The organism is Escherichia sp. WS1265 (assembly GCF_046487585.1).
In the GTDB taxonomy this organism is placed as follows: domain Bacteria; phylum Pseudomonadota; class Gammaproteobacteria; order Enterobacterales; family Enterobacteriaceae; genus Escherichia; species Escherichia coli.
Window position 1 is genome coordinate 57,672 of the sequence record NZ_JBJQJE010000014.1, and the last position, 105,052, is coordinate 162,723.

Consider the following 105,052-nt stretch of genomic DNA (forward strand, 5'->3'; position numbering starts at 1 on the left):
GCACCGTAAACGCCCAGGTCCGTGCCGTCAGCGTAATCTTTGTAGTAACGCACACAGCGGTAGCAGGCGATGCAGCGGTTCATTTCGTGAGAGATGAATGGCCCCAAATCCTGATTACGGTGGGTACGTTTGGTGAAACGGTAGCGACGGAAGCTGTGTCCGGTCATCACAGTCATATCCTGAAGATGGCAGTTACCGCCCTCTTCACATACCGGACAGTCGTGCGGGTGGTTGGTCATTAACCACTCGACCACACTTTCACGGAACTGTTTCGCTTCTTCGTCGTCAATGGAAATAAAGGTGCCATCGGAAGCCGGTGTCATACAGGACATCACCAGGCGACCACGCGTGTCTTCCGCGTTTTGGTATTGCTTCACCGCACACTGGCGGCAAGCACCGACGCTTCCCAGCGCCGGATGCCAGCAAAAGTAAGGAATATCAAGGCCCAGAGACAGACAAGCTTCCAGCAGGTTGTCCGCTCCGTTGACCTCGTATTCTTTGCCGTCTACATGAATTGTAGCCATTAGCATGCTTCCAGTTTTCTCAGTCAGAGACTGAGCGTTAATCGAAATTCGGTTACCAGCGCTCTTTCAGCAGGTTCGGCTGAATCCCATTAATCAAATGGGTATTGCTGAACGGCTGTTTGATTCCCGCCTCAAATTCTTCGCGGAAATATTTGATGGCGCTCTGTAACGGCTCCACTGCACCAGGTGCGTGGGCACAGAAAGTTTTACCCGGGCCTAAGAATCGACACAGTTGCTCAAGTGTTTCGATATCGCCCGGCTGACCTTCGCCACGCTCCAGCGCACGCAGAATTTTCACGCTCCACGGCAGACCGTCGCGGCACGGCGTACACCAGCCGCAGGACTCACGGGCGAAAAACTCTTCCAGGTTACGCACCAGCGACACCATGTTGATCTCATGGTCAACCGCCATCGCCAGCGCCGTACCCAGACGGCTTCCCGCTTTACCGATACTTTCGAATTCCATCGGCAGATCAAGGTGCGCTTCGGTCAGGAAGTCGGTGCCAGCGCCGCCTGGCTGCCAGGCTTTGAATTTCAGACCGTCACGCATACCACCGGCGTAATCTTCGAGGATCTCGCGTGCGGTGGTGCCGAACGGCAGTTCCCACAGGCCCGGATTTTTCACCCGACCGGAGAAGCCCATCAGCTTGGTGCCAGCATCTTTACTTTTCGAGATGTTCTGATACCACTCCACGCCGTTAGCGAGGATCGCCGGAACGTTACACAGGGTTTCGACGTTGTTGACACAAGTCGGTTTGCCCCATACGCCGGAGGTTGCCGGGAAGGGGGGTTTCGAGCGCGGGTTAGCGCGACGCCCTTCCAGGGAGTTGATTAACGCTGTTTCTTCCCCGCAGATGTAGCGCCCTGCCCCAGTATGGACGAACAGTTCGAAATCGAAACCTGTTCCCATAATGTTTTTGCCAAGCAGGCCCGCTTCGGTGGCTTCGGCAATGGCGCGGCGCAGATTCACTGCCGCTTCAATATATTCGCCACGCAGGAAGATGTAGCCACGGTACGCTTTCAGGGCAAACGCGGAGATGAGCATACCTTCCACCAGCAGGTGCGGCAGTTGCTCCATCAACAGGCGGTCTTTATAGGTGCCCGGCTCCATTTCATCGGCGTTACACAGCAGGTAACGGATGTTCATGGATTCGTCTTTCGGCATCAGGCTCCACTTCAGACCAGTCGAAAAGCCCGCGCCGCCGCGCCCTTTCAGACCAGCGTCTTTTACCTGATTAACGATTTCGTCCGGAGACAGCCCGGTCAGCGCCTTACGCGCGCCTTCGTAACCGTTTTTGCTGCGGTATTCGTCCAGCCACACTGGCTGTTTGTCATCGCGCAGACGCCAGGTCAGCGGATGCGTTTCGGGAGTACGGATAATGTTTTTCATTTATACCGCTCCAGCAGTTCAGGGATCGCTTCCGGGGTCAGATGCGCGTGAGTGTCCTCATCGATCATCATGTTTGGCCCTTTATCACAGTTCCCCAGGCAGCAAGTTGGCAGCAGCGTAAAGCGACCGTCAAATGTCGTTTGCCCTGGTTTGATGTTCAGCTTTTTCTCGAGCGCCGCCTGGATGCCCTGGTAACCGTTGATATGACAGACCACGCTGTCGCAATAACGGATCACATGGCGGCCAACCGGCTGGCGGAAGATCTGGCTATAAAACGTTGCCACACCTTCGACGTCACTCGCCGGAATACCCAGCACATCGGCGATCGCGTGGATCGCGCCATCCGGCACCCAGCCACGCTGCTTCTGAACGATTTTCAGCGCTTCAATGGACGCCGCACGCGGGTCTTCGTAGTGGTGCATCTCGTGCTCAATCGCTTCACGCTCTGCCGCACTCAGCTCAAAAGCCTCGGTTTGTGGTTGTTGATTCTCGTGCATAATTAGCGGTCCACATCTGACATAACAAAATCGATACTGCCCAGATAAACAATCAGGTCAGACACCAGGCTGCCGCGGATCGCCGCCGGAATTTGCTGCAAATGCGCATAACTCGGCGTACGGATACGGGTGCGATAACTCATGGTGCTACCGTCGCTGGTCAGGTAGTAACTGTTGATCCCCTTGGTCGCCTCAATCATCTGGAAAGATTCATTGGCTGGCATCACCGGCCCCCACGACACTTGCAGGAAGTGGGTGATCAGGGTTTCGATATGTTGCAACGTGCGCTCTTTCGGCGGCGGCGTGGTCAGTGGGTGATCCGCTTTGAACGGGCCTTCCGGCATGTTGTTGAGGCACTGCTCAAGAATGCGCAGACTCTGGCGCAGCTCTTCCACTTTAAGCATTACGCGGGTGTAGCAGTCAGAAACACCACCACCCACCGGGATTTCAAAGTCGAAGTTTTCATAGCCAGAATACGGACGCGCCTTACGCACGTCGAAGTCGATCCCGGTAGCACGCAGGCCCGCGCCAGTGGTGCCCCACTCCAGCGCCTCTTTCGCGCCATAGGCGGCAACGCCCTGGGAACGACCTTTCAGAATGGTGTTTTGCAGCGCCGCTTTCTCGTAAGACGCCAGACGTTTCGGCATCCAGTCGAGGAACTCTCGCAGCAGACGATCCCAGCCGCGCGGCAGGTCGTGCGCAACGCCGCCAATACGGAACCACGCCGGGTGCATACGGAAACCCGTGATCGCTTCCACCAGATCGTAAATTTTCTGACGATCGGTAAAGGCGAAGAACACTGGCGTCATTGCGCCGACGTCCTGAATAAAGGTCGAGATATACAGCAGGTGACTGTTGATGCGGAACAGCTCAGAAAGCATTACGCGAATGACGTTAACGCGATCCGGCACGGTGATCCCGGCCAGTTTCTCTACCGCCAGCACGTAAGGCATTTCGTTAACGCAGCCACCGAGGTATTCGATACGGTCAGTATACGGAATGTAGCTGTGCCAGGACTGGCGTTCGCCCATTTTCTCCGCACCACGGTGGTGGTAGCCGATGTCTGGTACGCAGTCGACAATCTCTTCGCCATCGAGCTGCAAAACGATACGGAAAGCACCGTGCGCCGACGGGTGGTTCGGACCGAGGTTGAGGAACATGAAGTCCTCGTTTTCGGTGCCGCGCTTCATCCCCCACTCTTCCGGTTTGAAGGTCAGGGCTTCCATCTCCAGATCCTGTTTGGCTTTGGTCAGCTCAAACGGCGAGAATTCGGTAGCGCGCGCCGGGTAATCTTTACGCAGCGGGTGACCTTTCCAGGTTTGCGGCATCATGATGCGGCGCAGGTTCGGGTGACCGTCGAAAGTAATGCCAAACAGATCCCAGGTCTCACGCTCATACCAGTTAGCGTTCGGGAACAGTTTGGTGAAGGTCGGTACGTGCAGGTCGTTTTCTGCCAGCGCCACCTTCAGCATGATGTCGCGGTTACGATCGATAGAAATCAGATGGTAGAAAACGGAAAAATCCGCGGCAGGTAACCCTTCGCGGTGTGTGCGCAGACGTTCGTCCATGCCGTGTAAGTCAAACAGCATGACGTAAGGTTTCGGCAGTTTCTTTAAGAAATCGCCAACTTCCAGTAATTGTTCACGCTTGATCCACACAACGGGAACCCCGGTGCGAGTCGCCTGAACAGTAAAGGCATCCGGCCCAAAACGGTTGCGCAGTTCGCCAATCACCGGATCATCAAGATGATCGCGGGTCTGCCAGGCGGGTTCTTGCGCGGTTAAGTCGGTCATATTGTTCACCATTGCAAATGGTCCGTGGTGACTGTCGGCGCAGTAAGCTTCGCGAAATAGATTTAGGAATAAGCGAAGAAAAATCCCTTTGCCGACAGGCGCAAATTAAATCTCGTCAGGTGTACGCAGGTTGGTTACGGCAATGCGTTCACCGCGCTTGCGTTCGCGCTCTGATTGCATATTGGCGCGATAAACGCCCTGATCGCCAACCACCCAGGAGAGCGGACGACGTTCTTTGCCGATAGATTCCTGCAACAGCATCAGTGCCTGCATGTACGCTTCAGGACGCGGCGGGCAGCCCGGGATATACACATCAACCGGGATGAATTTATCAACGCCCTGGACAACGGAATAAATATCGTACATACCGCCAGAGTTGGCACAGGCACCCATTGAGATAACCCATTTTGGCTCCAGCATCTGGTCATACAGACGCTGAATAACCGGTGCCATTTTGGTAAAGCAGGTTCCTGCCACCACCATCAGGTCAGCCTGACGCGGCGAAGCACGCAATACTTCTGCGCCAAAACGCGCCACGTCATGCACCGCGGTAAACGAAGTCACCATCTCAACGTAACAGCAGGAAAGACCGAAGTTATACGGCCAAATTGAGTTTTTACGACCCCAGTTAACCATGTCATTGAGCTTGCCCATAAACACGTTTTTGTTAACTTCTTGCTCCAGGGGGTCGGTTACGATCTCCTGCTTTTGCAGGGGGTAACGGTCGTTCTCACCGTTGGGATCTATGCGGGTGAGCGTATAATCCATCTTAATGCCTCGCGGTTAGCGTTGACGATTAGCGATACTGTTCGTTTCCGGGTTCATACGCTCGCGGCGTGAACGCGCGGGCGTCCAGTCCAGCGCGCCAATACGCACCAGATAAACCAGACCTGCCAGTAACACAAAAATAAAAATTGCAGCTTCCACAAAGCCTACCCAGCCGCTTTCGCGGATAGAGGTTGACCATGCGAACAGATACAGCGCTTCAACGTCGAAGATAACGAAGAACATGGCCACCAGATAAAACTTGGCGGACAGGCGTAAGCGGGCGGAGCCGACCGAGTCGATACCGGATTCAAACGGAACGTTTTTCGACCTTGCGCGTGCGCGACCGCCTAAAAACCAACCGCCTACCAGCATCAGGCAACACAGGCCAATGGCAACGATAAGAAAGATAGCGAATGCCCAGTGATGAGCGATGACTTCAGTGGATGTTGACATACTCATTGCTTACTCATCAAAAGTAGCGCCAGATTCACTGCTCTTCACGGCAGATGGACGCCACATCGATTCATGGGGAGGAATAAAAAAAACCTTACAATCACTGTAGAAATTCTTTTATACAGCTAATTGATGTGGTCTTTTACTCCTTTCTATAACCTTTTGTCAACTTTAACAAAAGTTTCTTCACATTAGTTTACATAATATCAACACCATTAGCATTTAATGCCCTTTCACCCCAGATCCTTGACGACTCCAGGATAATTAGATGTTGTTGAATCGTGTCCGTTGTGAAGCAATAGAAAAAATACGGGTCTATTTTGACAGGAATTTGTGTCGATTCCTCCCCCCAAAAGAGAGTATTTTCTTGATCTGTGACACGCTTTTGTCATTCCATAACAAAAACGCAGCAACAAATTTACGTATTTTTTAACATCATTGTAGCAGGTGATTTTTTTCAGGCGATTATTTGTGCGTTCGGGACGTGAATCTCTGGTGATTGAAAAATGAACAGTTTTGTACGTTCTGCACGATACGAGGAAGGCTTTTTACTAAAAAAAAGCCGCTGGGGTTTAAAACACCCCCAGCGGCTCGTTTTTACACTATTGTCTCAGAAATTATCTATCGTCCGTCGATTACTCGATATCCCTTTCAATCAACAATGAGTCATCGCCTTCCGGAGCAGACATTGGGCTGTATTGCCACGGATTATGGTAGCTCTCCATCGCCTGATAGATCACCTGGGCCAGCTCATTATTACTGGACGGGTCATAGCACAGCAAATATTCGGTATCGGGTAGCGGCGGTAAGCCATCTACTCCACTCAGCACACGCAGGTCTGGACTCATCATCTCGACCGGCCTTGCCGTCACGCCAAGACCGGCTTTTACTGCCGCACGAACTGCCGGAAGCGTCGAGGCGACATAAGCCTGTCGCCATGGAATATCTGCTTTATTAAGCGTCGCCAGCACCATATCGCGAAACGGGCTAGGATCATCCAGCAATACAAGAGGGATCGGCTCGCCTTTTTGCAATACGTATTCCGCTGCGCAGTACCAGTGTGTTGGCGAGGTACGCAGGTTCAATGCCTTAAACGTTGAAGGACGATGGGTGGTTACCATCAAATCCACTTCCTGGGATTCCAGCATTTCTGCCATATAGGCATTACGTTTAACGCGGACATCCAGCGCTAGTTTCGGATAAACCGAACTCACGCGATTTAACAGGAAAGGTAAGATCGTATCGGCAGATTCATCTGAAGCACCGATAGTTAACACGCCCTGAAGATTACTGAACATTAATGATGAGCAGGCCTCATCATTAAAACGCAGAATTTTTCTGGCGTAACCAAGAAGTTGAATGCCATGTTCAGTTAACAGTTTGTTGCGACCGTGACGAGCGAACAGTTCTTTCCCAACGAGTTGTTCCAGACGCTGCATTTGCTGACTTACGGCGGACTGAGTACGACACACAGCGGCAGCTGCGGCAGCAAAAGTGTTCAGATCGGCAACAGCAACAAATGTTCTCAGCAGATCGAGGTCGAGGTTAATTATCGGACGATTTGCACTTATCATATATTATCACTTACTGGCGGCTCATACTGAGCTGGTTAATGCTGTGCACACACAAACAAGCAATTCCATTTGTAATGTGCCTCCCTGGCAGTTTCATCCGGAACCCGGACGAAAGTAAAAATGCATATGAGTTGCACTAAAAAAGCGACTCACATTGTTCCGTTATAATGCCTGAAGTAGATCACAGAATATATCTTCAGGAATCGCATATCTATTAAGTTACTCACTCTTTTGTATTTATGACATGCGCGTGTTTGTATAAATGTAAATGTGAGTCCTTGTTCCACTCTCGTGCAGCATCGCTGGTCATACGCGAACACGTACAAACAGCAATGGTGAGGCGGCATCAAGAGCAGGGATCCGTCATTTATGCGAGCATTTTACCCCAAAAACCTTTTATTTATAAGGGTCATTGCGAATTATCTGATGCAAAGTTATGTTATGTTAGGCAAAGTAATCTTCTATTATTAATAAGCACAACAAAACCTTTTTGAATATTAAATAATAATTAATTAGCATCATCCTCATTCATTAATCCCGCTTAACAATAGTTTCACACCTTGCACCCATTACGACACCTAGGAAATCATCACGCTGTTAAACTCTCCGTAATGCGAAAATATCATCATCACGATTCATTAGTGAATTCTTAAACGAGGCATTTTCAAACAATTATCTTACAGATAAAAAAACCACACTCACAATTAAGAATCAGAACAATTCACTACATAACATTAATTATTAAGCATATACACCTCATTATTTTGCCATTATTAAGTTATTAACAGCACAATCAAGCCTTCCCCTCTGGCAAAATCTTATTCTGCAGACCTTCAAAACGCCGTCCTGGGGGAGTACATTGTTCTAAGCTGACTTCCACGGCAGGGAGTGGCGATAACAGCAAAAAAGGTCAAGATTCATGTCCCCCATTGAAAAATCCAGCAAATTAGAGAATGTCTGTTACGACATCCGTGGTCCGGTGCTGAAAGAAGCAAAACGCCTGGAAGAAGAAGGTAACAAGGTACTGAAACTGAACATCGGCAACCCTGCCCCGTTCGGTTTTGACGCGCCAGATGAAATCCTCGTTGACGTGATTCGCAACCTGCCTACCGCTCAAGGGTATTGCGATTCCAAAGGGCTTTACTCCGCGCGTAAAGCCATCATGCAGCACTACCAGGCTCGTGGCATGCGTGATGTTACCGTGGAAGATATTTACATCGGCAATGGTGTATCGGAGCTTATCGTTCAGGCAATGCAGGCATTGCTGAACAGCGGGGACGAAATGTTGGTTCCTGCACCTGATTACCCACTATGGACCGCGGCGGTTTCGCTCTCCAGCGGTAAAGCGGTGCATTATCTTTGCGATGAATCCTCTGACTGGTTCCCGGACCTTGATGATATTCGCGCTAAAATTACGCCTCGTACGCGTGGGATCGTTATTATCAACCCAAATAACCCAACCGGCGCGGTATATTCCAAAGAGCTTTTAATGGAGATAGTGGAGATTGCACGTCAGCATAATCTCATTATCTTCGCCGATGAAATTTATGACAAAATTCTCTACGACGACGCTGAGCATCACTCAATTGCGCCGCTGGCACCTGATCTGCTGACCATTACCTTTAACGGCCTGTCGAAAACATACCGCGTTGCAGGCTTCCGTCAGGGGTGGATGGTGTTGAACGGGCCGAAAAAACACGCCAAAGGCTACATCGAAGGTCTGGAAATGCTGGCTTCAATGCGCCTGTGTGCTAACGTTCCTGCGCAACACGCCATTCAGACCGCGCTGGGCGGTTATCAGAGCATCAGTGAATTTATTACCCCTGGCGGTCGTCTTTATGAGCAGCGTAACCGCGCATGGGAATTGATCAATGATATTCCGGGCGTTTCCTGCGTGAAACCGCGCGGTGCGCTGTACATGTTCCCGAAAATCGACGCCAAACGCTTTAATATTCACGACGATCAGAAAATGGTGCTGGATTTCCTGTTGCAGGAAAAAGTTCTGTTGGTGCAAGGGACGGCATTCAACTGGCCGTGGCCGGATCACTTCCGCATTGTCACGCTACCGCGTGTCGATGATATCGAGCTGTCTTTGAGCAAGTTCGCGCGTTTCCTTTCTGGTTATCATCAGCTGTAATCTTAATTTCACTGCCGGAGATTGCATCCGGCAGTGTTATCCCGCCACAATGACCTGATGATGTCATCATACGTAAGGTCACTATGAAACAGAGCCATTTTTTTGCCCATCTCTCCCGCCTGAAACTCATTAACCGCTGGCCGCTGATGCGCAACGTGCGGACGGAAAATGTGTCCGAACACAGTTTGCAGGTAGCGATGGTCGCCCATGCGCTGGCAGCTATCAAAAATCGGAAATTTGGCGGTAATGTCAACGCCGAACGTATCGCTTTACTGGCGATGTACCACGATGCCTCAGAAGTGCTCACCGGCGATCTCCCTACTCCGGTGAAATACTTCAATTCGCAAATCGCTCAGGAGTACAAGGCGATTGAAAAAATCGCTCAGCAAAAACTGGTCGATATGGTTCCGGAAGAGCTGCGGGATATCTTTGCGCCGTTAATTGACGAGCATGCATATAGCGATGAAGAAAAATCGCTGGTGAAACAGGCAGATGCACTGTGTGCATATCTGAAATGTCTGGAAGAACTCGCGGCGGGAAATAATGAATTCTTGCTGGCAAAAACGCGACTGGAAGCGACGCTTGAAGCGCGCCGCAGCCAGGAGATGGACTACTTCATGGAAGTCTTTGTTCCCAGCTTCCATCTTTCGCTCGATGAGATTAGCCAGGATTCACCGCTGTAAGCAGCCGGAGTCTGCGTCGCATCAGGCAATAAGCGCCGGATGCGACATCAGGCTCTTGTCAAAACGGAAACAGCATCGGGATCATCACCACACAAACCGCCATCACGATAATGGTGAACGGTACCCCCAACTTCACAAAGTCACTGAAGCTGTAATTTCCCGGACCTAAAACCAGTGTGTTAACAGGTGAAGAAACCGGCGTCATAAAGGCGGCGGATGCTGCCATCGCCACGACCATCGCAAATGGATAAGGCGACACACCCATCGTTTTGGCAGCAGCCAGCGCAATCGGAGCCATCAACACCGCCGTTGCGGTATTAGAGATAAATAGCCCAATAACCGCCGACAAGACAAACAAACAACCCAGCATCATATGTGGCCCGTAACCGCCGCCAATGTCCATCAGCCCTTTCACCGCCAGCGCGACACCTCCCGTTTTCTGTAATGCCACAGCAAACGGCATCATCCCAACGATCAAAATAATGCTCGGCCAGTGAATGGATTTATAGGCGCTTTCAGCATCGATACAACGGAATTTCCCCATCAGCAGGCAGGCGATGATAGCGGCAACAGGATTAGGAATTTCATCGGTCAGCATTAACGCCACCATCAACACCAGGCAAAAAATGGCATGAGGTGCCTGACTGTGTGCTGGCGATGCTTCACTCACTTCTTCTGGTAAGTTCAGCGCCACAAAGTCACGCCCCTGTTTTGCCAGCATACCGATCAGTTTCCAGTTACCCACAACCAGGATGATATCGCCCAGCAGCAGAGGCTCATCCGCCAGCGAACCTTCCATCGCCTCGCCATTGCGCTTTAGCCCCACCACATTCAGTCCGTAGCGGGTACGAAAACCAATTTCGCGCACCGATTTACCAATAAGTTCAGACTCAGGAATTAATGAAATCTCTGCCATGCCCACATCAAGTGCCTGGTCAGAAAAATACTCGCCGCGTAGTACCATCGGCTCCAGCAACTGCTCACTACAAAATTGCCGGAGATCGACATCAGCCGCAGACATATCAATAAGCAAAACGTCACGCGCGCGAAATTCAGAAACCCCATTAACGTTCACGATAACGCGACGAAAACGCCGCCAGCGTTCAACACCGATGACGTTAGCGCCATAACGCTCACGTAATTTGAGATCGTCCAGCCGTTGACCAATCATTGGCGATCCGGGGCGAATAGCCAGACGTCGCGCACGCCCGGTCAGTCGATATTCACGGATAAGATCGCGAAAGGTTCGACGCGTCCAGCCTTCGCGCTGCGGGGTCTGGGTATCCCCTTTCAGCATGAAACGCATCACTAACATATACAAAATACCCAGCACCAGCACGACCAGGCCAATAGGTGTTACGCTAAAGAAACTGAAGCCGTGATAGCCTTCACGCAGCAATTCACTGTTGACTACCAGGTTCGGCGGCGTCGCCACCAGCGTCATCATGCCGCTTATCAGCCCGGCAAAACTTAACGGCATCATCAGACGCGACGGCGACGTTTGCATACGCATGGCAACGCTTAATACCACGGGAATAAAGATAGCGACAACGCCGGTTGAACTCATAAACGCGCCAAGCCCCGCGACGGTCAGCATCAACAAAACCAACATTTTGATTTCACTGTTGCCCGCCACTTTGACCAGCCATGTCCCCATTACAGTGGCAACACCGGTACGGACCAAACCATCGCCAATAATAAACAAGGCGGCAATCAGGACAACGTTAGGATCGGAAAAGCCGGAAAATACTTCGGGGACCGTCAGCGTTCCGCTTAATGCAAACGCGACAATAACAAACAAAGCGACCGCATCCATACGCACTCTGCCCGTCGCAAACAAGACGATGGCAACGGCCAGTAATGAAAGAACCCAAATCAATTCACCGTTCACAACTTATCCTTGTTAATTGAGGGGGATGACTTGATTCTGCCATAAAAAAGCCCCGACGAGACGGGGCTAAATCATGATCAGGTGTTTCACTGAATAATAACATCGCCATTTGGCTGTTTGGTCACAGTAATTTGCTCCAGACTGTGGAGGACTAAATCGACCTCATTCAGGCGCGGGGTATCTGCCGGAGCGTTAACCGCAATGACATGACAACCCGCCGCCAGGCCTGAAAGCACACCAGCGGGAGCATCTTCCACCACCACACATTCCTGCGGCGCAAGCCCCAGCAGCTGCGCGCCTAACAGATACGCATCAGGTTCTGGTTTTCCGCGCTTCACTCGCTCAGCGGTTACAAACACCTCTGGCGCGGGAAGCCCAGCTATTTTATGACGCGCTCGCGCTACCGGCATGGAGCCAGAAGTCACAATGGCCCACGGAATACCTGCTTTATTCAAATGATTGAGTAAGGCGATTGCCCCCGGAAGCGCGGTAATACCTTCGGTTTCCGTGGCCTCGATTTGCTCCAGACGCGTAAACTCGGCGGCAATGTCTGCCTCGGATTTGCCCGCCATAAAATGGCGCAGAGAGGTGATCGCCTGTTTACCGTGAATGAAAGCCAGCACCTCTTCCGGCGCTAACCCATGACGTCTGGCCCAGTTGCTCCACGCCCGTTCTACCGCAGGCAGGGAATCCACCAGCGTTCCATCAAGATCAAACAGAAAACCTTTGCACCGCACGCGGGCCTCCTCAGGCGTTGATAATTTGATTAATTTCGTTGGCGCTCAAATGGTACTGACGCGGGCAGGCATGCCACACATTAAGCATGCGCTGATATTTTTCCCACATTGGCGTCTGGGCGTTAAAACCGTGAGTTCCAGCGTCAAAATGGGTATAGCGCCCTTCCACATTAACCATAAAGCGGACATAACCGAGGTAACGTGCTTCAGTGGCGGCGTCAAAGCCGAGGAAGGTGACACGACGTTCATCGATGGATTGCTGGTCCTGCAAATTAGACCAGGAAACATGCAACGCATGATACATCTCCATAATGTCGATGATAGTGCGGCAGGTTTCTTCTTTCAGCTCGCCAAACTCGCGATCCAGCTCACGCATCTGTAATCCATAACCACGCTCAATGATTGTTTGCAGGCGACGGTAACGTTCAGCATTTGCCGGATCGAGCATAGTCATCATTTTGTACTGGTTAGACAAAATAAGACGTTGCGCGTTGGTCATTTCCATTATTGACTCCTGTATCACTCTACTACGGTGAAAAAAAAGAAGGCTGAGTATGCCTTCTTTTATATGCGTAATCAGGGGTCAATTACAAATCATCAAGGAAAGTTTTATCCAGTTGTTTGAAGGCGCGCTTAAGCGTGTCAGCTAATGCCTGGTAATCAGGCTTGCCTTCAACGGGTGCCAACACCTGTCCAGACTCCTGCAATTTACCGCGAACTTCATAAAACCAGTTAAGGATTGCAGGGGGTAATGGCGTTACAGAACGTTTGCCCAGCCACCACAATCCCTGCATGGGTAAACTTAAAGCGAACAGCGCAGTGGCAACTGCCGGCCCAAGCTGACCGCCCAGGGCAATCTGCCAGCAGAGAGTAAATACGGCGATCGGCGGCATAAAACGGATCGCATAACGCGTCATCTTGATAACGCGATTTTCGACAAAGACCGGGGCAAGGCGTTTTTCCAGCGGCCACGTCTTTGAGTAATGCTGTCCCCGGCGAAACAAGCTAAAAAAATTAACAGAACGATTATCCGGCGTTGACATGCTTCACCTCAACTTCACATATAAAGATTCAAAAATTTGTGCAAATTCACAACTCAGCGGGACAACGTTCAAAACATTTTGTCTTCCATACCCACTATCAGGTATCCTTTAGCAGCCTGAAGGCCTAAGTAGTACATATTCATTGAGTCGTCAAATTCATATACATTATGCCATTGGCTGAAAATTACGCAAAATGGCATAGACTCAAGATATTTCTTCCATCATGCAAAAAAAATTTGCAGTGCATGATGTTAATCATAAATGTCGGTGTCATCATGCGCTACGCTCTATGGCTCCCTGACGTTTTTTTAGCCACGTATCAATTATAGGTACTTCCATGTCGAGTAAGTTAGTACTGGTTCTGAACTGCGGTAGTTCTTCACTGAAATTTGCCATCATCGATGCAGTAAATGGTGAAGAGTACCTTTCTGGTTTAGCCGAATGTTTCCACCTGCCCGAAGCACGTATCAAATGGAAAATGGACGGCAATAAACAGGAAGCAGCTTTAGGTGCAGGCGCCGCTCACAGCGAAGCGCTCAACTTTATCGTTAATACTATTCTGGCACAAAAACCAGAACTGTCTGCGCAGCTGACTGCTATCGGTCACCGTATCGTACACGGCGGCGAAAAGTATACCAGCTCCGTAGTGATCGATGAGTCTGTTATTCAGGGTATCAAAGATGCAGCTTCTTTTGCACCGCTGCACAACCCGGCTCACCTGATCGGTATCGAAGAAGCTCTGAAATCTTTCCCACAGCTGAAAGACAAAAACGTTGCTGTATTTGACACCGCGTTCCATCAGACTATGCCGGAAGAGTCTTACCTCTACGCCCTGCCGTACAACCTGTACAAAGAGCACGGCATCCGTCGTTACGGCGCGCACGGCACCAGCCACTTCTATGTAACCCAGGAAGCGGCAAAAATGCTGAACAAACCGGTAGAAGAACTGAACATCATCACCTGCCACCTGGGCAACGGTGGTTCCGTTTCTGCTATCCGCAACGGTAAATGCGTTGACACCTCTATGGGCCTGACCCCGCTGGAAGGTCTGGTCATGGGTACCCGTTCTGGTGATATCGATCCGGCGATCATCTTCCACCTGCACGACACCCTGGGCATGAGCGTTGACGCAATCAACAAACTGCTGACCAAAGAGTCTGGCCTGCTGGGTCTGACCGAAGTGACCAGCGACTGCCGCTATGTTGAAGACAACTACGCGACGAAAGAAGACGCGAAGCGCGCAATGGACGTTTACTGCCACCGCCTGGCGAAATACATCGGTGCCTACACTGCGCTGATGGATGGTCGTCTGGACGCTGTTGTATTCACCGGTGGTATCGGTGAAAATGCCGCGATGGTTCGTGAGCTGTCTCTGGGCAAACTGGGCGTGCTGGGCTTTGAAGTTGATCATGAACGCAACCTGGCTGCACGTTTCGGCAAATCTGGTTTCATCAACAAAGAAGGTACCCGTCCTGCGGTGGTTATCCCAACCAACGAAGAACTGGTTATCGCGCAAGACGCGAGCCGCCTGACTGCCTGATTTCACACCGCCAGCTCAGCTGGCGGTGCTGTTTTGTAACCCGCCAAATCGGCGGTAACGAAAGAGGATAAACCGTGTCCCGTATTATTATGCTGATCCCTACCGGAACCAGCGTCGGTCTGACCAGCGTCAGCCTTGGCGTGATCCGTGCAATGGAACGCAAAGGCGTTCGTCTGAGCGTTTTCAAACCTATCGCTCAGCCGCGTACCGGTGGCGATGCGCCCGATCAGACTACCACTATCGTGCGTGCGAACTCTTCCACCACGACGGCCGCTGAACCGCTGAAAATGAGCTACGTTGAAGGTCTGCTTTCCAGCAATCAGAAAGATGTGCTGATGGAAGAGATCGTCGCAAACTACCACGCTAACACCAAAGACGCTGAAGTCGTTCTGGTTGAAGGTCTGGTCCCGACACGTAAGCACCAGTTTGCCCAGTCTCTGAACTACGAAATCGCTAAAACGCTGAATGCGGAAATCGTCTTCGTTATGTCTCAGGGCACTGACACCCCGGAACAGCTGAAAGAGCGTATCGAACTGACCCGCAACAGCTTCGGCGGTGCCAAAAACACCAACATCACCGGCGTTATCGTTAACAAACTGAACGCACCGGTTGATGAACAGGGTCGTACTCGCCCGGATCTGTCTGAGATTTTCGACGACTCTTCCAAAGCTAAAGTAAACAATGTTGATCCGGCGAAGCTGCAAGAATCCAGCCCGCTGCCGGTTCTCGGCGCTGTGCCGTGGAGCTTTGACCTGATCGCGACTCGTGCGATCGATATGGCTCGCCACCTGAATGCGACCATCATCAACGAAGGCGACATCAATACTCGCCGCGTTAAATCCGTCACTTTCTGCGCACGCAGCATTCCGCACATGCTGGAGCACTTCCGTGCCGGTTCTCTGCTGGTGACTTCCGCAGACCGCCCTGACGTGCTGGTTGCCGCGTGCCTGGCTGCCATGAACGGCGTAGAAATCGGTGCCCTGCTGCTGACTGGCGGCTACGAAATGGACGCGCGCATTTCTAAACTGTGCGAACGTGCTTTCGCTACCGGCCTGCCGGTATTTATGGTGAACACCAACACCTGGCAGACTTCTCTGAGCCTGCAGAGCTTCAACCTGGAAGTTCCGGTTGACGATCACGAGCGTATCGAGAAAGTTCAGGAATACGTTGCTAACTACATCAACGCAGACTGGATCGATTCTCTGACTGCCACTTCTGAGCGCAGCCGTCGTCTGTCTCCGCCAGCGTTCCGTTATCAGCTGACTGAACTTGCGCGCAAAGCGGGCAAACGTATCGTTCTGCCGGAAGGTGACGAACCGCGTACCGTTAAGGCAGCCGCTATCTGTGCTGAACGTGGTATCGCAACTTGCGTACTGCTGGGTAATCCGGCAGAGATCAACCGTGTTGCAGCGTCTCAGGGTGTAGAACTGGGTGCAGGCATTGAAATCGTTGATCCAGAAGTGGTTCGCGAAAGCTATGTTGGTCGTCTGGTCGAGCTGCGTAAGAACAAAGGCATGACCGAAACCGTTGCCCGCGAACAGCTGGAAGACAACGTGGTTCTCGGTACGCTGATGCTGGAACAGGATGAAGTTGATGGTCTGGTTTCCGGTGCTGTTCACACCACCGCAAACACCATCCGTCCGCCGCTGCAGCTGATCAAAACGGCTCCGGGCAGCTCCCTGGTATCTTCCGTGTTCTTCATGCTGCTGCCGGAACAGGTTTACGTTTACGGTGACTGTGCGATCAACCCGGATCCGACCGCAGAACAGCTGGCAGAAATCGCGATTCAATCCGCTGATTCCGCTGCGGCCTTCGGTATCGAACCGCGCGTTGCTATGCTCTCCTACTCCACCGGGACTTCTGGTGCTGGTAGCGACGTAGAAAAAGTTCGCGAAGCAACTCGTCTGGCGCAGGAAAAACGTCCTGACCTGATGATCGACGGTCCGCTGCAGTACGACGCTGCGGTAATGGCTGACGTTGCGAAATCCAAAGCGCCGAACTCTCCGGTTGCAGGTCGCGCTACCGTGTTCATCTTCCCGGATCTGAACACCGGTAACACCACCTACAAAGCGGTACAGCGTTCTGCCGACCTGATCTCCATCGGGCCGATGCTGCAGGGTATGCGCAAGCCGGTTAACGACCTGTCCCGTGGCGCACTGGTTGACGATATCGTCTACACCATCGCGCTGACTGCGATTCAGTCTGCACAGCAGCAGTAATCTCGTCATCATCCGCAGCTTTGCGCTGCGGATATCGGAACCGGATATAGTGACTATTTCCGGTTTTTTATTCTCTTAATTTGCATTAATCCTTTCTGATTATCTTGCTTAACTGCGCTGCATCAATGAATTGCGCCATCTCACTTTGCATACTTACCACTTTGTTTTGTGCAAGGGAATATTTGCGCTATGTCCGCAATCACTGAATCCAAACCAACCAGAAGATGGGCAATGCCCGATACGTTGGTGATTATCTTTTTTGTTGCCATTTTAACCAGTCTTGCCACCTGGGTAGTTCCGGTGGGCATGTTTGACAGTCAGGAAGTGCAGTATCAGGTTGATGGTCAAACAAAAACACGAAAAGTCGTAGATCCACACTCATTTCGCATTCTGACTAACGAAGCAGGCGAACCTGAGTATCACCGCGTACAGCTGTTTACGACGGGCGATGAACGCCCGGGCCTGATGAACTTCCCGTTTGAAGGGTTAACCTCAGGATCGAAATACGGGACAGCCGTTGGCATCATCATGTTTATGCTGGTGATTGGCGGCGCGTTTGGCATTGTGATGCGTACAGGAACCATTGATAACGGTATCCTGGCGCTTATTCGCCATACCCGCGGGAATGAAATTCTCTTTATTCCTGCGCTCTTTATTCTGTTTTCACTTGGCGGCGCGGTATTTGGTATGGGAGAAGAGGCCGTCGCCTTTGCCATTATCATCGCACCGCTAATGGTCCGGCTGGGCTATGACAGTATTACCACCGTCCTGGTGACCTATATCGCCACGCAAATCGGTTTTGCCAGTTCGTGGATGAACCCGTTTTGTGTGGTCGTTGCTCAGGGGATTGCCGGCGTTCCGGTGCTTTCTGGCTCCGGATTGCGCATCGTGGTGTGGGTTATCGCCACTCTGATTGGCCTGATCTTTACCATGGTGTACGCCTCACGAGTGAAAAAGAATCCTCTTCTGTCACGCGTGCATGAGTCCGACCGCTTCTTTCGTGAAAAGCAGGCGGATGTTGAACAACGTCCGTTTACCTTTGGTGACTGGCTGGTATTAATTGTCCTGACCGCCGTAATGGTCTGGGTGATTTGGGGCGTGATCGTTAATGCCTGGTTTATTCCTGAAATTGCCAGCCAGTTCTTCACCATGGGTCTGGTGATTGGCATCATCGGCGTTGTTTTCCGCCTTAACGGCATGACGGTTAATACCATGGCTTCATCCTTTACCGAAGGGGCGCGAATGATGATCGCCCCTGCCCTGCTGGTGGGTTTCGCCAAAGGGATTTTGCTGCTGGTCGGTAATGGTGAAGCGGGTGATGCCAGCGTGTTAAATACCATCCTCAACAGCATTGCCAATGCCATTAGCGGTCTGGACAATGCGGTCGCGGCCTGGTTTATGTTGCTCTTCCAGGCAGTATTTAATTTCTTCGTGACGTCCGGTTCTGGTCAGGCGGCGTTAACCATGCCGTTACTGGCACCGCTTGGCGATCTGGTCGGTGTTAACCGTCAGGTTACCGTGCTGGCGTTCCAGTTTGGTGATGGCTTCAGCCACATCATTTACCCAACCTCAGCTTCGTTAATGGCGACGCTCGGTGTGTGCCGGGTGGACTTCCGTAACTGGCTGAAGGTGGGCGCGACCCTGCTTGGACTGCTGTTTATTATGTCCAGCGTCGTAGTGATCGGCGCTCAGTTGATGGGCTACCACTAAAAATGTTAAGAGCCGCAATTGCGGCTCTTTTTTCATTCTGCCGTTTCAGTCTCTACGGCTTCATTTTTAGCATTGCGCTTCATCCACAACGCCAGCGCTTTCAGCGAGTCTGGAGTGAACTCATCGCAGCGTGCGGTGATTTCTTCCGGCGTCAGCCAGCAAACTTCACTGACTTCATCTTCCTGTAGGGCGAAGGGACCGTGAGAGACGCAACTGAACAACGCGCCCCAGACACGGCAATTTTTATCTTCGAAATAGAACTGCCCGTGCTCGGCAAAGGGGACACCGGCAATGCCCAACTCTTCTTCCGCTTCGCGACGCGCGGATTCCAGCAGTTGCTCATCGGCCTGGACCACACCGCCTGCGGTCGCATCTAACATGCCGGGTAAAAAGTCTTTTGTCTCGGTACGACGCTGGACCAGAATTTTGCCCATGCCATCATGCACGACGATATAAGTTGCACGATGACGCAGACACTGTGCCCGCATTTGTTCCCGGCTGGCTTGTGCAATGACTTCGTTCTCTTCATTGACAATATCCACCCATTCAGTACTTGCCAAACGACGCTGTTCCATTATCAGGAAACCTTCTTTTTCTGGCGCTCTTACGGCGCATTTTGAGTTGTGGGTAAATTACGGATTAATCGCGACCTGCGCAATGATACTTTGATCATTGAGTGCGATTACACTAAGTACGTCATTATCCAGCATGCCATAACTCGCCGGATGACCGCCTTTCGGAATACTCACCGAGCCGGGGTTAAAGTGGAAAATCTCCCCCCGCTGTTCTGCCACTGGCAGATGGGTATGACCGTACACCAGCACATCGTTCTGGTTTAAAGCAGGCAGATTTTCCGGGCCAAAAAGATGACCATGCGTCAAAAACAGACGTTGTTTTTCCAGTAATACCTGTTGCCACGGCGCGGTTATCGGGAAATGCAAAAGCATTTGATCCACTTCGCTGTCGCAGTTGCCGCGCACAGCGATAACCTTATGTGCCACTTCATTAAGCCGTTCAGCGACTTTGGCTGGCGCGTAACCCTCCGGTAAAGCATTACGCGGGCCGTGATTCAACACGTCGCCAAGGATCACCAGCCACTGGGCACCGCTTTGGGCAAACAACTCCAGAACACGTTCCGTCGCCGGTAACGACCCATGAATGTCCGATGCAAACATCAGTTTCATCACTCACTCCTCGTCGAAAAAACGTAAGCTATGATACTGGATTCTGTCGTTGCTATCAGCCAGATTGCTTCGCCGAAAGAGCAATAAAACGCTGGACAGACGCTCGCTGCCACTGGAATGTCGCATAATCCACCAGGCGTTCCGGCACCTCATCGCCATGTAGTACCAGGCGGTTAATCATTAGCGCCAGATCAGTATCAGCAATGCACCATTCACCAAATAAATTCGGCTGACCCAGTGCTAACAAATGTTCTGCCATCGCGAACAGTTTCTCTGCACTGGCTTTTCCCTCCGCCGTTAATGGCGCTTTTTTCGCACCCGCAAAGACAACATCCGTCGGACGTTCTTCGCGGATGGGCATCAGATCGCTACGCAGCCAGGCCTGAATCTGTCGTGCACGCGCACGATTTTCTAAATCAAGCGGATAAATACGTTCCCAGGTCGGTGGCGCAAATCGATCTTCCAGATACTCCGCAATGGCAGAAGATTCACTCAACTCAAAATCATCGATTTGTAATAACGGCACACGGCGTGTCTGACCGTAACCTTGCCACGTCGGTTGCAAATGTTCACCGCTGTCGAGGTCGATGGTCTTGATATGAAACGACAGGCCTTTTTCCTGCAACGCCACCCAGGCGGATAACACATAAGGGGAGAAAAAATGGGCATCTGACCAAAGCGTGATAGCGGGTTTACTCATTATGTCCTCGGCAATAAAGGGGGCTAGCTATCAAACTATAGAGCCTTTTTGTCACTGTCACGTGACGAATACTCACGCAAGTCGCCGCGCTTTCTATACTTGTGGTGTTCAGATGATTAGACAACCGGAGCTGCAATGATCGATCTCTATTTCGCCCCGACACCAAATGGTCACAAAATTACGCTGTTTCTCGAAGAAGCAGGGCTGGATTATCGCTTGATAAAGGTAGACCTGGGGAAAGGCGGTCAGTTTCGCCCGGAATTTTTGCACATTTCGCCTAACAACAAAATTCCGGCAATTGTTGATCATTCTCCAGCCGATGGCGGCGAACCGCTAAGCCTCTTTGAGTCTGGTGCCATTTTGTTGTATCTGGCTGAGAAAACGGGACTCTTTTTGAGTCATGAAATGCGTGAACGCGCCGCCACATTACAGTGGTTATTCTGGCAGGTAGGCGGACTGGGGCCGATGCTTGGGCAGAATCATCATTTTAATCACGCAGCCCCCCAAACCATTCCTTACGCTATTGAACGTTATCAGGTTGAAACTCAGCGTCTGTACCATGTACTGAACAAGCGACTGGAAAACTCGCCCTGGCTGGGAGGTGAGAACTACAGCATTGCGGATATTGCCTGCTGGCCGTGGGTTAATGCCTGGACTCGCCAGCGAATTGACCTCGCAATGTATCCGGCAGTCAAGAACTGGCATGAGCGGATCCGTTCGCGCCCTGCCACCGGTCAGGCACTGCTAAAAGCACAACTCGGTGATGAGCGTTCGGATAGTTAACAGAAACAGGTTCTCGTGTATTATTTCATCCTAAGTAAAACAACGGAGAACCTGCAATGGCACAACCTGCCGCTATTATTCGTATAAAGAACCTTCGTTTACGTACGTTTATCGGAATTAAGGAAGAAGAAATTAACAACCGTCAGGATATTGTTATCAATGTGACTATCCACTATCCCGCCGATAAAGCGCGCACCAGCGAAGATATCAACGATGCGCTGAATTATCGCACCGTAACGAAAAACATTATTCAGCATGTAGAGAATAACCGTTTCTCTTTGCTGGAAAAATTAACTCAGGATGTGCTCGATATCGCACGTGAACATCACTGGGTGACGTATGCTGAAGTGGAGATCGATAAACTGCACGCGCTGCGCTACGCCGATTCGGTATCCATGACCTTGAGCTGGCAGCGTTAACCGCCATATCGGGAGGCTGCATGAACATAGTGATCACCGGAGGGACGGGATTAATTGGTCGCCATTTGATTCCACGTTTGCTGGAGCTGGACCATCAAATCACGGTAATGACGCGTAACCCGCAGAAAGCCAGTTCTGTTCTCGGCCCTCGGGTGACACTATGGCAAGGGCTTGCCGATCAAAGCAACCTCAACGGCGTTGATGCGGTAATCAACCTGGCCGGAGAACCGATTGCTGATAAACGCTGGACTCACGAGCAAAAAGAGCGTCTCTGCCAAAGCCGCTGGAATATCACGCAAAAACTGGTCGATTTGATTAATGCCAGCGACACGCCACCGTCGGTACTCATTTCCGGCTCGGCAACGGGCTTTTATGGCGACTTAGGTGAAGTGGTGGTTACCGAAGAGGAACCGCCGCATAACGAATTTACCCATAAACTCTGCGCCCGCTGGGAAGAAATTGCCTGTCGGGCACAAAGTGACAAAACGCGAGTGTGCCTGCTGCGTACCGGCGTAGTGCTGGCACCGGATGGCGGTATTCTCGGTAAAATGCTGCCGCCGTTTCGTCTTGGCTTGGGCGGGCCGATTGGTTCCGGTCGGCAGTATCTGGCCTGGATTCATATTGATGATATGGTCAACGGCATTCTCTGGCTGCTGGATAACGAGCTGCGCGGGCCATTTAATATGGTTTCGCCCTACCCGGTACGCAATGAACAATTTGCCCATGCGCTCGGTCATGCGCTGCATCGCCCGGCCATTTTGCGCGTCCCTGTGACCGCCATTCGACTGTTAATGGGCGAATCTTCAGTACTAGTATTAGGTGGACAACGAGCATTGCCTAAACGGCTGGAAGAAGCGGGTTTTGCGTTTCGCTGGTACGATTTAGAAGAGGCGCTGGCGGATGTTGTTCGCTGATGTGGTTTACTGCAAACATCCGCCAGTTAACTCCTGGTGTTACAGAATTAGTGGCTTTGCGCGATAAGATCGTCTGGTGAAAGTCGGGTCACCATCATAACTAACTCTCTGTCTAAACCTCTCTCCAGCATCTCCTGAGCAATACGCAGGGCTTCTTCGCGTTTGCCCAGAATTAATCCATCATTCCGGCCTTCTTCACGTAATCTGTCAGCAATAGTCATCAGTTTCTCCTTTTCTTGTGGTGCGCGTTCCGCTATCTCACCAATAAATGCACGGAAACGCTGGGCATCCCCCGTTTGTAATACGTAATTAAACAGGGCTTTTAGCTGTCTGTCATTAGTGTTCCCTGTAACTAGCAGCGAAACAATTTGGTCGACTAATCCCAACAGATCGCGCTGACGAATATGTTTCTGAATTAACTCCAACAGCGCCATTTTGCGATGTTGCATAATCTCGTCATCCGGCACCACGGTAATATCCACCAGCGGAAAAGCCGATGAATAAATTTTGCGGGCAATCGCAGGCTCGGCAAATTCATCAAGCCAGCAGAGTGAATATGGATAAGGGCTTCTGCAACCATGATAAAACAGCATCGGGATCACTAATGGAAGCTCTTTATAACCCGCATCAAGATGGTTTTGCATCGCCGCAATGGAATAGCGCATCATGCGAAAAGCCATTAATTCCTCTGGCTTACTTTGGTGCTCTATCACCACATAAATATAACCCGCTCCCTCCTGCGTTTTCACAGACCACAAGAGGTCGGAATAATATTGCCGCAGGTCTTCATCAATAAAACTGTTTGGTTCCAGTTTAAGCGTTGTTAAATCACACAGTTTGCGCAGCGGCGCGGGAAGATGAATATCAATAAAATCCCGCGCGGTGTCTGGATGGCGTAAAAAAGATTTAAATACCGCATCATGCGGCGTGGAAGTTGTCGATATTGTCATGGCGTTCCGTCACCCCTCAAATTTAAGATGACGCGACAATAACCACGATTAACACCCAATGCAGCAGGCAGTTTCTATCTTTGACAGCGAATTCAGAACTATTTTTAGCGGACTGCAACTTTTACATTTCAGCGGAAGCGGACTCGCAAATTCCCCATGAAATACTCCGGCAGCGTTAGCCACCGGAGAGGAAATTATTTCAGCGCTCCCTTAAGGAACTGTTGCAGACGAGGGCTTTGCGGGTTACCAAATAACTGTTCTGGCGCGCCCTCTTCTTCTATTTTCCCCTGATGGAGGAAAATGACGTGAGTAGAAACATGGCGAGCAAAGCCCATTTCGTGAGTCACTACCACCATGGTTTTCCCCTCTTCTGCCAATTGCTGCATAATACGTAACACTTCGCCTACCAGTTCAGGATCGAGCGCCGAGGTAGGTTCATCAAATAGTAAAACTTCCGGTTCCATTGCCAGCGCCCTTGCGATGGAAACACGCTGTTGCTGACCGCCGGAAAGATGCACCGGATATTTCCCCTGCGCACGTTCGTCTATCCCGACTTTCGCCAGATACTTCACCGCCCGCTCGCGCGCTTCCTGCTTGCTCAGGCCCAACACCTGAATCGGCGCTTCCATGACATTTTCCAGCACCGTCATATGGCTCCAGAGATTGAAGTGCTGGAATACCATCGTCAGGCGTGTGCGCAGTAAGCGCAGCTGATTTTTATCGGCGACTTTGAGTTGACCATCTTTGTCGCGCACCAGATTGATCGTCTGGCCATTGACCACGATCGATCCTTCGCTCGGTTTTTCGAGGAAGTTAATGCAGCGCAGAAAGGTACTTTTCCCCGATCCCGACGATCCGATGATGCTTATGACATCTCCGGCATTCGCTTGCAGTGAGACCCCTTTCAGCACTTCGTGTTCGCCATAGCGTTTGTGCAAATCGATAACGTTTAATTTATTCTCGGACATCGTATTCTCAGTGCGTTGAAGAAGGTTTCACATGCTGCAACCAGCGTTTTTCCGCTCTGCGAAAGAGGCTGATCAGGACATAAGAGATGATTAAATAGAGCACCGCGGCAATGCCGAAGGCGGTAAAAGGTTGATACGTGGCGGCGTTAATATCGCGGGCTATTTTCAGCAGATCCGGCACTGTAGCGGTGAAAGCCAGCGCAGTAGAGTGCAGCATCAGGATCACTTCGTTGCTGTAGGCCGGTAACGCAATACGCAGCGCCGATGGCAAAATAATGCAGCGATACATTTTAAAGGTCGAGAAGCCATAGGCTCTGGCGGCTTCAATTTCCCCATGCGGCACTGAACGGATTGCCCCGGCAAAAATCTCGGTAGTGTAAGCGCAGGTGTTGAGCGTCAGCGCCAGCACGGTACAGTTCAGGCCACTGCGAAAAAAGGCGTTAAGGAACTCGGTTCCCTTAACAATTTCCAGCGTGTACATGCCGGAATAGAACACCAGCAACTGAACATACAGCGGCGTACCGCGAAAAATATAGGTAAATAACCAGATTGGAAACTGGATGTATTTATTACTTGAGACGCGACCAATCGCCAGAAACAGCGCCAGGACTCCGCCTATCACTACCGACAAAATCAGCAGCCACAGGGTGATCGCCACGCCAGTAAAGCGATAACCGTCAGTCCACAGCAGCGGTTTCCAGTATTCATGTAAGATTTCGATCACAGGTCAGCCCTCTTCACACCCACGGAGTAGCGGCGCTCAAGGAACAGCAGCACACCATTGGAAACGGTGGTGAAAACCAGGTAAATCACGCCACAAACGATGGCGAAATAGAACGGTTCCCAGGTACTTTTGCCTGCCAGCTGCGTGGCTTTGACCACATCTTCCAGGCCAAGTAACGAAACCAGTGCGGTAGATTTAAGGATCACCTGCCAGTTGTTGCCAATGCCTGGCAGGGCGTAACGCATCATCGCCGGAAACATGATCCGCCGAAACACTTGCCCACGAGTAAAACCGAACGCCGTCGCCGCTTCTATATGTCCTTTCGGCACAGCCATAAACGCGCCACGGAACGTTTCGGTAAAGTAAGCACCGTAGATAAAACCGAGAGTGATAATACCTGCGACCATCGGATCAATATCAATCTGCCCGACGCCCATCGCCTCCGTCACCGTGTTTAGTGCAATCTGCAAACCGTAGAAAATCAGCAGCATCAACACCAAGTCCGGCACGCCACGAATCAGCGTGGTGTAGCCTTCGAAAATAAGGCCCGAAAGCCGATTTTGCGAGAGCTTACCGCCAGCGCCAATTAAACCGATGATTACGGCGAGCACTACAGAGCTGATAGCCAGCTCCAGCGTGACGAGCGCACCCTGTAAAATAACACCTGAAAACCCATACAACATGCAGCCTGTCCTGTCGTGTGTGGTGAATTACCGCCTCTTGTCTCCCTCCGGTTACCCGAAGGGAGCGGGCTTTCTTTCACCGATGGCGATTAACCACCATAAACATCAAAATCGAAGTACTTTTTCGCTAATTTCTCGTAAGTACCGTCAGCGCGCATTTCGGCAAAGGCTTTGTTCAGTGCCTCGCGCAGTTCGTTATCTTCTTTACGCAGGCCCATGCCGGTCCCTACGCCAAACAGTTTTTCATCTTTAACAGACGGGCCACCGAATTTGTAATCTTTACCGACTGGCTGCTTGAGGAAACCTTCGCTGGCAGCGACCTCATCCTGGAACGCGGCATCAATACGTCCGGCAGTCAGGTCAGAATAAATGTTGTCCTGCCCCTGATACGAGACGATTTCAATGCCTTTTGGTGCCCAGTGTTCATTACCGAACGTCTCCTGGGTGGTGCCCTGCAATACGCCTACCCGCTTGCCTTTCAGCGACTCGACTGTCGGCTGAATGTCGGAATTTTTCGCCACCACCAGACGAGAATCGGCAGCGTACAGTTTGTCGGTGAAGGCTATTTCTTGCTGACGTTTTTCCGTAATGGAAAGCGATGACATGATGGCGTCAATCTTCTTCGCTTTTAAGGACGGGATTAACGCATCCAGTGGGTTTTCGACAAACGTACATTGCGTATTGATGCGTTTGCACAACTCCTTTGCCAGATCGATATCGAAGCCAACCAGTTCACCTTGTGAATTTTTTGATTCAAATGGCGCATAGGTCGGATCGGTACCGATGCGGATGTTTTGCGGAATCGCAGCAAACGCCGCAGTTGCGCTGGAGAAGGCCAGAACCAGAGAGAGCGATAGCACCAGTTTTTTCATAATGTCCTCAACTGACAGTCTTTTTATAGGGAATATTTACAGGTTTGTTACACTTATCGTGCCATAAAATTGACCATCAAGGCAAAATATCCCGCCCCGTTAGACGTATTATTTTTCATTAAAAATGCTTAAGTATGCATTTCAATGCACCACGATAGTGCAACAAACCTGGCGTGCACCATGATGATCATTCCATCAGGTACAGCTTCCCTGCGACGTATCAGTCACCGTAGACATTAAAGTCAAAATACTTTTTCGCCATCTTGTCGTAGGTGCCGTCCTGACGCAGCTCGCCAAGCGCCTTATTGAAGGCAGCCGTCAGTTCCGCATCATCTTTACGTAGCCCTACACCGGTGCCGTCACCGAAGTATTTTTTGTCTTTCACTGATGAGCCAGCAAAGGCGAAATCTTTACCAGCAGGTTGCTTGAGGAATCCTTCGCTGGCAGCAACTTCATCTTGTAACGCAGCATCCAGACGTCCTGCAGCCAGATCGGAATAGACCAAATCCTGGTTGGCATAGGCCACCACATCCACGCCTTTGCTACGCCAGGTCTCGTTAGCGTAAGCTTCCTGGGTTGATCCCTGCAGCACACCCACATGTTTACCTTTCAGTGAATCCAGCGTTGGCTGAATCGGCGAACCTTTGGCGGCAATCAAACGAGAATCTGCGGCGTACAACTTGTCGGAGAAAGCAATCTCCTGCTGACGTTTATCGGTAATGGAGAGCGACGAAATAATGGCGTCGATTTTTTTCGCTTTCAGTGAGGGGATCAGCGCGTCAAAGTCACTGGCAACCCAGGTACATTTCACCTGCATCCGTTTGCACATCTCGTTACCGAGATCGATATCAAAGCCAACAAAGTCACCTTTGGCATCTTTCGATGAGAACGGCGCATAGGTGGTATCGGTTCCGATACGTACCGTCTCCGGTAGCGCCGCATAGCTGGAAGCCGCTGCAGAGAGACCGACTAACAAAGACAGAGCGAGAATCGACTTCTTCATACATAACCCTCAAGTGAAAATGGCTTTTTTATGTTGTGTATTGTGTTGTGTGTTTGCAGGCTCTTTCATGCAGGTCTTATGCCATCTTTACGACAACAGTAACATTCAACGTTAAATATGTTAATAAGACGTTGCATTATTGTCCTAAAGTTGAAGATAGCAGGTATGGCGGTTGAATCGCAGCGTTTCGATTCATCGAAAGGAACAAAATGTCGAGGATTTGATCGCGGTTGCAAAATTGCCCTGAAACAGGGCAACAATGAGGTTATGCGCCCTGCCAGCGGGCAAAGAGATCTTCAGGAAGCGTTATGGCGAATTGATCGAGTACACGGTTAACCGTCTGATTTATCACATCATCAAGGGATTGCGGGCGATGATAAAACGCCGGAACGGGAGGCATAATCACCGCACCGATTTCTGCCGCCTGGGTCATTAAACGCAGATGGCCTAAGTGCAATGGTGTTTCACGCACGCAGAGCACCAGCGGGCGACGCTCTTTCAGCACAACATCTGCCGCACGGGTCAGTAAGCCATCAGTATAGCTATGGACAATGCCGGACAGGGTTTTGATTGAACAGGGTAAAATCACCATCCCCAGTGTCTGGAAAGAACCGGAAGAAATGCTGGCAGCAATATCGCGCGCATCGTGCGTCACATCGGCTAATGCCTGCACTTCGCGCAGGGAAAAATCCGTTTCGAGGGATAAGGTCTGGCGCGCGGCCTGGCTCATCACCAGATGCGTTTCAACATCTGCGACATCGCGCAGAACCTGTAATAAGCGCACGCCAAAAATCGCGCCGCTGGCACCGCTGATGCCTACAATGAGTCGTTTCATAAATAGTTGCCCTGTCAGACTTGCAGGCAGACTTTGCAGGATTTCGGCGGGAGTTGCAAGTCAGGGTGCCAGACCGGCACCCTGAGCGAAGGCATCATCCTTCGTTATGCATTTCGAGATTTTCCACTTCGTTCTGACGTTGCACTGCTTTGGCGTCGTCATTACGTAAAGTATCGAGGAAATCGAGGTAGCCCTGATCAACATCTTTGGTGACGTAAACGCCGTTGAACACCGAACACTCAAACTGCTGAATATCCGGGTTTTCAGCGCGAACGGCTTCGATCAGATCGTTCAGATCCTGGAAAATCAACCCGTCAGCACCGATGATCTGGCGAATTTCATCTACTTCGCGACCGTGAGCGATCAGTTCCGTGGCGCTCGGCATATCAATACCATAAACGTTCGGGAAGCGAATTTCCGGTGCCGCAGAAGCGAGATACACTTTCTTCGCTCCGGCTTCGCGTGCCATCTCGATAATCTGCTCAGAAGTGGTGCCACGGACGATGGAGTCGTCGACCAGCAGGACGTTTTTATCGCGGAACTCGGCGCGGTTGGCGTTCAGTTTACGGCGCACGGACTTACGACGCAGCTGCTGGCCCGGCATGATAAAGGTGCGGCCAACATAGCGGTTTTTAACGAAGCCCTGGCGGTACGGCTTGCCCAGAATACGAGCAATTTCCAGCGCGATATCACACGAGGTTTCCGGGATCGGGATCACCACGTCGATATCCAGATCTTCCCATTCGCGGGCAATTTTCTCGCCCAGTTTCGTACCCATATTCACACGCGCGCTGTAAACGGAAATTTTGTCGATGAACGAGTCCGGGCGAGCAAAGTATACATACTCAAACAGGCACGGATTGCTGACCGGATTGTCAGCACATTGACGGGTAAACAACTGCCCTTCTTCAGTGATGTAAATCGCTTCGCCCGGCGCGACGTCACGCAGGAAATCAAAGCCCAGCGTATCGAGCGCTACGCTTTCGGAAGCGACCATATATTCTGTACGGTTCTCGTCAATATCACGTTTTCCCAGTACCAGCGGACGAATCCCGTTTGGATCGCGGAAAGCAACCATACCATGGCCGATAATCATCGCCACGCAGGCATACGCGCCGCGGATTAAGCGGTTTGTGGCAGCAATGGCAGCGAAAATATTGTCGGCTTCCAGCGGGTAGTGGCGGAAGTTGTCCAACTCGCTGGCGAAGATATTAAGCAGAATTTCCGAGTCGGAAGTGGTGTTGATGTGGCGGCGTTTTTCTTCAAACAGTTTTTTACGTAACTCATGCGCGTTGGTCAGATTGCCGTTGTGGGCAAGCGTAATGCCATACGGAGAGTTAACGTAAAACGGCTGCGCTTCAGAGGCGCTGGAGCTGCCAGCCGTAGGGTAACGCACATGACCAATGCCCATATTGCCCTGCAAACGCTGCATATGGCGAGCTTCAAATACATCGCTCACCAGCCCGTTCGCTTTACGCAAACGGAAGCAGTTATTGGCATCTATGGTGATGATGCCGGCGGCATCCTGACCGCGATGCTGAAGCACCGTTAAGGCATCATAAATCGACTGGTTAACCGGCATAACACCGGCGATACCGACAATACCGCACATACGTCTTTTTCCTCGTTAAGCCACATCTCAGAGCACTTACGCTCTGGGCAAGAAACTTGACGAGCTTTGCAGATAATCAAAAAACCATCTGATGATAAAACTGAACTGCGGGATCAGCTGTGATTTGCTCCAGTCTTCGCTTTTCGACACCCCGGTAAAGGAGTCGAGAAAGAAGAGAATGGCGGCAACAATCAACACACCGCGCAACGCACCGAAACAGACGCCCAGCACCCGATCGGTGCCTGACAACCCCGTTTTCTCCACCAACTGGCCTATCACGAAGTTCACGATAGCACCAACGATCAGGGTAGCGATAAACAGTACCGCGATGGCAATCCCATTTCGAACCAGTTCGTCTTCAAAGCCCGTAAACCAGACTGACAGGTAAGTGTAGTAATGACTGGCAACAAAGAAAGCACAACCCCATGTCACCAGCGATAACGCTTCACGAACAAAGCCGCGGATCAGGCTAACCAGAGAGGAAAAAGCAATCACCGCGATTATGGCGTAATCAATCCAGACCATATGTGTCCCACGATTTTACGCCCTGTCATCCTGTTCGGGGCGCATTCTAACAGAAAAAGAAAACGTTTGCGTAGGGATTTCCTTCCCGCGCATCAATAAAAATGGCGCTGAAAAAATATTCAACGCCATCGACTTTTTATGCCTTTGCGGCATCGGACAATGCGTGTCGGATGCGGCGTAAACGCCTTATCCGACCTACGGCTCTACCCCTGCGCAGGCCTGATAAGACGCGCCAGCGTCGCATCAGGCAAGACCGTATTAATTCGGCGTATAGCCCATTACCACGCCACTTAAGCCAGAAAGTTGCTTCAACTCACCCAGCGAACCTTTCAGCTTATCTTTCGAGGCATCTGGCCCAACCAGAATACGGGTAATTTTGCCCTGCACTGGCGTGGATGGCGACGTATAAACCCGATAACCGGCACCGCGCAGCTTACCGACAATCTCATTCACTTTATCGGCATTTTTCAGTGCGCCCAGTTGTACAACATAGGCTTTACCCGTTGGCGCTGCTTTTTCTTCCACGACCGGCTTCGGCGCAGGTGGTGCTTCAACCTTCGGTTTAGGCGACTCCACCGGTTTCGGCTTCGGTGGGGCGACCGGTGCAGGTTCCGGTTCAAACTCGGTGTTATTGGCTGCAATAGTGGCCGGATCGAGCGACGGTGCTGCGGCATCACCTGCCCGCACCTCTTCCGCTGCGCCTTCCGGCGGCTGCGTCGGCAACGCCTGGGTGGCGGCTGGCATCATATCAGGCTCATCGCGATCGCCAGCTTTCGGCACCAGCGGGATAGCCGCGAACTCATCCTGATAATGTTTTTTCTGCCCGTCCAGCAGCCCTGGAAGTACAATCACCCCCAGCGCCACCAGCACGATCGAGCCCACTAACCGATTCTGAAACTTACTTGCCACCGCTTCTCCTCGCGTCAATCACTTCCATGACATGTGCGACCGTGTGGAACGAACCACACACCAGCACGGTATCTTCCGCTTTAGCGTCCGCCATTGCGGCATCCCATGCCTGCGCCACGCTATCAAATGATTTGCCGTTACCCAAATGCTCAAGCAGTTGTTCTGCCGTGGCACCGCGCGGCCCTTCCAGTGGCGCACAATACCAGTCATCAACCACGCTTTTCAACCAGGCCAGAGTTCCGGCAATATCTTTATCATGTAGCATACCGATAACCGCCAGTACGCGCCCGTTTTTCGGTAGCGCTTTCATACGCCCGGTGAGATATTCCGCCGCATGTGGATTATGCGCGACATCAAAAATAACGCGTGGTGACTCGCTCACAATCTGGAAACGTCCCGGCAAAATTGCGCTGGCAATCCCGTCGCGAATGGCATTTTCACTGACCTCCAGCCCGCTGGCACGCAGTGCCGCCAGCGCCGTTGCGGCATTCGGTTGCGGGACAAGCGGCAACGGCAGATTTTCCAGCGTGCCGTGAGCATCGCTAAACGCCCAGTCATGATCGGTGACGGAATAGTTCCACTCAACGCCCCGACGTTGTAACAGTGCACTTTTTTCCTGCGCCACATCAGCAATGGTAGAAGGCATTTCCGGCTCACCAACAATTGCCGGTTTTTCGCTGCGGAAGATGCCTGCTTTCTCGCGACCAATGCTTTCGCGATCTGGCCCCAGCCAGTCGGTATGATCCAGCGCAATGCTGGTTACTACCGCAACATCGGCATCGACAATATTGGTTGCGTCCAGACGACCGCCCAGCCCTACTTCCAGAATCACCACGTCAAGTTGTGCCTGTTTGAACAGCCACAACGCCGACAGCGTACCGTACTCGAAATAGGTCAGGGAAATATCACCGCGTGCCGATTCAATCTCCGCAAAAGAGGCGGTGTGGGCCGATTCCGGCAATTCCTGGCCCTGCACACGTACGCGCTCGGTATAACGCACCAGATGCGGCGAACTGTAGACGCCCACTTTGTACCCTGCCGCCATCAGAATCGACTCCAGCGTACGGCAGGTGGTGCCTTTGCCATTCGTACCCGCAACGGTAAACACAAATGGCGCTGGTTTCAGAATGCCAAGACGCGCCGCGACCTGGCTCACGCGCTCAAGGCCGAGATCGATAGTTTTACTGTGCAGGTTTTCCAGATAAGAAAGCCACGAAGCCAGAGGCGACGCGGCTTGAGGAGTGCGTTTGATAATCATGGTATCCGCTGATTCGTTACGGTGAGAATAGCAAAAGGGCAGAGCCAGTGGCCCTGCCCTTATCAGTTATCAGGCCTCAGGTTCCTGATCTGGTACCGGTGGCACCACTACGCCTTCACGCGGCGCTTCAGGATTCGGCGCTGGCAGATTCATCAACTTCGCCAGAATACTCGCCAGTTTCAGGCGCATTTCCGGACGACGGACGATCATGTCGATCGCGCCCTTCTCGATCAGGAATTCACTGCGCTGGAATCCTGGCGGCAGTTTTTCGCGAACGGTCTGTTCGATAACACGCGGACCGGCAAAGCCGATTAACGCTTTCGGTTCAGCGATGTTGAGATCGCCCAGCATGGCGAAACTTGCAGAAACACCACCCATGGTCGGGTCGGTCAGCACGGAGATGTACGGCAAGCCGCGCTCCTGCATTTTTGCCAGCGCCGCAGAGGTTTTCGCCATCTGCATCAGCGACATCAGTGCTTCCTGCATACGTGCGCCACCAGAGGCGGAGAAGCAGATCAGTGGGCAGTTATCTTCCAGCGCCTGCTCAACGGCACGCACGAAACGTGCACCTACCACAGACCCCATGGAACCGCCCATAAAGGCGAACTCGAATGCCGCAGCGACAACTGGCATTCCATACAGGGTGCCTTTCATCACCACCAGCGCATCTTTTTCGCCGGTTTCTTTCTGCGCAGATGCCAGACGGTCTTTATACTTCTTGGAGTCACGAAACTTCAGCACATCTTTCGGCTCAAGCTCGCTACCCAGCTCCACAAGGCTTCCTTCATCTAACAGGCTATGCAGGCGATTACGCGCTGTCATACGCATGTGATGGTCACACTTCGGACAGACCTCAAGATTACGTTCCAGCTCAGCGCGGTATAAAACCTGACCGCAGCTATCACACTTAGTCCACACCCCTTCAGGAATGCTCGCCTTGCGGGTGGGAGTAATGTTGCTTTTAATTCGTTCAATCCAGCTCATTAGGGACCTTTCTGTCTGAACCTGGTTCGATGCCAGTTTTATCTTTGGGGACGCATAATGCCATTTTTGCCCCCAACAGACCATGAATGTTGCACATTAAAACATAACAGCCCGAAACTTTGGATAAAAAAGTGGTCGAACCGCGGAGTTACTTTTTATTTTGCGGCGCGTGCCGCAGCGCGTTTGTGGCGAATAAATTCGAAAACACCTGGCAATATTGAAACAAAAATAATGCCAACAATCATCAGTTTAAGGTTGCTCTGAATGAAGGGGAGCGTTCCGAAGAAATAACCCGCGTAGGTAAAAATCAGTACCCATAGCAACGCGCCGATGACGTTAAAAGCGGCGAAATGACGATACGACATGTGGCCCATTCCCGCAACGAACGGCGCGAACGTTCTGACGATCGGCACAAAACGGGCGAGAATAATCGTTTTGCCGCCATGTTTCTCATAAAACTGATGAGTCTTATCAAGATAACTGCGACGAAAGATTTTCGAATCCGGATTACTGAACAGTTTGTCACCAAATAACCGTCCAATGGTGTAGTTCACCGCGTCACCCACAATCGCGGCGATCAGCATCAGCACCACCATCATATGGACGTTGAGATCGTTGGTTTCCAGTGATGCCAACGCACCGGCAACAAACAGCAATGAATCACCCGGTAAAAACGGCGTTACCACCAGACCGGTTTCACAGAACAAAATTAAGAACAAAATGGCATAAACCCAGACGCCATACTCCGCGACCAGTTCTGCCAGATGCACGTCAATGTGCAGGATAAAATCGATGAGGAAATAAATCAGGTCCATATTAGCCTATGCCTTGTACTCGTCATCTTTCAGGCTGTAACTACGTTGGCTACAGCCTGAAATGTTCCGAGCATTATTCTTGTTAGTCCGCCAGAAATAGCGGGCCCATTGGCGGTTTTGGAAGATCATACCGGTCAGGGTAATCCACCGCGACCAGATACAGCCCTTCCGCTTTTGCCGTTGCTGCCGCCAGCGTTCTGTCCTTTGCCGCCAGCAACTCTGCTATCCAGCTCTCCGGCTGGTTGTGGGCACCGACTTCCATCAGGCTGCCGACAATATTCCTGACCATATGATGTACAAAGGCATTCGCTTTGATATCTACCACCACATAAGGACCGTGACGCGTGACATTAATATGCATAACGTTGCGCCACGGGGTTCGGGACTGGCACTGCACCGCACGGAACGAGGTGAAATCATTCTCGCCCAGCAAGCATTGCGCAGCCCGATGCATCCGTTCAGCGTCCAGCGGTTCGTAAAAATGGGTTACCCCTTTACTCAGTACCGCCGGGCGCAGCCGATGATTGTAGATGATGTAGCGATAACGGCGAGCCGTGGCGCTAAATCGGGCATGAAAATCATCAGGTACAGCTTTAACCCAACGCACGGCGATGTCACCAGGTAAATTCGCATTTACGCCCAACGTCCACGCAGCGTCTTTGCGCTGCGCGGTCGTTTCGAAATGCACAACCTGCCCGGTGCCGTGTACACCTGCGTCAGTACGCCCGGCGCAGAAGACGGTGATCGGTTCGTTCGCCACCTGGGAGAGCGCCTTTTCCAGCTTCTCCTGCACACTGCGGACTTCGTTCTGCCGTTGCCAGCCGTAATACTTACTGCCGTCGTACTCAATGCCCAGCGCAATTTTATAAACTGGCGGTTGTTGCTGGTCGGACATTAGTACAGATACTCCTGCACCAGTTTCTCGGCGATTTTTACTGCCATCAGCGCGCCGCCAAAGCGAACGTTATCGGCCACCGACCAGAACTGAACTTGCTCCGGCATACCGTAGTCATTACGCACGCAGCCAACAGAAAGATGCGGCGTACCAGAAGCATCCCCCACCTGAGTCGGGAATTCGTTCTCTTCAGAGAGCACAATATCTTCGCCCTGAGCAAACGCATCACGCGCTTCTTCTGCCGCCAGCGGACGCAGAGCTTCAAAGTTGACCATCTGGGCGTGGCCGTAGAATACCGGTGCCTGGACGACGCTTGCCGAAATCATCAGCCCTTCGTCCTGCAGGATTTTGCGTACTTCGTCAACGATACGACGTTCTTCACGCACGCTACCTTCGCTATCCGGCAGTAACGGCAGCATGTTGAACGCCAGCTGACGCCCGAAGAAATCTTCTTCATCAATCGGAATGCCGTTGAGCAATTTCGCACTCTGCCCCGCTAACGCATCGACCGCTTTTTTGCCCTGGGCGGAGGCTGAAATCAGGCTGGTAACGCTGATACGCGACAAACCGCCCTGATCGATTAACGGTTTCAGTGCCGCCAGCAGTTGGCTGGTCAGACTGTCCGGTACGGCGATGACATTCCGGTTGCGGTAATCGGTCAGTACAAACGGGTTTACTTCCGGCACCACCAGCGGTACGTCAGGTTCGAGAGCAAACAATCCGCTGCTATCGATCACCAGGCAACCTGAGTTGGTCGCTTCTTCAACCCAGGCAGCGGTAGCTTCTTTGCCTGCGACAAAAAACGCCAGCTGCGCCTGCGTCCAGTCGAATTCAGCGGCATCCTGCACGGTGATTGTCTTACCACCAAAGCGCAGTTGTTCGCCTGCGCTTTCGTTACGTGCCAGTGCATAAATTTCCCCAACCGGGAACTGACGTTCAGCCAGCGTTTCAAGCAGGGCTTCGCCCACAGCGCCAGTTGCGCCCAGGACGGCAATGTTCCAGCCTTCAGACATGGTGGTTTACTCCAGAAATAGCAAAGCTCCCTGCCAATATTACAGCAGAGAGCATGAAGAAGAGATTAACGTGCCGGATGATGAACGGCGTTAAAACCCAGTTTACACAGCAATGATGCCGCGCTGGCGTCATCACAAATTACATACAGAGATGACCATTCACGGCGCTCAAGATAGTTTTTGCGCAGCTTATCGAACTCACCCGGTATTCCGGCGACTTTACGCAGCGGTGCGTCATCGCGGCGCACATCATACACCAAATGCACCAGCCTTTTCAGCGTCGGTTGATCGAGCGGACCATGCAGCGTAATGCGGCCAAACTCTGGCGCGGGCAGCAACGTATCCAGCGCAACGTGTTGTTCATGCCCAATAAACTTGCTATAAGCTTCAAACACTTGCGTAGTACCGCGTGCTTTACCTTCCAGGGTATAGCCTGCGATATGCGGCGTGCCGATATCCACTTTTTTCAGCAATTCCACGTTGAGTTCCGGTTCGCCTTCCCAGACATCCAGCACTACGCTTAACTTCTGGCCTTCGTTCAGACAGGTCAATAGGGCAGTATTATCGACGACTGCGCCACGGCAGGCGTTAATCAGAATCGCTCCTGGTTTCAGGCTACGGATCAGTTTTTCATCCGCCAGATGCAGCGTTTTGTACGGCCCGTCTTTGAAGAGTGGCGTATGGAAAGTCAGAATATCCGCATGCTGAACTAATTCATCCAGCGAGCGGAAATCCCCCTCATCCCCACGGTCGGCGCGAGGCGGATCGCAAAGCAAGGTTTTGATCCCTAACGCTTCCAGTCGTGCCTGTAAACGGCGACCAACGTTACCAACGCCCACGATCCCCACGGTACGCTCGTGCAGTGAAAATCCATCGCGTTCGGCAAGCATCAGCAGTGAGGAGAAAACATATTCCACCACCGCAATCGCATTACAGCCAGGTGCCGCGGAAAAACCAATTCCCGCCTGCTTTAACCACGCTTCATCGACATGGTCGGTCCCCGCGGTGGCAGTGCCAACAAATTTAATGGGTTTTCCTGCCAGCAAAGATTCATTCACTTTCGTGACCGAACGCACCATCAGCGCATCCGCGTCTGCCAGTTGAGCCACGGGGATTGGACGCCCGGGAACCGCGGTCACCTCACCCAAACGGCTAAATAAGTCGCGGGCATAAGGCATATTTTCATCAACAAGGATTTTCACGTTTGTGTTACCTGTATGAGACGAGAGTTAACCGGACAAGTGTGCCATAATCTCGCGGCCAGGCATACTTGCGAAGATTTCAGGTATAAGGATACGTAATGATACAACCTATTTCCGGCCCTCCTCCTGGGCAACCACCAGGTCAGGGAGATAACCTGCCGTCTGGCGCGGGCAATCAGCCTTTATCCAGTCAGCAACGTACTTCGCTGGAAAGCTTAATGACGAAAGTGACCTCACTGACGCAACAGCAAAGAGCAGAACTGTGGGCGGGTATCAGGCACGATATTGGTCTGTCGGGAGATTCACCGCTGCTTTCGCGTCACTTCCCTGCCGCTGAGCACAATCTGGCGCAACGTCTGCTGGCCGCGCAAAAAAGCCATTCTGCCCGCCAGCTTTTAGCGCAATTAGGGGAGTATTTACGTCTGGGGAATAATCGTCAGGCGGTCACGGATTATATCCGTCATAACTTTGGCCAGACGCCGCTGAATCAGCTCTCACCGGAGCAATTAAAAACAATTCTCACCCTGTTGCAGGAAGGGAAGATGGTTATTCCGCAACCGCAGCAGCGCGAGGCGACCGACCGTCCTTTATTACCGGCGGAGCACAATGCGCTTAAACAGCTGGTGACCAAACTTGCGGCGGCAACGGGGGAACCCAGCAAGCAGATCTGGCAATCGATGCTGGAACTTTCCGGGGTGAAAGATGGCGAGTTAATTCCAGCGAAACTGTTTAACCATCTGGTGACCTGGCTACAGGCGCGTCAGACGCTAAGCCAGCAAAATACGCCGACACTGGAATCACTACAGATGGCGCTAAAACAACCTTTAGATGCCAGTGAACTGGCGGCGTTATCGGCATATATCCAGCAAAAATATGGCCTTTCTGCGCAATCATCGCTTTCTTCTGCCCAGGCCGAGGATATTCTTAATCAGCTTTATCAACGGCGGGTTAAAGGGATTGATCCGCGTGATATGCAACCGCTGCTTAATCCTTTTCCACCGATGATGGACACGTTGCAAAATATGGCAACGCGTCCCGCACTGTGGATACTGTTAGTCGCGATTATCCTGATGCTGGTCTGGCTGGTTCGTTAACCCCGACGAAACGACAGTATCGTGACAATAATTCCCAGCACCGCAGAGATCGCCCCGGCAAGAAATACCGAAGAGTAACCAAACGTGGTCGCCAGCATTCCCGCCAGCGGCCCGGAGACGCCGAGGGCGATATCCTGAAACGCGGCGTAACCGCCCAGTGCGGTGCCGCGAACTTGTGAGGGGACGCGTTTAACCACCTCCACGCCCAGCGCAGGAAAGATAAGCGAACATCCGGCTCCGGTTAACGCCGCGCCCGCTAATGCGACCCACGCACCTGGGGCTTGCCAGAGCAGCAACAAGCCCACCGTTTCTACAAGCAGAGAGACAATCGCCACTTTCACACCGCCAAAACGGTCCGGCATCCAGCCAAACATGACGCGCATCACGACAAATGCGCCGCCAAACGCGGTAAGAGTAAAGCCCGCCATCGCCCATCCTTTGCTGGCAAAGTAGAGCGAAACGAAAGTCCCGATAACCGCAAAACCAACGCCTTGTAGTGCCAGACCTAACCCTGGTTTCCAGATAAGCCCGACAACGCTCCATAGCGATGGACGTTCTCCCGCCAGGGCCGGTACTTTGCGCACTGTGCCGTTACAGGCCCACGCCAGTAAGGGTAATGCCATTGTGGTGAGCGCCAGTGCGGCAAAACCGTAATGGCTATGAATCAACAGGCCAAGCGGCGCACCAACAGCGAGGGCACCGTAAATCGCCATTCCGTTCCATGACATCACTTTGCCGGAATGTTTTGGCCCAACGATGCCTAATCCCCAGGTCAGAGCGCCCGTCAGTAACTGGCTTTCACCAAAGCCAAGAATCAAACGCCCGACGACCAACAGGGCAAATTTGAACGGTGCAGCGACGGGCAAAATCGCCGCCAGCAGCAACGCGCCCCCCGCCAGACCGCAAGCTAACATCCCCTGAAGCGCCGAACGTTTTGCGCCATATTGATCGGCCAGTCGCCCGGCGTAACCACGCGTCAGCACCGTAGCCAGAAACTGAATGCCGACGGCAATACCGACCATGGTGTTGCCATAGCCCAGTTCATGATGAACAAACAGCGGGATAACCGGCAACGGCAGCCCTACGGTCATGTAGGTGAGAAAAACCGCAAAAGCGATGCGGAAGAGCGAAAAATTGGCAGAAGATCGTGTTTCGGTTTGGCTTACAGCAGTCATGCATTACTCCAGAATGCAGCGCAAGGCGAGGAATTTCCCCGTCTCATCTCTCTGGTTTCAGAGTTACGGTGCGTTGGTAGGATTTAACGCGTACGTCTTTTCAGAAGGAAATCGACAAAGCGGGAAGTTTGCCTGGAACAGGCGGCGATTGTCAATAATGTGAAAAAGGGAACCATCAGGTTCCCTTTTGCGTTAGTGTCGGATGCCGCATTGGCGCGTAATGTTGGATGCGACGCTGGCGCGTCTTATCCGACCTACTCCGGCCTACTGCGAATTAATCTTTCAGCTTGCGCATTACCAGCGTGGCGTTGGTGCCGCCGAAGCCGAAGCTGTTAGACATAACGGTGGTCAGTTCGCGATCGGTCGTTTCGGTCACGATGTTCAGACCCGCAGCCTGCTCGTCCAGCTCTTCAATGTTGATGCTCGGGGCGATAAAGCCGTGTTCCAGCATCAGCAGAGAGTAGATAGCTTCCTGTACGCCAGCAGCGCCCAGAGAGTGACCGGTCATTGCTTTGGTTGCAGAAATCGCCGGGCTCTTATCGCCGAACACTTCACGGATAGCCGCCAGCTCTTTCACGTCGCCAACCGGAGTCGAAGTACCGTGGGAGTTCAGGTAGTCGATTGGGGTATCAACACCGTGCATCGCCATCTTCATGCAACGCACTGCGCCTTCGCCAGACGGAGCAACCATGTCTGCGCCATCAGACGTTGCGCCGTAGCCAACGATTTCAGCGTAGATATGAGCACCACGTGCCAACGCGTGTTCCAGTTCTTCGACCACCACCATACCGCCGCCGCCAGCGATAACGAAACCGTCACGGTGAGCGTCATAAGTACGGGAGGCTTTTTCCGGGGTGTCGTTGTATTTGGTAGACAGCGCACCCATCGCGTCGAATTCACAAGCCATTTCCCAGCACAGCTCTTCGCCGCCACCAGCAAACACGATGTCCTGTTTGCCCAGTTGGATCTGCTCTACTGCGTTACCGATACAGTGCGCGGAAGTCGCACATGCGGAGCTGATGGAGTAGTTAACGCCGTGAATTTTAAACGGCGTGGCGAGGCAGGCAGAAACGCCGGATGCCATCGCTTTGGTGACCACATACGGGCCAACCGCTTTCAGGCCGCGCGGGCCGCGCATTGCGTCAGCGCCGAAAACCTGGAAACGCGGGGAACCGCCGCCGGAACCTGCAATCAGGCCAACGCGCGGGTTATTCTGGTAAGCTTCCGGGGAGAGGCCAGCATCTGCAATTGCCTGCTCCATAGAAAGGAATGCATAAATGGATGCGTCGCTCATAAAGCGCACAACTTTGCGGTCAATGAGGCCAGTGGTATCCAGTTTTACGTTGCCCCAGACGTGGCTACGCATGCCGGAATCCTTCAGCTCCTGAGAGAAAGTGATCCCTGAACGTCCTTCACGCAGAGATGCCAGGACTTCCTGCTGGTTATTACCGATGCTGGAAACAATGCCCAGGCCAGTAATCACTGCACGTTTCATTCAATACCTCTGTAAGTCGCACATAGAGTAAGTTTCGAATGCACAATAGCGTACACTTGTACGCCGAACAAGTCCGATCAGCCAATTAATAGAGAAATTTGCGCAGCCTGACACACATCGCTAAGATCGAGCCACCGCCTGTAAGACGAGTAACTTACGTGAAACACTACTCCATACAACCTGCCAACCTCGAATTTAATGCTGAGGGTACACCTGTTTCCCGAGATTTTGACGATGTCTATTTTTCCAACGATAACGGACTTGAAGAGACGCGTTATGTTTTTCTCGGGGGTAACCATTTAGAGGCACGTTTTCCTGAACATCCACATCCTCTGTTTGTGGTAGCAGAGAGCGGCTTCGGCACCGGATTAAACTTCCTGACGCTATGGCAGGCATTTGATCAGTTTCGCGAAGCACATCCGCAAGCGCAATTACAACGCTTACATTTCATTAGTTTTGAGAAATTTCCCCTCACCCGTGCGGATTTAGCCTTAGCGCATCAACACTGGCCGGAACTGGCTCCGTGGGCAGAACAACTTCAGGCGCAGTGGCCAATGCCCTTGCCCGGTTGCCATCGTTTATTACTCGATGAAGGCCGCGTGACGCTGGATTTATGGTTTGGCGATATTAATGAACTGACCAGCAAACTGGACGATTCGCTAAATCAAAAAGTAGATGCCTGGTTTCTGGACGGCTTTGCGCCAGCGAAAAACCCGGATATGTGGACGCAAAATCTGTTTAACGCCATGGCCCGGCTGGCGCGTCCGGGCGGCACGCTGGCGACATTTACGTCTGCCGGTTTTGTCCGCCGTGGTTTACAGGAAGCCGGATTCACGATGCAAAAACGTAAGGGCTTTGGGCGCAAACGGGAAATGCTTTGTGGGGTGATGGAGCAAGCATTACCCCTCCCCTGCTCCACGCCGTGGTTTAACCGCACGGGCAGCAGCAAACGGGAAGTGGCGATTATCGGCGGCGGTATTGCCAGCGCGTTGTTGTCGCTGGCGTTATTACGGCGCGGCTGGCAGGTAGCGCTTTATTGCGCGGATGAAGCCCCCGCGCTGGGTGCTTCCGGCAATCGCCAGGGGGCGCTGTATCCGCTCTTAAGTAAACACGATGAGGCGTTGAACCGCTTTTTCTCTAATGCGTTTACTTTTGCTTGTCGGTTTTACGACCAATTACCCGTTAAATTTGATCATGACTGGTGCGGCGTCACGCAGTTAGGCTGGGATGAAAAAAGCCAGCATAAAATCGCACAGATGTTGTCAATGGATTTACCCGAAGAACTGGCTGTAGCCGTTGAGGCAAATGCGGTTGAACAAATTACGGGCGTTGCGACAAATTGCAGCGGCATTACTTATCCGCAAGGTGGTTGGCTGTGCCCAGCAGAACTGACCCGTAATGTGCTGAAACTGGCGCAACAGCAGGGTTTGCAGATTTATTATCAATATCAGTTACAGGATTTATCCCGTAAGGATGACTGTTGGTTGTTGAATTTTGCAGGAGATCAGCAAGCAACACACAGCGTAGTGGTACTGGCGAACGGGCATCAAATCAGCCATTTCAGCCAAACATCATCTCTGCCAGTATATTCGGTTGCCGGTCAGGTCAGCCATATTCCGACGACACCGGAACTGGCAAAACTGAAGCAGGTGCTGTGCTATGACGGTTATCTCACGCCACAAAATCCGGCGAATCAGCATCATTGTATTGGTGCCAGTTATCATCGCGGCAGCGAAGATACGGCGTACAGTGATGAAGATCAGCAGCAGAATCGCCAGCGGTTGATTGATTGTTTCCCGCAGGCACAGTGGGCAAAAGAGGTTGATATCAGTGAGAAAGAGGCGCGCTGCGGTGTGCGTTGTGCCACCCGCGATCATCTGCCAATGGTAGGTAATGTTCCCGATTATGAGGCAACACTCGTGGAATATGCGTCGCTGGCGGGGCAGAAAGATAAGGCGGTAAGCGCGCCGGTTTATGACGATCTCTTTATGCTTGCTGCTTTAGGTTCGCGTGGTTTGTGTTCTGCCCCACTGTGCGCCGAGATTCTGGCGGCACAGATGAGTGAAGAACCGATTCCGATGGATGCCAGTACGCTGGCGGCGTTAAATCCGAATCGGTTATGGGTGCGGAAATTGTTGAAAGGGAAAGCGGTTAAGGCGGGGTAATCTGCTCTGGCATTGCTTGCCGGATATGGCGTGAACGCCTTATCCGGCACATTACTTACTGCTGTGACGCCTGCTGAAACAGGTTTTCCCACATATCGGTCACCAGCGCCTGGTCACGCGGCGACAACTCACCGGCACCAATCGCTTTTTCCAGACTCTGGCTAACGGTTGTATGTACCGCCTGGGCGGAGTGGTCATCACCACTTTCCAGTTCTGCGATGGCTAATGTCAGGTGGCCACGCAAATACCCACTGGCAAACAACTCATCATCACTGGCATGGTCAACCATACCGTCGATTAATGCCAGAATGCGTGATTCAAACTCCGCGATCATCTTCTTTCCTCATTGTAAAACGTGGCGCTGGCTTTAGTTGAGCGCTTCCGGCCACGGGAACTGTTCCGCCGTAAGTTCCGGCGTGTGATAATAATTTTGTAATGCTTTAATAAAGCGTGCCGGGCGTTCCGGAATGCCGTTTGCCAGGTAATCCATCACCTGTGCATGTACCCGCCGTTGAAACACCACGCGATCCGGTTCGAAATCCCCTTCCAGATTGTCGCAACTGACATTAAACGGATATCCCGCCGCCACGCAGAACAACCAGTCGAACGCCTGTGGCTTCACTTCAACATCTTCAAACTGGCTTTGCGTTTGGGCATCGCGTCCGTCCGGGCAATACCAGTAGCCGAAATCAACCAGCTCACGGCGCGCTTTCCCGGCAATACACCAGTGCGAAATCTCATGAATTGCGCTGGCATAAAAGCCATGAGCAAAGACGATTCGGTTATACGGTACTTCCGCATCAGCAGGAAGATAGATCGGTTCGTCGTCGCCTTTAATCAGACGGGTATTAAATTCATCGGCAAAGCAGCTATTAAAAATCTCAATCAACTGCTCATAGTGGTGTGTACTGTTCATTAGTTCATCCCCAACCAGTGGAGGATCTCCTGTCCGTGGCTATCATAAAGTAATTTGGCACTCATCACCGCCGAGACGATAACAATCATCGGGCGGATCAGCTTTTGTCCTTTGCTCAACACCAGTCGTGAACCCATGCGCGCGCCGAGGAACTGCCCCACCAGCATGACAAAGCCCGTCGCCCAAATCACTTTGCCGCCGAGAATAAACAGCAGCAGACCGCCAATGTTTGACGTTGCGTTGAGTAATTTGGCGTGAGCCGTGGCTTTGGCGAGGTTGAATCCGCACAGCGTAACAAAGGCCAGCGCGTAAAACGATCCCGCTGCCGGACCAAAGAAGCCGTCATAAAAACCGACGCAGCCACCGGCAATTAACGCGAAGGGTAAACCGTACATCCGGCGCTGGCGATCTTCTTCACCCAGCTTTGGCATCAGCAAGAAATAGAGGCCGATACAAATCACCAGAATGGGCAAAATCTGCCGTAAGACATCAGCCTGAACATACTGCACCAGCAATGCGCCGCTCATTGAGCCGACAAAGGTCATGGCGATATTGAGTTTCTGATCGCTTAAACTAACCACTTTGCGGCGAATAAAGTAGATAGTGGCGGAAATAGAACCACCGCAGGCTTGCAGTTTATTGGTTGCCAGCGCGTTAGCGGGAGACATCCCCGCTGCCATCAATGCCGGAATAGTGAGTAACCCACCGCCACCGGCAATCGAGTCGATAAATCCCGCCAGCATGGCGACAAAAAAGAGAACTCCCAGCAACAGCGGGGAAACCATAAACAGGCTATTAAACGTTTCCATTAGATCACGTGCTCATCCAGTAGCGCCTGGCAGGAAGGCGGCAACGGAGGCGGTGTCTTCTTCTCAGGCTTTGTTGTTCCCGGTTTTGGAGGTTCAAACCAGCTTTGCAGTTCTGCCCCGCAACCATCGCCCGGTGGCGGTAAAGGTTGATCTTCACACTCCAGACTATCGGCAGGACAACGTAATCGTACATGCATATGTGCGCGATGCTGGAACCAGGGTCGCACTTTGCGCAACCAGTCGCGATCGGTGCCCGCATCAAGGCAAAGTTGTTGTTTAATCGCCGGATTAACAAAAATGCGCGTGACGTCTTTGTCCTGGGCGGCGAGTTTGATCAAGCTGAAAATTTCTGGCTTCCACAGCGTCGGAACAACGTGTTTACCGTCGCGGGAAACTAAATCTAACGCTTGTGGGCGCAAGAGCTGCGCGGAGGTCCAGCGTGTTTTTGGCAGTTGCAGGAAGATGTCCACATCCAGTCCGGTCTGGTGGCTGGCGTGACCGCCGTTGAAACGACCACCAGCAGGCATCCCCATATCGCCAATCAGCACCGTGCCCAAGCCCAGATTGCTCACCTGGCTACTCAGACGCTGGATAAACATCACCAGATCCGGATGTCCGAAATAGCGACGCTGATCGGTACGCATGACCTGATAATGTTCGGACTGTATCGGCAGCGTGTCAGCGCCGACGATACAACCATTAGAAAAACTGCCTATCGATTGTGCGCTACCTGGCACAGGTTGGGTTATTTTTTGCCACGGCGTCGCTGCCAGGCTGGCGCTACTGGCAAGCAGGGCCAGCAGCGCAATCGCGGTTTTGTTCATTTTTTACCAGCGTGGAATATCAGTCTTCACATCGGCATTTTGCGCCCGTTGCCGTAACAGGTGATCCATCAAAACGATCGCCAGCATCGCTTCTGCGATCGGCACCGCACGGATCCCGACACAAGGATCGTGACGGCCTTTGGTGATCATCTCAACTTCTTCGCCAAAGCGGTTGATTGTGCGCCCTGGCACGGTAATGCTTGAGGTCGGTTTCAGCGCCATATGGGCAATGATTTGCTGCCCGCTGCTGATGCCGCCAAGAATGCCGCCCGCATGGTTGCTCTGGAAACCGTCTTTGGTGATTTCGTCGCGGTTCTGGCTGCCACGCAGCGCCACCACATCAAAACCGTCGCCAATTTCCACGCCTTTCACCGCGTTGATGCTCATCAGCGCATGGGCGATGTCGGCATCCAGGCGGTCAAAGACCGGCTCGCCAAGTCCGGCGGGTACGCCACTGGCAACGACGGTGACTTTCGCGCCAATAGAGTCACCCTCTTTTTTCAGCGCGCGCATCAGTTCATCTAACGCGTCGATTTTGTCCGGGTCCGGGCAGAAGAATGGATTTTGCTCGACCTGCGACCAGTCTTTGATTTCCAGCGGAATGTCGCCCATCTGGGTCAGGCAGCCGCGAATCTCAATGCCAAATTTCTCGGCGAGATATTTTTTGGCAATCGCCCCCGCCGCCACGCGCATGGCGGTTTCGCGGGCGGAAGAACGTCCACCGCCGCGATAATCGCGCAGGCCGTATTTTTGTTCGTAGGTGTAATCGGCATGGCCTGGACGGAAAACGTCTTTAATGGCGCTGTAATCCTGAGAACGCTGGTCGGTATTTTCGATCAACAAGCCAATGCTGGTGCCGGTAGTAACACCTTCAAAAACACCGGAGAGTATTTTGACCTGATCCGGCTCGCGGCGCTGGGTGGTATAGCGCGATGTCCCAGGGCGACGACGGTCGAGGTCATGTTGCAGGTCCGCTTCCGTCAGCGGAATGCCTGGCGGAACACCATCGACGATGCAGCCGAGCGCCAGCCCGTGCGATTCGCCGAAGGTGGTTACGCGAAAGAGTTGTCCAATTGTGTTTCCAGCCATCACGGCTCCGTTATTGTTGTGTTTGCGTGTTTACTTAATCTTTATAAATCGCGAAATGTTCACGGGCCGCCAGCAGCTGCTCTTTGGTGAGCATAAACACACCATCGCCGCCGTTATCAAACTCCAGCCAGGTGAACGGAACATCCGGATATTGTTCCATAAGATGTACCATGCTGTTGCCGACTTCACAAATCAGCACGCCATCATCAGCAAGATAATCTGCCGCGTTACCGAGAATGCGACGCGTCAGTTTCAGGCCGTCGGTGCCAGATGCCAGGCCCAGTTCCGGCTCGTGACGGTACTCATTTGGCAGGTCGGACATATCTTCCGCATCGACATACGGCGGGTTAGTGACAATCAGGTCGTACTGTACTTTCGGCAAATCACGGAACAGATCGGAGCGAATCGGGATGACGTTGTGGATCAGACCGTGTTCTTCGATGTTCTGTTCAGCAACCGCCAGCGCGTCGGGAGAGATATCTACCGCATCGACTTCCGCTTCCGGGAAAGCATAAGCACAGGCAATCGCAATGCAGCCGCTACCGGTACACATATCCAGAATGTGCTGCGGTTGCTTGCTGATAAGTCCGGCAAATTTATTGTTGATCAGTTCACCAATCGGCGAGCGCGGCACCAGCACGCGTTCATCGACGTAAAATTCATGACCGCAGAACCACGCTTTGTTAGTCAGGTAAGCCACCGGAATGCGTTCATTGACGCGGCGGATCACGCGTTCAACAATACGGTGTTTTTCGCTGGAGGTCAGACGCGCGGTGCGCATATCTTCCGGGATATCCAGCGGCAGGTAGAGCGAAGGCAACACCAGCTGTACGGCTTCATCCCACGGGTTATCGGTGCCGTGACCGTACCAGATATTTGCCGCGCTGAAGCGGCTCACCGACCAGCGCAACATGTCCTGAATGGTTTGCAGCTCATTTACTGCTTCATCAACGAAAATTTTATCCACGTATTCCTCCAGGGCATGATCGCAATAATTTCGGCGGCTAGTTTGCCATGAAGATGACGATAAATCAGCATTCACGCGCGGTGAGTGAGGAAAAATACGTTTAAAACGATCGATTGCGCTACGAGTCGGGTAAACTGTAGGAAAATTAGAAATAGAGACAGATAAATGAAAAAGAAAACAACACTTAGCGAGGAGGACCAGGCGCTGTTTCGCCAGTTGATGGCGGGGACTCGCAAGCTTAAGCAGGACACGATTGTCCACCGACCGCAGCGTAAGAAAATCAGCGAAGTGCCAGTAAAGCGGTTGATTCAGGAGCAGGCCGATGCCAGCCATTATTTTTCCGATGAGTTTCAGCCGTTGTTGAATACCGAAGGTCCGGTGAAATATGTTCGCCCGGATGTAAGCCATTTTGAGGCGAAGAAGTTACGCCGTGGCGATTATTCACCGGAGCTGTTTTTGGATTTGCACGGTTTGACGCAGCTGCAAGCCAAGCAGGAATTAGGCGCATTGATTGCTGCCTGCCGCCGCGAACATGTGTTTTGTGCCTGCGTGATGCATGGTCATGGGAAGCATATTTTGAAGCAGCAAACGCCGCTGTGGCTGGCGCAACATCCGCATGTGATGGCATTTCACCAGGCACCAAAAGAGTACGGTGGTGATGCGGCATTGCTGGTGTTGATTGAAGTGGATGAGTGGTTGCCGCCGGAATTACCGTGAATGCTGGCATCGAATGCCGGATGCGGCGTCGCCTTATCCGGCCGATAAAATGTGATAATTCAATAAATTGTGATTCATTTCTTAGGCCTGATAAGACGCGTCAGCGTCGCATCAGGCATCAGTGCACAACGACGAGCTACTACAGCATATTCAGTACGTACTGGAATCGACAGGTAGAATCAATAGGTTGCCGCGAGGTGGTATCCACGCGAAGCACCATATCGTGAAGCTCTTTGTCGGTAATGGGGTGACGATTTGGTGTTACCGTCACTTTGGCATTGTCACAGCCCGATGAGGTGAAGGTGAGCATCTGCGACACCCAACGACAATAAGCACCACGATCGTCAGTATCGCCAAATTTGCTACCGTCACACAGTTTGCCGTCTTTCATCAGGTAGGTGGAGAGCGTTTTTTCAACTATCCCGCCGGTAGACTGGAGAGTTAACGTCTTATCACGCACAACCCGACTTTCATTCCAGGACACATCATACGGCTCTAACGGTATAGGTGGGCAAGAAGAGTTACTGACTGTGCGTCCGGAATAGGTTCCTGGACCGGGATCTATACGATCAGAGCTTTCTCCATGTGTCGATACCAACCACGGGCAGCCATGAACGTTAGTGTCTTCTTTCCAGACTTCAATTTGCATCTCATAACACGTCCAGATCGTCCTTTGCGCTCGGCTGTCATACTCTGCAAGCCCCGGACAAGATGATTTTGATATCTCTGTCATTGATATGACCTTTAATGATGGTGCAGGACCAGGCCCCGTCCAGCTTTGCATATCTAACCATCCCATGACCATACCGTAGGTATTTGGTGTCGCATAAACACCGTGATTGACGCTATCGGGGGTAAGAACATCAAGATAATAAACTACCTTCGTAGTGTGGCTTGCATACCCTACCGGTGTATACATTGTTGCGACATAAACTGACGCCTGTGCTCCGGTACTGACAATGAGCAATATCAGCAAGCCCCAAAAATAGCGTATTTTTTTCATTTAAATATACTCAAACGTGGCGGTTAACTGGGCGGTAAAATCACCGGGTGTTACATCACGCCCCTCTTTTGCCTGTAACCATGCTCTGAAATTAAGACTGTTATTGCCATCATTCAGCACAAAGGTCACCCCCGTCGTGTTATTAATAGCAACAGCAGTACCATCAGTAGTTTCCATACCAATGCCTACGCCCTGTGCACCGGAGGTATCATCCAGAGCCAGAAATCCCGGTTGCCCACTGTCTTCTGTTCCGGTCAGAGTAACTTTTACGCTGTACTGCGCTGGCCCATGGCAATCTTTCAGGCGAAAAACCACCGGTACACGATCGGACTGACCGCGCACCATCAAATCTTTGTGGCTGATATCAGCAAACTGTACCTCTGCCAACGTTCCAGCCTGTTCCACCGGAGTACAGGTTTTGCTCATCAGGTTGCCGTAAAAATGCAAATTATTAGCTGCCAGTGCTGAATGACTCACCAGCACCAGCACACCGCCCAACAGAAGGGTTTGCACCCTGATACATTGATATTTCTTCAGTTTGTTCATTGATAATCCACCTGCAATGTGGCGTAAGCGGAAAAGTTACCGTCAGTCAGCGTGGCATCGGAAGCTTTTACAGGTGCGGCCTTCAACTTCGGCAGGTTGGCGGGTGTCACGTTAAGCGGGGTATTCAGCTTAAAGGGCTGATCGTTTTGCTGGAGTTCAATCCCTAATCCCGTGACATCCGTCTGAATCGCCGCATCGTTATAGTTGGTCTGTGTACCGGTCCAGGTTAGCGTCATTACCCAGGCGTCATCGGTAATATCAGGGTCACACGTTATCTGGTACGGAACATCTTTGCGGTAATTAACCCCGTCAATATTGTCGATAATGACGTCGATAAACTGGATCTCAATATCATCACCATTGCTGACGGTGCAGACCGGAGGTTCGATCAGCGTACCCGTGAAGGTGATATCTTCCGGTGCGGCATGCGTTATGGTGCAAAAAGCGGATAATAAAATTAACGAGAGTCGTTTCATTGGTAATCCACCACCATTGTCATGCTGGCGTTAAACTGCGCGCCTGTCAGCGTCACGCCATCCTGTTTGACTGGCACTGCTTTGAGTTGTGGCTGGCTACTGACGCTAAATGGAGTCCAGGTATTGTCGCCAATCGCAAACAGAGAGTTATCTGCTACATTTTCAATACGAATGCCAAACCCGGTAATTCCCGTGCTTAACACCGTTTCGCCATTGATCGTGGTGGTTGTGCCCTTAAACTGCATCTGAAGGTCATCGCTCAGGCTATTGGCACAGTTCAGGGTATAACCTGCATCTTTGCGATATTCAGTACCATTGATTTTTTTGATGATCACATCACCAAAATCGACGTTACTGCCTTTTACGGTACAAGGAGGTGGTGGGTCTACCAGTACGCGCAATGTCAATGGCACACTTTTCGTTTCACCGGCAAGAACACTGCCCGTAAGCAGCACTCCTCCCAGCCCGGCCAAAAGTAGTCGTTTCATCTCACACTCCCGGCCTCAGCCTTTGCGACTCTGCTCTTCATCAACCTGGCAACTATTGCCGTTGCAGGTGAAAAAGAGCGGCATCCGTGCGCCATAGTCGTTGACATAGGTCAGTACCGGTACGCTACCCATCTTCACATTCAGCGGTGCAGAGGTTTTCGGCGACATCACTATTGGCGAGAAACCGGCTGCCGGATTGCCATTTTTCTGTGCGCTGGCATTACTGAAAATGACGTAATACGGCGTCGGGTTATTGACAGTAAATTCCTGACCGTTGCGGGTTAAGGTCACTTTATGCTGCCACGGTTTTTGCGTGGTGTTTTTTTCCAGAGCTTTCGGTCGCCAGAAAAGTTTGATACGCGTCTGAAGAGCGATTTGTAGCGTGTTGGATTTGTTCGATTTCGGCGGAATTTCGCGCACGTTGAAATAGAACATCGATTCCCGATCGGCAGGTAATTTATGAATATCCGGCAGGCCCTGAATTTTTACCTGACCATTCATCATTGCATCAATGCGCTGTACGGGCGGCAATACCGCCAGCGGCGAGCTGATTTTGACGCCCTTTTCATCTTCAATCCAGCTTTGCGCCAGATAAGGCAGTTTTGGGTCGTTATTACGCAGCGTCACGCTGATGGATTTATCGCTTTCATTAAAAATCAGGCGAGTACGATCGGGCGTTACTGACGCCTGAGCAGAAAAACTTACCGTTGCTGCCAGTAACGACAGTACCGTTGTCAATGTTTTGGCAGAGAGATGTTTAGTCATGGATCATTCCTTAATCACGTTATTGGTTCGATGAAACAGACATCGGCGGTTCCATTGGTGTCACCTGTTGTGTCTGCTCCTGAATGACGGGTTGAATATCATGCGGTATGACGGGAGAACTTCCCCCCTTTTGCTGGCATGGCAACAACAAGCCATTGAACAGGTCATTCGGTAACGGGTCTGGCAGGCTGATACCGCAGTGAGATTCACCCTCCCAGAAAACGGTCATATGTTCACCCGGTTTAACGCCTGCCAGATAAACATTACCTTCGTCATCAACCAATCCAACTTGTTGTTGATTATCGTTTTTCACTTCCGCCCCAAATGGCGGATGGCTGCCATCCTGCAAGCGCAGCACTGCCATCGCCTTCTCACCGCTGATCACCGCAAATTTACGGTAGCCAATAGCGCCTTCCGTCAGCGTTGCCTGAACCACTGATTTTGTAGCTTCAGCGTTTTCCGGCAGTTTGTTCAAATCGATATAAGCCTGGTTGCGGTAGTAATCATTCACATCAGCCACCACCGCTTTGCCGAACATGTTGGTATAAACGGCGGAACCATTACCTTCAACCGGCACATTAGCAACGCCATCAGCGTCGATTAACAGACGTGTACCGCCCATGTTTTGTGTACGATGCAGCGCCCCGCCGTGAGCGGTCAACGTTGCCCCGCCCTGTAAAGAGATCCCCGCTGAGGTGTATTGCCCTTCATGGTAGTTGGCACTGAGATCAACTTTTGCCAGAGTACCATCGTGGCTGTAGTAGCCATCCACGCTGCTGTGGTTTTCGCTGGTTCCGGCGCTTAACGTGTAGTGGCTGGCGTCATCAATGCGGTGATACAGGCTCACCTGATTGCTGTCGGCACCGCTGCCATAGTTGCCGTTGTAACTGATAGTGCTGTTGTCGCCCCACGGCAAACTTAAGGACAGATAAACACCCTTGTCGGCACTTTTATCGTATTCGTAGCGATAACCGGTCAGAGAAACGCTCAGGTTGCGAAGGCTTCCTAAATTGAAATAATGAGAAAGCATCATATTGTAGTTGGTCTGATCCTGGCGATCCCAGTAGGTATGGTGGGAATAGTTGAGATAGACCGAAACGCGCGCATCCGTGAAGTTCTGGTTATAGGTGACCGTATACATCTCTTTGTCGTTACCGGTGCGCGCCCGGTCGTCGTCGTTCGCATCCAGATACTCGCTCATGGTCATGTAGTTTTTTTCAGAGAAGCGGTATCCAGCAAACGTCACCCGACTGTTGAGTTCATCAAAATCTTTGGCATAGCTGACGCGATAAGAGTTGCCGTCCAGCGTTTTGTTGCCATACACGCTGTTATCGTCGAGTTGAACACGAGAGTGAGTGACATCAAACGCTAACGCGCCTAGCAGCGCCAGGTCACGACCGAGGCCCAGCGCCGCCGACTGGTAGTTTTCATCGGCTAACGCACCGCCGTAGAGCGACCAGCCATTGGCAATCCCCCACGATGCCTCGCCGCCCGAGAAGAAGCTACCTGCAACCTGATGGTCCCAGTTTTGTGGACGCCCCATTGTCACTTTGTAACGCACCTGGCCGGGGCGAGTCAGGAACGGCATGGACGCCGTGCTGACGTCGTATTCCTGTACCTGGCCGTTTTGTTCTTCAATGCGGACATGCAGCGTGCCAGAGACGGAATCGCCAATATCCTGAATGCGGAATGGCCCTGCGGGCACCTGGGTTTCGTAAATGACACGGCCCATTTGGGTTACAGTCACTTTAGCGGTAGTGTGTGCAACACCTGAAATATCGGGTGCGTAGCCGCGCAGGTTTGGCGGTAACATTTGATCATCGGTACTGATGCTGCCGCCAATGTAACTGAAGCCATCAAAAATATCGGAGTTGAGGTAATCTTCACCCAGCGAAAGTTTGGCTTTTAATGACGGCAAGGCGCGCCAGGCGTAGTAACGGCTCCACTCCCAGTTTTTTTGCGTACCGCTATCGTCGGTGTCGCCGTCATCGTTACTGCGGGTATGCTGATAATCGCTCTGCCAGTCAGCTCGTAAGCGCCACGGCCCCACGTTAACGCCGACCGTACCATTACCGCTGATGTCGTTGGTGTCATCACCCCCATTTTCATGTCGGGTTTGCGCGTTGATACTGTAATCGGCAATAAGCCCAGGGATACCGTCATCCCAGCGCGAAGGCGGGTCCCACTCGCTGTCGGTATATTCCAGATAAGCCTGCGGTACAGAAACAAGGAGTGCAGACTGGCCTAAATCGCCGCTAATTTCTGTACCTGCTAAAAGTGCCGTATTCAGACACTGACCATCGCGGATCCATTGCAAATTCTTCGCAATATCTTCCTTCAGACCAAACTGGGCAACCAGCTCTGGCGATAAGCAGGCATATGATTTATTCGGATCGTTTTCAGTTGCGTACCAGTAGATATCGTAGTCGTCAGGTAACGGCTGATTATTTACATGAACGCGTAAGTTATATTTACCCGGTTCTACATAGCCTTTTTGCGAAAAACGGCCCAAATCAATTTTGGTATTGCCTTTTAAATCAAGAAATCGGCCATCAAACTGAATGGTATCGTCTGCCAGGGCATTAAATGGACTCCCGGAAATTGCCAGAGCAATCCACCACGAAAGCCCCCGTAAACGGAGAAAAGAATGTTCTGGCATCGGCGTATCCATCCATGATTTTTTATAATTTAGTTATTTGGTAGTTATAAACCCCATAACTTTGCAGCTATGGGGGAAATACATTAGAGATACGTGATCTGGAACGTCGTCAGCGTTTCAAACGGTGCCGGTGTTGGTGTTACAGCAGCCGTTTCACCCACTAACCATGCTTTAAAGTTCAGAGTTTGTTTAGGTTTGCCTTTTCCCGTTGAACTGTCCTTCACGATAGGTTGCTTAATCTCTGCTCCCAGAGCATAACCTGTACCGTGCTGGTCACCAATAACCAGGCTAACGTTTGGAATTTCAGTTCCATTATCCATGTTAGACAGAGAATAGTTATCTGCGTTAGTGGAGTACGGATTACCGGTGAATGTGGTAGACATTGTCGTTTCAGTATTGAAATTACAGTCCTGTAAACGAATCTGGAAATCTTTTGGTGTGGTTGTTTTGCCGCCGGTTAAAGAACCCGTACCGATGCTGCCCATATCCACTTCCAGTTTATGATCGTCAGGAACAATTGAGCACGGGGAGTCTTCAATTGTGCCGTAAAATCTCACTGTACCGTTATTCCCTGCGGCAACGACTGATGCTGAAGTCAGCGCCCCCATGAGCATTGCCGTGGCAACTGCTGCTTTTACAAACTTACTCATTATTTGTCCTTAAATCATAAATAATTATAATATAAGCCAACTGAAATATTGACGCAGAGCTTCTTCAATTTTTACAGCGACTTTTAAGCAGCCAATGAACAGATTTTCAGCTCCTGAAAAAACAGGTTCCTTGATATAATATTCTTTGGCGTGCCGAACATGTTGATATTTTAATATGACTGATGCAATTTAAATTTTCTAACATTAAAAGTTAGAAATACTTAATTAATGGACGGGGATAATAATTACTGAAATTTTTCATCTCAGTTATGAAGAATGAGTTCAAAAAAACAGCAAATGCAAAAATTCAGTGAATAAATCAAAGTCAAAAACAATCACATGGCAATGACTATCTTGTGATATTAATTTCGCAACGATATAATATTAAAACACTATAATTAATATAAAATCAAGACCCAATAATATTTTTCACTTTAGTCATTATTTACCTAAAAATGCTTCCAGAAAAATAATTTATGAATAAAAGTAAATTTTCTTTCAATATGTAAATTTCCACAAATAAAAGCGTCATACCGTATAAAATTATGACTATTCGATCACAAGCGGATCATTGTTAGTACAATAAGATTAAAAAAATTCAACATTGCCAGAAAATAAAGGCCCGATAGCTTACGCCAGCGGGCCTTGTGCATGCGTATTAAATCGCCTTTGCCATCTTCAGATTACATGGGCTCATCTGCCAGTTAAATGTGCCGTTTCCGCTTTCATCAAGCGTTACGCTGGCAATGGCCGAGGTGGTAAACATAGGCGGCGTTTCGCCCGGACATAACTCAGCAACCAGATACCCGACTAAGGGTAAGTGGGAGATCACCAGTACCGAAGCAACACCTTCATTGGTCAACGCCTGTAAATAGGCACTGACCAGACCAACATCGCCGCAGGGCGTTAACTCCGGCAGAACTTCTGCACTGGAAGGCAGGTTCAGACAATCCCCTACTTCTTCCAGTGTTTGCTCGGCTCGCAGGAACGGGCTCACCAGAACGCGTTCGATTTCCACTTTTTGACCTTTCAGCCAGTTCGCCATCAGGCGAGATTCGTCACAACCGTTAGTAGTCAGAGGACGAACCGAATCACTGGCGGCATCGAGGGCTGCGTCGCCGTGACGCATGATAAAAACTTGCATATTGCACCGCTTTTGTTAACCAGATTCGCCCGTTTTCTTTCATCTGAAACCAGAGAAAGAAAACGGTGGCCGGCATTGTGCCTTATCCATTCACCGAATGAAACGCTGTTTTTTACCTCAATGGCGTAAGTATAGTCAATATGCGTTTACATTTTGAGCAACACTCCGCCATTCAGCGCGGATTCATATAGCTTTGACCTTCTTATTGCAGGTCAGTTGCAGTTGTTTTCCAAAAACTTTCCCCACGCTTGCTCATCTCGACTAAACGCTCGCAAGGGGTAAAACGGGAACCATACTGCGTGGCCAGTCGTTGCATTATTGCAACCACTTCACCCGCACCGAGAGAATCGATGTAGCGGAACGGACCACCGAGAAATGGCGGAAAACCAATGCCAAATACCGCGCCAATATCTCCGTCACGCACGCTACGGATAACCTGCTCTTCCAGACAACGTACTGCTTCATTCAGCATCAACATCACACACCGTTCAGCTACCTGCGGTGCGGAGAGTCGCCCCTGCCCTTGTGTGCCAATCAGCGGGTAAATGGCAGGATCGACCTGTTTTTTGCTTTTACGCCCTTTCTGACCATAAAGATAGAAACCCCGGCCATTTTTTCTGCCTTTGCGATCGTCGTTCAAAATTGAAGAAACAACATTTGCAGGCGCGCTAAAACGTTCTCCATAAGCGGCTTCCAGTACAGGAATAATTTTAGTCCCGGTGTCGATTCCTACCTCATCCAAAAGTTGGATTGGGCCTACCGGAAAACCAAATTTCACCAGCGCGGCATCAATGTGCTCTACCCGTTCACCTTCGGTCAACATGCGGATAGCTTCATTAATGTAAGGCGCTAAAATGCGATTGACGTAAAACCCGGCTTTGTCACGCACGACAATTGCCGTTTTACCCTGTTTTTTCGCCAGTTTTACTGTGGTAGCGATGGTTTGCGCCGATGTCCCCGCATGAGGAATAATCTCCACCAGCGGCATTTTTTCCACCGGACTGAAGAAATGCAGGCCAATAACTTGCTCAGGTCGCGTAGCGTGAGCGGCGATATCACCAATCGGTAAAGATGACGTATTCGAAGCAAAGATGGTATGAGCGGCGCAATTTTGCTCAACTTCCGCCACCATTTGTTGTTTTAATTCGAGATTTTCAAACACCGCTTCAATAATCAGATCGCGATGGGCAAAGCCGCGATAGTCTGTCGTTCCGGAGATTAATGCCAGCTGTTTGTCGCGTTCACTGGCTTTGAGATGACGACGGCGAACTTTGCCCTCCAGCTGATCCCAACTGTACTTCAGTGCATGATTTATGCCCTGCGGGTTGATATCTTTAATTCTGACCGGAAGCCCCGCTTTACAAGCAGTGACGTAAGCAATACCGCCGCCCATCAAGCCACCACCTAAAATTCCCACGCTGTTTAATGGCGCAGGCGGCGCATCACTGCCAGGATCTTTCTTCACTTCCGTACTGGCAAAAAAGATACTACGCAGCGCCTGCGATTGCGGCGTCATCGCCAGTTCGCCAAAAGCACGGGCTTCAGCGTCATAGCCGCTACTGGTGCCCTGCGCTAATCCCGTTTCGACAACCTCAAGGATGCGTTCTGTCGCCGGATAGTTACCCTGAGTTTTGTGTTCTGTTTTCTTGCCGACCATTTTGAACAGCAGCGCACGACCTAACGGCCCCGCCAGAATACGCTCGCGTACAGGTAGAGGGCGTGAAGATGGACGATCCTGCTTTGCCAGCTCAACAGCGGCTTCCAGTAAAATGGATTGCGGAACGACGTCATCCACCAGCCCCAGCTTTAATGCCTGTTTCGCCCGAAGTTGTTTTCCAGTGAGGATCATCTCCAATGCTGTGCTGACACCTATCAGGCGCGGTAAACGCTGGGTGCCGCCTGAACCGGGTAATAATCCAAGTTGTACTTCAGGCAAACCGAGCACCGTTTTAGGATCGTCAGTACACATGCGACCGTGGCACGCCAGCGCCAACTCCAGCCCACCGCCCAGGCAAGCGCCATGAATAGCCGCGATAACCGGAACGGGCAAAGCATGAATCTCCGCCATTAACTGTTGACCCTGCCGCGCCAGTGCTTCCGCTTCTTGCGCCGTTTTGCAGTTGGCGATCATGTTGATGTCTGCGCCAGCGATAAAGTTGTCCGGTTTCGCGGAGATAAACACCACGCCGCGCAACTCTTTGTTTTCACGGAGTTGCTTAATAATGGCGCGCACCTGCGAGGCAAACTCCGCCTTCAGGGTATTCATTTTCTCACCCGGTACGTCGATGGTGATAACAGCAATGTTGTCCAGACGGACATTAAGGGTAAACGCTGATGCCATTTCCATTATTCCGCCTCCACAACCATTGCCGCGCCAAGCCCACCCGCAGCACAGGCGGTCACTAATCCAAATCCACCGCCGCGACGGCGAAGTTCATGCAATGTCTGGGTAATCATCCGCGCGCCGGTCGCCGCGAAGGGATGCCCGTAAGCAATCGAACCGCCAAGCACGTTAAATTTGCTATCGTCCACTTCGCCAGTGGCATGTGCACGCCCCAGTACATCACGAGCAAAACGTTCGCTACCCAGCAACTGAATATTCGCCAGTGTCTGAGCTGCAAAGGCTTCGTGCATATCGAGCAATGTCAGATCGCTCATTGTCAAACCGGCACGTTCCAGCGCCAGCGGCGTTGACCAGGCCGGACCGAGCAACATGTCCTGCCAGACATCTATCGCAGTAAATGCGTAACTGCGCAGATACCCCAGCGGTACCAGCCCTAATTCTTTCGCCCGCGATTCGGTCATCAGGATCACCGCCGCTGCGCCATCGGTCAGCGGCGTACTGTTTGCTGCCGTTACCGTCCCGTGTTTACGATCAAACGCCGGACGCAACTTTGCGTAATCAGCAAGCGAGGAATTACCGCGAATATTGTTGTCTTCGGCAAGCGGTTGTTTATAAGGAGGGATAAAGGCAGTCATCACCTCTTCTTTGAGTTTACCGTCTGACCACGCCTGAGCGGCTCGCTGATGCGAACGGTGCGCTAATGCATCTTGCTGTTCGCGAGTAATACCGTAGGTTTTCGCCATTTGTTCAGCGGTGTCGCCCATCCGCAAGCCAGTAGAGTATTCCGCCACTGCCGGAGGCACCGGCATTAAGTCGCGCAAACGCAGGCGAGAGAAGAGTTTCAGGCGCTGGCTCATGGTTCGAGCTTTGTTGACATCAACCAGCACGCGCGCCAGTTTTTTACTGACGCCAATTGGCAATACGGAAGAGGAATCGGCCCCACCGGCAATCCCCGCGCGAATAGTTCCCGCCATCAGGCTTTCTGCGACGTTTGCAACCGCCTGGAAACTGGTAGCGCAAGCGCGGCTGACGCTGCAAGCATCGGTATGCACATTCATTCCAGTACCGAGAACAATTTCACGCGCAATGTTGGGGGCTTCCGGCATTTGTACGACCTGACCAAAGACCAGTTGTTCAATCACTTCGGCGGGAATTTCGCTGCGTGCCAGCAGTTCGCCTACCACCATCTTCCCTAAATCAACCGCGGGAATGCCATGAAAAGCCGTCGCCTGGCGGGCAAAAGGCGTACGTAAACCGCTAACAATGGCGATACGATCGCCCTGGCGGGTAACCAGCGGTAAAACCTGACCCATAACACTCCCCTGTAAAATAATAAATAAAGTGGTCTGACCTGATCATAGTCTTAACCATTTTTTTACATTTAGCCAAGTGGAGAAAAGGGAAAGTGGGAGCTATGACACAGAGAGAAAAGTAGAAGAGAAAATAAAACGCCCCTGCCAACAACTGACAGGGGCGTACGTACCCGAGAGGAATTAACGCAGACCCAGCTGGAAGATCAGCATTTCAGCTTCGCAGGCAAAAGTGAAATCGATATCCAGGCGCACACCGTCAGACTCTTCAGTGAAAGTCGGGGTGATTTTGCACGGTTCGGATTCCACGCTACGGGCTTTTTCAGTCAGCGCCGCCAGCGTTTGTTCTGCTTCTGCGCGGTTTGCAAACACGCGGCTGTAAGACGCGGTGCAGTCGGAGTTGTCCATAATGGTGCCAACATCCATACAGCAGCAAACCGGGGTTTCATCAGCACTACATTTACTCATCGTTGATTTCCTCTGTATGTGCACCCAAGGTGCCAGATAAACGTTGTGGATATTTTACGCTTCCGGAAAGTGCTGCTCCAGTTGTTAATTCTGCAAAATCGGATAAGTGACCGAAATCACACTTAAAAATGATCTAAAACAAAATTCACCCGAATCCATGAGTGCGCCACCTCCAAATTTTGCCAGCTGGATCGCGTTTCTTAGATCATATTTGAAAAAAGATAGAAACATACTTGCAACATTCCAGCTGGTCCGACCTATACTCTCGCCACTGGTCTGATTTCTAAGATGTACCTCAGACCCTACACTTCGCGCTCCTGTTACAGCACGTAACATAGTTTGTATAAAAATAAATCATTGAGGTTATGGTCATGAGCCAGAAAACCCTGTTTACAAAGTCTGCTCTCGCAGTCGCAGTGGCACTTATCTCCACCCAGGCCTGGTCGGCAGGCTTTCAGTTAAACGAATTTTCTTCCTCTGGCCTGGGCCGGGCTTATTCAGGGGAAGGTGCAATTGCCGATGATGCAGGTAACGTTAGCCGTAACCCCGCATTGATTACCATGTTTGACCGCCCGACATTTTCTGCGGGTGCGGTTTATATTGACCCGGATGTAAATATCAGCGGAACGTCTCCATCTGGTCGTAGCCTGAAAGCCGATAACATCGCGCCTACGGCATGGGTTCCGAACATGCACTTTGTTGCACCGATTAACGACCAATTTGGTTGGGGCGCTTCTATTACCTCTAACTATGGCCTGGCAACAGAGTTTAACGATACTTATGCAGGCGGCTCTGTCGGGGGTACAACCGACCTTGAAACCATGAACCTGAACTTAAGCGGTGCGTATCGCTTAAATAATGCATGGAGCTTTGGTCTTGGTTTCAACGCCGTCTACGCTCGCGCGAAAATTGAACGTTTCGCAGGCGATCTGGGGCAGCTGGTTGCCGGTCAGATCATGCAATCTCCTGCCGGGAAGACTCCTCAAGGGCAAGCATTGGCAGCTACCGCCAACGGTATCGACAGTAATACCAAAATCGCTCATCTGAACGGTAACCAGTGGGGCTTTGGCTGGAACGCCGGTATCCTGTATGAACTGGATAAAAATAACCGCTATGCACTGACCTACCGTTCTGAAGTGAAAATTGACTTCAAAGGTAACTACAGCAGCGATCTTAATCGTGCGTTTAATAACTACGGTTTACCAATACCTACCGCGACAGGTGGCGCAACGCAATCGGGTTATCTGACGCTGAACCTGCCTGAAATGTGGGAAGTGTCGGGTTATAACCGTGTTGATCCGCAGTGGGCGATTCACTATAGCCTGGCTTACACCAGCTGGAGTCAGTTCCAGCAGCTGAAAGCGACCTCAACGAGTGGCGACACGCTGTTCCAGAAACATGAAGGCTTTAAAGATGCTTACCGCATCGCGTTGGGAACCACTTATTACTACGATGATAACTGGACCTTCCGTACCGGTATCGCCTTTGATGACAGCCCAGTTCCGGCACAGAATCGTTCTATCTCCATTCCGGACCAGGACCGTTTCTGGCTGAGTGCAGGTACGACTTACGCATTTAATAAAGATGCTTCAGTCGATGTTGGTGTTTCTTATATGCACGGTCAGAGCGTGAAAATTAACGAAGGCCCATACCAGTTCGAGTCTGAAGGTAAAGCCTGGCTGTTCGGTACTAACTTTAACTACGCGTTCTGATAACGCGTTCGCCTGGATAAAGTCACCTGCTATGCAGGTGACTTTAACTCCCACACTTCAACGAAAGTTGTTTCCTCATTGCTTGCCTCCTGAGTTTTGCAAACAGCCTGATGGTAGCTTGCCCTTTCAAATCATTAAGTGGTATCCACAGACAAACCTGAAGGGAAAGGCATATTTTCAGACGTTCTGCTCGTCTTTCTCAAAGAGTTTACTTTTCTGAATTTCCAGGATACTCAAACCACCCTGGCTATTGTGCGCTCATACACTCAAATTAAAGATAGGGTCTAAATAAATGAGCGTTTTTTGATAGTCTATTTTATTAGGTAATATATATTTGTAACAAATCAATCAACATGGAATAAAATCATGCTACCATCTATTTCAATAAACAATACCAGCGCAGCTTACACAGAATCCATCAATGAAAATAACAATGATGAAGTTAATGGATTAGTACAAGAGCTCAAAAACCTTTTTAATGGTAAGGAAGGAATAAGCACCTGTGTTAAACATCTACTTGAGCTTATAAAAAACGCCATACGAGGAAACGACAATCCTGATATATTTAATATTAATAATTCCTCAGTTACTTATATTGATATTAACTCCAATGATACAGACCATATTACTATTGGTATCGATAACCAAGAACCAATAAAATTACTTGCGAGCTATAAAGACAAAGAACTCGTCCGTACTATCATTAATGACAACATAGTTGAGAAGACTCATGATGATATAAATAATGCTGAGTTTACTGATGGTATTATTGTTAGTGGTATTGATGATCGTAGTGATATTGGCATTGACTCCAATGATACAGACGATATTACTTTTGATATTGATATTGAAAATCAAGAACCAACAAGATCACCTGCGAACGATGAAAACAAAAAAGTCGGCCAAACCATCATCAATGAAAATGTAGTAGAGAATACTAATGATATCAATAACAAGAAAATGATCTTCAGCGCAATAAAAGAAATATATGATGAAGATCCAAGTTTTATCTTCGATAAAATATCACACAAACTCAGACATACGGTAACGGAGTTCGATGAGAGCGGGAAAAGTGAACCAACGGACTTATTTACCTGATACGGTATAGATCAAAAAGGTGCCTCTCTCGCTATTGTAATTAAAAATAAAAATGGAAATGATTACTTATCTCTCGGTTACTACGATCAGGATGGCTACCACATTCAAAAAGGATTTCGTATTGATGGTGATAATCTCACCCAATATTGTAGTAAAAATGCCAGGAGTGCTTCTGCGTGGTTTGAACACAGTAAAGCAATCATTGCAGAATCATTTGCAACAGGTTCCGATCATCAAGTTGTAAACGAACTCAAAGGGGAAAGACTGAGAGAACCTAACGAAGCTTTTAATCCTTCAAATCTAGCAAGAGGATATCAATTTTAAGAGGATAATAGAAAATATACACTTGAGAATACAAAAGAAATAGTTTCTACTTTATTCGGTAACGAAGCTAACGCTGACCATTCTCAAAATATATATAAGCACTATAAGGAACTCAAAGGTAAAATTGAAGAAAATCTTCAAAATCGCCAGACGGAATATCAAAATGAAATTAATCAACTATCTGCGCCAGGTGTTAATTTTGATGATATTTAAAATTATTTTTCCAGTTTTTTGATTTTTCAACGCCTGAATATCGGAAATAGTCAGTGACGAACATCAGTATTTTTACATAATTACGTCCAGGTTATTGTCGGTTTATCTTCTTTTACTTGGGGTAATTGAGGGATAACAACAAAAAAGGTGAGTTTTGCGACTCACCTTTTTTATTTGTTTCTTATTCAGAATCGATATCTTTTAAATCATCCTGAATTGCTTGCGCGTTCGGATTTTCCTGCGGTTTGAGTTCGCCGCCATTAGCGATGAAATCATGACGCTGGAAGTACGCTTCGCGCACCATAATGTAAGGATCGGACGACTGACGCAGCAGACCATCGGAATCCAACAACTGCGCACGAGTTTCTATCCCTTCAAGCGTCCATTTACCCACAGACATCGGCCAGGTCAGCCAGGAAAGAACCGGGTAAAGACCATCCGCCATATCACCACCGTCATCACGCAGCGTGAAGCTACCGTAGAATGGTAACTGAACGTACGGCCCATAACCCACGCCATAATGACCAAGCGTACTACCGAAGCGGTGAGGTTCAGTCCGTTGCAGTTTCGGGTTCGCCATCCCTGCAACATCAATAAAGCCGCCCATCCCCAAAATGGTGTTCAGGAAAAAGCGGGTAAAGTGGACCATCCCCTGATAAGGGTCGCCCTGCAAGAAGTAGTTAACCATCACCGCAGGTTCTTCCAGGTTGCCCGTGAAGTTGCTCAAACCGTTACGCGCCGGTTGCGGAACATAATCACGCCAGGCGACAGCCACCGGTCGAACAACATACGGGTCTAATACATTGAAGTTGAAGTTGTACATGGTGCGGTTGAACCCTTCTAACGGGTCAGAACGCCCCTGCTGATCTGTACCGGAACTCGCACACCCCACCAGAAGCGTAGTTCCCAGAGCAAGCGCCGACAGGCGAAGCTTCATAAATGTCTCCCTGTTTTTTTATGGCTTATGCAGTTTGCCATCCATGACGGAACGATACCGTATCCGCCTGTTTAGGTGTGGGCGATTGTAACAGCACGTCAACTGATGTCCAGACGCCCTGATTTGCTGATTTGATCATAGCCTGGTAATCGCCGCCCTGTAGCCTACTTGATTCTATAGAAACAGGAAAAGGCAAACGCAGCCTTTTCTACATTTTCAGAGTAACTCCCGCCAGTTGCGAGCAAAAAAGCCGCTACGCTTTAGCTATACGTGCTAATTCAAGAGAAGAGACCATGGACAACGACAAAATTGATCAACACAGCGACGAAATTGAAGTTGAGAGCGAAGAAAAAGAGCGCGGCAAAAAAATAGAAATAGATGAAGACCGACTCCCCTCCCGGGCGATGGCAATTCATGAGCATATCCGCCAGGATGGTGAAAAAGAGCTGGAACGCAACGCAATGGCGCTATTGTGGTCAGCCATTGCGGCGGGTCTGTCGATGGGCGCTTCGCTACTGGCAAAAGGGATATTTCATGTCGAACTGGAAGGCGTGCCGGGCAGCTTCTTGCTGGAGAATCTCGGTTATACCTTTGGTTTTATTATCGTCATTATGGCCCGCCAGCAATTATTTACCGAAAACACCGTGACTGCGGTACTACCCGTCATGCAAAAACCGACAATGAGCAACGTCGGCTTACTTATGCGATTATGGGGCGTCGTGCTGCTGGGTAATATTCTCGGGACAGGTATTGCTGCATGGGCATTTGAATATATGCCTATCTTCAATGAAGAAACTCGCGATGCATTTGTCAAAATCGGCATGGATGTGATGAAGAACACCCCCAGCGAGATGTTTGCCAACGCGATCATTTCCGGCTGGCTGATCGCCACTATGGTATGGATGTTTCCTGCAGCGGGTGCGGCAAAGATTGTGGTGATTATATTGATGACCTGGCTTATTGCCCTGGGTGACACCACTCACATCGTTGTCGGTTCTGTTGAAATCCTCTATCTGGTGTTTAACGGTACGCTGCACTGGAGCGATTTCATCTGGCCCTTCGCACTACCTACTTTAGCGGGGAACATCTGCGGCGGCACCTTTATCTTCGCGTTAATGAGTCATGCACAGATCCGTAACGACATGAGCAACAAGCGCAAAGCCGAAGCACGCCAAAAAGCAGAACGTGCGGAAAACATTAAGAAAAATGATAAAAACCCGGCATAAATGGCGAGGGTTTAAGCAATCGAGCGGCAGTGTACTTACCCCGCAGTCCATTAGCGGGTATACTCATGCCGCATTGTCCTCTTAGTTAAATGGATATAACGAGCCCCTCCTAAGGGCTAATTGCAGGTTCGATTCCTGCAGGGGACACCAGATACCCTTCTAACAATATCTACCTTCGCCCCGTAAAAGATGGGTTTGGCAGCACACTTGCCCTATATCTACTCATTTTTACTGCAACAGGTTGAAATCTCAGCACTGTCAGAAAGCGCTGATGACTAAACAGCCCTGGGCCGGGCGATGTAACCATCACACAGAATCCTGATAGCGAAATATGGCGTGACTCGATACTTCACTCTGCAATGCATTCCTTGATGAATTCGCAGGCCCGTGATACACGGGACAGGTCGCTGAATGACGACAATGTCCTGGAAATCAGCGAACCGCGTATCCGGAGTACATTTGAGCGACTGTACCAGAACATGAATGAGGCGTTTGGATTAGGTGATTATTAGTTGGGCTAAGCATTTTAGTATTATTATTTTCCGGTTGAGGGATATGGAGATATCGACAACAACCGGAAAAAGTTTACGTCTATATTGCTGAAGGTACAGGCGTTTCCATCACTATTTGCTCGCGTTTTTTACTCAGGAAGAAAATGCCAAATAGCAACATCAGGCAGACAATACCCGAAATTGCGAAGAAAACTGTCTGGTAGCCTGCGTGGTCAAAGAGTATCCCAGTCGGCGTTGAAAGCAGCACAATCCCAAGCGAACTGGCAATTTGAAAACCAATCAGAAAGATCGTCGACGACAGGCGCTTATCAAAGTTTGCCACGCTGTATTTGAAGACGGATATGACACAAAGTGGAACCTCAATGGCATGTAACAGCTTCACTAATGAAATAATCCAGGGGTTAACGAACAGCGCGCAGGAAAGGATACGCAACGCCATAATCACAACACCGATAAGTAATGCATTTTTTGGCCCTACCCGATTCACAAAGAAAGGAATAATCGCCATGCACAGCGCTTCGAGTACCACCTGGAATGAGTTGAGATAACCATACAGGCGCGTTCCTACATCGTGTGATTCGAATAAACCTGCATAAAAGACAGGAAAGAGTTGTTGATCAAAAATGTTATAGAAAGACCACGTCCCCACAATAAATATGACAAAAACCCAGAAGTTTCGATCCTTGAAAACTGCGATAAAATCCTCTTTTTTTACCCCTCCCGCATCCGCCGCTATGCACTGGTGATCCTTATCTTTAAAACGCATGTTGATCATCATAAATACAGCGCCAAATAGCGAGACCAACCAGAAGTTGATATGGGGACTGATACTAAAAAATATACCGGCAAAGAACGCGCCAATAGCATAGCCAAAAGATCCCCAGGCGCGCGCTGTTCCATATTCGAAATGAAAATTTCGCGCCATTTTTTCGGTGAAGCTGTCAAGCAAACCGCATCCCGCCAGATACCCCAAGCCAAAAAAGAGCGCCCCCAGAATTAGACCTACAGAAAAATTGCTTTGCAGTAACGGTTCATAAACGTAAATCATAAACGGTCCGGTCAAGACCAGAATGAAACTCATACACCAGATGAGCGGTTTCTTCAGACCGAGTTTATCCTGAACGATGCCGTAGAACATCATAAATAGAATGCTGGTAAACTGGTTGACCGAATAAAGTGTACCTAATTCCGTCCCTGTCAACCCTAGATGTCCTTTCAGCCAAATAGCGTATAACGACCACCACAGCGACCAGGAAATAAAAAAGAGAAATGAGTAACTGGATGCAAAACGATAGTACGCATTTCTGAATGGAATATTCAGTGCCATAATTACCTGCCTGTCGTTAAAAAATTCACGTCCTATTTAGAGATAAGAGCGACTTCGCCGTTTACTTCTCACTATTCCAGTTCTTGTCGACATGGCAGCGCTGTCATCGCCCCTTTCGCCGTTACTGCAAGCGCTCCGCAACGTTGAGCGAGATCGATAATTTGTCGCATTTCTCTTTCATCTGTAGATAATCCCGTAGAGGACAGACCTGTGAGTAACCCGGCAACGAACGCATCTCCCGCCCCCGTGCTATCGACACAATTCACAGACATTCCAGCAAAATGGTGAACTTGTCCTCGATAACAGACCACCACCCCTTCTGCACCTTTAGTCACCAACAGCATGGCGATCTCATACTCTTTTGCCAGGGCGCATATATCCCGATCGTTCTGTGTTTTTCCACTGATAAGTCGCCATTCTTCTTCCGAGAGCTTGACGACATCCGCCAGTTGTAGCGCCTGCCGCAAACACAAGCGGAGCAAATGCTCGTCTTGCCATAGATCTTCACGAATATTGGGATCGAAGCTGACAAAACCTCCGGCATGCCGGATCGCCGTCATCGCAGTAAATGCGCTGGTACGCGAAGGCTCAGCAGACAACGCAATTGAACAGAGATGTAACCATTCGCCATGTCGCCAGCAGGGCAAGTCTGTCGTCTCTAAAAAAAGATCGGCACTGGGGCGGACCATAAACGTAAATGAACGTTCCCCTTGATCGTTCAGATCGACAAGCACCGTGGATGTCCGGTGCCATTCATCTTGCTTCAGATACGTGATATCGACTCCCTCAGTTAGCAGCGTTCTTTGCATTAACGCACCAAAAGGATCATCCCCCACCCGACCTATAAACCCACTTATTCCGCCTAATCTGGCGATTCCCACCGCAACGTTAGCTGGCGCACCGCCAGGACAAGGCAGTAGCCGCCCGTCTGATTCTGGCAAGAGATCTACGACCGCGTCCCCTAAAACCCACACTTTGGCTGACATTTTTTTCCCTTAAATTCATCTGACTTACGCATAGTGATAAACCTCTTCTTCGCAAAATCGTCATGGATTTACTAAAACATGCATATTCGATCACAAAACGTCATAGTTAACGTTAACATTTGTGATATTCATCGCATTTATGAAAGTAAGGGACTTTATTTTTATAAAAGTTAACGTTAACAATTCACCAAATTTGCTTAACCAGGATGATAAAAATGACGCAATCTCGATTACATGCGGCGCAAAACGCACTAGCAAAACTTCACGAGCGCCGAGGTAACACTTTCTATCCCCATTTTCACCTCGCGCCTCCTGCCGGGTGGATGAACGATCCAAACGGCCTGATCTGGTTTAACGATCGTTATCACGCGTTTTATCAACATCACCCGATGAGCGAACACTGGGGGCCAATGCACTGGGGACATGCCACCAGCGACGATATGATCCACTGGCAGCATGAGCCTATTGCGCTAGCGCCAGGAGACGAGAATGACAAAGACGGGTGTTTTTCAGGTAGTGCTGTCGATGACAATGGTGTCCTCTCACTTATCTACACCGGGCACGTCTGGCTCGATGGTGCAGGTAATGACGATGCAATTCGCGAAGTACAATGTCTGGCTACCAGTCGGGATGGTATTCATTTCGAGAAACAGGGTGTGATCCTCACTCCACCAGAAGGAATCATGCACTTCCGCGATCCTAAAGTGTGGCGTGAAGCCGACACATGGTGGATGGTAGTCGGGGCGAAAGACCCAGGCAACACGGGGCAGATCCTGCTTTATCGCGGCAGTTCATTACGTGAATGGACTTTCGATCGCGTACTGGCCCACGCTGATGCGGGTGAAAGCTATATGTGGGAATGTCCGGACTTTTTCAGCCTTGGCGATCAGCATTATCTGATGTTTTCCCCGCAGGGAATGAATGCCGAGGGATACAGTTACCGAAATCGCTTTCAAAGTGGCGTAATACCCGGAATGTGGTCGCCAGGACGACTTTTTGCACAATCCGGGCATTTTACTGAACTTGATAACGGGCATGACTTTTATGCACCACAAAGCTTTTTAGCGAAGGATGGTCGGCGTATTGTTATCGGCTGGATGGATATGTGGGAATCGCCAATGCCCTCAAAACGTGAAGGCTGGGCAGGCTGCATGACGCTGGCGCGCGAGCTATCAGAGAGCAATGGCAAACTTCTACAACGCCCGGTACACGAAGCTGAGTCGTTACGCCAGCAGCATCAATCTATCTCTCCCCGCACAATCAGCAATAAATATGTTTTGCAGGAAAACGCGCAAGCAGTTGAGATTCAGTTGCAGTGGGCGCTGAAGAACGGTGATGCCGAACATTACGGATTACAGCTCGGCACTGGAATGCGGCTGTATATTGATAACCAATCTGAGCGACTTGTTTTGTGGCGGTATTACCCACACGAGAATTTAGATGGCTACCGTAGTATTCCCCTCCCGCAGGGTGACATGCTCGCCCTAAGGATATTTATCGATACATCATCCGTGGAAGTATTTATTAACGACGGGGAGGCGGTGATGAGTAGCCGAATATATCCGCAGCCAGAAGAACGGGAACTGTCGCTCTATGCCTCCCACGGAGTGGCTGTGCTGCAACATGGAGCACTCTGGCAACTGGGTTAACATAATATCAGGTGGAACAACGGATCAACAGCGGGCAAGGGATCCGCGTCACTCTTCCTCCTTCACGACCTTCAATAATATGCAATGCAGCTTCCCGCCCGATAATGTCATGTGGAAGCTGAATTGTGGTCAGCGGCGGTAAAAACAGATGCCCGACGCCAACCAGATTATCAAAGCCCATTACGGCGACATCCTGCGGGATACGTACCCCCTTCGCCAGGAGAACCTGATAAGCGACAAAGGCTGCGCGATCGTTACCACATATCAGAACATCAAAATCTGGTTTGCCAGATTTGAAGTGGTCATTGAGTAAACTTGCGAGATCGGTGTAGTGATCATCACCTGTTGCCATGTGAAATTGTTTCACCTCAGCCAGATCTCGTCCAGCATCACGCCAGGCCTGCTCAAATCCCTGCCGACGATACCCTGTTGCCAACGCACTTTCCGGTAGCCAGAAGCATAACGGTTGACGATAGCCCGCCGCGAGCAAATGCTGTGTTGATTCATATTGTGCAGTGTAATCATCAGGGATATAACTGGGTAACGCTGGGTCATCCGCCACACAGTTCGCCAATACAATATTTTCACCATACAGAGACTCAGGCAGCGTGATATGTCGCAGCCCCATTGTAGTATAGATAATGCCATCCGGACGGTGGGCAAGCAGCTGACGTGCCGCGCGGGCAGCGTCATCTTCAGAAAAAATATTGATTAAAAAACTATTCCAGCCGAACTCGCTGGCGGTTTGCTCAATGGCAAGCAGAATATCAACAGAGAAAGGAGTGGTAGCAGTGTCCTGCGCCAGCACGGCGAGAGTCGACGGCTTACGTCCTTGAGCGCGCATCTTACGGGCGGAAAGATCAGGAACATAATTCAGGGTCTGGATTGCCTGCAATACGCGGTCACGCGTTGCAGGACGCACAGATTCTGCATTATGCATCACCCGGGAGACTGTCATCATCGACACTCCCGCCAGGCGTGCGACATCCTTTAATGAAGCCATACCCAAGCCGTTTGCCGTAAAACGGGCACTGTAGCAGAAACAGACGTCACTGGCGAGATCCAACGATATTCTCAACGCCCTATCACCCGACACGGCAATACAATAAAAAATAACAATAATTCCCGGACAATTGTGCCCAATTCCGCCTCTGTTCTCGCCAACGAGTAACCATATAGGCAAGTAGGTAAAACATGCCAACTGGCATCGCCAACCTGGAGAAGAAAATATAAATATGGATCATTGTGCTGCCGCTGTATCCCGACATCAGCCCGGAAATTATTGCGATTGCTATCGGTTCAGGTGCGATTGGCTGCACGATCGTTACGGACTCGCTTTTCTGGCTGGTGAAGCAATATTGCGGCGCTACGCTCAATGAAACATTTAAATACTATACGACAGCGACATTTATCGCTTCAGTCGTCGCTCTGGCGGGCACATTCCTGCTGTCATTTATCATCTAAGCGCAAAGAGACGTACTATGGAAAACGCTAAAATGAACTCGCTCATCGCCCAGTATCCGTTGGTAAAGGATCTGGTTGCTCTTAAAGAAACCACCTGGTTTAATCCTGGCACGACCTCATTGGCTGAAGGTTTACCTTATGTTGGCCTGACCGAACAGGATGTTCAGGACGCCCATGCGCGCTTATCCCGTTTTGCACCCTATCTGGCAAAAGCATTTCCTGAAACTGCTGCCACTGGGGGAATTATTGAATCAGAACTGGTTGCCATTCCGGCTATGCAAAAACGGCTGGAAAAGGAATATCAACAACCGATCAGCAGGCAACTGTTACTGAAAAAAGATAGCCATTTGCCCATTTCCGGCTCCATAAAAGCACGCGGCGGGATTTATGAAGTCCTGGCACATGCAGAAAAACTGGCTCTGGAAGCGGGGTTGCTGACGCCTGAAGATGACTACAGCAAACTGCTGTCTCCGGAGTTTAAACAGTTCTTTAGCCAATACAGCATTGCTGTGGGCTCAACCGGAAATCTGGGGTTATCAATCGGCATTATGAGCGCCCGCATTGGCTTTAAGGTGACAGTACATATGTCTGCTGATGCCCGAGCATGGAAAAAAGCGAAACTGCGCAGCCATGGCGTTACGGTCGTGGAATATGAGCAAGATTATGGTGTTGCAGTCGAGGAAGGACGTAAAGCAGCGCAGTCTGACCCGAACTGTTTCTTTATTGATGACGAGAATTCCCGCACGTTGTTCCTTGGGTATTCCGTCGCAGGCCAGCGTCTTAAAGCGCAATTTGCCGAGCAAGGTCGTATTGTCGATGCTGATAACCCTCTGTTTGTCTATCTGCCGTGTGGTGTTGGCGGTGGTCCTGGTGGCGTCGCATTCGGGCTTAAACTGGCATTTGGCGATCATGTTCACTGCTTTTTTGCCGAACCAACGCACTCCCCTTGTATGCTGTTAGGCGTCCATACAGGATTACACGATCAGATTTCTGTTCAGGATATTGGTATCGACAACCTTACCGCAGCGGATGGCCTTGCAGTTGGTCGCGCATCAGGCTTTGTCGGGTGGGCAATGGAGCGTCTACTGGATGGCTTCTATACCCTTAGCGATCAAACCATGTATGACATGCTTGGCTGGCTGGCGCAGGAAGAAGGTATTCGTCTTGAACCTTCGGCACTGGCGGGTATGGCCGGGCCTCAGCGCGTGTGCGCATCAGTAAGTTACCAACAGATGCACGGTTTCAGCGCAGAACAACTGCATAATGCCACTCATCTGGTGTGGGCGACGGGAGGTGGAATGGTGCCGGAAGAAGAGATGGAGCAATATCTGGCAAAAGGCCGCTAATTAATTTTCAATGCAGCATCGCCATCCTTTCCCTGGGTGAGCGATGCTGCCGATGGCGCAGGCTTAAGATTCTACCGTCTTACCTGCTATAGCTCTCTCTTTTTACCATCACCCAACACCTTTCGCTGTAAACGGCGGTTTCGCAAACCAAACCAATACCGTAAGTAAGATAAAAGCAATAGCCGCCATACGGAAAATCTCATTTGCAGAAATTGAAAGTGACTGCTGAGTTATTTCATTATTAATTTCATTAAGAACTCCTGAAAGCGAACCATAGTATTTATCCATAATTTGTGACGATGAATTAAACACGGGGTTAAATTGATCGATGGTTGCTGTCAACTGACTATGGTGTAATGATTCTCGGCGTCCCCACAGCGTCATTGTCAACGACGTACCAACTGATCCTGACAAGGTACGAAAAAAATTACTCATACTCGAGGCATTGGCAAATTTATTATCTGGCAAACCTGAAAACGAAATCGTTGTTAAGGGTAAAAAGAAACAGGCAACGGCGAATCCCTGGAAAAACTGTGGCAAAATGATGCCTGTAAAATCAATCGTTGGCATAAATGTCACAGAACGCCAGTAATAGCAAACCGCATACATCAAAAAACTAAATGTCACTAACAACCGCATGTCTATTTTGTTGCCATAACGTCCTATCAAAGGTGAAATTAATAGCGGCATGATGCCGATGGGCGCATAAGCAAGTCCGGCCCATATCGCATTATACCCCATCGTTTCCTGGAGTAACTGCGGCATAAGGACTATCGCCCCAGAGTAAAATAAATATGCGCATGTGATACTCACAATACCAATGGTGAAATTACGGGACTTAAACAAACTGAGATCAAGAATCGGATTCTCTGAGGTCGACTCCCAAATAACTAAAGAAATCAGAGAAATAACTGACACTACTGTTAGTATTATTATTGTACTCGAGTTGAACCAATCCAGATCGCGCCCTTTATCAAGCATTATCTGCAAGCCACCAACACCGAGCACTAACAGGGTCAGTCCTGGTAGATTCATTTTGACCGGTGAAGTCTCAGTTTCTCTTCCTTTAAGTAAGGTTAAGCATAATGTCAGAACGATAATCCCCATAGGGACATTGATTAAAAATATCCAACCCCAGCTAAAGTTATCGCAAATATAGCCGCCCAATATCGGCCCACATATCGGAGCGATAATTACGGTCATTGACCATAATGCCAAAGCAAATGTTCTTTTTTCTGGCGGATAATTCCTTAATAATAAACTCTGTGACAGTGGAATTAACGGCCCCGCCATTAATCCCTGAACGACTCTAAAAAATATCAGCACATCAAGATTGGTCGATAAACTACACATTAAGGAAGACAGCGAAAAAAAAGTGACTGAAAGTAAAAATAACCTTAATTCGCCTATTCTTTGTGCCAGCCTGCCGGTAACAGGGATCGCAATGGCATTTGCTACACCAAACGAGGTGATAACCCAGGTGCCTTCGTCTGTTGATGCTCCCAGAAAGCCAGATATTGTCGGTATTGCGACGTTAGAAATAGTGGAATCCAACATTTGCATAAACGTCGCTAATGACAATGCAATAGTGACGCACCATAACGTCCCACCGGTTAATGGTGCCGGAGTTGATTTAGTGATTGCCATTAAAGTTGTCCATTATGCGAAATAATGTTGCTAATTTCTTTTTCTATCGGACTGGTATCGATAACTAAAGCCTTACTGGTATAAGCTGGCATGGAGGTCACGGTTGAAGCCAGATCAGGCATCTCAGCAATGTCTTCGTTCTTCGTATCAATAGTTGCAGTCATCGATAAACCAATACGCAAGGGATGTTCCATGAGTTCTTTTGGATCAAGAGAAACCTCAACCGGTACACGCTGAACGATTTTGATCCAATTCCCTGTCGCATTTTGTGCAGGTAATAAGGAGAACGCATTGCCGGTTCCCATATTGATCCCTGTCACCCGACCATGAAACACAACATTTTCACCATAAAGATCGCTGATAATATTGACCGATTGACCAATCCGCACATCCGTGAGTTGTGTTTCTTTAAAGTTGGCATTAACCCACATTTGACGTGCCGGTACGACAGCCATTAACGATTGTCCGGGACTCACTGTTTCGCCGACCTGAACGCTTCTCTGAGCAATATAGCCGGTAACAGGACTCTTAATATCCGTACGTTTAAGCGCTAACCAGGCTTCTTTGGTTGCATCCGCCGCTTCAACGACTTGTGGCTGACGGTTTAATGGTGTGTTCATTACTAAAGCTTTATTCGCTTTATAAGCCTGAATAGCAGCATTCAATGCCGCTTTGCTACTTATTAACGTATCTTTGGTATGCTCCAGCGTTTCTTTTGAAATAACCCCCTGCTTCGCTAAAGGTACACGACGGTTATAATCTTCTAAAGATTGTTGATACTGAATACGAGCTGAAGCGACTTCGGCACTGTATTGTTTATCCTGTAAGTACAGTTTATTCGTTTGCCGAACAATATTGGCCAGATTATTTTTAGCTTTATTGAGTGCGATAGTGGCATCAGTCTTATCCACTGAGACTAAAATGTCACCCTGTCGAACGTAGTTCGTATCTTTATGATTAACGACAGTGACGCTGCCTGAAACTTGTGCAGAAATTGGATCTGCATTCCCCGTGACATAGGCGTCATCTGTACTAATCATGTCTTCTAATTCCATTGACCAATAGGCATAGGCACCTGAAAACGCAATAAATAAAACTACCGCCAATAAAGAAAAGTATTTTCTTCTGTTAGAATGTTTTTTATTTGAATTAATCTGTTCCACTTTTATCTCTCATTTCGCATAGATGAAATTTATGAATTGAATGAAAAGAGTATTCATTCTTCATATCAAACACAGTGCATGTGTTGCACATTATCCCAGGAACGTTGGAGGCCTAATTTAAATGAGGTGCAAAAAAAACAACAGAGGACTAAACCGTGGCTTTTGCAATACAATTCTTACGCCTGTAGGATTAGTGAGAAGACTTATAGTGCTAATGTGAAACTATAAATCATCGGTACAATCCCTGATTTTATTGTTGACATTTCATATATGCCGACTATTTATATGGTATACTTGTCGAATTATCTTAAAGGAAGCTCAAATTTTCTTATTTTTATTGAGAAAATGAGATGATGCCTTATGTCTGTATTACTACAGGGAGAAGGGAGATGCTTCATTGCAAAGGGAATAATCTATGAACGCAATAATTATTGATGACCATCCTCTTGCTATCGCAGCAATTCGTAATTTATTGATCAAAAACGATATTGAAATCTTAGCAGAGTTGACTGAAGGCGGAAGTGCCGTTCAGCGGGTGGAAACACTTAAGCCTGATATCGTCATCATTGATGTCGATATCCCCGGAGTTAACGGTATCCAGGTGTTAGAAACGCTGAGGAAGCGCCAATATAGCGGAATTATTATTATCGTCTCCGCTAAAAATGACCATTTTTACGGGAAACATTGTGCTGATGCTGGCGCTAATGGTTTCGTGAGTAAAAAAGAAGGCATGAACAATATCATTGCGGCTATTGAAGCTGCAAAAAATGGCTACTGCTATTTCCCCTTCTCTCTCAACCGGTTTGTTGGAAGTTTAACGTCCGACCAGCAAAAACTCGACTCCTTATCGAAACAAGAAATTAGTGTCATGCGATATATTCTTGATGGCAAGGATAATAATGACATTGCTGAAAAAATGTTCATCAGCAACAAAACTGTCAGCACGTATAAAAGTCGCCTGATGGAAAAATTAGAATGTAAATCACTGATGGATCTTTACACATTCGCACAACGTAACAAAATCGGCTAACCACATGAAGTTTTTACCCTATATTTTTCTTCTCTGTTGTGGTCTTTGGTCGACCATAAGTTTCGCAGACGAAGATTACATCGAATATCGTGGCATCAGTAGTAACAACCGTGTCACACTTGATCCACTACGTCTGAGCAACAAGGAATTACGTTGGTTAGCGAGCAAAAAAAATCTTGTGATTGCAGTACACAAGTCCCAAACGGCTACGTTGTTGCATACCGATTCGCAGCAACGGGTTCGTGGTATTAATGCTGATTATTTAAATCTTTTAAAAAGAGCGTTAAATATCAAATTAACACTCCGGGAATACGCCGATCATCAAAAAGCAATGGACGCGCTGGAAGAAGGTGAAGTCGATATAGTGTTATCACATTTAGTTGCTTCGCCGCCTCTTAATGATGACATTGCTGCAACCAAACCACTGATAATTACCTTTCCGGCGCTCGTCACCACCCTTCACGATTCAATGCGACCGCTTACCTCATCAAAACCAGTAAATATTGCTCGGGTAGCAAATTATCCCCCTGACGAGGTAATTCATCAATCATTTCCAAAAGCAACAATTATCTCTTTTACAAATTTATATCAGGCATTAGCATCCGTCTCAGCCGGACAGAATGATTACTTTATTGGTAGTAACATTATTACCAGCAGTATGATTTCCCGCTATTTCACTCACTCCTTAAATGTAGTGAAATATTATAACTCACCGCGTCAATATAATTTTTTCTTGACCAGAAAAGAATCTGTCGTTCTTAATGAAGTACTCAATCGGTTTGTTGATGCTTTAACAAATGAAGTTCGCTATGAAGTATCACAAAATTGGCTTGATACAGGAAACCTGGCCTTTCTGAACAAACCATTAGAACTCACTGAACATGAAAAACAGTGGATTAAGCAGCATCCCGATTTAAAGGTGCTGGAAAATCCTTACTCGCCCCCCTATTCTATGACAGATGAAACTGGCTCAGTTCGGGGCGTTATGGGGGATATTCTTAATATTATTACCTTGCAAACAGGTTTAAATTTTTCTCCGATCACCGTTTCACACAATATTCATGCGGGGACACAGCTTAACCCCGGTGGATGGGATATATTGCCCGCCGCTATTTATAGTGAAGATCGAGAAAATAATGTTTCATTTGCTGAAGCCTTCATAACAACGCCTTACGTTTTTGTCATGCAAAAAGCGCCTGACAGTGAACAAACATTAAAAAAAGGAATGAAAGTTGCCATTCCATATTATTATGAGCTTCATTCGCAATTAAAAGAGATGTATCCGGAGGTAGAGTGGATAAAAGTCGATAACGCTAGTGCTGCATTTCACAAGGTTAAAGAAGGTGAACTTGATGCTCTGGTCGCGACACAGCTAAATTCGCGTTACATGATCGACCATTACTATCCTAATGAACTTTATCATTTTCTTATTCCCGGCGTTCAGAATGCATCGCTTTCGTTCGCTTTTCCTCGCGGAGAACCGGAACTTAAGGATATTATTAATAAAGCACTGAATGCAATTCCCCCAAGCGAAGTTCTGCGCCTGACGGAAAAATGGATTAAAATGCCCAATGTGACTATTGACACATGGGACCTATATAGCGAGCAATTTTATATTGTTACGACATTATCCGTTTTATTAGTTGGCAGTAGCCTTTTATGGGGATTCTACCTGTTACGCTCAGTTCGTCGTCGTAAAGTCATTCAGGGTGATTTAGAAAACCAAATATCATTCCGGAAAGCGCTCTCGGACTCCTTACCGAATCCAACTTATGTTGTAAACTGGCAAGGTAATGTCATTAGTCACAATAGTGCATTTGAACATTATTTCACTGCTGATTACTACAAAAATGCAATGTTGCCATTAGAAAACAGTGAATCACCCTTTAAAGATGTTTTTTCTAATACGCATGAAGTCACAGCAGAGACGAAAGAAAATCGAACAATATACACACAGGTATTTGAAATTGATAATGGCATCGAGAAAAGATGCATTAATCACTGGCATACATTATGTAATCTGCCAGCCAGCGAACATGCTGTTTATATTTGTGGTTGGCAAGATATTACCGAGACGCGTGATTTAATTCATGCTCTCGAAGTAGAGAGAAATAAAGCGATCAATGCAACTGTCGCAAAAAGTCAGTTTCTGGCAACAATGAGTCACGAAATAAGAACACCAATAAGCTCCATTATGGGCTTCCTGGAACTTCTGTCGGGTTCTGGTCTTAGCAAGGAGCAACGGGTGGAGGCGATTTCACTTGCCTACGCCACCGGACAATCACTCCTCGGCTTAATTGGTGAAATCCTTGATGTCGACAAAATTGAGTCGGGTAACTATCAACTTCAACCACAATGGGTCGATATCCCTACTTTAGTCCAGAACACTTGCCACTCTTTCGGTGCGATTGCTGCAAGCAAATCCATCGCATTAAGTTGCAGCAGTACGTTTCCAGAACATTACCAGGTTAAGATCGACCCTCAGGCGTTTAAGCAGGTCTTATCTAATTTACTGAGCAATGCTCTCAAATTTACCACCGAGGGTGCAGTAAAAATTACGACCTCCCTGGTTAACATTGATGACAACCACGCTGTAATCAAAATGACGATTATGGATTCTGGAAGTGGATTATCACAGGAAGAACAACAACAACTGTTTAAACGCTATAGCCAAACAAGTGCAGGTCGTCAGCAAACAGGTTCTGGTTTAGGCTTAATGATCTGCAAAGAATTAATTAAAAACATGCAGGGTGATTTGTCATTAGAAAGTCATCCAGGCATAGGAACAACATTTACGATCACAATCCCGGTAGAAATTACCCAACAAGTGGCGGCTGTCGAGGCAAAAGCAGAACAACCCATCACACTCCCTGAAAAGTTGAGCATATTAATCGCGGATGATCATCCGACCAACAGGCTATTACTCAAACGCCAGCTAAATCTATTAGGATATGATGTTGATGAAGCCACTGATGGTGTGCAAGCGCTACACAAAGTCAGTATGCAACATTATGATCTGCTTATTACTGACGTTAATATGCCGAATATGGATGGTTTTGAGTTGACTCGCAAACTCCGTGAGCAAAATTCTTCCTTACCCATCTGGGGGCTTACAGCCAACGCACAGGCTAACGAACGTGAAAAAGGGTTAAATTGCGGCATGAACTTATGTTTGTTCAAACCGTTGACCCTGGATGTACTGAAAACACATTTAAGTCAGTTACACCAGGTTGCGCCTATTGCACCTCAGTATCGCCACCTTGATATCGAGGCCCTGAAAAATAATACGGCGAACGATCTACAACTGATGCAGGAGATTCTCATGACTTTCCAGCATGAAACGCATAAAGATCTACCCGCTGCGTTTCATGCACTAGAAGCTGGCGACAACAGAACTTTCCATCAGTGTATTCATCGCATCCACGGTGCGGCTAACATCCTGAATTTGCAAAAGTTGATTAATATTAGCCATCAGTTAGAAATAACACCTGTTTCAGATGACAGTAAGCCTGAAATTCTTCAGTTGCTGAACTCTGTAAAAGAACACATTGCAGAGTTAGACCAGGAGATTGCTGTTTTCTGTCAACAAAATGACTAAATAGCGGCTCCCACAATGTTCAAATGTGGGAGCTATTTACCAGCACATCTTAATTTACGATGAGAATTCCTGGCGAATTTGTTCCCCATGCTGGTCGAGCGTTGCCGCTCCCGGCATAACATGCGGGTCCGCGCAGCCGCTGATTTTTATCGGATTACCCGGCATCATTATTCCCCCGGCTTCAATCAACATATTTCTCGCCTGAGTTTGTGGCAAATTAATGGCCTCAGCCACACTTAATAACGGCGCTACGGGTACACCAACTTCATGTATTCTGGCTAACCAAACTTCAGCTGCCTGTGTTTTTAACGTCCGCTCAATATATTGTTTAAGAATAGCCTGGTTTTGTACGCGTAAAATATTGCTGATAAATCGGGGATCATCAACCAGCTCCGTCAGATCCAGTGCCTGACATAACGCAGAAAAAAGCTTGTCATTACCACAACAAATCGTAATCGGCTTATCCTGAGTATCGAAAACATCAAAAGGTGCCATGTAGGGGTGACGATTTCCCAGACGTTGTGGTGACTTCCCAGTCGCGATATATGCCATCAGTCCGTGCTCCAGAAAACTCAGCGTGGCATCAAACATCGCTATATCGACATGCGCCCCTCGTTGGCTCTTTTCGCGGCCATAAAGTGCACTCACTATTCCACTGAATAAATAGACACCGCCACATAAATCCGCAAGAGAGGTACCCACGCGCACTGGCGGAGCATCAGGGTATCCCGTTTCCATCATTATCCCGCTCATTGCCTGAATAATGGTATCGTAGGCAGGAGCATCTTTTAGCGGGCCGGTATGTCCGAAACCTGACGATGAAGCATAGATGAGGCGCGGGTTGATTTCTTGTAGCGTTTCCCATGAAAACCCCAGTTTTTCCATTGTACCTGGGCGAAAATTCTCAGCTAATACATCAGCTTGTTTAAGCATATTTATAAATATACTTTTATCGTGAGCATTCTTTAAATCAAGAACCACACTCTCTTTGCCATGATTAATAAAACTGTAATAGAGTGACTGCCCATCCACATAGGGACCAAATGTGCGGGTATCATCACCATGACCCGGCGGCTCAACTTTAATTACCCTTGCGCCCATATTACAAAGAAGTTGAGTTCCGAAAGGTCCATTAAGGACATGTGTCATATCGATAACTAATAAGCCTTCAAACGGCCCTTTGCATTCATTATTTGTCATTTGCTTATGCCTTGAAAAAAGCCGAAGGTGAAAAGACACTTCGGCATTTATGTAAAATCAATAACATGATTAATTATGAAACCAGTCGACTGACATAAATCCACAAGGGAGCCGTGACGACAAAGCCCAGTACGCTCACAGCCAATGATGCTGTACCAGTGCGGGTGTAGACATTAAACCGGCTGGCAATAATGATTCCGGAGAATGCCGGCGGTAAGGCGCCTGCCAGTACCATCATCTGCAAATGTTCGCTGTTCAAATGACATGCCATACCAACGAGAAGCAGCGCCAGTGGCATCAGAATCAGCTTCAGGAAGGTGTTATAAGCAATTTCGGCACTGAACTCGAATTTATGTGCAGCCAGAGTCAACCCCGCAGCGAATACCGCTACCCCTGAGTTAGCCTTCGCAATCAGATTAAAGGTTGGGTCCCATGCTGCCGGAATTTTTACCCCAACCAACACCAGGATCGTTGCCAGAACAGGTGCCCATACTACTGGCTCCTTTGCCGCAGAAATTAATGCGCTCAGATTACTATTCTTCTTACCATCCGCTCCTGAGGAGGGATTCAGCAAATACAGACCAATAGGAATAGTAATTGCGTTAACAATAATAGAAATAATTGCTACAACTAAACCTGTTGATACGGAATCACCATAAATAGGATCGAGAACTGCAAATCCCAGGAATCCAATGGTAGGTGAACCTGCAATTAATGCACATACTGCTGCTTCTGCATGAGTACGTTTAAAAAATTTGTAGCAACCGAACCAGGAGAAAAAGAAACATCCGACAATAACCACAAGTGATACAAGGGTCAGACGAGTGTCCGCAAAAATCATTTCCCTGTTTGCCCGGGTAATAGATACAAATAGAGCCGCGGGAAGAGCGTAGTTTAATACCAGTTTATTAAATGCCCGGGCTTGATCTTCTGAAAAAGTTTCTCGTCTGCCGCTAAAATAACCCAACAGCATGATTACGATAATAGGCAATAAATCGCCAATAAAAAATGTTAGCATAATAGTATTTCCGATAAGGGTCCCCTCACCATCGATAATGAGTTGGCAAGAGGAGACGATGTCAGTATTTAATTACCAGCGACTTGTTTTGGGTTAAGTTTGGTAATATGGCCACTTTCAGTTCCTGCTGCTGGGTCGATGACCACATTAATAATGGTCGGTTTGCGCGACTGAATACCGGTGGTTAAAGCATGACGAAGTTCATCTGTCGTAGTGACGTTATAGCCAACGCCACGAAACGCATCCATTAATTTGTCATACCTTGCATGGTGCAACAGATCCGTTGGTGATGGTGCACCAGCGCCACTGAGATCAACACCGTCTCCTCTGTAGATGCCGCCATTATTAAAAATAACGATCGTCACCGGCAGGTTATATCGACAAATCGTTTCAATCTCCATCCCACTGAAACCAAAAGCACTATCACCTTCAATGGCGACAACCGGAGAACCAGAGGTCACGCTAGCACCGATGGCATAGCCCATACCGATGCCCATGACACCCCAGGTACCACAATCCAGACGGCGACGTGGTTTATACATATCAATAATATTTCGTGCATTATCCAGGGTATTTGCACCTTCATTAACTAAATAAATATCCTGGTTCTCGCGCAATACATCGCGCACAGCACTTAATGCATTAAAGTAATTTAATGGTTGAGTATCTGTACTTAATTTTTCATGCATTTTTTGTGCATTTTGCTGCTTGTGGATATTTAAAATATCGCGCCATACCAGTGGAGTCGTAAATGTGTTTTGTTTCAGTTCTGCCAGCATACCTTGCATACTGGATGCAATATCGCCAACGACTGGCACAGCAATGGGGCGGTTGCTGTCAATTTCCTGCGGTTCAATATCCAGTTGAATAAACTGTGTATCTGCCGCCCATCCTTTTTTACCGTGTGCCAGTAACCAATTCAGTCGTGCACCAACAAGCATGACAACGTCAGCATTTGCCAGGGCAAACGAACGCGCAGCTGCCGCAGAAAGTGGATGCGTATCTTCCAGGATCCCTTTCGCCATAGACATTGGCAGGAATGGAATCTGGGCACTTTCAATAAATTCACGAAGCTGTTCATCAGCTTGTGAATACGCCGCGCCTTTGCCAAGGATAATTAATGGTCGTTCAGCTTTTGCTAAAAGCGAAATTGCGCTAGTGACTGACTTCGGGCATGGCAATAATGCTGGCGACGGATTTTCAACTTTAACAATCGTGGTTAACGCTTCGTCTTTTTCCATCGTCGCGGCCAGGACATTTGCTGGCAAATCAAGATAAACTCCGCCAGGGCGACCCGATACTGAGACCCGGATAGCGCGTGCCAATGCAATGCCAAGATCCTGCGGCTGATTAACGCGAAACGCCGCTTTGGCATACGGTTTTGCCGCATTCATTTGGTCCAGCTCTTCATAATCACCTTGCTGGAGATCGACGATCGCGCGGTCGCTGGAGCCGCTAATCATGATCATCGGAAAACCATTTACCGTTGCATTGGCCAATGCGGTCAAACCATTGAGGAATCCTGGCGCAGAAACTGTCAGGCAGATCCCCGGTTTTTGGGTAAGAAAACCGCTTGCCGCAGCGGCATAGCCTGCCGACTGCTCATGACGAAAACCAATATAACGAATGCCTTCCGCCTGGGCATGGCGCGCCATATCCGTCACAGGAATACCTACAACACCATAAATAGTGTCAATATCATTCTGTTTTAATGCTTCAACGATGATATGCATACCATCTGTCATTTGAAGTTGATCTGACATGATTAATAACCTCGAAATTTTTATAAATTGGGAGCCAGAAGCCCCCGTTAATATCAGATGGCGTGGTTTTGCTTCATTGCAGCAATTTCATCGTCGCTATAACCCAGCTCCTGCAATACAGCAGCGGTATGTTCACCTAATAGCGGCGCAGCTTTAATATCCGGCGTAAAGGCAGAGAATTTCATTGGACAACCAACTGTCAGATATTTTCCACGCAACGGTTGTTCCACTTCGACGACACTGCCACTTTGGCGCAAAGAGGGATCAAGTGAAATTTCTTTCATACTTAAAACCGGTGCGCAAGGAATATCAAACTGAGTCAAATAGGCCACCGCTTCATGTTTATCAATAGTGACAGTGTATTTTTCGATTTCAGCAAAAATATCGAAAATATGTGGCTGTCGGGCATGGGCTGTACTGTATGCCGGATCGGTAATCCAATCTGGTTTGCCGATGGCTTTACAGGTGTTTTCCCAGTTTTGCTCCTGAATAGTGAAATAAATATAGGCGTTAGGATCGGTTTCCCAGCCTTTACATTTCAGGATCCAGCCAGGCTGACCGCCACCACCCGCATTACCTCCGCGGGGAACTGCATCACCAAATGTGCCATTCGGATACTGCGGGTATTCTTCCAGATAACCCAATTTATCGAGACGCTGCTGGTCGCGTAATTTCACGCGGCAAAGGTTCAATACGGCATCCTGCATTGACATGGTAACTCGTTGACCACGCCCCGTTTTTTCGCGATGCAGCAAAGCAGCAAGTAAACCGATCAGCAAATGCATTCCGGTGTTGCTGTCACCCAACGCTGCAGCGCTTACCAGCGGCGGGCCGTCCCAAAAACCTGTAGTGGATGCCGCACCACCCGCTGCCTGAGCAACGTTTTCATAGGCTTTTACATTCACATAAGGCGAACACTCATCAAACCCTTTGATCGAACCAAAAATCAAACGTGGATTGATTTCTTGAATATGCTCCCAGGTGAAGCCCATGTGATCAATGGCCCCTGGATGAAAGTTCTCGACTAAGATATCAGCTTCGCGGATCAGCTTTTCCATTACCTCTTTGCCTTCCGCTGTTTTGGTATTTAATTCAATAGAACGTTTGTTACTGTTAAGCATGGTGAAGTAAAGCGCATCGATATCAGGAATATCTCGCAGCTGGTGACGCGTTACGTCACCAACGCCGGGACGTTCAATTTTAATGACGTCAGCGCCAAACCAGGCCAGCATCTGAGTACAAGATGGGCCAGATTGCACACCGGTGAAATCGAGAACTTTAATTCCTTGAAGTGGAGTTGACATAGCAATACCTATTAGTTAATTAAATATATATTAATTTAGCGTTTATTTAAGGCATAATGCTCTCTATAAATAATCCGCAAAATATCGTCGTAGCTGCACTCGATATTTTTAAATTCCTGTATCAAGTGCTGATAATCATTTCATCGCCACTTCCAATTCCTTTCTGCATGGTAAGTAGTGAGGACGAAAAGAAGAATATGATAAATATTGGTTCGCGGTAATCAGAGAGAGCCGCGACATTTGTGATGTTATTCTTACAACTGTAAGAAGCGCCGGTGATGTACAAGTAAGGGTATGATTACGCTTTTTAAAGCGTACCATAAAACATAACATAATAAATGATTTATGATGACACGGGATTATTGCGGTTTACTTTGAAGAATATAAAATGCGACTTTATAGAACCGCGAGCGCCAAATAATTTTATGACCACAACCTGTCGTATTGTGGTCATAAAAAATTGTCGGCTGGAGGGAGTTAAATCCTTTACCTCAATATACTGCCTGTCAGCGTTAGTTCACAAACAGTGCTTCGCTATCGACGATGATTCCATCTTCCGCACCTTTAAGCGCCAGGTTTGCCTCGTAGTATTGCTTTTTATCAAGCAGTTTCTGCGCATCAGCAAGTGCATTACGAGTCTGTTTGAGCGGCATCAGATATTGGTTTTCCATTACGCCAACACCGGCCAGGCGAAGCTCTTCCATTGCGCCCTTTTTATCCCCTTTCGCCATTTTTTCGTTGGCAATTTTTATCGCGGCTTCTTTTTCGGGTGTCGCTACATAACTCTCAGAAATTCCGATAGATGCATTAATGACAATATATTGGTCATCATTGACATTGGTTTTTTTACCTGGCTTAGCGAACTTTGCCCATTCGGTACTGTCATCTGACAACAAAGCTGAAGCTTCATTGGTCAGTTCTTTTGCCTTTTCCGGATCGCCATGAAACAGAGCCAGGCGCGCTACCTGCACGTCACGCATCGCATATAAACCTTGTTCAGAGATACGCTCTGCTGCTGCCGTTTTCTGGGTTTGCTGAACTTGCTGAGTTTGCTGTTGTGCCGCTACCGGTGCATTATCAGCCGCCCATACAGTTGAAGATGCCAGAATTGCTGTGACCATCGTAGCCATAATTAAACGTTTCATACTTACCTCATTCTTTAACAGTTTTAGAAAACGCCGCCATCATATTGGGTGAGCATGAAATGAGAAATCAGAGAGCAACGGTCATTTTGAAAGGGTTATCTTACAGTTGTAGTTATTATCGCAAGAAGTATTTTAGTCTTACAATTGTAGGAATATGCTTCCTGTCGCAGAGAACTATTCTTATATACCACAAAGAGATGTCATTTATTATATCGATGTAAATACTGATTAATTAAATGTAAATACAGCCATAACATCGTAGGTTCTCAGTGAGCCATTCTCAGGATAACTTTCTATGAAAGTAAACTTAATGCTTTTTAGCTTATTTTTATTGGTCTCTATTATGGCATGCAATGTTTTTGCATTTTCCATTTCTGGTGGTGGAAGTGAGACGAACTATAAAGAGACAGAAAAAACGTCAGTGATGACGACAACTCATTCTACAAAACTTCAGCCATCACAGGCGATTTTGTTTAAGATGAGAGAAGATGCGCCACCATTAAATCTCACAGAAGACATCACGCCCCCTTTTCCGACAAAGGCGAATTATCTTATTCATCCTGTGCGATAGCGTCTGTCACATGGCAGGTGAACAATCATATCTGTTGATGATGTGAGCACCTGCCCAAATGATCCATCCTGAACTACTACCGCCTGCCATACCCCACCATAAAGCGAATCATCAAGCCACAAGCCGGGGCAAGAAACATAAATATCCCCGTCACTAGTTCATTACCGCCTGTTAACCACATGGTGAAGTAGTAAATGAGTGCAGCGAGGATCACCATGCCGAAGAAAGAAGAGACCGCCGAGACCACGTTCAGTACCTGACCGATGTATCCGCTTACGCAGACAATACACAGGGCGAGAAACATCCATAAATAAATCATAGCTCAACCTCCTGCCGCGCTAAAAAACCTGTAACTTCAGTCACTTTAATAGTAAGACAATCCTTAACCTCTGGCAATTTTTGCTAAGCATCAATGAAAACAGCATGTTAAATGCAAGACTGTTGCGTACGGAAAAATATTTACTTTGCACGATTAATAATCAGTAGCTGAAAGCAGTCAGCCAGTGATAAAGTACAGATACCGCATTCATGCTCCTCGTGGTTATGTCCTGACTAGTCTTTACACTCTTTACAGGAACCATTGTCGTACATGATGGCCCAACCAATTGAGTGTACCGCTGTCGACATGGAATCTTCTGCGATACAACAATTCGTATCTACAGAAGGTAACTATGTTTCCAAAATGCAAATTTTCCCGCGAGTTTCTGCATCCTCGCTACTGGCTCACATGGTTTGGGCTTGGTGTACTCTGGCTTTGGGTACAGCTTCCTTATCCTGTTCTCTGCTTTCTCGGCACGCGTATTGGCGCAATGGCGCGACCATTCCTGAAACGGCGTGAATCTATCGCCCGTAAAAACCTGGAACTTTGTTTCCCGCAGCATTCTGCTGAAGAGCGCGAGAAGATGATCGCCGAAAACTTTCGTTCACTCGGCATGGCGCTGGTAGAAACCGGCATGGCGTGGTTCTGGCCCGACAGTCGCGTACGCAAATGGTTTGATGTTGAAGGGCTGGATAACCTTAAACGCGCACAAATGCAAAATCGCGGCGTAATGGTTGTCGGCGTCCATTTTATGTCGCTGGAACTGGGCGGCCGCGTGATGGGACTGTGTCAACCAATGATGGCTACCTATCGTCCACATAATAATCAGCTGATGGAATGGGTGCAGACCCGTGGGCGCATGCGCTCTAACAAAGCGATGATCGGCAGAAATAATCTGCGCGGCATTGTTAGTGCACTGAAGAAAGGTGAAGCGGTATGGTTTGCTCCCGATCAGGATTATGGTCGTAAAGGCAGCTCCTTCGCGCCGTTCTTTGCGGTGGAAAATGTTGCCACAACCAATGGTACGTATGTCCTTTCACGTCTCTCTGGCGCAGCCATGTTAACCGTAACGATGGTAAGAAAAGCGGATTACAGCGGATATCGTTTGTACATCACCCCAGAGATGGAAGGCTACCCGGCAGATGAAAATCAAGCCGCTGCCTATATGAACAAGATTATCGAAAAAGAGATCATGCGCGCACCGGAGCAGTACCTCTGGATCCACCGTCGCTTTAAAACGCGCCCGGTGGGAGAATCGTCGCTATACATTTAACAAACTGCTCTTACTCTTTCCCTCCTCAAATCAGCCATAATAACCTCATGGTTTTTATGGCTTTTTTCTTAAGGTTTTTTCCTTCGCTGAATCTCTAATTATTACCGTCAGAAATTAAACTGTCGCCGATATGAGACACCTGTAAGTTACTAAAAGTAAATAAGAAAATGCCTCTTGTCTCGTTTTAGTTTTAGGCGTACATTAGCGCCGTCTGGAGCAGTTTAGCTCAGAATTCTGGGGTGATGCCCACGGTAAAATACAGGACTTTTAAGGTTGTTTTGCCCGGTGTCAACTCACTGTATCAGGTGTAATGAAGTCATTCAGGCGTAACAGTAATTACGCGGAGAGATGTAAAGTGAAATATTTCTTTATGGGCATTTCTTTTATGGTCATCGTTTGGGCCGGTACTTTTGCCCTGATGATCTAAAAGCAAACTGTGCAATGAAAAACAGGAGCCATCTGGCTCCTGTTTGCATTTCTGGCGATGGTGTTTATTCCGCGTTTTCGTGAATATGTTTGCTGCTGGCGGGTAGTAAACCGTCGGCACGGAACATCGCTTTAATTCCACGAATCGCCTGACGAATACGGTCGCGGTTTTCAATCAGTGCAAAACGAACATGCGTGTCGCCGTAGTCGCCAAAGCCAATCCCCGGAGAGACACAGACCTTCGCTTCGTTCAGCAGCTTCTTGGCAAATTCCAGCGAGCCCATGGCAGCATACGGTTCCGGGATTTTCGCCCAGACATACATCGAAGCCTTCGGCATTTCGACCATCCAGCCCGCTTCATGCAGCCCTTTTACCAGTACATCACGGCGGCGTTTGTACTGTTCAGCAATGTCGCGCACGCACTGTTGATCGCCCTCCAGCGCCGCAATCGCTGCCACCTGCAACGGCGTAAAGGTGCCGTAATCGTGATAGCTTTTAATACGTGCCAGCGCGCTGACCAGCGTTTTGTTGCCAACCATAAAGCCGATACGCCAGCCCGCCATGTTGTAGCTTTTCGACAGCGTAAAGAACTCGACCGCCACATCGCGTGCACCCGGCACCTGCATGATTGACGGCGCTTTCCAGCCATCGTAGACGATATCGGCATAGGCCAGGTCATGGACCACCAGCACATCGTAGCGTTTCGCCAGCGCCACAACCTTTTCGAAGAACTCCAGCTCCACGCATTGCGCGGTTGGATTCGACGGGAAGCCGAGGATCATCATCTTCGGTTTCGGATAACTTTCGCGAATGGCGCGTTCCAGTTCGTTGAAGAAATCGACACCTTCCACCAGCGGCACTGAGCGTACCTGCGCCCCGGCAATCACCGCGCCGTAAATATGAATCGGGTAGCTTGGATTAGGCACCAGTACAGTGTCACCATGATCCAGCGTCGCCAGCATCAGATGCGCCAGTCCCTCTTTCGAACCAATGGTGACGATGGCTTCTGATTCCGGGTCGATCTCGACGTCGTAGCGATCCTGATACCAGCGGGAAATGGCGCGACGTAACCGCGGAATGCCGCGTGAAGTAGAGTAACCATGCGTGTCCGGTCGCTGGGCCACCGTACATAATTTTTCGACGATATGCGGCGGAGTCGCACCGTCCGGGTTACCCATACTGAAATCGATAATATCTTCGCCGCGCCGACGCGCAGCCATTTTCAGTTCAGCGGTAATATTAAAAACGTAGGGCGGGAGACGATCAATGCGCGTAAAGCGACGTTCAAGGCGAGTGTCAGCCATAATTTCCTCAGATTAACGTTAGCGCCCGGACCGTCCGAGCGACGCTGCCACGATGGTGGCTGTTTTGAAAATAGCCTGATTAATTTCTGTCTGTCCAGCGTTTTAGAACATTTTTATCAATGGCTTTAAATGAGGAACTCCACTTCAAAAACAGGAAATTTATCTGCGCTAACAAGAAAATTACCACTCATTTTATTAACATTATAATTTCAATAAATTTACCAAGCAGATGTGCATTATCAAGAGATGCATTGCTAATACACCATTTATCTTTCAATCCCCTTTTAAAATTGTGGTTTTTCCTCAAAAACGGCCTGCTGGTCATCAGCCTTCAGGTTACCTATCATAGAGGTTTAATCCTTATTCAGAGTCACCCGTGCACGAAATATTCAACATGCTGCTGGCGGTCTTCGATCGGGCAGCGTTAATGCTTATCTGCCTGTTCTTTCTCATCCGTATCCGCCTGTTTCGCGAACTGTTGCACAAGTCGGCACACTCACCGAAAGAGCTGCTCGCCGTTACCGCCATTTTCTCGTTGTTTGCCCTGTTCAGCACCTGGTCCGGCGTTCCCGTAGAAGGCTCGCTGGTGAACGTTCGTATTATCGCGGTAATGTCAGGCGGGATTCTGTTTGGCCCGTGGGTAGGCATCATTACCGGCGTGATTGCGGGTATTCACCGGTATTTAATTGATATCGGCGGCGTGACGGCGATCCCCTGCTTTATCACCAGCATTCTGGCGGGTTGTATATCGGGCTGGATCAACCTGAAAATCCCCAAAGCACAGCGCTGGCGCGTCGGTATTCTCGGCGGCATGTTGTGTGAAACGTTGACCATGATTCTGGTGATTGTCTGGGCACCAACTACCGCGTTGGGGATCGATATCGTCTCTAAAATCGGCATTCCGATGATCCTCGGCAGCGTCTGTATCGGCTTTATTGTGCTGCTGGTGCAAAGCGTTGAGGGCGAAAAAGAGGCCAGCGCCGCGCGGCAGGCCAAGCTGGCGCTGGATATCGCCAACAAAACGCTGCCGCTGTTTCGCCATGTCAATAGCGAGTCATTACGCAAGGTCTGCGAAATTATCCGCGATGATATTCACGCCGATGCGGTGGCGATTACTAATACCGATCATGTGCTGGCCTATGTCGGCGTGGGCGAACACAACTATCAGAATGGCGATGACTTCATTAGCCCGACTACCCGACAGGCGATGAATTACGGAAAAATCATCATTAAAAACAATGATGAAGCCCACCGCACACCAGAGATTCATTCCATGCTGGTGATCCCATTGTGGGAGAAAGGCGTTGTGACCGGAACGCTGAAAATTTACTACTGCCACGCGCATCAGATCACCTCGTCATTACAGGAAATGGCGGTCGGTCTGTCGCAAATCATCTCCACCCAACTGGAGGTTTCGCGCGCCGAGCAGCTGCGTGAAATGGCAAATAAGGCAGAGCTTCGCGCCCTGCAAAGCAAAATTAATCCCCATTTCCTGTTTAACGCTTTGAACGCTATTTCATCGTCAATCCGTCTGAATCCGGATACTGCTCGCCAGCTGATCTTTAATTTATCGCGCTATCTGCGCTATAACATTGAATTAAAAGACGATGAGCAAATCGATATCAAAAAAGAGCTGTATCAAATTAAAGACTATATTGCCATTGAGCAGGCCCGCTTTGGCGACAAGCTGACGGTTATCTATGATATTGATGAAGAGGTGAATTGCTGCATTCCCAGCCTGCTGATCCAGCCGTTGGTGGAAAACGCCATTGTCCACGGTATCCAGCCTTGCAAAGGTAAAGGCGTTGTCACCATCAGCGTTGCTGAGTGCGGTAATCGGGTACGCATTGCGGTGCGAGATACCGGGCACGGCATCGATCCAAAGGTGATTGAGCGGGTCGAAGCGAACGAAATGCCGGGCAATAAAATTGGTCTGCTGAATGTCCATCATCGCGTGAAGTTATTGTATGGCGAGGGGCTGCATATCCGCCGCCTGGAGCCAGGAACGGAAATTGCGTTTTACATTCCTAACCAACGCACCCCAGTCGCCTCACAGGCTACGTTATTGCTTTGAGCCGGAGTGATATTGTGAAAGTCATCATTGTTGAAGACGAATTCCTGGCACAACAGGAACTGAGCTGGCTAATTAAAGAGCACAGCCAGATGGAGATTGTCGGCACCTTTGACGACGGTCTGGACGTGTTGAAGTTTTTGCAGCATAACCGCGTCGACGCCATTTTTCTGGATATCAATATTCCGTCGCTGGATGGCGTGTTGCTGGCGCAAAACATCAGCCAGTTCGCCCATAAACCGTTTATTGTGTTCATCACCGCATGGAAAGAACATGCGGTAGAAGCGTTTGAACTGGAGGCGTTTGACTACATTCTCAAACCGTATCAGGAGTCACGCATTACCGGGATGCTGCAAAAACTGGAAGCGGCCTGGCAACAACAGCAGACCAGCAGTACGCCTGCCACGACGGTAACGCGTGAGAATGACACCATTAATCTGGTGAAAGATGAGCGAATCATCGTCACGCCAATTAACGATATCTATTACGCCGAAGCGCACGAGAAAATGACCTTTGTCTATACGCGGCGTGAATCCTACGTAATGCCGATGAACATTACCGAGTTTTGCAGCAAGCTGCCGCCATCGCATTTTTTCCGCTGCCATCGCTCATTTTGTGTCAATCTGAACAAAATCCGCGAGATCGAACCGTGGTTTAATAACACCTATATTCTGCGGCTGAAAGATCTGGATTTTGAAGTGCCGGTCAGCCGCAGCAAAGTTAAAGAATTCCGCCAGTTAATGCATCTTTAATCGGGAACTTTCATGAAAGCACCAGGCTTGCCCGCCGATCAACAATTTTTCGCCGATCTGTTCAGCGGCCTGGTGCTTAACCCGCAACTACTGGGGCGCGTCTGGTTTGCCAGCCAGCCTGCCTCGTTACCGGTGGGCAGTTTATGTATTGATTTTCCCCGTCTGGATATCGTGCTGCGCGGCGAATACGGCAATCTGCTGGAAGCAAAGCAGCAACGTATGGTTGAAGGAGAAATGCTGTTTATTCCAGCGCGCGCGGCTAATTTACCGATCAACAACAAACCGGTGATGCTGTTAAGCCTGGTGTTCGCACCGACCTGGCTTGGGTTATCGTTTTACGATAGCCGCACCACGTCGTTGTTGCATCCAGCTCGCCAGATCCAGCTTCCCAGCCTGCAACGCGGTGAAGGTGAAGCGATGCTTACCGCCCTCACCCATCTTAGCCGTTCGCCGCTGGAGCAGAATATCATTCAGCCACTGGTGTTAAGTTTGCTGCATCTTTGCCGCAACGTGGTCAACATGCCACCGGGCAATTCGCAACCGCGCGGCGATTTTCTCTACCACAGCATTTGTAACTGGGTTCAGGATAATTATGCCCAGCCGCTCACCCGCGAGAGCGTGGCGCAGTTTTTTAATATCACGCCCAATCATCTGTCAAAACTGTTTGCTCAGCATGGAACGATGCGTTTTATCGAGTATGTGCGTTGGGTGCGAATGGCGAAGGCGAGGATGATTTTGCAGAAATATCATCTGTCAATTCATGAAGTGGCGCAGCGTTGCGGCTTTCCGGATAGCGACTATTTTTGTCGCGTTTTCCGGCGTCAGTTTGGTCTGACGCCGGGAGAGTACAGCGCCCGTTTTCAGGGCTAACGTCAGAAGGTTAATTCTGTTTCCAGCAGCGTCAGGATGCTTTGTGCATCTTGCGCGGCAAACAACGACTGGCGGAAGTTTTTATTCACCAGTTTACGCGCCAGCTGCGAGAAGACTTTCACATGGTTCATCCCTTCGTTAGCACCCAGCGTCAGCATGATCACCAGTTCGACTTCGCCCATTTCTGACTGCCAGTCAACCGGTTTCACCAGCCGGGCAATGCTGATACTGGAATGACGGATCCACTGAGATTTGGTGTGCGGGATCGCTACGCCAAAACCAACGCCGGTGGTAACAATCTCTTCCCGCTGCCAGACATCCTCTTCCAGCTCGAACGGATGTTCAGTGCGCCCGTTAACGCCGAGGTTACCGCACAGGAACTGGATCGCCTGCTCTTTATTGCTAAAGGCCTGATCAACGAAGATATTCTCCAGCGCCAGCAGCAGGCGAACGTCTTCTTCCGGCGTAAACGCGGTGAGTAACGCTTCAATTTCCTGCGCGCTGCGACATTCACACGCCTGACGTGCCAGTTCCCGACACGCCTCGCTATCCAGTTGACGAAGCTGGCTTTTCACCGCCGGAATGCGCGGGCTACTCATACTCAGCTCATCCAGGCCCAGCCCAAGCAGTAGCGGCAGATAACGACTTTCACCGCCCAGTTCACCGCAAATGCCTACCCATTTGCCGCGCTGATGCGCAGTGGTAACAATCTGCTGCAACATGCGCAGGAACGATGGCGTAATCGGGTTATACAGCGGCGATACGCGCGGGTTATTACGATCGACCGCATACAGATACTGGGTCATATCGTTAGAACCGATACTGAAGAAATCGACCTCATCGCAGAAGTGGTCGATGATGTAGCACACCGACGGCACTTCCACCATGATACCCAGCGTAATCGTCTCTGCATGACGCAGACCATCGCGTTTAAGCTCAACGATCGCTTTTTGGATCTCACCCTTCACCCATAAGATCTGATCGAGGCTGTGAACCATCGGGATCATCAGCTGGGCGTTGCCGAAACTGGCGGCACGCAAAATAGCCCGCAGTTGAGTGCGGAACAGGCCAGCAAATTCCGGGTAAATACGTACCGCGCGATAGCCGAGGAACGGGTTCTCTTCCTGGGGAATGTTGAGGTAAGGAATGCTTTTATCGCCGCCGATGTCCATTGTGCGGAAGATAATCGGCCTGTCGCCCGCGGCCAGTAGCACCTGCTGGTAGGCTTCAAATTGCTCCTGCTCGTCCGGCGCGCTGTCGCGATCCATATAGAGCATTTCGGTACGGAACAGCCCGACGCCTTCCGCGCCGTTGGCAAACGCGCCAGGCGCTTCCAGAGCGGTGCCAATATTCGCCGCGATATCAATACGCTTGTTATCACGGGAATAGGCCAGCTGCGCGGCAGCCTGCGCCTGTTGTTTTTGGCGTTTATCCGCCAGCGTCTGCGCGACCTGATAATAACCGCTCACCGCGTCATTCGGGTTAATCGCCAGCACGCCGCACTGGGCGTCAAGCACTGCCGGTTGCCCGGCATAGCGCGCAATGGCATCCAGCGGCAGGCCGCTCAGTACCGGGATCGCCGAGGCACGGGCCAGAATCAGTGTATGCGAGGTGCGCCCGGTTTTCTCCAGAATCATGCCCGCAAGATTTTTTAAATCGAGGCTCAAAAACTGGCTTGGGGTTAAATCCTCGGCCACCAGAATAGTCGGTTTTTCCAGCACCAGCTTGTTGCGCGGCTTCAGTTCCGGCCAGGAGATATGCAGCAACTGTTCGCTGATATCGCGAATGTCGCTAACACGTTCGCGCAGATAATCACTGGCAGAAGCAGAAAGTTTGGCGCAAACCTGCTCCATATTGCTGATGATCGCCGCCCCCAGCCCCTGATGCTGTTCTGCCATCAGGCGAAGGATATTGCCTGCAAATTCATCATCCTGGATCAGCGACAAATGGGCGCTGAGGATAGTTTTGCTTTCGCCGTCACGCTCGCGCAGTTGCTGGTTCAGTTGCTCGGCAAGCGTTGCCAGGCTGTGCTCCAGCCGGGTGGAGTCTTGCGCACTGGCCGGGATTGCCCGATAACTGTCGAGGCTGTCGCTCTGTAACAAGGTCAGCGTACCCACGCCGACGCCGCTTGCCAGCACATTGCCGTACAGTAAATCAGGATTCAGACGGCTTAATGAACGCGGCAGCGGATGCGCCGTCAGTTCTACCTGCGTTGGCTGGACGCTGTCGCTGTCGATAAAGCGCACCTGGATGTACTCTTCCAGCACGCGCCGCGCCTGCTCTTCATCGCTGCCGCTAATGTTCAGGCTGCAACTGTCATTAAATAGGGTGCCGGTGCCAATCAGCGCCAGCGAGCTTTTCGCATCTGCCTTTGCGTTCTGGCGATGGTTGATGAAGGTGATTTCGCTTTGCCACTGGCTGCACTGTTCTTTAAGTTCCCACGCCGGACGAGCATGCAGACCGTTAGGCAGAGGACAGAGAAATTGAATCGTTAGCATAACCGCTCCGGGTTAATCAGGAGATCATCTGAAATCCGTCAGTTGAACAACCGTCTCACGCGTAAGACGTTGAATAAGGGCAGATAAAAGTTGCTGCATCTGCAAAATGTCGCGACAATCGGCAATCGATGCCGCGCAATGTCCGTGGCGGGTGGCAGGCCCCATCACCACTGTGGGTACGCCAGTGCCGGTTAAGTGCACCGCCCCACCGTCCGTGCCACCGTTGCTGAACATATCCGCCTGCAACGGCACGCCAATTTCTGCCGCCACGGTTTCAATCCACGCGGTAAGTTTTGGCGGCGCAATCAGCGATTTATCGCTTAACACCAGCATCGGGCCGTTACCAATCTGACGATGGTTAGCCGCGCCATAATCAAAGTTTTTCGCCCAGCAGGCGGTATCAAGCACAATGGCGACATCCGGCGACACCGCGCGGGTGGCAGTTTGCCCGCCGCGTAATCCCACCTCTTCGCTGGAGCTGGCCACCAGCCACACTTCCGCAGGCAGTTCGGCATCATGCAGCTCACGTAGTAACGTCACCAGCAGATAGCAACCGAGGCGGTCATCAAAGGCTTTCCCCATCACTCGCTGGTGGGGTAGAACCTGAAAAGTGGTATCGAAGGTGACGCGATCGCCTGGACGAATTCCCGCCTGCATCACTTCGTCATACGAGCGCGCGCCAATGTCCACGCGCATGGCGCTAACATCATTCCCCTGCCGGTCGTCGTCAAGCAGGCCTGGAATTTTGCACTCTTCACGGGTGGTGATGCGCACCGGCTGCAGCTGGCGGGCAGCCATGCGCACATTGCCAACCGGCAGCACGTCAATAGCCCCTTCGCGGGAGATGCTGCGCACCATAAATCCCACTTCATCCATATGCGCACAGATCATCACCTTCGGACCTGTCGACTCATTGAGTCGGATCAGCACCGATCCCAGCCCATCAAATCGCACTTCTTTTTGCAGGCGATCCGCTTCTTCCAGCAGGATCTGCCGTACTTCCTGTTCCGAGGAGGCGATCGCATCTGCCTCGCTCAACGCTTTTAATAGCGATAAATCCATTATGCCTCTCCCGTGAGCAACACTGTTTTCGGCATGGCGTAGAGCACTTCTGCTCCTTGCGGGGTAACCAGCACAACATCTTCGATGCGCACGCCCCCTTGCCCTGGCAAATAAATCCCCGGCTCCACGGTCAGCAACATGCCTGGCTGTAGCGTCGTGGTGTCCCGCGGTGAAAAACGCGGATCTTCATGGACTTCAATGCCGATAGCGTGACCGGTGTTATGACCGAAATAGTCGCCATAACCTGCTTCTGTAATGACCCGGCGCGCGGCGTCGTCAACCTGCTGGCAGCGCACGCCGGGGCGAATTGCAGAGATTGCTGCGAGCTGTGCTTGCAGGACAATCTGATAGACGTTAAACAGCGGGTGGGATTCGGCACTTACCCCTTCGCCATTCACCAGCAAGGTGCGCGTCATATCAGAGCAGTAGCCCTGATACAGCGCACCAAAATCAAGAGTGACAAACTCGCCCGCTGCAACAATCTTGTCGCTGGCTTTACCGTGCGGCAGCGCGCCACGCCAGCCGCTGGCGACAATGGTATCGAAAGAGGCTTTTTCTGCGCCCTGCTGGCGCATAAACCACTCCAGTTCAGCGGCTATCTCGCGCTCGCTCATCCCCGCCTGAATAAAGCGGCGAATATGCTCAGCACCGCGATCGGCAATCCCACAGGCGAGGCGGATTTTCTCCACCTCCTCTGGCGTTTTGATTTGCCGCAGCACATCCGGCGTGGCGCTAACCAGTTTCGCATTGAGTTCAGACTGCCAGCGGTGCGCGGTTTCCCAACTCACCTGCTGGCCTTCAAAACCGAGCGTTTGCAACTGCTCATCGGCAATGATTTGATTGACGATAGTGGTAAGCGTGTTCGTCGCGTCAAGCAAATGCAGCTGGTAGCCTTGCGTGCGGGCTTCTACATCCGCGTAGTAGCGCGAATCCACCAGAATGTGCGCACTTACACGGCTAATCACCACATAGCCTGATCCGGTGGAGATCCCCAGATGCGGCTGTTTGTTCTGCCGTGAGGAGAGAAGCACCGCATCCAGTTGTTGCGCCTTAAGCCAGTCGCGCAGCGAAGCGAGTAATGTCATCAGGATTGTCCTTCTTACAGGCTATCGATTAACAATTTGCCTTTACGGAACATCATCAGACGCAGGAACACCACCATCAGCGCAGTAATGACTGCCCCCAGCGCGATCCCCGCCATGTAGACGCCGAGGTTAGTGACCAGTGGCCATGCCCAGATAGCGGATTCCGGGAACCATTGCACTGCGCCCAGCCAGACTGCAGCGGTTGAGCCGACAATCGCGCCAACCATATAGGACGGAATGGCGGTGATGGGACTTTCCAGTGCAAACGGAATCGCACCTTCACTGATCCCCATAAAGGCAAGGAACATGGCGGTTTTACCCTGCGGATAAAGCTGAGCGTTGAACAGGCGTTTGCCGGTTAAACGACGGTCAATAATGGTCGCCAGACCCAGACCAATCGGCGGAATAACAATAGCGATGGAACGTGCGGTGACCGGTAATACGTGGTCCGTGGTAAAGCTGAAGGCAACGAAACCTGCGGCTTTGTTGATCGGGCCACCAAGGTCGATTGCTGTCGCCGCGGCGATCCCCATCGCATACATTAGCGCGCCCTTCTCACCTGCAGCAGTCAGCACGGCACGAATACCGCCGTTGATCCAGCCACCAAAGGGGGTGATGACGTAGTACATCGCCAGCATGACAAAAATGGCGGAAAGAATCGGTAGCAAAAATGTGGTTTTGAACGCTAACAGGAAATCCGGTAACTGGATTTTCTGGTTCATCCACTTCACAAGGTAACCCGCAACGATAGAAATAATCAGGGCACCAATGAAGGTGGACGGCACCGGCGAAGAGGTCGCCCATTGCATCGTGCTGGGATCGAAGTTCAGCAGTTGCGTCGGCTGGGTAGACATCAAGCCGCCGATAAAACCAGCCGGGAACGCCAGTTTGCCACCGATAGAGTTCGCCACAAATGCAGCAAACATCGGAATGGCGAAACCAAACAACACGCCGCCGAAGGATTGCGACAGCCAGGCAAATTTCAGTAAGGAAAGGTCGAAACCGGAGAATTTCCCGCTATTAAGAGCATCCATGATGCCGATATCAGCAGGAATTTTAAGCCAGCTATAAGCAATCAGCTGGCTGAAAGCGAGGATCACACCACCCATAATTAAGGTCGGCACCATGCGTGAAATCCCTGACATCACATGCTGCGGGAGTTCACCCCAGAAGCTGCTTTTAGAGGCCTGCGGATTCTTAACTGCCGCTGCCGCACCGGATGCGCCAGGCACAACGGTTGCACTGCGTTTTTTAATGGCCATAACAATTATCCCTGTCGAATATTACTGTTGTTCAGAGGCAATCATCTCTTCGATTTCTTTGATGATGCCCGCAGCGTTTTTAATTGCGTCCTGCAAAGTGATTTCATAAACGTCGCGTGATTCGAAACGTTCGTTATCTTCCGGGGTAACCGCCACGGAGTGGATGATGATGGTCGCTTCGGCGATATCCTGCGCGGTCAGGCGATTCTGGATGCCGTCCGCGCCCTGAGTTTCAATTTTCACTTCATAGCCTGCTTCCACCGCCGCTTCTTCCAGCGCCTGGGCTGCCATAAAGGTGTGAGCCAGACCCATCGGGCAGGCACATAAAGCAATCAGTTTCTTACTCATCGTTAATTCCTCGTTCAGTGATAGTTGACGAGTGAAATTATGAACGTGCAAAACAAATCGCCGTTACCAGACAAATAATGCATTTACTGGAGAATTAATCCCGCTGTACGGAAGTGTGACGCAGGTCGGCCTTGTGAGGAGGACACAAAGAAAAATTGAATTAACTGTATGATTTAAAAGATTATCGGGAGAGTTACCTCCCGATATAACAGGAAGGATTTACAGAATGTGACCTAAGGTCTGGCGTAAATGTGCACCGGAACCGAGAAGACCCGGATTGTCATGGACGATGAGATACACCGGAATATCATGGACATATTCTTTAAAGCGCCCTTTATCTTCAAATGCGGCACGGAAACCAGAGGCTTTGAAGAACTCAAGGAAGCGCGGCACGATACCACCCGCAATAAACACGCCGCCAAATGTCCCGAGATTGAGCGCCAGATTGCCGCCAAAACGGCCCATAATGACGCAAAACAGCGACAACGCGCGGCGGCAATCGGTGCAGCTGTCAGCCAGCGCACGTTCGGTAATATCTTTTGGCTTGAGATTTTCTGGCAGGCGGTTGTCGGCTTTCACAATCGCGCGATACAAATTCACCAGCCCAGGACCAGAAAGCACGCGCTCTGCCGAAACATGACCAATTTCTGCACGCAGTATTTCGAGGATAATGCCCTCTTCTTCACTATTCGGCGCAAAATCAACGTGACCGCCTTCGCCTGGCAAGCTTACCCAACGCTTATCGACATGGACCAGATGCGCAACCCCAAGCCCCGTTCCGGCACCGTAAACCGCAATAGGCTTACCTTCGACCGGTTCTGCGCCACCAAACTGAATCAGATGCTCTTTTTTCAGCATCGGGATCGCCATCGATACAGCGGTAAAATCGTTAATAATTTCCAGATGGCTAAAACCGAGATTCTTTTTCATTTCGGCAATTGAGAACGCCCAGGTATGGTTGGTCATTGCCACCCAGTCACCGGTAATTGGGCAAGCAATGGCAATACAGCCGTCTTTCACCTCGACCTTATGTTCTTCAAGATAAACGCGAATGACCGCTTCGAGGCTGGGGTAATCAAGCCCTGAATAGGTCTTAGCCTGCGAGATTTCACCACTGGCAATATCACACAGAGCAAGACGTGCGTTGGTGCCGCCCACATCACCGACTAATGCATACTTTGTCATTCTTCAACTGCTCCGCTAAAGTCAAAATAATTCTTTCTCACACTGTAAATACCTGGGGGCATAACAACAACGCCGGAAAGGCAGGCTCCCTGTAAATATCGATCTGGGTCACACAATTACTTTATCGTTTCAGCACCAATTGCAGCGATGCCTTTTTGCAAGCTGGGCAAACTAAGTATCTGACCCCGCATAAGGAATAGAACATGCTCCATCCGCGAGCCAGAACCATGTTGTTATTATCGCTCCCCGCCGTGGCAATTGGGATTGCGTCCAGTCTTATTCTGATTGTGGTGATGAAAATCGCCTCGGTATTACAGAATTTGCTCTGGCAACGACTGCCGGGAACTCTGGGGATAGCTCAGGATTCACCTTTCTGGATCATCGCCATATTAACGCTAACAGGTATTGCGGTGGGGTTGGTTATCCGTTTCAGCCAGGGGCATGCTGGACCAGACCCCGCCTGTGAACCGCTGATCGGCGCACCGGTTCCGCCCTCTGCGCTACCTGGACTTATCGTAGCATTAATTCTCGGTCTTGCTGGCGGCGTCAGCCTGGGGCCGGAACATCCGATCATGACCGTCAATATCGCCCTTGCGGTTGCCATTGGCGCTCGTCTGTTACCGCGCGTCAACCGAATGGAGTGGACTATTTTAGCCTCTGCCGGCACCATCGGCGCGCTGTTTGGCACACCTGTTGCGGCGGCGTTGATATTTTCGCAAACCTTAAATGGCAGTAGTGAAGTTCCGCTATGGGATCGTCTTTTTGCGCCATTAATGGCGGCAGCAGCTGGTGCACTTACTACCGGATTATTTTTCCATCCCCATTTTTCACTGCCCATTGCGCATTACGGACAAATGGAAATGACCGATATTCTCAGCGGTGCAATTGTCGCGGCGATTGCCATCGCAGCAGGGATGGTCGCCGTATGGTGCTTACCACGGTTGCACGCGATGATGCATCAAATGAAAAATCCGGTGCTCGTGCTGGGTATTGGCGGATTTATTCTCGGTATTCTGGGGGTTATTGGTGGACCAGTTTCGCTGTTTAAAGGGCTGGATGAGATGCAGCAGATGGTGGCAAATCAGGCTTTCAGCACCAGCGATTACTTTTTGCTGGCGGTAATTAAACTTGCCGCCCTGGTCGTTGCTGCCGCCAGTGGCTTTCGCGGTGGGCGAATCTTCCCGGCAGTGTTTGTCGGCGTGGCATTAGGGTTGATGCTGCATGAGCACGTTCCCGCCGTTCCAGCAGCAATAACCGTTTCCTGCGCTATTCTCGGCATCGTGCTGGTGGTAACACGCGATGGCTGGTTAAGTCTTTTTATGGCGGCAGTCGTTGTACCCAATACCACATTGCTACCGCTGCTCTGTATCGTCATGCTTCCGGCATGGCTGTTATTAGCAGGTAAGCCGATGATGATGGTCAATCGTCCGAAGCAACAGCCACCCCACGATAACGTTTAGCAAAAAATGCTCTCCTTTATGATTTAAGAGTTATGGCGATGATACGGGGCTTTACCTCCCCGTAATATTGCGTTAACAGGCCGCTGACGGCTTCGATCGTGAAGGAGAATAACAATGTTCAGGTCACTGTTTCTGGCGGCCGCCCTGATGGCATTTACCCCGCTTGCGGCAAACGCAGGTGAAATCACCCTACTGCCATCAATCAAATTACAAATTGGCGATCGCGATCATTACGGTAATTACTGGGACGGTGGTCACTGGCGCGACCGTGACTACTGGCATCGCAATTATGAATGGCGTAAGAACCGCTGGTGGCGTCATGATAATGGCTACCATCGTGGCTGGGATAAGCGTAAAGCGTATGAGCGTGGCTATCGTGAAGGCTGGCGCGATCGTGACGATCATCGTGGAAAAGGCCGCGGACATGGACATCGCCATTAAACACATTCGCCAATGGAGCACAATGCCTGATGCGACGCTAGTTGAACTGCACCCCAAATGTTGGACATAATCTGACATCTGAAGGTGCAGTTTATGAAACATTCATTTGAAGTAAAACTTGCCGCTGTAAATCATTACCTGGCCGGTCATGC

General features: G+C 49.9%; 94 protein-coding genes, 1 tRNA gene and 3 pseudogenes (1 of these 98 running past the window's edge). 30 read left to right on the top strand and 68 right to left on the bottom strand.

From position 1 onward, the window contains the following. The 7 genes from nuoG to lrhA form a co-directional block, all read right to left on the bottom strand. Positions 1–524, bottom strand: the beginning of a protein-coding gene (nuoG, locus tag ACJHX3_RS14985) for an NADH-quinone oxidoreductase subunit NuoG (protein ID WP_042064099.1). The gene continues 2,203 nt to the left of window position 1, outside the view; 524 of the gene's 2,727 nt are visible here — the first part of the coding sequence; it begins with the start codon at positions 522–524; its stop codon lies off the left edge, out of view. Positions 525–576: 52 nt separating this feature from the next. Next, the gene (nuoF, locus tag ACJHX3_RS14990; RefSeq protein WP_000789502.1) at positions 577–1,914 is read right to left on the bottom strand and encodes an NADH-quinone oxidoreductase subunit NuoF; all 1,338 of its coding nucleotides are present in this window, start codon (positions 1,912–1,914) and stop codon (positions 577–579) included. Next, the gene (nuoE, locus tag ACJHX3_RS14995) at positions 1,911–2,411 is read right to left on the bottom strand and encodes an NADH-quinone oxidoreductase subunit NuoE (protein ID WP_000545042.1); all 501 of its coding nucleotides are present in this window, start codon (positions 2,409–2,411) and stop codon (positions 1,911–1,913) included. The genes nuoF and nuoE overlap by 4 nt, the downstream gene beginning before the upstream one ends. A 2-nt stretch (positions 2,412–2,413) precedes the next feature. Continuing rightward, positions 2,414–4,216: an NADH-quinone oxidoreductase subunit C/D gene (gene nuoC / locus ACJHX3_RS15000; protein ID WP_000247878.1), complete on the bottom strand. Its 1,803-nt coding sequence runs from the start codon at positions 4,214–4,216 to the stop codon at positions 2,414–2,416. 93 nt (positions 4,217–4,309) lie between these two features. Beyond that, positions 4,310–4,972 (bottom strand): NADH-quinone oxidoreductase subunit NuoB, encoded by a 663-nt coding sequence (nuoB, locus tag ACJHX3_RS15005; protein WP_000386733.1) that lies wholly within the window; start codon positions 4,970–4,972, stop codon positions 4,310–4,312. Between the two features lie 15 nt (positions 4,973–4,987). After that, entirely contained in the window at positions 4,988–5,431 is a 444-nt protein-coding gene (nuoA, locus tag ACJHX3_RS15010; RefSeq protein WP_000062997.1) for an NADH-quinone oxidoreductase subunit NuoA, read from the bottom strand. A gap of 629 nt (positions 5,432–6,060) precedes the next feature. After that, a complete protein-coding gene (gene lrhA / locus ACJHX3_RS15015) occupies positions 6,061–6,999 on the bottom strand; it encodes a transcriptional regulator LrhA (protein WP_094321888.1) in 939 nt (312 codons plus the stop codon). Between the two features lie 919 nt (positions 7,000–7,918). Between lrhA and alaA the strand changes: the two genes are divergently transcribed. Then, complete coding sequence (alaA, locus tag ACJHX3_RS15020) at positions 7,919–9,136, top strand: alanine transaminase AlaA (protein ID WP_000074527.1); 1,218 nt, start codon at positions 7,919–7,921, stop codon at positions 9,134–9,136. A gap of 83 nt (positions 9,137–9,219) precedes the next feature. Further along, positions 9,220–9,819, top strand: coding sequence for a 5'-deoxynucleotidase (yfbR, locus tag ACJHX3_RS15025; protein ID WP_000813860.1), 600 nt, complete (start codon positions 9,220–9,222; stop codon positions 9,817–9,819). Between the two features lie 58 nt (positions 9,820–9,877). Here the strand turns inward: yfbR and ACJHX3_RS15030 are convergent, their stop codons facing one another. The 4 genes from ACJHX3_RS15030 to yfbV all read right to left on the bottom strand — a co-directional run bounded on the left by ACJHX3_RS15030 (position 9,878) and on the right by yfbV (position 13,490). Further along, entirely contained in the window at positions 9,878–11,710 is a 1,833-nt protein-coding gene (locus tag ACJHX3_RS15030) for an SLC13 family permease (RefSeq protein ID WP_001012889.1), read from the bottom strand. Between the two features lie 86 nt (positions 11,711–11,796). Further along, positions 11,797–12,447 carry a hexitol phosphatase HxpA gene (hxpA, locus tag ACJHX3_RS15035; protein ID WP_001203399.1) on the bottom strand — a complete coding sequence of 217 codons (651 nt, stop codon included), beginning with the start codon at positions 12,445–12,447 and terminating at the stop codon, positions 11,797–11,799. Positions 12,448–12,457: 10 nt separating this feature from the next. Further along, the gene (locus tag ACJHX3_RS15040) at positions 12,458–12,952 is read right to left on the bottom strand and encodes a YfbU family protein (protein ID WP_000426124.1); all 495 of its coding nucleotides are present in this window, start codon (positions 12,950–12,952) and stop codon (positions 12,458–12,460) included. An 82-nt stretch (positions 12,953–13,034) separates the two neighbouring features. Beyond that, on the bottom strand, positions 13,035–13,490 hold the full coding sequence (yfbV, locus tag ACJHX3_RS15045; RefSeq protein ID WP_000106627.1) for a terminus macrodomain insulation protein YfbV: 456 nt from the start codon (positions 13,488–13,490) through the stop codon (positions 13,035–13,037). Positions 13,491–13,827: 337 nt separating this feature from the next. Between yfbV and ackA the strand changes: the two genes are divergently transcribed. From ackA to yfcC, 3 genes are all read left to right on the top strand, one after another. Next, positions 13,828–15,030, top strand: a complete 1,203-nt coding sequence (ackA, locus tag ACJHX3_RS15050) for an acetate kinase (RefSeq protein ID WP_000095707.1) — start codon at positions 13,828–13,830, stop codon at positions 15,028–15,030. Positions 15,031–15,104: 74 nt separating this feature from the next. After that, the gene (gene pta, locus ACJHX3_RS15055) at positions 15,105–17,249 is read left to right on the top strand and encodes a phosphate acetyltransferase (protein ID WP_000086716.1); all 2,145 of its coding nucleotides are present in this window, start codon (positions 15,105–15,107) and stop codon (positions 17,247–17,249) included. A gap of 189 nt (positions 17,250–17,438) precedes the next feature. Continuing rightward, complete coding sequence (gene yfcC, locus ACJHX3_RS15060; protein WP_001274493.1) at positions 17,439–18,959, top strand: putative basic amino acid antiporter YfcC; 1,521 nt, start codon at positions 17,439–17,441, stop codon at positions 18,957–18,959. 32 nt (positions 18,960–18,991) lie between these two features. Here the strand turns inward: yfcC and yfcD are convergent, their stop codons facing one another. From yfcD to yfcF, 3 genes are read right to left on the bottom strand one after another with little or no spacing between them, the layout of a single operon-like run. Next, positions 18,992–19,534 (bottom strand): NUDIX hydrolase YfcD, encoded by a 543-nt coding sequence (gene yfcD, locus ACJHX3_RS15065; RefSeq protein WP_000437935.1) that lies wholly within the window; start codon positions 19,532–19,534, stop codon positions 18,992–18,994. 57 nt (positions 19,535–19,591) lie between these two features. After that, a complete protein-coding gene (yfcE, locus tag ACJHX3_RS15070; RefSeq protein WP_001306452.1) occupies positions 19,592–20,143 on the bottom strand; it encodes a phosphodiesterase in 552 nt (183 codons plus the stop codon). Positions 20,144–20,198: 55 nt separating this feature from the next. Beyond that, positions 20,199–20,843: a glutathione transferase gene (gene yfcF / locus ACJHX3_RS15075; RefSeq protein ID WP_000042440.1), complete on the bottom strand. Its 645-nt coding sequence runs from the start codon at positions 20,841–20,843 to the stop codon at positions 20,199–20,201. Between the two features lie 135 nt (positions 20,844–20,978). On the opposite strand from yfcF, the gene yfcG reads away from it, so the two are divergent. Genes yfcG through ACJHX3_RS15090 form a run of 3 tightly spaced genes read left to right on the top strand, consistent with a single transcriptional unit; the run spans position 20,979 to position 22,959 of the window. After that, the gene (gene yfcG / locus ACJHX3_RS15080; protein ID WP_000566481.1) at positions 20,979–21,626 is read left to right on the top strand and encodes a GSH-dependent disulfide bond oxidoreductase; all 648 of its coding nucleotides are present in this window, start codon (positions 20,979–20,981) and stop codon (positions 21,624–21,626) included. Positions 21,627–21,682: 56 nt separating this feature from the next. Continuing rightward, entirely contained in the window at positions 21,683–22,045 is a 363-nt protein-coding gene (gene folX / locus ACJHX3_RS15085; protein WP_000068457.1) for a dihydroneopterin triphosphate 2'-epimerase, read from the top strand. 20 nt (positions 22,046–22,065) lie between these two features. Continuing rightward, positions 22,066–22,959 (top strand): TIGR01777 family oxidoreductase, encoded by an 894-nt coding sequence (locus ACJHX3_RS15090; protein WP_087890662.1) that lies wholly within the window; start codon positions 22,066–22,068, stop codon positions 22,957–22,959. A 47-nt stretch (positions 22,960–23,006) separates the two neighbouring features. Here the strand turns inward: ACJHX3_RS15090 and rpnB are convergent, their stop codons facing one another. From rpnB to pdxB, 16 genes are all read right to left on the bottom strand, one after another. Then, positions 23,007–23,909 (bottom strand): recombination-promoting nuclease RpnB, encoded by a 903-nt coding sequence (rpnB, locus tag ACJHX3_RS15095; protein WP_000156126.1) that lies wholly within the window; start codon positions 23,907–23,909, stop codon positions 23,007–23,009. A gap of 194 nt (positions 23,910–24,103) precedes the next feature. Beyond that, positions 24,104–24,877, bottom strand: coding sequence for a histidine ABC transporter ATP-binding protein HisP (gene hisP / locus ACJHX3_RS15100; protein ID WP_044804631.1), 774 nt, complete (start codon positions 24,875–24,877; stop codon positions 24,104–24,106). A gap of 7 nt (positions 24,878–24,884) precedes the next feature. Beyond that, entirely contained in the window at positions 24,885–25,601 is a 717-nt protein-coding gene (locus ACJHX3_RS15105; protein WP_000569958.1) for an ABC transporter permease, read from the bottom strand. Next, positions 25,598–26,284, bottom strand: coding sequence for a histidine ABC transporter permease HisQ (gene hisQ, locus ACJHX3_RS15110; RefSeq protein WP_000965518.1), 687 nt, complete (start codon positions 26,282–26,284; stop codon positions 25,598–25,600). The genes ACJHX3_RS15105 and hisQ overlap by 4 nt, the downstream gene beginning before the upstream one ends. Before the next feature lie 89 nt (positions 26,285–26,373). After that, positions 26,374–27,156 carry a histidine ABC transporter substrate-binding protein HisJ gene (gene hisJ, locus ACJHX3_RS15115; RefSeq protein WP_000737621.1) on the bottom strand — a complete coding sequence of 261 codons (783 nt, stop codon included), beginning with the start codon at positions 27,154–27,156 and terminating at the stop codon, positions 26,374–26,376. Between the two features lie 220 nt (positions 27,157–27,376). After that, on the bottom strand, positions 27,377–28,159 hold the full coding sequence (gene argT, locus ACJHX3_RS15120; RefSeq protein ID WP_000748261.1) for a lysine/arginine/ornithine ABC transporter substrate-binding protein ArgT: 783 nt from the start codon (positions 28,157–28,159) through the stop codon (positions 27,377–27,379). A gap of 265 nt (positions 28,160–28,424) precedes the next feature. After that, positions 28,425–28,994, bottom strand: a complete 570-nt coding sequence (gene ubiX, locus ACJHX3_RS15125; RefSeq protein WP_094308623.1) for a flavin prenyltransferase UbiX — start codon at positions 28,992–28,994, stop codon at positions 28,425–28,427. A 94-nt stretch (positions 28,995–29,088) separates the two neighbouring features. Then, entirely contained in the window at positions 29,089–30,606 is a 1,518-nt protein-coding gene (gene purF / locus ACJHX3_RS15130; RefSeq protein ID WP_000334221.1) for an amidophosphoribosyltransferase, read from the bottom strand. A 36-nt stretch (positions 30,607–30,642) separates the two neighbouring features. Next, positions 30,643–31,131 carry a colicin V production protein gene (gene cvpA, locus ACJHX3_RS15135; protein ID WP_000262113.1) on the bottom strand — a complete coding sequence of 163 codons (489 nt, stop codon included), beginning with the start codon at positions 31,129–31,131 and terminating at the stop codon, positions 30,643–30,645. A gap of 258 nt (positions 31,132–31,389) precedes the next feature. Then, positions 31,390–32,040, bottom strand: a complete 651-nt coding sequence (gene dedD / locus ACJHX3_RS15140) for a cell division protein DedD (protein WP_094308622.1) — start codon at positions 32,038–32,040, stop codon at positions 31,390–31,392. Next, positions 32,030–33,298, bottom strand: a complete 1,269-nt coding sequence (gene folC, locus ACJHX3_RS15145) for a bifunctional tetrahydrofolate synthase/dihydrofolate synthase (protein ID WP_000584550.1) — start codon at positions 33,296–33,298, stop codon at positions 32,030–32,032. Before folC ends, dedD begins: the two co-directional genes overlap by 11 nt. Before the next feature lie 69 nt (positions 33,299–33,367). Next, complete coding sequence (accD, locus tag ACJHX3_RS15150; protein WP_000118404.1) at positions 33,368–34,282, bottom strand: acetyl-CoA carboxylase, carboxyltransferase subunit beta; 915 nt, start codon at positions 34,280–34,282, stop codon at positions 33,368–33,370. A 155-nt stretch (positions 34,283–34,437) separates the two neighbouring features. Continuing rightward, entirely contained in the window at positions 34,438–35,097 is a 660-nt protein-coding gene (locus ACJHX3_RS15155; RefSeq protein WP_000364327.1) for a DedA family protein, read from the bottom strand. An 82-nt stretch (positions 35,098–35,179) separates the two neighbouring features. After that, positions 35,180–35,992 carry a tRNA pseudouridine(38-40) synthase TruA gene (gene truA, locus ACJHX3_RS15160; protein WP_001283590.1) on the bottom strand — a complete coding sequence of 271 codons (813 nt, stop codon included), beginning with the start codon at positions 35,990–35,992 and terminating at the stop codon, positions 35,180–35,182. Next, positions 35,992–37,005, bottom strand: a complete 1,014-nt coding sequence (locus tag ACJHX3_RS15165; RefSeq protein WP_001289165.1) for an aspartate-semialdehyde dehydrogenase — start codon at positions 37,003–37,005, stop codon at positions 35,992–35,994. The genes truA and ACJHX3_RS15165 overlap by 1 nt, the downstream gene beginning before the upstream one ends. A 65-nt stretch (positions 37,006–37,070) precedes the next feature. Next, positions 37,071–38,207 (bottom strand): 4-phosphoerythronate dehydrogenase PdxB, encoded by a 1,137-nt coding sequence (gene pdxB, locus ACJHX3_RS15170; RefSeq protein WP_000699135.1) that lies wholly within the window; start codon positions 38,205–38,207, stop codon positions 37,071–37,073. 98 nt (positions 38,208–38,305) lie between these two features. On the opposite strand from pdxB, the gene flk reads away from it, so the two are divergent. Continuing rightward, complete coding sequence (gene flk, locus ACJHX3_RS15175; protein ID WP_000615813.1) at positions 38,306–39,301, top strand: flagella biosynthesis regulator Flk; 996 nt, start codon at positions 38,306–38,308, stop codon at positions 39,299–39,301. Here the strand turns inward: flk and ACJHX3_RS15180 are convergent. Together ACJHX3_RS15180 and fabB are read right to left on the bottom strand one after the other, a co-directional pair. Further along, positions 39,298–40,476, bottom strand: a complete 1,179-nt coding sequence (locus tag ACJHX3_RS15180; protein WP_000127765.1) for an arabinose transporter — start codon at positions 40,474–40,476, stop codon at positions 39,298–39,300. The two genes, flk and ACJHX3_RS15180, sit on opposite strands and share 4 nt — an antisense overlap. A gap of 274 nt (positions 40,477–40,750) precedes the next feature. Then, positions 40,751–41,971 carry a beta-ketoacyl-ACP synthase I gene (gene fabB / locus ACJHX3_RS15185; RefSeq protein ID WP_000817178.1) on the bottom strand — a complete coding sequence of 407 codons (1,221 nt, stop codon included), beginning with the start codon at positions 41,969–41,971 and terminating at the stop codon, positions 40,751–40,753. 158 nt (positions 41,972–42,129) lie between these two features. Between fabB and mnmC the strand changes: the two genes are divergently transcribed. Beyond that, on the top strand, positions 42,130–44,136 hold the full coding sequence (gene mnmC, locus ACJHX3_RS15190) for a bifunctional tRNA (5-methylaminomethyl-2-thiouridine)(34)-methyltransferase MnmD/FAD-dependent 5-carboxymethylaminomethyl-2-thiouridine(34) oxidoreductase MnmC (protein ID WP_000683760.1): 2,007 nt from the start codon (positions 42,130–42,132) through the stop codon (positions 44,134–44,136). A gap of 55 nt (positions 44,137–44,191) precedes the next feature. On the opposite strand, the gene ACJHX3_RS15195 is transcribed toward mnmC, so the two are convergent. From ACJHX3_RS15195 to prmB, 6 genes are read right to left on the bottom strand one after another with little or no spacing between them, the layout of a single operon-like run. Next, positions 44,192–44,470 (bottom strand): YfcL family protein, encoded by a 279-nt coding sequence (locus ACJHX3_RS15195; protein ID WP_000559764.1) that lies wholly within the window; start codon positions 44,468–44,470, stop codon positions 44,192–44,194. Positions 44,471–44,503: 33 nt separating this feature from the next. After that, the gene (epmC, locus tag ACJHX3_RS15200) at positions 44,504–45,052 is read right to left on the bottom strand and encodes an elongation factor P hydroxylase (RefSeq protein ID WP_001089232.1); all 549 of its coding nucleotides are present in this window, start codon (positions 45,050–45,052) and stop codon (positions 44,504–44,506) included. Continuing rightward, positions 45,052–45,861, bottom strand: a complete 810-nt coding sequence (locus ACJHX3_RS15205; protein WP_000447361.1) for a sulfite exporter TauE/SafE family protein — start codon at positions 45,859–45,861, stop codon at positions 45,052–45,054. Before ACJHX3_RS15205 ends, epmC begins: the two co-directional genes overlap by 1 nt. After that, the gene (mepA, locus tag ACJHX3_RS15210) at positions 45,861–46,685 is read right to left on the bottom strand and encodes a penicillin-insensitive murein endopeptidase (RefSeq protein WP_001043808.1); all 825 of its coding nucleotides are present in this window, start codon (positions 46,683–46,685) and stop codon (positions 45,861–45,863) included. The genes ACJHX3_RS15205 and mepA overlap by 1 nt, the downstream gene beginning before the upstream one ends. Before the next feature lie 3 nt (positions 46,686–46,688). Next, positions 46,689–47,774 (bottom strand): chorismate synthase, encoded by a 1,086-nt coding sequence (gene aroC, locus ACJHX3_RS15215; protein WP_001297933.1) that lies wholly within the window; start codon positions 47,772–47,774, stop codon positions 46,689–46,691. Positions 47,775–47,808: 34 nt separating this feature from the next. Further along, positions 47,809–48,741 (bottom strand): 50S ribosomal protein L3 N(5)-glutamine methyltransferase, encoded by a 933-nt coding sequence (gene prmB / locus ACJHX3_RS15220; protein WP_001306448.1) that lies wholly within the window; start codon positions 48,739–48,741, stop codon positions 47,809–47,811. Between the two features lie 165 nt (positions 48,742–48,906). Here prmB and smrB point away from each other — a divergent pair, with 165 nt between their 5' ends. Beyond that, the gene (gene smrB, locus ACJHX3_RS15225) at positions 48,907–49,458 is read left to right on the top strand and encodes an endonuclease SmrB (RefSeq protein ID WP_000730820.1); all 552 of its coding nucleotides are present in this window, start codon (positions 48,907–48,909) and stop codon (positions 49,456–49,458) included. 139 nt (positions 49,459–49,597) lie between these two features. Here the strand turns inward: smrB and ACJHX3_RS15230 are convergent, their stop codons facing one another. The 11 genes from ACJHX3_RS15230 to ACJHX3_RS15280 all read right to left on the bottom strand — a co-directional run bounded on the left by ACJHX3_RS15230 (position 49,598) and on the right by ACJHX3_RS15280 (position 61,311). Continuing rightward, positions 49,598–50,461 carry a StfH/YfcO family fimbrial adhesin gene (locus ACJHX3_RS15230; RefSeq protein ID WP_001604682.1) on the bottom strand — a complete coding sequence of 288 codons (864 nt, stop codon included), beginning with the start codon at positions 50,459–50,461 and terminating at the stop codon, positions 49,598–49,600. After that, positions 50,462–51,007 (bottom strand): fimbrial protein, encoded by a 546-nt coding sequence (locus ACJHX3_RS15235; protein WP_001037532.1) that lies wholly within the window; start codon positions 51,005–51,007, stop codon positions 50,462–50,464. Further along, positions 51,004–51,483, bottom strand: a complete 480-nt coding sequence (locus tag ACJHX3_RS15240; protein ID WP_000826832.1) for a fimbrial protein — start codon at positions 51,481–51,483, stop codon at positions 51,004–51,006. Before ACJHX3_RS15240 ends, ACJHX3_RS15235 begins: the two co-directional genes overlap by 4 nt. Then, the gene (locus ACJHX3_RS15245) at positions 51,480–51,971 is read right to left on the bottom strand and encodes a fimbrial protein (RefSeq protein WP_000826024.1); all 492 of its coding nucleotides are present in this window, start codon (positions 51,969–51,971) and stop codon (positions 51,480–51,482) included. The genes ACJHX3_RS15240 and ACJHX3_RS15245 overlap by 4 nt, the downstream gene beginning before the upstream one ends. Positions 51,972–51,986: 15 nt before the next feature. Next, the gene (locus tag ACJHX3_RS15250; protein WP_000160648.1) at positions 51,987–52,736 is read right to left on the bottom strand and encodes a fimbria/pilus periplasmic chaperone; all 750 of its coding nucleotides are present in this window, start codon (positions 52,734–52,736) and stop codon (positions 51,987–51,989) included. A 19-nt stretch (positions 52,737–52,755) separates the two neighbouring features. Next, positions 52,756–55,395 (bottom strand): fimbrial biogenesis outer membrane usher protein, encoded by a 2,640-nt coding sequence (locus tag ACJHX3_RS15255; RefSeq protein WP_001114067.1) that lies wholly within the window; start codon positions 55,393–55,395, stop codon positions 52,756–52,758. Positions 55,396–55,478: 83 nt separating this feature from the next. Further along, a complete protein-coding gene (locus tag ACJHX3_RS15260; protein WP_000033308.1) occupies positions 55,479–56,045 on the bottom strand; it encodes a fimbrial protein in 567 nt (188 codons plus the stop codon). A 658-nt stretch (positions 56,046–56,703) separates the two neighbouring features. Then, on the bottom strand, positions 56,704–57,189 hold the full coding sequence (gene sixA / locus ACJHX3_RS15265) for a phosphohistidine phosphatase SixA (protein WP_001195819.1): 486 nt from the start codon (positions 57,187–57,189) through the stop codon (positions 56,704–56,706). 202 nt (positions 57,190–57,391) lie between these two features. Continuing rightward, positions 57,392–59,536, bottom strand: a complete 2,145-nt coding sequence (fadJ, locus tag ACJHX3_RS15270) for a fatty acid oxidation complex subunit alpha FadJ (RefSeq protein WP_000425035.1) — start codon at positions 59,534–59,536, stop codon at positions 57,392–57,394. Next, positions 59,536–60,846, bottom strand: coding sequence for an acetyl-CoA C-acyltransferase FadI (gene fadI, locus ACJHX3_RS15275; protein WP_094321889.1), 1,311 nt, complete (start codon positions 60,844–60,846; stop codon positions 59,536–59,538). Before fadI ends, fadJ begins: the two co-directional genes overlap by 1 nt. 180 nt (positions 60,847–61,026) lie before the next feature. Then, entirely contained in the window at positions 61,027–61,311 is a 285-nt protein-coding gene (locus ACJHX3_RS15280) for a YfcZ/YiiS family protein (RefSeq protein ID WP_001296261.1), read from the bottom strand. Positions 61,312–61,682: 371 nt separating this feature from the next. On the opposite strand from ACJHX3_RS15280, the gene fadL reads away from it, so the two are divergent. The 3 genes and pseudogenes from fadL to ACJHX3_RS15295 form a co-directional block, all read left to right on the top strand. Continuing rightward, entirely contained in the window at positions 61,683–63,023 is a 1,341-nt protein-coding gene (fadL, locus tag ACJHX3_RS15285) for a long-chain fatty acid transporter FadL (RefSeq protein ID WP_001362313.1), read from the top strand. 366 nt (positions 63,024–63,389) lie between these two features. Next, positions 63,390–64,445, top strand: a pseudogene (locus ACJHX3_RS15290) (hypothetical protein). 30 nt (positions 64,446–64,475) lie between these two features. Continuing rightward, a pseudogene (locus tag ACJHX3_RS15295) lies at positions 64,476–64,658 on the top strand (hypothetical protein); the annotation flags it as partial. 181 nt (positions 64,659–64,839) lie between these two features. Here ACJHX3_RS15295 and mlaA read toward each other — a convergent pair. Further along, the gene (gene mlaA, locus ACJHX3_RS15300; protein ID WP_000776779.1) at positions 64,840–65,595 is read right to left on the bottom strand and encodes a phospholipid-binding lipoprotein MlaA; all 756 of its coding nucleotides are present in this window, start codon (positions 65,593–65,595) and stop codon (positions 64,840–64,842) included. A gap of 293 nt (positions 65,596–65,888) precedes the next feature. Between mlaA and ACJHX3_RS15305 the strand changes: the two genes are divergently transcribed. The 3 genes from ACJHX3_RS15305 (at position 65,889) to ACJHX3_RS15315 (ending at position 67,333) form a co-directional block, all read left to right on the top strand. Continuing rightward, positions 65,889–66,821: a formate/nitrite transporter family protein gene (locus ACJHX3_RS15305; protein ID WP_094321891.1), complete on the top strand. Its 933-nt coding sequence runs from the start codon at positions 65,889–65,891 to the stop codon at positions 66,819–66,821. A 75-nt stretch (positions 66,822–66,896) separates the two neighbouring features. Continuing rightward, positions 66,897–66,971: transfer RNA gene (locus ACJHX3_RS15310), tRNA-Arg, on the top strand. Between the two features lie 179 nt (positions 66,972–67,150). Continuing rightward, the gene (locus ACJHX3_RS15315) at positions 67,151–67,333 is read left to right on the top strand and encodes a DUF4942 domain-containing protein (RefSeq protein WP_223362157.1); all 183 of its coding nucleotides are present in this window, start codon (positions 67,151–67,153) and stop codon (positions 67,331–67,333) included. A 79-nt stretch (positions 67,334–67,412) separates the two neighbouring features. Here ACJHX3_RS15315 and ACJHX3_RS15320 read toward each other — a convergent pair whose 3' ends face one another. Together ACJHX3_RS15320 and ACJHX3_RS15325 are read right to left on the bottom strand one after the other, a co-directional pair. Continuing rightward, positions 67,413–68,660: an MFS transporter gene (locus ACJHX3_RS15320; RefSeq protein WP_001197021.1), complete on the bottom strand. Its 1,248-nt coding sequence runs from the start codon at positions 68,658–68,660 to the stop codon at positions 67,413–67,415. A 71-nt stretch (positions 68,661–68,731) separates the two neighbouring features. Next, positions 68,732–69,646: an aminoimidazole riboside kinase gene (locus ACJHX3_RS15325; RefSeq protein WP_001274877.1), complete on the bottom strand. Its 915-nt coding sequence runs from the start codon at positions 69,644–69,646 to the stop codon at positions 68,732–68,734. A 215-nt stretch (positions 69,647–69,861) separates the two neighbouring features. On the opposite strand from ACJHX3_RS15325, the gene cscA reads away from it, so the two are divergent. After that, entirely contained in the window at positions 69,862–71,295 is a 1,434-nt protein-coding gene (gene cscA, locus ACJHX3_RS15330) for a sucrose-6-phosphate hydrolase (protein ID WP_001559548.1), read from the top strand. A 7-nt stretch (positions 71,296–71,302) separates the two neighbouring features. Here the strand turns inward: cscA and ACJHX3_RS15335 are convergent, their stop codons facing one another. Next, on the bottom strand, positions 71,303–72,298 hold the full coding sequence (locus ACJHX3_RS15335; RefSeq protein ID WP_001315771.1) for a LacI family DNA-binding transcriptional regulator: 996 nt from the start codon (positions 72,296–72,298) through the stop codon (positions 71,303–71,305). 242 nt (positions 72,299–72,540) lie between these two features. Between ACJHX3_RS15335 and ACJHX3_RS15340 the strand changes: the two are divergent. Both ACJHX3_RS15340 and dsdA read left to right on the top strand, forming a co-directional pair. Next, positions 72,541–72,759, top strand: a pseudogene (locus ACJHX3_RS15340) (D-serine transporter DsdX); the annotation flags it as partial. Positions 72,760–72,776: 17 nt separating this feature from the next. Next, the gene (gene dsdA / locus ACJHX3_RS15345; protein ID WP_094308094.1) at positions 72,777–74,105 is read left to right on the top strand and encodes a D-serine ammonia-lyase; all 1,329 of its coding nucleotides are present in this window, start codon (positions 72,777–72,779) and stop codon (positions 74,103–74,105) included. Between the two features lie 108 nt (positions 74,106–74,213). Here the strand turns inward: dsdA and emrY are convergent, their stop codons facing one another. Both emrY and emrK read right to left on the bottom strand, forming a co-directional pair. Continuing rightward, positions 74,214–75,752, bottom strand: coding sequence for a multidrug efflux MFS transporter permease subunit EmrY (gene emrY / locus ACJHX3_RS15350; RefSeq protein ID WP_001018714.1), 1,539 nt, complete (start codon positions 75,750–75,752; stop codon positions 74,214–74,216). Continuing rightward, entirely contained in the window at positions 75,752–76,915 is a 1,164-nt protein-coding gene (gene emrK / locus ACJHX3_RS15355; protein ID WP_094308095.1) for a multidrug efflux MFS transporter periplasmic adaptor subunit EmrK, read from the bottom strand. Before emrK ends, emrY begins: the two co-directional genes overlap by 1 nt. Positions 76,916–77,330: 415 nt before the next feature. Between emrK and evgA the strand changes: the two genes are divergently transcribed. Both evgA and evgS read left to right on the top strand, forming a co-directional pair. Then, the gene (evgA, locus tag ACJHX3_RS15360) at positions 77,331–77,945 is read left to right on the top strand and encodes an acid-sensing system DNA-binding response regulator EvgA (RefSeq protein ID WP_000991370.1); all 615 of its coding nucleotides are present in this window, start codon (positions 77,331–77,333) and stop codon (positions 77,943–77,945) included. Positions 77,946–77,949: 4 nt separating this feature from the next. Beyond that, positions 77,950–81,543, top strand: coding sequence for an acid-sensing system histidine kinase EvgS (gene evgS / locus ACJHX3_RS15365; protein WP_087891222.1), 3,594 nt, complete (start codon positions 77,950–77,952; stop codon positions 81,541–81,543). Positions 81,544–81,597: 54 nt separating this feature from the next. On the opposite strand, the gene yfdE is transcribed toward evgS, so the two are convergent. The 5 genes from yfdE to ACJHX3_RS15390 form a co-directional block, all read right to left on the bottom strand. Then, positions 81,598–82,743, bottom strand: a complete 1,146-nt coding sequence (yfdE, locus tag ACJHX3_RS15370; RefSeq protein WP_024044486.1) for a CoA:oxalate CoA-transferase — start codon at positions 82,741–82,743, stop codon at positions 81,598–81,600. Positions 82,744–82,816: 73 nt separating this feature from the next. After that, a complete protein-coding gene (gene yfdV, locus ACJHX3_RS15375; RefSeq protein ID WP_000955028.1) occupies positions 82,817–83,761 on the bottom strand; it encodes a transporter YfdV in 945 nt (314 codons plus the stop codon). 68 nt (positions 83,762–83,829) lie between these two features. Then, positions 83,830–85,524: an oxalyl-CoA decarboxylase gene (gene oxc / locus ACJHX3_RS15380; RefSeq protein ID WP_001603109.1), complete on the bottom strand. Its 1,695-nt coding sequence runs from the start codon at positions 85,522–85,524 to the stop codon at positions 83,830–83,832. Positions 85,525–85,577: 53 nt separating this feature from the next. Continuing rightward, the gene (gene frc, locus ACJHX3_RS15385; protein WP_000106757.1) at positions 85,578–86,828 is read right to left on the bottom strand and encodes a formyl-CoA transferase; all 1,251 of its coding nucleotides are present in this window, start codon (positions 86,826–86,828) and stop codon (positions 85,578–85,580) included. A gap of 512 nt (positions 86,829–87,340) precedes the next feature. Then, positions 87,341–87,973 carry a YfdX family protein gene (locus ACJHX3_RS15390; RefSeq protein WP_000825607.1) on the bottom strand — a complete coding sequence of 211 codons (633 nt, stop codon included), beginning with the start codon at positions 87,971–87,973 and terminating at the stop codon, positions 87,341–87,343. A gap of 295 nt (positions 87,974–88,268) precedes the next feature. Between ACJHX3_RS15390 and ypdI the strand changes: the two genes are divergently transcribed. Further along, entirely contained in the window at positions 88,269–88,544 is a 276-nt protein-coding gene (gene ypdI / locus ACJHX3_RS15395) for a colanic acid biosynthesis lipoprotein YpdI (protein WP_094308096.1), read from the top strand. A 76-nt stretch (positions 88,545–88,620) separates the two neighbouring features. On the opposite strand, the gene ACJHX3_RS15400 is transcribed toward ypdI, so the two are convergent. After that, positions 88,621–88,863, bottom strand: a complete 243-nt coding sequence (locus ACJHX3_RS15400; protein WP_000639883.1) for a YfdY family protein — start codon at positions 88,861–88,863, stop codon at positions 88,621–88,623. Positions 88,864–89,215: 352 nt separating this feature from the next. Here ACJHX3_RS15400 and lpxP point away from each other — a divergent pair, with 352 nt between their 5' ends. Together lpxP and ypdK are read left to right on the top strand one after the other, a co-directional pair. Next, the gene (lpxP, locus tag ACJHX3_RS15405) at positions 89,216–90,136 is read left to right on the top strand and encodes a kdo(2)-lipid IV(A) palmitoleoyltransferase (RefSeq protein WP_024041889.1); all 921 of its coding nucleotides are present in this window, start codon (positions 89,216–89,218) and stop codon (positions 90,134–90,136) included. Positions 90,137–90,491: 355 nt separating this feature from the next. Continuing rightward, positions 90,492–90,563, top strand: a complete 72-nt coding sequence (ypdK, locus tag ACJHX3_RS15410) for a membrane protein YpdK (RefSeq protein WP_010723117.1) — start codon at positions 90,492–90,494, stop codon at positions 90,561–90,563. A 64-nt stretch (positions 90,564–90,627) separates the two neighbouring features. Here ypdK and alaC read toward each other — a convergent pair whose 3' ends face one another. After that, the gene (gene alaC / locus ACJHX3_RS15415) at positions 90,628–91,866 is read right to left on the bottom strand and encodes an alanine transaminase (RefSeq protein WP_000785900.1); all 1,239 of its coding nucleotides are present in this window, start codon (positions 91,864–91,866) and stop codon (positions 90,628–90,630) included. A 376-nt stretch (positions 91,867–92,242) separates the two neighbouring features. On the opposite strand from alaC, the gene ypdA reads away from it, so the two are divergent. Genes ypdA through ACJHX3_RS15430 form a run of 3 tightly spaced genes read left to right on the top strand, consistent with a single transcriptional unit; the run spans position 92,243 to position 95,559 of the window. Next, positions 92,243–93,940, top strand: coding sequence for a two-component system sensor histidine kinase YpdA (gene ypdA / locus ACJHX3_RS15420; protein WP_000544359.1), 1,698 nt, complete (start codon positions 92,243–92,245; stop codon positions 93,938–93,940). 14 nt (positions 93,941–93,954) lie between these two features. Beyond that, entirely contained in the window at positions 93,955–94,689 is a 735-nt protein-coding gene (gene ypdB / locus ACJHX3_RS15425; RefSeq protein ID WP_001298580.1) for a two-component system response regulator YpdB, read from the top strand. A 12-nt stretch (positions 94,690–94,701) separates the two neighbouring features. Next, positions 94,702–95,559 (top strand): AraC family transcriptional regulator, encoded by an 858-nt coding sequence (locus ACJHX3_RS15430; RefSeq protein ID WP_000646844.1) that lies wholly within the window; start codon positions 94,702–94,704, stop codon positions 95,557–95,559. A 2-nt stretch (positions 95,560–95,561) separates the two neighbouring features. Here ACJHX3_RS15430 and ptsP read toward each other — a convergent pair whose 3' ends face one another. The 6 genes from ptsP to glk form a co-directional block, all read right to left on the bottom strand. Further along, positions 95,562–98,057, bottom strand: coding sequence for a phosphoenolpyruvate--protein phosphotransferase (gene ptsP, locus ACJHX3_RS15435; RefSeq protein ID WP_094321954.1), 2,496 nt, complete (start codon positions 98,055–98,057; stop codon positions 95,562–95,564). Between the two features lie 24 nt (positions 98,058–98,081). Further along, complete coding sequence (gene ypdE, locus ACJHX3_RS15440; RefSeq protein ID WP_000366016.1) at positions 98,082–99,119, bottom strand: aminopeptidase; 1,038 nt, start codon at positions 99,117–99,119, stop codon at positions 98,082–98,084. After that, positions 99,119–100,204: an aminopeptidase gene (gene ypdF / locus ACJHX3_RS15445; RefSeq protein WP_000173295.1), complete on the bottom strand. Its 1,086-nt coding sequence runs from the start codon at positions 100,202–100,204 to the stop codon at positions 99,119–99,121. Before ypdF ends, ypdE begins: the two co-directional genes overlap by 1 nt. Positions 100,205–100,218: 14 nt before the next feature. Continuing rightward, positions 100,219–101,466 carry a PTS fructose transporter subunit IIC gene (locus tag ACJHX3_RS15450; protein ID WP_000985320.1) on the bottom strand — a complete coding sequence of 416 codons (1,248 nt, stop codon included), beginning with the start codon at positions 101,464–101,466 and terminating at the stop codon, positions 100,219–100,221. Between the two features lie 21 nt (positions 101,467–101,487). Continuing rightward, positions 101,488–101,814, bottom strand: coding sequence for a PTS fructose transporter subunit IIB (locus tag ACJHX3_RS15455; protein WP_000038456.1), 327 nt, complete (start codon positions 101,812–101,814; stop codon positions 101,488–101,490). A gap of 219 nt (positions 101,815–102,033) precedes the next feature. After that, the gene (glk, locus tag ACJHX3_RS15460; RefSeq protein ID WP_000170355.1) at positions 102,034–102,999 is read right to left on the bottom strand and encodes a glucokinase; all 966 of its coding nucleotides are present in this window, start codon (positions 102,997–102,999) and stop codon (positions 102,034–102,036) included. Between the two features lie 203 nt (positions 103,000–103,202). On the opposite strand from glk, the gene ACJHX3_RS15465 reads away from it, so the two are divergent. Next, positions 103,203–104,459 carry an ion channel protein gene (locus ACJHX3_RS15465; protein WP_000903123.1) on the top strand — a complete coding sequence of 419 codons (1,257 nt, stop codon included), beginning with the start codon at positions 103,203–103,205 and terminating at the stop codon, positions 104,457–104,459. Positions 104,460–104,573: 114 nt separating this feature from the next. Beyond that, the gene (gene ypeC, locus ACJHX3_RS15470; protein WP_000490072.1) at positions 104,574–104,900 is read left to right on the top strand and encodes a DUF2502 domain-containing protein YpeC; all 327 of its coding nucleotides are present in this window, start codon (positions 104,574–104,576) and stop codon (positions 104,898–104,900) included. Positions 104,901–105,052: the final 152 nt, after the last annotated feature.

Coding starts and splice junctions, on each gene's coding strand:
- ypdF (WP_000173295.1), bottom strand. CDS start 100,204: ATGACATTACTCGCTTCGCTGCGCGACTGGCTTAAGGCGCAACAACTG.
- folC (WP_000584550.1), bottom strand. CDS start 33,298: ATGATTATCAAACGCACTCCTCAAGCCGCGTCGCCTCTGGCTTCGTGG.
- ACJHX3_RS15205 (WP_000447361.1), bottom strand. CDS start 45,861: ATGGAAACGTTTAATAGCCTGTTTATGGTTTCCCCGCTGTTGCTGGGA.
- rpnB (WP_000156126.1), bottom strand. CDS start 23,909: ATGACAATATCGACAACTTCCACGCCGCATGATGCGGTATTTAAATCT.
- ypdE (WP_000366016.1), bottom strand. CDS start 99,119: ATGGATTTATCGCTATTAAAAGCGTTGAGCGAGGCAGATGCGATCGCC.
- yfcE (WP_001306452.1), bottom strand. CDS start 20,143: ATGAAACTGATGTTTGCATCGGACATTCATGGGTCGTTACCGGCGACG.
- ACJHX3_RS15090 (WP_087890662.1), top strand. CDS start 22,066: ATGAACATAGTGATCACCGGAGGGACGGGATTAATTGGTCGCCATTTG.
- ACJHX3_RS15465 (WP_000903123.1), top strand. CDS start 103,203: ATGCTCCATCCGCGAGCCAGAACCATGTTGTTATTATCGCTCCCCGCC.
- ACJHX3_RS15230 (WP_001604682.1), bottom strand. CDS start 50,461: ATGAAAAAAATACGCTATTTTTGGGGCTTGCTGATATTGCTCATTGTC.
- argT (WP_000748261.1), bottom strand. CDS start 28,159: ATGAAGAAGTCGATTCTCGCTCTGTCTTTGTTAGTCGGTCTCTCTGCA.
- nuoB (WP_000386733.1), bottom strand. CDS start 4,972: ATGGATTATACGCTCACCCGCATAGATCCCAACGGTGAGAACGACCGT.
- evgS (WP_087891222.1), top strand. CDS start 77,950: ATGAAGTTTTTACCCTATATTTTTCTTCTCTGTTGTGGTCTTTGGTCG.
- cscA (WP_001559548.1), top strand. CDS start 69,862: ATGACGCAATCTCGATTACATGCGGCGCAAAACGCACTAGCAAAACTT.
- ptsP (WP_094321954.1), bottom strand. CDS start 98,057: ATGCTAACGATTCAATTTCTCTGTCCTCTGCCTAACGGTCTGCATGCT.
- nuoF (WP_000789502.1), bottom strand. CDS start 1,914: ATGAAAAACATTATCCGTACTCCCGAAACGCATCCGCTGACCTGGCGT.
- smrB (WP_000730820.1), top strand. CDS start 48,907: ATGAAAAAGAAAACAACACTTAGCGAGGAGGACCAGGCGCTGTTTCGC.
- ypdI (WP_094308096.1), top strand. CDS start 88,269: ATGAAAGTAAACTTAATGCTTTTTAGCTTATTTTTATTGGTCTCTATT.
- ACJHX3_RS15305 (WP_094321891.1), top strand. CDS start 65,889: ATGGACAACGACAAAATTGATCAACACAGCGACGAAATTGAAGTTGAG.
- ACJHX3_RS15430 (WP_000646844.1), top strand. CDS start 94,702: ATGAAAGCACCAGGCTTGCCCGCCGATCAACAATTTTTCGCCGATCTG.
- fabB (WP_000817178.1), bottom strand. CDS start 41,971: ATGAAACGTGCAGTGATTACTGGCCTGGGCATTGTTTCCAGCATCGGT.
- ACJHX3_RS15455 (WP_000038456.1), bottom strand. CDS start 101,814: ATGAGTAAGAAACTGATTGCTTTATGTGCCTGCCCGATGGGTCTGGCT.
- frc (WP_000106757.1), bottom strand. CDS start 86,828: ATGTCAACTCCACTTCAAGGAATTAAAGTTCTCGATTTCACCGGTGTG.
- evgA (WP_000991370.1), top strand. CDS start 77,331: ATGAACGCAATAATTATTGATGACCATCCTCTTGCTATCGCAGCAATT.
- lrhA (WP_094321888.1), bottom strand. CDS start 6,999: ATGATAAGTGCAAATCGTCCGATAATTAACCTCGACCTCGATCTGCTG.
- nuoE (WP_000545042.1), bottom strand. CDS start 2,411: ATGCACGAGAATCAACAACCACAAACCGAGGCTTTTGAGCTGAGTGCG.
- yfcF (WP_000042440.1), bottom strand. CDS start 20,843: ATGAGTAAACCCGCTATCACGCTTTGGTCAGATGCCCATTTTTTCTCC.
- nuoA (WP_000062997.1), bottom strand. CDS start 5,431: ATGAGTATGTCAACATCCACTGAAGTCATCGCTCATCACTGGGCATTC.
- ACJHX3_RS15250 (WP_000160648.1), bottom strand. CDS start 52,736: ATGACTAAACATCTCTCTGCCAAAACATTGACAACGGTACTGTCGTTA.
- ACJHX3_RS15450 (WP_000985320.1), bottom strand. CDS start 101,466: ATGGCCATTAAAAAACGCAGTGCAACCGTTGTGCCTGGCGCATCCGGT.
- lpxP (WP_024041889.1), top strand. CDS start 89,216: ATGTTTCCAAAATGCAAATTTTCCCGCGAGTTTCTGCATCCTCGCTAC.
- ACJHX3_RS15040 (WP_000426124.1), bottom strand. CDS start 12,952: ATGGAAATGACCAACGCGCAACGTCTTATTTTGTCTAACCAGTACAAA.
- ACJHX3_RS15335 (WP_001315771.1), bottom strand. CDS start 72,298: ATGGCTTCATTAAAGGATGTCGCACGCCTGGCGGGAGTGTCGATGATG.
- nuoC (WP_000247878.1), bottom strand. CDS start 4,216: ATGGTGAACAATATGACCGACTTAACCGCGCAAGAACCCGCCTGGCAG.
- folX (WP_000068457.1), top strand. CDS start 21,683: ATGGCACAACCTGCCGCTATTATTCGTATAAAGAACCTTCGTTTACGT.
- purF (WP_000334221.1), bottom strand. CDS start 30,606: ATGTGCGGTATTGTCGGTATCGCCGGTGTTATGCCGGTTAACCAGTCG.
- ACJHX3_RS15195 (WP_000559764.1), bottom strand. CDS start 44,470: ATGATCGCGGAGTTTGAATCACGCATTCTGGCATTAATCGACGGTATG.
- epmC (WP_001089232.1), bottom strand. CDS start 45,052: ATGAACAGTACACACCACTATGAGCAGTTGATTGAGATTTTTAATAGC.
- aroC (WP_001297933.1), bottom strand. CDS start 47,774: ATGGCTGGAAACACAATTGGACAACTCTTTCGCGTAACCACCTTCGGC.
- flk (WP_000615813.1), top strand. CDS start 38,306: ATGATACAACCTATTTCCGGCCCTCCTCCTGGGCAACCACCAGGTCAG.
- yfdE (WP_024044486.1), bottom strand. CDS start 82,743: ATGACAAATAATGAATGCAAAGGGCCGTTTGAAGGCTTATTAGTTATC.
- fadJ (WP_000425035.1), bottom strand. CDS start 59,536: ATGGAAATGGCATCAGCGTTTACCCTTAATGTCCGTCTGGACAACATT.
- fadL (WP_001362313.1), top strand. CDS start 61,683: ATGAGCCAGAAAACCCTGTTTACAAAGTCTGCTCTCGCAGTCGCAGTG.
- hisQ (WP_000965518.1), bottom strand. CDS start 26,284: ATGTTGTATGGGTTTTCAGGTGTTATTTTACAGGGTGCGCTCGTCACG.
- fadI (WP_094321889.1), bottom strand. CDS start 60,846: ATGGGTCAGGTTTTACCGCTGGTTACCCGCCAGGGCGATCGTATCGCC.
- ACJHX3_RS15325 (WP_001274877.1), bottom strand. CDS start 69,646: ATGTCAGCCAAAGTGTGGGTTTTAGGGGACGCGGTCGTAGATCTCTTG.
- ACJHX3_RS15320 (WP_001197021.1), bottom strand. CDS start 68,660: ATGGCACTGAATATTCCATTCAGAAATGCGTACTATCGTTTTGCATCC.
- ACJHX3_RS15165 (WP_001289165.1), bottom strand. CDS start 37,005: ATGTCTGAAGGCTGGAACATTGCCGTCCTGGGCGCAACTGGCGCTGTG.
- hisP (WP_044804631.1), bottom strand. CDS start 24,877: ATGTCCGAGAATAAATTAAACGTTATCGATTTGCACAAACGCTATGGC.
- ACJHX3_RS15390 (WP_000825607.1), bottom strand. CDS start 87,973: ATGAAACGTTTAATTATGGCTACGATGGTCACAGCAATTCTGGCATCT.
- yfcG (WP_000566481.1), top strand. CDS start 20,979: ATGATCGATCTCTATTTCGCCCCGACACCAAATGGTCACAAAATTACG.
- yfbV (WP_000106627.1), bottom strand. CDS start 13,490: ATGTCAACGCCGGATAATCGTTCTGTTAATTTTTTTAGCTTGTTTCGC.
- ACJHX3_RS15255 (WP_001114067.1), bottom strand. CDS start 55,395: ATGCCAGAACATTCTTTTCTCCGTTTACGGGGGCTTTCGTGGTGGATT.
- ACJHX3_RS15400 (WP_000639883.1), bottom strand. CDS start 88,863: ATGATTTATTTATGGATGTTTCTCGCCCTGTGTATTGTCTGCGTAAGC.
- oxc (WP_001603109.1), bottom strand. CDS start 85,524: ATGTCAGATCAACTTCAAATGACAGATGGTATGCATATCATCGTTGAA.
- ACJHX3_RS15245 (WP_000826024.1), bottom strand. CDS start 51,971: ATGAAACGACTACTTTTGGCCGGGCTGGGAGGAGTGCTGCTTACGGGC.
- ypeC (WP_000490072.1), top strand. CDS start 104,574: ATGTTCAGGTCACTGTTTCTGGCGGCCGCCCTGATGGCATTTACCCCG.
- truA (WP_001283590.1), bottom strand. CDS start 35,992: ATGTCCGACCAGCAACAACCGCCAGTTTATAAAATTGCGCTGGGCATT.
- yfdV (WP_000955028.1), bottom strand. CDS start 83,761: ATGCTAACATTTTTTATTGGCGATTTATTGCCTATTATCGTAATCATG.
- dsdA (WP_094308094.1), top strand. CDS start 72,777: ATGGAAAACGCTAAAATGAACTCGCTCATCGCCCAGTATCCGTTGGTA.
- yfbR (WP_000813860.1), top strand. CDS start 9,220: ATGAAACAGAGCCATTTTTTTGCCCATCTCTCCCGCCTGAAACTCATT.
- alaA (WP_000074527.1), top strand. CDS start 7,919: ATGTCCCCCATTGAAAAATCCAGCAAATTAGAGAATGTCTGTTACGAC.
- ubiX (WP_094308623.1), bottom strand. CDS start 28,994: ATGAAACGACTCATTGTAGGCATCAGCGGTGCCAGCGGCGCGATTTTT.
- mlaA (WP_000776779.1), bottom strand. CDS start 65,595: ATGAAGCTTCGCCTGTCGGCGCTTGCTCTGGGAACTACGCTTCTGGTG.
- hisJ (WP_000737621.1), bottom strand. CDS start 27,156: ATGAAAAAACTGGTGCTATCGCTCTCTCTGGTTCTGGCCTTCTCCAGC.
- cvpA (WP_000262113.1), bottom strand. CDS start 31,131: ATGGTCTGGATTGATTACGCCATAATCGCGGTGATTGCTTTTTCCTCT.
- ACJHX3_RS15155 (WP_000364327.1), bottom strand. CDS start 35,097: ATGGACCTGATTTATTTCCTCATCGATTTTATCCTGCACATTGACGTG.
- accD (WP_000118404.1), bottom strand. CDS start 34,282: ATGAGCTGGATTGAACGAATTAAAAGCAACATTACTCCCACCCGCAAG.
- glk (WP_000170355.1), bottom strand. CDS start 102,999: ATGACAAAGTATGCATTAGTCGGTGATGTGGGCGGCACCAACGCACGT.
- ACJHX3_RS15180 (WP_000127765.1), bottom strand. CDS start 40,476: ATGACTGCTGTAAGCCAAACCGAAACACGATCTTCTGCCAATTTTTCG.
- yfcD (WP_000437935.1), bottom strand. CDS start 19,534: ATGGAACAGCGTCGTTTGGCAAGTACTGAATGGGTGGATATTGTCAAT.
- ACJHX3_RS15260 (WP_000033308.1), bottom strand. CDS start 56,045: ATGAGTAAGTTTGTAAAAGCAGCAGTTGCCACGGCAATGCTCATGGGG.
- ACJHX3_RS15280 (WP_001296261.1), bottom strand. CDS start 61,311: ATGAGTAAATGTAGTGCTGATGAAACCCCGGTTTGCTGCTGTATGGAT.
- emrY (WP_001018714.1), bottom strand. CDS start 75,752: ATGGCAATCACTAAATCAACTCCGGCACCATTAACCGGTGGGACGTTA.
- ackA (WP_000095707.1), top strand. CDS start 13,828: ATGTCGAGTAAGTTAGTACTGGTTCTGAACTGCGGTAGTTCTTCACTG.
- sixA (WP_001195819.1), bottom strand. CDS start 57,189: ATGCAAGTTTTTATCATGCGTCACGGCGACGCAGCCCTCGATGCCGCC.
- ACJHX3_RS15235 (WP_001037532.1), bottom strand. CDS start 51,007: ATGAACAAACTGAAGAAATATCAATGTATCAGGGTGCAAACCCTTCTG.
- alaC (WP_000785900.1), bottom strand. CDS start 91,866: ATGGCTGACACTCGCCTTGAACGTCGCTTTACGCGCATTGATCGTCTC.
- ACJHX3_RS15240 (WP_000826832.1), bottom strand. CDS start 51,483: ATGAAACGACTCTCGTTAATTTTATTATCCGCTTTTTGCACCATAACG.
- mepA (WP_001043808.1), bottom strand. CDS start 46,685: ATGAACAAAACCGCGATTGCGCTGCTGGCCCTGCTTGCCAGTAGCGCC.
- yfcC (WP_001274493.1), top strand. CDS start 17,439: ATGTCCGCAATCACTGAATCCAAACCAACCAGAAGATGGGCAATGCCC.